This window comes from Brevundimonas sp., from assembly GCF_029946145.1.
Taxonomy (GTDB): domain Bacteria; phylum Pseudomonadota; class Alphaproteobacteria; order Caulobacterales; family Caulobacteraceae; genus Brevundimonas.
The window spans coordinates 1-110,009 of the sequence record NZ_JAQSDY010000025.1 but is presented as its reverse complement, the minus strand read 5'-3'; the positions used below and the strand labels follow the sequence as shown (position 1 = coordinate 110,009).

The following is a 110,009-nucleotide window of genomic DNA, read 5'->3' as shown; positions in this document are numbered from 1 at the left end:
CCTCGGCCGCCGCCCTGCTGGCCGCCTGTCTGCCGTTCGCCGCCGTCGCCCGGAACGCCCCGCGGCCCATGGTGCTGGTTCACGCCGGAAACCTGTTCGATTCAGAGGCCGGGCGGATGGTCGGACCGCGCGACATCCTGATCCGGGGCGATCGCGTCGCCGAGGTCGGAGAGTCCCTGGCCGCGCCCGAAGGCGCGACCGTCCTGGACCTGCGCGGCTGTTCGGTGATCCCCGGCCTGATCGACGCCCACACCCATCTGCTGCTCGAGCAGCGCAACGGCGAGGGCCTGTCCGACGCCGCCGCCCGCGACCGGGGCGTACAGGGCGACATCTATCGCGCCCTGACCGGGGCGCAGCGGGCGCGCCAGTATCTGGAAGCCGGCTTCACCGCCGTGCGCGACCTGGGCAATTCGGGCCAGTTCCTGGATCTGATGCTGGAACGCGGCGTCGACGACGGCCGCGTGGCCGGGCCGCGCATCTACGGCTCCGGTCCCGGTCTGGCCCCCGCGGGCGGCCAGCTGGAGCCCCAGCCCGCCGATCCGCACGGCCTGGTCGCGGGCGAGTACCGGGTCGTCAACGGCGTGGAGGACGCGCGCGCCGCCGTGCGCGACGCCATCGCCCGCGGCGCCGACGTCATCAAGATGTATCCCGAGGCCACGCCCCAGCGGACCCGCCTGTCCGTCGAGGAGATGGCCGCCATCGTTTCGGAGGCGAAACGTCACCGTATCCCCGTCGCCGCCCACGCCACCGGGGACGAGGCGATCCGCGAGGCGGTCGAGGCGGGCGTGACCTCCATCGAGCACGCCTATGAGGTGTCCGACGACACACTGCGCCTCATGGCGTCGAAGGGGGTCTGGCTCGTGCCGACCGACCCGTCGCTGGAGATGGCGCTCACCTTCGTCGCCTCATGGCCGCAGCAGCCGCCGCGCGAGGAGGTCGACCGCCATCTGCAGGGCGGCCGCGACCGGCTGATGCGGGCGCACCGGCTGGGCGTGCGCATCGCCATGGGCTCGGACCTCTACTTCCCCTATGCGCCTGGACGCGGCGCCGGCTCGCGGGCGACCATGGACGGCTATGTCGAGGCGGGACTGACACCCGTCGAGGCGCTTCGGACGGCGACGTGGGAGGCGGGACGCCTGCTCGGCGACGACGGCCTGGGGGTGCTGAAGAGCCGGTCCTGGGCCGACCTGGTCGCGGTCCGGGGCGATCCGACGGCGACGCTGGCTCCTCTGCGGACGCCGCGGCTGGTGATGAAGGGCGGGCGCGTCGAGGTCGGCTCGGCGGGGGACTGCACGGGCTGACGGCGGGCCCGCTAGCCTTCGAGCGAGACGACCGGCTGGCTGAATGTCGCCGGGCGCCGTGACCGGCCTTTCAGCCAGATCCGGATGCGGTTCTGGATCGGCGTGTCGATCGCGACGTGGAACGCCCAGGCGAAGACGAAGGCCGCCGCCACGCCCGCGATCCACAGCGCCCACTGGGCGGAAACCGGCAGGGCGAACCGGGTGATGGCGACATTGGCCATGCCGAACCAGGCGATGCGCACCACCTCGTTGGTGATGAACATCGAGAACGAGACCTGTGCGGCCTTCTCGATCCATTTCGACGGGCGCGGCGTGGGGATGGCGCCGGCCGCCAGGATGATGGTCGAGATGCAGACCAGGGAGATCAGCGCGTTCTTGTCGAAATACTGGGCCACGGCGAGCCCCACCGCCGCCGCGACTCCGGCCCAGCCCGCCAGCTTCGGCGCGATCCAGACCTTCTGCGCGAACCAGGCCAGCGCCATGCCCAGGAAGAACAGCGGCAGGGCCCGGAAGAAGCCGAAGCCCATCGGCATCTGGTAGACGGGGTAGCCCAACAGGCTCCAGGTCAGCTGGTTGGCCAGCAGGTACAGACCGACGCCCAGGGCCAGCACGCTCCACGGCCCCAACCGGACCAGTCCCTTCAGCATCCACGGGAAGGCGAGATAGCAGCCGATCAGGGCCGAGATCGACCAGCTGGGCGCGTTCCAGCCATAGCCGCCGGGCACGCCGAAGGCCTGGACCAGTCCCATCTGCGCGGGCAGCTGGCTCCAGTCGAACCACTCGGGCGCCCGTGGTCCGAAGCCGAGCGCGGCGCTGCCGAGGACCAGGACGATCAGACTCAGGCCCATCATGATATGGGCGGGCCAGACCCTCAGGAAGCGTTTGGCGAAGAAGTCCCCGGCCGACATCCGGCCCCCGGCCACGGACGCGCCGTAGACGCGCATCAGCACATAGCCGCTGTCGATCAGGAAGAAGTTGGTCAGCAGGAAACCGCCACGCTCGAACACCGGATGCAGGCTCTCGGCCAGCGGCACGGGGCCCGCACCCTGGAAGTGATGCAGGATGATCAGCGCGGCCACAATGAAACGCAGGGCGTCCAGCCACCCGCCCCGAACGATGGGCGTTGTTTCATTTCGGGTCGATATCGCCGTCCAGGCCATCGGAAAGGCCTCCTTCGAGGCGAATTCCGCAAGGACCGGGCCACGATGGAGCCCTACAGTTTGCTGAAAGCGACCCCGCGCCAGCCCCAGCCCGCCGCCAGGACGGCGGCCCGGATCGGATCCTTGATCTCGCTGGTGTCGAACCGGTAGTCGTAGATCTGCCCGTACGATCCATCCTCGCGGAAGGCGTAGACGGTCTCGAAGCTCTTCTCCCACTTCTGGCCCCGGGACGCCGAGCCGCTGGCGCTCAGCGTCGGCACGCCGGCGCGCCATTCGACTTCCCACAGTTCGTCGACCGCGCGGACCTCGCCCTTCGCCTCGTCGAATTTCATCAGCACCTTGAAGACCTTCTTGATGCCGGCCTTGGCGAAGATTTCGTACCATCTGGCGTCCACGATCCGCCATTCGGCGACCATGTCGACGCCCTCCTTCTTCCCGTCACGGATGACGAACGGCGCCGTCGCCCGGTTGACGTCCATCAGGCTCTTGCGCAGCTCAGCGACAGGCTGACGGACCGCGCCGGCCGGCGGCGTCTTGCTTCCGGTCAGAAAATCGAAAAGCCCCATGGTCGTCCCCCGTTCGTTGTCGAGGGGACAGTGGTCGATCGCGCTGCCGAAGACCAGCGTTCAGCCCCGCACCAGCCGCAGGAATTCCTCGCGCGTCCGCGGGTCGTCACGCACCACGCCGCTCAGGTGGCTGGTGGTCAGGCTGGCGCCCGGCGCGTTGACGCCGCGCAGGGTCATGCAGCTGTGCTCGGCCTCGACCACGACGCCGACGCCCTGGGGCCGCAGCACCTCCTCGATCGCCAGCGCGATCTCGGACGTCATCTTCTCCTGGATCTGCAGCCGCCGGGCGTAGCCGCGCACCACCCGCGCCAGCTTGGAGATGCCGACCACCCGGTCGGTCGGCAGATAGCCGACGTGGGCCACGCCCACGACCGGCAGCATGTGATGCTCGCAGAAGCTGACGAAGCGGATGTCCTTCAGCACGACCAACTGGTTGTAGCCGCCGACCTCCTCGAAGGTGCGTTCCAGATACTGACGCGGCTCGACCTCATAGCCGGCGAACAGCTCCTTGTAGCTGCGCGCGACGCGGGCCGGCGTGTCCAGAAGACCCTCACGGGCGGGGTCGTCGCCGGCCCACTCTATGAGCGTGCGAACGGCGGCTTCGGCTTCGGCCTGGGAGATGGCGGACTTTGTCATGCGCCCCTTAGACCGTGAAGCGCAGGGGAGTTCCAGCCCCGGATGGCTCAGATCCGCAAGCCGTCAGGAAGCACACGCCGCCGTCCGACCGCATGATTCTTGACTTATAGAACTGGACCGTCCAGTCTAATCACCGAAACTGGAACTCTGTGATGCGAAACCCAAGCCCGACCATCGTCGCCCGGTGCCGCTGCGGTCAGGTCGCGCTGGAAGCGACAGGCCGGCCGATCCTGACGGTCGCCTGCTATTGCGACAGCTGCCGCAAGGCCGCCGCCGAGCTGGAGGCCTTGCCCGAAGCGCCGCCGGTTCTCGGCGCGGACGGCGGCACGGACTTCCTCCTCTTCCGCAAGGACCGGGTGCGCCCGGCGGCAGGAGCCGGGCGCCTGGGCGAGCATCGGCTGAGTGCGGACGCGAAGACCCGCCGCGTTGTCGCCGGATGCTGCAACTCGCCGATGTTCCTGGAGTTCGAGCACGGCCACTGGCTCAGCCTCTACCGGGACCGGTTCGACCCTGAGGCCCGGCCGCCTCTGGAGATGCGGACGATGACCGGCGATCTTGGACCCGAAGTTCGGCTGGATGACGCCGTTCCCTCCGCGGCCACTCACACGCCGGGATTCATGTGGAAACTCCTGGCCGCTTGGGCCGCCATGGGTTTCCGGACTCCCGGGGTCGACTATGTCCAGGGAAGGGTTGGCCGCTGACCCGGCGCGGGCGCTAACGCCCCATTAACCACGCTCCCGGCATTTTCTGCCCGGTCCGGCCTCAAGCAGGCCGAAGGCCGACAGGCCCAGTGTAAAGTCCGGGAGTACGATTTTGAACGGCGCGGAAGTTCTGGATGTCGGGCGCGACGCCCTGTGGCTTACGATCCAGCTGTGCCTGCCCGTTCTGCTGGTCGGCCTGGTCGTCGGCGTGGTCATCGGCCTGGTCCAGGCCCTGACCCAGATCCAGGAACAGACCCTGATCTATGCGCCCAAGATCATCGCCATCTTCGTCTCGCTGCTTCTGTTCCTGCCGCTGATGGGCGCCCTGCTGGGCGGCTTCATGCGCGAGATCGCCGCCCGCATCGCCGGCATGTGACGATGACGGCCTCCGTCATCGTCATCCTCGGGCCTGACCCGAGGATCGGATTGTCCGGCGCGCGTCAAAGGACGATGGGGCGCGGGCTGGCGAGCCATCGCCAGAACGCCAGGGCGCTTCCGCCTCTGATCCTCGGGTCAAGCCCGAGGATGACGGGGTAGGGGATGGAGCCTTACGCCACATCGGACCAGGTCTGGCAGGGCGCGCTGATCTTCGCGCGGATCGGCGCGGTGCTGATGATGCTGCCCGGCATCGGCGAAAGCTATGTGCCGCCGCGCATTCGCCTGTCGCTGGCCCTGGTCGTGTCGCTGGCCCTGTGGCCGGTGATCGCCGGCGTGCTGCCGGCCCTGCCGGCCAGCGTCGGCGGCATGGCCGGCTGGATCATCCGCGAGGTCATCGTCGGCCTGATGATCGGCGCCCTGCTGCGCAGCTTTACCGCCGCCCTCTCGACCGCGGGCGAGATCGTGGCCCTGCAGACCACCCTGGCCTTCGCCCAGACCGCCAACCCCATGCAGGCCCAGCCGGGTTCCACCATCGCCGCCTTCCTGATGCTGCTCGGCACCACCCTGATCTTCGCCACCAACACCCATCACCTGTTCATCGCCGGACTGGTCGGCTCGTATGAGCTGATCGCCCCGGCGCGGCCCCTGGTGACCGGCGATTTCGCCGAACTGGCCATCCGCACCCTGGGCGACGCCTTCATGCTGGGCGTCCAGCTGTCGGCGCCGCTGCTGGTCTTCGCCCTGATCTTCAACATCGCCTCGGGATTGATCGGCCGCGTCATGCCGTCGTTCCAGGTTTTCTTCGCCGCCGCCCCGCTCAGCATCATCCTGGGCCTGTCGGTCTTCGCTCTCAGCCTCGGCGTGGTGGGTACGGTCTTCATCGACCGCTACCGCGCCCTGGCCCAGATCTTCGCGGGGGGCGCCGGTGGCTGAAGGCGCCGATCCCGAGTCGAAGACAGAAGAGGCGACACCCCGAAAACTCGAGGACGCCCGAAAAAAGGGCGACGTCGCCAAGTCGCCGGACGTCGCCTCGACCCTGTCGCTGGCCGGCGCGGCGGCCGCGATCCTTATGACGGGGGGCTATTTCGCCACCTCCATGGCCGAGCAGCTTCTGCCCTTCATCGCCGCGCCGCATCTCATGCTGGGCGGGCTGGAAGCCGGAGCGGGGGTCGAGATCGGGGCGATCGCCCTGTGGGCCGTCGCCCCCTTCCTCGGCGTGGTCATGCTGGCCACCATCCTGGGCGGGGTCGGCGGCAATGTCGCCCAGTCCGGCCTGATCTTCAGCCCCGAAAAGCTGAAGCCCGACTGGTCCAAGGTCAGTCCGATGAAGGGCTTCAAACGCATCTTCGGCCCGGACGGCCTGGTGCAGTTCATCAAGACCTTCATCAAGCTGCTGGCGGTCGGGTTCATCTGCTGGATGGTGCTGAAGCCGCACCTGCGCGACCTGGAGAACATGGCCGCCATGCCGCCGGCCATGATCCTGCCGGTCGCGCGCGACATGATCCTGGCGTTGGTGGTGGCGACGCTGATCCTGCTCGGCTTCACCGCCGGGGCCGACTTCCTCTGGCAGAAATTCCGCTTCGCCGAGCGGATGAAGATGACCAAGGAAGAGATCAAGGAAGACTACAAGCAGTCCGAGGGCGACCCGCACGTCAAGGCCAAGCTGAAGCAGATCCGGGCCCAGCGCAGCCGTCAGCGGATGATGCAGAACGTGCCCAGGGCCACGGTCATCATCACCAACCCCACCCACTATTCGGTGGCCCTGCGCTACGAACCGGGCGAGGGCGATCCGGCGCCGATCTGCGTCGCCAAGGGTGTCGACGCCCTGGCCATGCGCATCCGCGAGGTCGCCCGCGAACACAATGTGCCGATTGTCGAGAACGTGCCCCTGGCCCGCGCCCTCTACGCCGCCGTCGATGTCGACGAGACCATTCCCCGCGAACATTTCGAGGCGGCCGCCAAGGTCATCGGCTTCGTCATGCAGAAGCGGAAGAAGCGTTGATCGTTCAAGGGTCTTAACCCCCCATTTACCATGCGCCCGGCATTTTCTGCCTGGCGGGCGTCTGTAAGGACCCGTGAGTATTTCGGGGCGGGGACGCGTGGGCGGCTTCACGGCGGCGTTGCAGAGATTCGGGATCGGTCGGTTGACCGTGGTGCTGGGCGTCGCCGCCGGCATCACGATCGCCCTCATCCTGATCATGATGCGGGTGGGTCAGGCCCCGGACGCCCTGCTGTATTCCCATCTCGACCTGCGCGAGGCCTCCGAGGTCACCAGCGCCCTGGACGGCGCCGGCATCAAATATTCCTCCAAGGGCGACGGCTCGACCATCTTCGTCAGCCGCGACGAGGTGGGCGAGGCCCGCATGCTGATCGCCGGCAAGGGGCTCGTGACCTCCGGCAGCGTCGGCTACGAAATCTTCGACAACCAGTCGGTGCTGGGCCAGACCGAGTTCCAGCAGAACCTCAATGCGAAGCGGGCCCTCGAAGGCGAGCTGTCACGCACCATCATGAGCATGCGCGGCATCAACTCCGCCCGCGTCATGATCGCCCTGCCGCAGCGCGAGCTGTTCCAGTCCGAAGCCGCCGCCCCGACCGCCTCGATCGTCGTCGGCGTCACCGGCGGCCAGCTGGCCGCCGCCCAGGTCCAGGCCATCCGCAACGTCGTCGCCTCGTCCGTGCCGAACCTGAAGCCGGAAAAGGTCACCCTGACCGACACCTCCAACCGCACCCTGGCGGCCGGCTCGGACGCCGAGGGCTTCAGCGCCGCCTCGGCCCAGGACGCGCAGGAAACCACCGAGTCCCGGCTGCAGGCCCGCATCAAGGACATCGTCGAGGGCGTCGTCGGCGTCGGCGCCGCGCGGGTGCAGGTCACGGCCGACATCGACCACAGCCGCTCGACCACCCAGGAGCTGCGCTACGATCCGGACGGCCAGGTGGTGCGTTCGACCTCGACCAACGGCACGGAGTCCAGCGATACGACCCCCACGTCGGACGGCGGCGCCACGGCCACGAACAACATTCCCGGAGCCGAGGCGCCCGCGACCGGGACGGCCGGATCCCGCGACACCGCCAACACCGAGACGACCAACTACGAAATCTCCAACACCACCACCACGACGGTGAAGGAAGCCGGCGAGATCAAACGCCTGGCCGTCTCGGTCGCCGTCGACGGCAAATGGACCCCGGGCGCCGACGGAGCCGCCCCGACCTACGCCGCCCGCACGCCCGCCGAGATCGAGCAGATCAAGGCCCTCGTTTCCGCCGCCGTCGGCATCGATCTGACGCGGGGCGACAAGATCGAGGTGCTGAACGCCCGCTTCAACCGTGACCTGGCCGTGGTCGGCGGCGAGGAGGCCAAATCCTCGCTGTTCGACTTCACCAAGAACGATCTGATGCGCGGCGTCGAGCTGCTGGTGCTGCTGATCACCGGCGTCCTGCTGATCTTCTTCGTCCTGCGCCCGCTGCTGAAGTCGGCATCCGGCGGCGGCCCGATGCAGCTGGCCGGCGCCCTGCCGGGCGGCGGGGCCGTCACCTCCCTGCAGACCACCACCGTAATGGGCGGCGCGCCCATGCATCAGCTGACGGGCCCCCCGTCCGAGATGGAGCAGCGCCTGGACATCGCCCGCATCGAGGGCCAGGTGAAGGCGTCGTCGGTCAAGAAGGTCGCGGACTTCGTCGAGAAACATCCTGACGAATCGACCTCGATCCTGCGCAGCTGGGTGCACGAAGGCTGATGGCGGCGCGCATGGTCTCCAAGAAACCAGCCGTCGAGGACGCCAGGAAGCTGACCGGCCCCGAGAAGGCCGCCGTCATCCTGCTGTCCCTGGGCGAGGATCACACCCGCCTGTGGCAGAGCCTGGACGACGAGGAGATCAAGGAAATCTCCCAGGCCATGGCCAGCCTGGGCTCGGTCAGCTCCTCCGTCGTCGAGGAGCTGATGGTCGAGTTCGTCTCGGGCATGAGCGGCTCGGGCTCGGTCATGGGCAGCTTCGAACAGACCCAGCGCCTGCTGGCCTCCTTCATGCCCTCCGACCGGGTCGAAGGCCTGATGGAGGAAATCCGCGGCCCCGCCGGCCGCACCATGTGGGACAAGCTCGGCAATGTGAACGAGGCCGTCCTCGCCAACTATCTGAAGAACGAATACCCCCAGACGGTCGCCGTGGTCCTGTCCAAGATCAAGCCGGATCACGCCGCCCGCGTCCTGACCAGCCTGCCCGAGGATTTCGCCCTCGAATGCGTCCAGCGGATGCTGCGTATGGAGCCCGTCCAGCGCGAGATCCTCGACAAGATCGAGCAGACCCTGCGCACCGAATTCATGTCGAACCTGGCCCGCACCTCCAAGCGCGACAGCCACGAGATGATGGCCGACATCTTCAACAGCTTCGACCGCCAGACCGAGGCCCGCTTCATCGGCGCGCTGGAAGAGCGCAACCGCGAGGCCGCGGAGCGCATTCGCGCCCTGATGTTCGTGTTCGAGGATCTGGCCAAGCTGGACCCGGGCGGCATCCAGACCCTGCTGCGCGGCGTCGAGAAGGACTCCCTGGCTCTGGCGCTCAAGGGTTCGTCGGAATCCCTGCGCGAACTGTTCTTCTCCAACATGTCCGAGCGCGCCTCCAAGATCATGCGCGAGGACATGGAGTCGATGGGCCCCGTCCGCCTCAAGGACGTCGATCAGGCCCAGATGGCCATGGTCCAGGTCGCCAAGGATCTCGCCGCCAAGGGCGAGATCATGCTGGTGGGCCAGGGCGGCGACGACGAGCTGATCTACTGACATGACCCATCAGCCCCTCAGCACTCCCTTCGCCTTCGACACCGAGTTCGACGCCTCGGGCGTGGTCGTCCACGCCTCGTCCTTCCGCCCGACCAAGCGGTCCTACGCCCCCCTCGAGGTCGACGCCCTGATCGCCCAGGCCCGGCTGGAGGCCCGCACCGAGGCCCTGGCCGAGAGCGCGAACGTGCAGGCCATGGCCCTGTCCGCCATCGGCCAGGCCCTGGACGCCGCCATCCCCGCCCTGACCCAGGTGGCCCAGGCCCACCGCGAACAGTCCGCCCATCTGGCGCTGTCCGCCGCCCGCGTCGTGGCCGCCTCGGCGCTGGACCGGTTCCCCGCCGCGCCGCTTCAGGCCGCGCTGGAAGCCCTGGGCCAGGAAGTCGACGCCTCGCCGCGCCTGGTCATCCGCACTGGCGATCTGGACGACGCGACGCGGACCCGCATCGAACAGCTGTGCACGGACGCCGGCTTCTCGGGCGTCGTGGCTTTCCGCAACGAGCCGATGATGCCCGCCGCGGCCTTCCAGCTGGAATGGGCCGACGGCCGCGCCGCCTTCGACCCCGCCGACGCCTTCGGCCGCATCAGCGATGCCCTGAACTCCGCCCTGGCCGCCGAAGCCGGTCACGCCGAAACCCTGACCCCCGAAATCCCGCTGGAAGAGAGGCCGTAATGGCGTCCGACACCATGTCCCTGGAGGAGTTTCCGGACTCCACCGCGATCACCGTCAACGACGATGCGACCGACAAGACGGCCAGCGACCTTGCCCCCGTCTTCGACGTGCCGGTCAACATCTCGGCCGTGCTGGGCAAGGCCCACATGTCGGTGGCCCAGCTGCTGAAACTGAACCGCGGATCGGTGCTGCAGCTGGACCGCAAGGTCGGCGAGGCCATCGACATCTTCGTCAACAACCGTCTGGTCGCCCGCGGCGAGGTCGTCGTCGTCGAGGACCGTCTGGGCGTGACCATGACGGAAATCATCAAGACCGAAGACAGCAACGCCTGACGGCGAAGCCTGGTAGAGATTAGGAGAGAAGGCCCATGCGGCTTCTGGTGGTTGGCAGGCTCAGCGGACAGCTGGCGACGGCGGTGAAGATGGCCATGGCGCACGGCGCCAAGGTCAGCCACGTCGAGCGCGGCGATCAGGCGACGGAACAGCTGCGCCGCGGGCAGGGCGCCGACCTCCTGATGGTCGACTATCGCATCGACATCGCCGCCCTGATCGCCGCCAACGAGGCTGAACGCATTCATGTGCCGGTGGTCGCCTGCGGCGTCGACGCCGATGCGACCGACGCGGCCAACGCCATCCGCGCCGGGGCCAAGGAGTTCATCCCGCTTCCGCCGGAAGCCGACCTGATCGCCGCCGTCCTGTCCGCCGTGGCCGACGACGACCGTCCCCTGATCTCGGCCGACCCGTCGATGAAGGCGGTGGTCATGCTGGCCGACCAGGTCGCGCGTTCGGAAGCCTCGATCCTGATCACCGGCGAAAGCGGCGTCGGCAAGGAGGTGATGGCCCGTTACCTCCACACCGGTTCGAAACGCGCCGACCGGCCCTTCATCAGCGTCAACTGCGCCGCCATCCCCGACAACCTGCTGGAATCCGAGCTGTTCGGGCACGAGAAGGGCGCCTTCACCGGCGCGATGGCCAGACGGATCGGCAAGTTCGAGGAAGCCGATGGCGGCACCCTGCTGCTGGACGAAATCTCCGAGATGGACGTGCGCCTGCAGGCCAAGCTGCTGCGCGCCATCCAGGAGCGGGTCATCGACCGCGTCGGCGGGACGAAGCCGGTGCCGGTCAACATACGCATCATCGCCACCTCGAACCGCGACCTGGCCAAGTCCGTGGCCGAGGGGACGTTCCGCGAAGACCTGCTGTACCGCCTGAACGTCGTCAACCTGCGCCTGCCCGCCCTGCGCGAGCGTCCGGGCGACATCGCCGTCCTGGCCGACCACTTCGTCAAGAAATACGCCGCCGCCAACGGCGTGCCCGTCCGCCCGATCTCGGTCGACGCCAAACGGGCGCTCGTTTCCCACCGCTGGAACGGCAACGTCCGCGAGCTGGAAAACGCCATGCACCGCGCCGTGCTGCTGGCGGTCGGACCCGAGATCGACGTCGAGGCCATCCGCCTGCCGGACGGCCAGCCCCTGTCGATGGGCAGCCACGGCGCCGCCCATGACGTCGGTGTCGCCGGCCGCGCCGCGCATGTCGCCGACGCCGTCACCCGCGCCCATGTCGGCCAGACAGTGGCGCAGATGGAAAAGACCCTGATCCTCGATACGCTGTCGCACTGCCTCGGCAACCGCACCCACGCGGCGACCATCCTGGGCATCTCGATCCGGACCCTGCGCAACAAGCTGAACGAATACGCCGACGAGGGGACCAGCATACCGGCGCCCCAATCGGGCATCGCCGCCGTCGGCTACGCGGCCGCCTGAGCATGACCCCTGGAACGGACCGCAGAAGCGTTCTGACCGGCCTCGGCGCGCTGGGCGTGGCGGGCTGCGTGGGCGCCGCCGAACCGAAGACGCCGCAAGCCGCCCCGACGACTCCGGAAGCCTTCGACCTCTCCGCGCTGGAGCGGGACAACGGCGGCCGACTGGGTTTCCTTGCTCACGATACCGGCTCTGATCGCAGGCTGGCGTGGCGCGGTGAAGAACGGTTCGTCTACTGCTCCACGTTCAAGATGTATCTCGCCGCGGCCACCTTCCTGCGCGTGCAGGCGCGGCAGGAACGGCTGGACCGTCAAATCCCGGTCACGGTCGCGGACATGGTCAACCATGCCCCGGTGACAGAGCCGGCGATCGGCGGTTCGCTCAGCGTCGAAGCCCTGATGAAGGGCACGGTCGAAGTCAGCGACAATCCCGCCGCCAACCTGTTGCTCAAGGCCTTGGGCGGCATCGCGCCCATGCAGGCCTTCTATCGCTCGCTCGGCGACAACAGCACGACGGTGGACCGTTTCGAACCCGAGATGAACCGGCTCGACGGCGACAAGGACACCATCACGCCCCTGCAGTCGGCGGCCAACATCAATCGGTTGCTGATCGCCGGCGACACGCCCCTTTCGACCCAGCACAAGGCGCTCCTGCTGCGCTGGATGACCGACACCCCCACCGGCCTGGCCCGGATCAGGGCGGGCGTTCCCGCCGGCTGGACGGTGGCCCACAAGACGGGCACCGGCGGCTACGGTCCGACCAACGACATCGGAGTCCTCTATCCGCCGGCCGGCGCGCCCGTGATCATCGCCGCCTATTATCACGCGGCCGCCGCCGGGCCTGCGGCCCGCCACGAGGCCGTCATCGCCGCCGCGACCCGACAGGCCCTTTCCGCCCTCGGCCGCGCATGACCGACGTCCCCGCCTCGGTGATGATGAAGGACGGCTACGCCCGTCCGACCGGCCGCGACATGATGGGCTGGGTCGCGCGCGGCGAGGTGGCCATGGCCATCGGCGTCATCGGCGTGATCCTGCTGCTGATCCTGCCGGTGCCGAAATTCCTGCTGGACCTGCTGCTGGCGATCTCGCTGGTTTCGTCCGTGCTGATCCTGATGACCGCCGTGATGATGAAGCGGCCGCTGGACTTCGCCATCTTCCCGACGGTGCTGCTGGTCACCACCCTGTTCCGGCTGGGCCTCAACCTGGCCTCGACCCGACTGGTCCTGACCCATGGCCACGAAGGCCACGGCGCGGCCGGTCAGGTGATCGAGTCGTTCGGCGCCCTGATGATGGGCGGCAGCTTCATCATCGGCATCATCATCTTCGCCATTATCCTGGTGGTGAATTTCGTCGTCATCACCAAGGGCTCGACCCGGATCGCCGAGGTCTCGGCCCGCTTCACCCTCGACTCCATGCCGGGCAAGCAGATGGCGATCGACGCCGATCTGTCGTCCGGCCTGATCACCGAGGACCAGGCCAAGCTGCGCCGCAAGGAGCTGGAGCAGGAATCGACCTTCTTCGGGGCCATGGACGGCGCCTCGAAATTCGTCCGCGGCGACGCCGTCGCCGGCCTGATCATCGTCTTCATCAACGCCATCGGCGGCATCCTGATCGGCACGATCCAGCACGGACTGCCGATCGGCGAGGCGGCCGACACCTATGTCGCCCTGACCATCGGCGACGGTCTGGTGACCCAGGTGCCGGCCATCGTCATCTCCATCGCCGCCGGCTTCCTGGTGTCCAAGGCGGGCGTCGAGGGCACGGCCGACAAGGCCCTGGTCGCCCAGCTGGCCACAAACCCCGTCAGCCTCGGCGTCGTCTCCGGCGCCTCGGCCCTGATCGGCCTGATCCCGGGCATGCCCCTGCTGCCCTTCGCCGCCCTGGCCCTCGGCACGGGCTTCATGGCCTGGAAACTGGGCCGCGAACGGCTGAAGCCCAAGCCCACCGAGGCCGAGATGGCCGCCACCGCCTCGGGGCCCCGCGAAGAGGTCGAGGAGCCGATCGGCACCGCCCTGACCATCGACGAGGTCAAGATCGAGCTGGGCTATTCCCTGCTGTCCCTGATCAACGATCTGGAGGGGCGCCGCCTGACCGATCAGGTCCGCGCCCTGCGTCGCTCGCTGGCGCAGGAGTACGGCTTCGTCATGCCGTCGGTCCGCATTCTCGACAACATGCGCCTGGGCACCCAGGGCTACGCCATCCGCATCAAGGAGATGGAGGCCGGGCAGGGCGAGGTCCGTCTCGGCTCCCTGATGGCCATGGACCCCGCCGGACGTCAGGTCGAACTGCCGGGCGAACACACCAAGGAGCCCGCCTTCGGCCTGCCCGCGACCTGGATCGACGAAAGCCTGCGCGAGGAAGCGACCTTCCGCGGCTACACCATCGTCGATCCCTCGACGGTGCTGACGACCCACCTGACCGAGATCCTCAAGGAGAACATGGCCGACCTGCTCTCCTACGCCGAGGTGCAGAAGCTGCTGAAGGAGCTGGGGACCGAAGAGAAGAAGCTGGTCGACGAACTGATCCCCTCGGTCGTCACCGTGACCACGCTTCAGCGCGTGCTCCAGACCCTGCTGCGCGAAAAGGTCTCGATCCGCGATCTGGGCGCCATCCTCGAAGGCCTGGCCGAGGCCGCGCCGCACACCTCCAGCGTCACCACCCTGGTCGAACACGTCCGCGGCCGCCTGGCCCGTCAGCTGTGCTGGCAGCACAAGGGCGACGACGGCGCCCTGCCGATCGTCACCCTGTCGCCGGAATGGGAGGCCGCCTTCGCCGACGCCCTCGTCGGTCAGGGCGAGGACCGCCAGCTGGCCATGGCCCCGTCACGGCTCCAGGACTTCATCCGCGCCGTCCGCGACGTGTTCGAACGCGCCGCCATGGCCGGCGAGACCGCCGTCCTCCTGACCGGCCCGCAGATCCGCCCCTATGTCCGCTCGATCATCGAACGCTTCCGCGGCCAGACGGTGGTCATGAGCCAGAACGAGGTTCACCCGCGGGCGCGGCTGCGGACGATCGGAACGGTCTAGCCAATCTCCTCCCCATCGTCAGATGGGGAGGTGGCGCGGCGGCGCAGCCGCCGTGACGGAGGGGGCGACTCCGACGGCAGTCGTTCCTCGCAAACCTGGGCGATGAAGCCGAGCACGCCTTCCAGTTCACCCAGAACATCACGCGCCGCGATCCGAACAACGCGAATGCCCCGCGCGTTGAGCCACACCGTCCGCCGCCGGTCATGCACGGCCTGCTCAGGGTGTTCGTGACCCGAACCATCCACTTCGACAGCCAGCGCGGCCTCGGCGCAGAAGAAGTCGAGAATGTTCGGCCCGATCGGATGCTGCTTTCTGAACCGCAGGGCCCGCAGCTTGCGCTCTTTCAGGTGCAACCACAGCCGGGCTTCCGGTGGCGTCAGCGCCTTGCGGAAAGCTTTGGCGCGTTCGTAGCTCTTTCCGTCAGCCACTGCGTCGCCCCCTCCGTCACGTCGGCTGCGCCGCCGCGCCACCTCCCCACAAGTGGGGAGGAGAGCGTATTACGAAACCTCGGTCCAGCCGCCAGACGACGCCGTGCGCGCCGCGTCGTTCACGGGGCGTGCGACCAGACCGGACTGGGTGATCCAGACCTCGTATTTCGCGCCGTCGGCCATCGGCATATAGGCGCCGCCGCCGTAGAGGGTGTCGACCGCGTCAACGTACCGTCGATAGCGCCGCGCCGTGTCCCAGGTGCTGATCTTCCACGGCAGCCAGGTGAGGGACGTGTCGCCGCCCGACAGCGGATGAACGCTGCGTTCGGCGTTGATCTCCTGCTCGATCGAGGCGTACCGCCCTGACAGCCGGTCCAGCCGGTACTGTGCGTCCAGCCCCAGGACATTGGCCCACGGTTTCCACTTCAGCACCTGGGCCTCGATGCGCCACTCGTCGCCATGCAGGGGATACAGATTGGTCGCCGCCGGCGCGTGTTCGCCCCGGTCGGGCTGGATCACCGTCGCCTCGAAAAACTGCGGTCCCAGCTGGCGGGTCTGGATCGTGGCCACCGGCCGCTCATAGGTCAGCCGGCCATAGGTCTGGATGTCGAGAGCCAGCAGCGAGGCGATGACCGCCGCCGCCATGAAGCCCGCGCCGCCGGCGCCGACCAGGAAGCCGCTGAAGATGCGCCCCCTGAACAGGGCGCCCAGGCCCTTGATCAACAGGACGGCCCCGATCAGCCCGACGACCGCCGGAACGATCCACCACCACCACACCATGCCACTCTCCCCCGATCCTGACGGACGCACCTTTACCCTAAATCGCCGGAGCGGGCAGGGTTTCTCCCGGGACGCGACTGGACAGGGCCGAACGCGCCGCTAATGCTCGCGTCCGATGATACCGGCGCTGCGTCCCACGCTTCTGGCCCTTGGCCGCTTCCTGCGCACGCCGTCGCTCAGCCGGTCCGTGGTGGCGCTGCTGACGGGCGCCATCGGCCTGCTGCTGGTCGTCAATGTCGGCGTCTTCGTGATGTTGCAGCGGACAAGCGACTTCAACGACAACGTCGAGCGCGGCCAGCGCATCCGACTGGCCGCGCTCGAAGTCATGAGCCTGTCAATCGACGCTGAAACGGGGCAGCGCGGCTTCCTGCTGACGGGGCGGCCCAACTATCTCGAACCCTACACCAACAGCCTGACGCGGCTGCCCGAGCGTCTGGACGAGCTGGCGCGGCTGACGGCGGGTGATCCGGACCTGTCGCCGCGCGTCGAGCGTCTGCGCGGCCTGTCCCAGCAACGGCTCGACATCATCGACCGCACCATCGCCCTGGGGCGCATGGGCCGTATCGAGGACGGGGTCGAGATCATCCGCAGCGGGTCGGGCAAGCGCCTGATGGACCAGGTGCGCGCCGAAACCGCCGCGATCGACGAGGTGCAGGAGACCCGCCTTCAGTTCGCCACCCGCCAGACCGAGTGGGCCGCCGGCGCGACGGTTCTCGTCAATGCCGTCGCCGCCCTGCTGATCCTGGCGCTGGCCGGCGTCAGCGGCTGGCTGATCCGGCGCTATGTGCTCGACATCCAGCAGGCCCGGGCCGCCCTGGACGCCATGAACGCCGGGCTCGAGACCAAGGTCCGCGATCGCACCTTCGAACTGACCCGCGCCAACGACGAGATCCAGCGCTTCGCCTATATCGTCAGCCACGATCTCCGCGCCCCCCTGGTCAACGTCATGGGGTTCACCTCGGAACTGGAGCAGGCCGGCAGGATCATCGACCGTCAGATGACGGCGGTCGAAACCCGGGCTCCCAAACTGGTCGAACAGGACGCCCTGACCGCGGTGCGCGAGGACCTGCCCGAGGCCATCGGCTTCATCCGCGCCTCGACCGGGAAGATGGACCGGCTGATCAACGCCATCCTCAAGCTCTCGCGCGAAGGGCGCCGCAACCTGGTCCCCGAGCTGCTCGACATGACCGCCATGGCCCGGGGCGTGGCCGACAGCGTCCGGCACCAGACCGAGACCTCGGACGCCCAGATCGTCGTCGAACCCCTGCCCTCGGTCGAAAGCGACCGGTTGTCGATGGAGCAGGTGCTGGGCAATCTGATCGACAACGCCGTGAAATACCTCGACCCGGCCCGGCCGGGCCGCATTCATGTCTCGGGCCGGGAGACCGGCGACGGCTGGGTCGTCTACCGTATCGCCGACAACGGGCGCGGCATTTCCGACCGTGATCACGAACGCATCTTCGAACTGTTCCGCCGTTCCGGTAAGCAGGACCGGGCGGGCGAAGGTCTCGGCCTGGCCTTCGTGCGCAACAGCGTGCGCCGCCTGGGAGGCGACATCACCGTAGAGTCAGAGCTTGGAAAGGGCTCGACATTCATACTGAAATTCCCCACACGCCTCGTCCTCGCGGACGCCGGAGAGTACTGATGAGCAATGCCGTGAAGATCGTGATGGTCGAGGACGATCTCGGTCACGCCAAGCTGATCGAAAAGAACATCCGGCGCGCCAATATCGCCAACGACATCGCCCATTTCGCCGATGGCGGCTCGGCCATGGAGTATCTGTTCAGCGAGGAGGTGCGGCTGAACGGGCCGATGCTGATCCTGCTGGACCTGAACCTGCCGGACATGTCGGGCACCGACATTCTCGAGCGGGTCAAGAAGGACGAACGCCTGCGCCGCGCCCCGGTCGTGGTCCTGACCACCACCGACGACAAGACCGAGATCCAGCGCTGCTACGACCTGGGTTGCAACGTCTACATCACCAAGCCGGTCGACTACGAAAGCTTCGCGGGGGCCATCCGCCAGCTGGGCCTGTTCCTGTCGGTCATGCAGGCCCCGGACATCGAGTGAGCGCACATTGAGGACCGAAGGACAGGTCATACGCCTGCTCTATATCGATGACGACCGCGGCCTGTCGCGGCTGGTCGAAAAGGAGCTGGGCCGCCACGGCTTCGCCGTCGCCTGCGCCTCCGATGGAGACTCGGGTCTGGAGATTCTCGCCGCCCGCGCCGCCGATTTCGACGTTGTCGCCCTGGACCACTACATGCCGGGCCGGGAGGGTCTGGACGTCCTGCCCGAGATCATCGCCCTCCCGAACCCGCCGCCCGTCGTCTATGTCACCGGGGCCCAGGAGGGCCGCATCGCTGTCGCCGCCCTGCGCGCCGGCGCCGCCGACTATGTCATCAAGGACGTGTCCGAGGACTTCACGGCGCTGCTGCGCAACGCTCTGGAGGAGGCGGTGTCGCGCCGCCGGCTGCAGCGCGAGAACGACGAGGCCCAGGAACAGGTCCGCCTCGCCCGCGACCGCGCCGAGGCCATGCTGCGCGAGGTCAACCACCGTGTCGGCAATTCCCTGCAACTGGTGTCCAGCTTCATGTCGCTGCAGCTGCGGCATCTGGTCGACGAGGGCGCCCGCGCCGCCCTGAAGGAATCCCAGGCCCGGATCGAGGCCGTGGCGCACGTCCACCGCCGGCTCTACACGTCCGGCGACATGTCTTCGGTCGCCATGGACGAATATCTGGAAGGGCTGATCGACGAGTTGTCGCAATCCCTGTGCCCGAACGAGGGCGGTTGCTCCATCCATCTCACGTCCACGCCCATGCGCGTCTCCACCGACCAGGCCGTGTCGCTCGGTGTGGTGGTCACCGAACTTGTCACCAACGCGGTGAAATACGCCTATGCCCCCGAGCATCCGGGCCAGATTCGCGTCAGCCTCGCCCAGGGTCCGAACGGACGGGCCATCCTGACCGTCGAGGACGACGGAGCCGGCATGGGTGACGGATCGGTCAAGGGCACCGGTCTGGGCGGCAAGATCATTTCGGCCATGGCCTCGGGCCTGAGGTCGTCGGTCGAGTTCGACAAGGCGCACAAGGGCGTGCGCGCCCGCCTGATTTTCGACCTCTGACGATGGCCGCCCACCTTCAGTTCGGAACCGCCGAACCCGGCCTCGACTACCGCTGGCGCCCCACGGCGTTCGGCCTGGTGTTCCATGACGCGAAACTGGCCTGCGTCCGCGTCGATCGTGGCCAGGGCAGCTATTTCGACCTGCCCGGCGGCGCCGTCGACGGTGACGAAACCGAGGAGCAGGCCCTGATCCGCGAGTTCATCGAGGAGACGGGGATGTCCGTCCGGCCCCTGGTTCGCGTGGCCGAGGCCTCGCAGTATTTCCTCAAGTCCGACGGATCGCCGATCAACAACCACGGCGGCTTCTGGATCGCGGAACAACTGTCGCTCGATCCCGCCGTCAAGGTCGAGGCCGATCACGAACTGGTCTGGCTGCATCCGCACACGGCCGCGGCCCAACTGCGCCACGACGCCCATGCCTGGGCCGTGACGGTGTGGCTGCGGCGTCATGGCAGCTGAGCCATACGGAACGGCCCGGACCCGGAACCGCTCTTTCCAACGAAGCGTCGCCAGTTCGGCCGCGCCCTGTCAGGAGAGACACCCATGGCTGATCACGATCGCATCGAAGGCGCCGCCAAGAACATGGGCGGCAAGGTCAAGGAAGCCGCCGGCAAGGTCACCGGCGACGAAAAACTGAAAGCCGAAGGCCGCGCCGACCAGGTCGAGGGCAAGGTTCAGAACGCCGTCGGCGGTCTGAAGGACACCCTCCGCGGCGACAAGTAGACTTCGCGCGCCCGATGACAACGACGCCGCCCGCATTGCGGGCGGCGTTTGCTTGTCTGGTTGTCAATCGCCGCCCAGCTTGATCCTGAGGCCTTCCTGCGTCGGCGCCCGGCCGTCGGCGGGCCGGCATTCCTCGGTCCAGGCCACGCCGCCCTGCGGCCGGGCCCGCGGGCGGGATTCGCACGTCTGTTCCTGCGGCGTGACGGCGGCGCGGACAGGCCGATCCGGCGCGCCGCACTGCAGGGCGTAGCGATCGCCCGCCGCCGCCAGCCGGCACTCGTCGGGCGCGCCCGCGGGGGCCAGGCCGGGCGGAAGGTCGGCCCCCAGATTGGCCGCCAACGCGGTCCGCACCCGGGCCTGGCAAGCTTCCATCGACTCCGCGGCCTTGCGGATCAGCGGGCTGCATTCGGCCCGTTCATAGCCATAGGGATCGGCTCGGGCGCTGTCGGGGATGGCGGGAATCTCGACCGGCGCGGCGGGCGGCGGCGGCGGCGGGGCCTCCCACACGACCTGGCCCGTCGCGGGCATCGGGGCGGCCTGTTGCAGCATGACGGCGAACACGATGGCGAGCATGGCTGAACCCTCCGGGAAACCCCGACCAGCCTAACCTATTTGGCCAGCGCCCGCATCGCCTTCTCCAGGCCTTCCAGCGTCAGCGGATACATCCGCTCATCGACCAGCTCCCGCACCATCCCGACTGAGGCCGAATAGCTCCAGTACCGCTCCGGCGACGGGTTCAGCCACGCCACCTTGTCCCACTGCTGCGTGGCCCGCTTCATCCAGACGGCGCCGGCTTCCTCGTTCCAGTGCTCGACCGAGCCGCCCGGCATGGTGACCTCATAGGGGCTCATGGTGGCGTCGCCGACGAAGATGGCGCGCCAGTCGCCGGGGTATTTGTTCAGCACCTCCCAGGTCGGGATCTTCTGCTCGTGCCGACGCCGGTTGTCCTTCCACACGCCCTCATAGAGGCAGTTGTGAAAGTAGAAGAATTCCAGATGCTTGAACTCGGTCTTCGCGGCCGAGAACAGCTCCTCGCACATCTTCACATGGGCATCCATCGACCCGCCGATGTCGAGGAACAGCAGCACCTTGATCGTATTGCGCCGCTCGGCCCGCATGTGGATGTCCAGCCAGCCCTGACGCGCCGTGCCGTCGATGGTGGCGTCCATGTCCAGCTCGTCCTGCGCCCCCTGCCGCGCGAACCGGCGAAGACGGCGCAGGGCGACCTTGATGTTGCGCGTGCCCAGCTCGACCTGGTCGTCCAGGTTCCGGTATTCGCGTTTCTCCCACACCTTGACGGCGCGGCCCTGTTTCCCCGGCCCGCCGACACGCACCCCCTCGGGATTATACCCGCCGTGGCCGAACGGGCTGGTCCCGCCGGTGCCGATCCATTTGTTGCCGCCCTCGTGCCGGCCCTGCTGTTCCTCCAGACGCTGCTTCAGCGTCTCCATCAGCTTGTCGAAGCCACCGAGCGCCTCGATCTGCGCCTTCTCCTCGTCGGTCAGGTATTTCTCGTTGAGCAGCTTCAGCCAGTCCTCGGGCACGTCCAGCGACGGCTCATCGCCCGCCCCGACGGTCTCGATCCCGGCGAACACCTTGCCGAACACCTGGTCGAACCGGTCGTAGTGCTTCTCGTCCTTGACCAGCACCGCCCGCGACAGGTGGTAGAAGTCATCGACCTTCCGCCCGGCCACGTCCTTGTCCATGGCCTCCATCAGATGGAGCCATTCCTTCATCGAGACGGGCACGCGCGCGTCTCTCAGGGCGGTGAAGAAGGGCAGGAGCATCAGTCGGACATTTCGGGAATGGCGCAAGACCATCGCGCACAATAACGATTTCTCACTTCGATCCAGATGGCCTCGTCGTCGGCGCTCCCGATATCTGATGTCGCCACCGCAGTCTGTTCTGGGGTCGGAGGAGGCGACGACGGCAGCGTGCCATTTGCAAGATATGCCGCCATTTCCGCCTCCGGCGAAAGACGTGCGATCATCAGCGTTTGGTTGCGGATGAAATCCTCACCGCCAAGCGGTCTCAACTCCCGGAGCCAGGCCCGGACAATCTCGCGGCGGTCGGGAGCAAGGCCATCCAGCAGAACCTCCTCTTCAGATCGCATGGATTCCTCCAGGCCCTGGAGGACAATCTGGCGGGCAAGGGCGAGGGCGGTCGGCGTCGGATCAGACCCCTCGTATGGCGTGGACTGCCAAGGTGAATCCTCGATCGAGTCGACCGAGAATCTGAAGTTGAAGGCGACCGTTCGGCGGATGGGAACGCCATTCAGCATCGCCGGACGCAAGACCCCCGTGCGGGCGCCCTCCAGGGCCGCCGCCTCGAAACCCAGTCCCTCCGGCGCGGCATTCACGACCTCGCATCCCTGGGGGAGACCTTGCTCCTCTACCCAGCAGCTCAATCCCACTCTGCCGGAGATGCCGATATTGGCTGCGAAACCCGGCATGGCTTCATCGACGGAAGGCAGATTGAGCCAGCGGGCTGGCTCGAAGTCGCCGGTTGGTTCGTCAATGGCTGGCGGCGGCGCCTGAAAATCGCTGACCCCTGTCGGATCGACGAGGCTGGCCGCAAGGACCAGCGACATCAACGCAATCACCATCAGATCACCCCGCGCTTAATCCACCAGCAGACAGCTATAGTTTCAGTCCCGCCGCAAGATGAACTCGTCGTCGAGCCAGCGCCCGACCGGATACTGGTACTCGCCGGCCTTCCCGAACCCGTACGCCGCATACAGCTTCTGCGCCTTCAGATTCCCGCTCCACACCCCGATCCACAGCGAACCGTCGGTGTTGGCCTCCATCCAGTCCAGCGCCACGGTCAGCAGTTTCGTGCCCAGACCCAACCCCTGCGCCGCCTTCGACACATACAGCCGCCGCAGCTCGGCGTGGCTGGGCCGCGCGTCCGGATGGGGCAGGGTGTTGGGCCCGGTGTTGGCGAAGGCCAGCAGCTCGCCGTCCCGCTCGGCCACCCACCAGGCCGCGCCCGGCTCCTTCAGCTTCGCCCGGATCGTGTCGGCGCTGAAGCTGGCGTCCAGAAACGCCTTCAGGTCATCGGCGGGGTAGGGGATGGCGAACCCGTCCACGAAGGTGTCGACGAAGGTCTGGCGGCCCAGCACGCCAAGGGCTTCGGCGTCGGCTTCGATAGCGGGGCGGATCACGGCGTTGGTCATCCCGCCGCTTTCAGCCATCGTGGCTCAGGGTTCAACCCCCTCCGTGCATCCCCGCGAAGGCGGGGACCCAGTTCTTTGGGCGATCGGCGCCGCCGGTTTTACGCGGCTCGTCGTCCCACGCAGTCTGCCCCGCGAAAGCACTGGGTCCCCGCCTTCGCGGGGATGATCGGAGGTTGGGGTTCAGGTCGGACATCTCTATCCTCCCCATCATGAGCGTCGCCCTGTTCACCCATCCGGACATGATCGAACACCGCCCGGGCCTCGGCCATCCCGAACGCCCCGAGCGGCTGAGGGCCGTGCTGGACGCCCTCGACGATTCGGGCCTGTCCCTCGATCGCCGCGCCGCGACGGAGGCCGCCGTCGCCGACCTCGAACGGCTGCACCCCGCCGCCTACGTCGCCCGTCTGCTCAGCGCCTCGCCCGCCGCCGGTTTGAACCAGCTGGACGCCGACACCGTCCTGTCGCCCGGCAGTATCCGCGCCGCCCGCCTGGCCGCCGGCGCCGTCGTCGACGCCGTCCGGGCCATCGCCCGCGGCGAGATCACCCGCGCCTTCGCCGCCGTCCGCCCGCCCGGCCACCACGCCGAGCCGGACCAGGCCATGGGCTTCTGCCTGTTCTCCAATGTCGCCGTCGCCGCCCGCGTGGCCCAGGCCGAGGGTATGGCCCGCGTCGCCGTGATCGATTTCGACGTCCACCACGGCAACGGCACCCAGGCCGCCTTCGAGAACGACGCCAGCCTTTTCCTCGGCTCGATCCACCAGGCGCCCCTCTATCCGGGCACGGGCGCGGCGTCCGAGACCGGCGTCGGCAACATCGTCAACGCTCCCGTCCCGCCCCATGCGGCCCGCGAGGCCTGGAGGGCGACCTTCTCCGGCGGTCTGATGCCGGCGCTGCAGGCCTTCGGTCCGGACCTGATCCTGATCTCCGCCGGCTTCGACGCCCACCGCCGCGATCCGCTGGCCCATCAAAGTCTGGAGGCGGACGATTTCGCCTGGGCGACCCGCGCCGTTCTCGAGGTCGCGCGTTCGTGTTGCGGGGGCAAGGTTGCGGCCTCGCTCGAGGGCGGTTACGACCTAGAGGGGCTGGGCCGCTCCGCGGTCGCTCACGTTCAGGCCTTGGGGGAGGAATAAGGACGGTTCGCCAAAGGCTTATCCTCCGCAAATCATGCCCGCCCCCGCCCGAGACTCATTGATGGCAGACCCGCCGCTTCCCGTGACTCCCCCGCCGCGCCGCGCGGCCCTTGTCTCGGTGCGTCCCGGCGCCATCATCCTGGCCCGCCACGGCGAGCCGGCCCTGTCGCGCAAATGCCTGCTGACCTCGGACCAGTACCGCGACTGGTGGGCGAAATACGAGGTCGGCGGCCTGCGCGCCGGCCAGACCCCGCCGCCCGAACTGCTGGCCACGGCCGAGGGCGCGGGCGCCATCTACGCCTCGACCCGCCCCCGCGCCCAGGAAACCGCCGTCGCCATCGCCGCCGGCCGCGAGGTCATGTCGGACGCCCTGTTCATCGAGGCGCCCCTGCCGCCGCCGCATTTTCCGTCATGGTTCAAGCTGCCGCCCAAATACTGGGGCGTGGTCGCCCGCATCTGGTGGCACGCCTTCAATCATCACGAGGGTCAGGAAACCCGTCACCAGGCCGAGGGCCGCGCCGAAAAGGCCGCCCAGGCCCTGATCGCCCGCGCCGAGAGCGGCCAGGACGTGCTGGTCCTCGCCCACGGCTATTTCAACCACATGGTCGGCAAGCGTCTGCGCGCCGACGGCTGGGATCTGGTCCACAACCAGGGCTTCAAATACTGGTCCCAGCGCCGCTACGAGAAGCATTGACCGCAAGGAGACGGCGATGATCCGACGGTCCCTGCTTTCTCTCGCCCTCTGCCTCGCGCTCGCGCCGACCCTCGCCGCCGCCCGGGACCCCGCCCCCGTCGCCGCCGTGCGGGTGGCCATCGAGACCAGCGTCGGAACCATCCTGGCCGAGACCGATCCACGCGCGCCTGTCACCTCGGCCAACTTCCTGCGCTATGTCGACGAGGGCCGCTTCGACGGGACGACCTTCTACCGCGGCATGGTCCTAGGCCCCGCCGCCGGCCTGATCCAGGGCGGGACCGGCGGCGCGCCGGAACGGGTCCTGCCGCCCATCGCCCACGAACCGACCAGCGAAACGGGCCTCAGCCACACCGACGGCGCCCTGTCCATGGCCCGCTTCGACCCCGGCACGGCGACCGGCGACTTCTTCATCATCGTCGGCGATGTCAGTTCGCTGGACGCCGGCAAGTCCGCGCCCGGCGACCCCGGCTTCGCCGTCTTCGGCCGGGTGGTCGAAGGGATGGACGTCGTCCGCCAGATCCTCGCCGCCCCCAGATCCCCTACCGAGGGTGAAGGCTTCATGCGCGGCCAGATGCTGGACCCGCGCATCCGGATCATCTCCGCGCGCCGTGTCCTGGAGTAGGTAATGTCGGCTCGCCGCTTGAGACACAACGCCGCCGCCTCTAGGGTCGGCAGCCATGACTGACGCCGCCCAAATTCCCGCCGATCTCAGCTTCGAGGACGCCCTGCAGCGCCTTGAGGCCATCGTGTCCAAACTCGAGTCCGGACAGGCGCCGCTCGAGGAATCGATCGCCCTCTATGAGGAGGGCGCGCGCCTCAAGGCCCATTGCGAGAACCGCCTGAAAGCCGCCCAGCTGCGTGTGGAGAAGATCGTCGTCGGCCCCGATGGCCAGGCGAAAGGCGTCGAACCCGCCGAGTTCGACTGATGCCGGCCCCGGCCGCCCCGATCGCCTTCGACGACTTCATGCGGGTCGATGTCCGCGTCGGCCGGGTCCTGACCGCCGATCCGTTCCCCGAGGCCCGCAAGCCGGCGTACAAGCTGACCATCGACTTCGGCCCCGACGTCGGGGTGAAGAAGTCCTCGGCCCAGATCACCACACACTACACGCGCGACGAACTGGTCGGCCGCAAGGTCGCCGCCGTCGTCAACTTCCCGCCGCGCCAGATCGGCCCCTTCATGTCCGAGGTCCTGACGCTGGGCTTCCCGGACGCCGCGGGCGAGGTCGTCCTTGTCGGCGTCGACCGCGAGGTCGAGATCGGGGGGAGGCTGTTCTGACCCTTCACCCGCCCCAGGCCCACGCCGCCAACTCCCCCGAACAGGGCGTCATCGACCGCGTGGCCGAGATCGCCGACCTGGTCACGGTCGCCCTCGACGAGCTTCTGCCGCGCGCCAGCGGACCCGAATCGCGCCTGACCGAGGCCATGCGCTACGCCGCCCTCGGTCCCGGCAAGCGGTTGCGGCCCTTCTTCGCCATGGAAGCCGCCAATCTGTTCGACATCGAGGAGCGTCCGGTGCTGCGCGCCGCCTGCGCCCTGGAATGCGTCCACGCCTACAGCCTGGTCCACGACGATCTCCCGGCCATGGACAATGACGACATGCGCCGCGGCCGGCCCACGGTGCACCGCGCCTATGACGAGGCCACCGCCATCCTCGCCGGCGACGCCCTGCAGACCGCCGCCTTCGACATCATCCTGCACCCCGACACCCACGACGACCCGGAGGTCCGCTGCGAGCTCGCCGCCCGCCTGTCGCTGGCCAGCGGCGCGCGCGGCATGGCCGGCGGCCAGATGATCGACCTGTTGGGCGTCCGCGACGACCTGGGCGGCGTCGCCCGCATGCAGCGGCTCAAGACGGGCGCCCTGTTCACCTACGCCTTCGAGATTCCCCTGATCATCGCCCGGGCCCGCGAGGCCCAGTCCCAGGCCCTGATCAGCTTCGCCCACGACATCGGCCTGGCCTATCAGATCGTCGACGACCTGCTGGACGTCGAGGGCGACGAGGACATCCTCGGCAAGGCGGCCAACAAGGACGCGGCCCAGGGCAAGACCAATTTCGTCACCCTGCTGGGCGTCGAGGCCGCGCGGCATCGTGTCGCCCACCTCGCCGATCAGGCCCGCGCCCACCTCGACGTCTTCGGTTCCGACGCCGAAATCCTCAAGGCCAGTGTGGACTTCGTGCTAAAGCGGCGGTCCTGACCGCTTCGCGTCCCGGTAACAGCGCGGTAAGAGTGGATCAAAGAGACCCCACGCGATTTAGAGTTTTCATGCCCGACACCCCGCTGCTCGACCAGGTTCATCTCCCCGCCGACACGCGCGGGTTCGACATCTCCCAGCTGCGCCAGCTGGCGGACGAGCTTCGGGCCGAAACCATCGACGCCGTCTCCGTCACCGGGGGCCATCTCGGCGCCGGCCTCGGCGTGGTCGAGCTGACCGTGGCCCTGCACCACATCCTTGAGACGCCGAAGGACATCCTGATCTGGGACGTCGGCCACCAGTGCTATCCGCACAAGATCCTGACGGGTCGCCGCGACCGCATCCGCACCCTGCGCCAGCCCGGCGGTCTCAGCGGCTTCACCAAGCGCTCCGAGAGCGAATACGACCCCTTCGGCGCGGCCCACGCCTCGACCTCGATCAGCGCCGCCCTCGGCTTCGCCGCCGCCCGCGACCAGAAGGGCGAGAAGAACCGCGTCGTGGCCGTCATCGGCGACGGCTCCATGTCCGCCGGCATGGCCTATGAGGCCATGAACAACGCGGCCGAAACCACCGATGGCCAGCTGATGGTCATCCTCAACGACAACGACATGTCGATCGCCCCGCCCGTCGGCGGCATGAGCGCCTATCTGGCCAAACAGGTCTCGGGCGGCGCCTATCGCAATTTCCGCCGCTTCGGAAAATCGGTCGCCGAACACCTGCCGCGCCCGTTCCGCGACGCCGCCCGCAAGGCCGAGGAATACGCTCGCGGCATGATCGTCGGCGGCACCTTCTTCGAGGAGCTGGGCTTCTACTACATCGGCCCGATCGACGGGCACGACATGGACAATCTGGTCCCCATCCTCAGGAACGCCGCCGCCATCACCGATCGTCCGGTGATCGTCCATGTCGTGACGCAAAAGGGCAAGGGCTACGCCCCGGCCGAATCAAGCGCCGACAAACTGCATGCCGTCGCCAAATTCGACGTCGTCTCGGGCAAGCAGGCCAAGGCCGCCTCCAACGCCCCCAGCTACACCAAGGTCTTCGGGACCGAGCTGATCAAGCGCGCCCATCTGGACCCGACTATCGTCGCCATCACCGCCGCCATGCCCTCGGGCACCGGTCTGGACCTGTTCGGCCAGGCCTTCCCGACCCGCACCTATGACGTCGGCATCGCCGAACAGCACGCCGTCACCTTCGCCGCCGGCCTGGCCGCCGACGGGATGAAGCCGGTCTGCGCCATCTATTCGACCTTCCTCCAGCGCGGCTACGACCAGGTCGTCCACGACGTCGCCATCCAGAAGCTGCCGGTGCGCTTCGCCATGGACCGCGCCGGTCTGGTCGGCGCCGACGGGGCGACCCACGCGGGCAGTTTCGACATCGGCTTCATGGGCGCCCTTCCCGGCATGGTGCTGATGGCCGCCGCCGACGAGGCTGATCTGGCCGCCATGATCGCCACCAGCCTCGAGATCGACGACCGCCCTTCGGCCTTCCGCTATCCGCGCGGCGACGGCGTCGGGGTCGAGATCCCGGAACTGGCCGCTCCGCTGGAGATCGGCAAGGGCCGCATCGTCCGCGAAGGCACGACCGTCGCCATCCTGTCGCTCGGCACCCGGCTGCAGGAATCGCTCAAGGCGGCCGAGGCCCTGGCCGCCCGCGGCGTCTCGGCCACCGTCGCCGACGCCCGCTTCGCCAAGCCGCTGGACGCCGACCTGATCCTGCGCCTCGCCCGCGAGCACGAATGCCTGATCACGGTGGAGGAGGGGGCCATGGGCGGCTTCGGCGCCTTCGTGCTCCAGCTTCTTGCCGGGAAGGGCGCGCTGGACGCCGGCCTGAAGATCCGCACCCTGTGCCTGCCCGACGTCTTCCAGGACCAGGACAACCCGGTCGCCATGTACGCCACGGCGGGCCTGAACGCCGAACACATCGCCGCCGCCGCCCTCCAGGCCCTGGGCGTCGAGGCCACGCGGGCCGTCAGGGCCTGACCACGCCTCTCCCTCCCCTTCATGGGGAGGGTCGATCACGAAGCGATCGGGGTGGGGTAACGCAACCTCAGCCGCGTTCGGCGCCAGTTTCGTACGTCCCACCGGGCTCAGCTGACGCCTCGCCGTCCCTCCCCATGAAGGGGAGGGAGAGTGCAACCCCCGCCTTCCGCAGCCGTTCTGTCGCGGGGCTTTGAGGGTTGAGTACAATGAACACGCGTATCCTGACCGCCGTCGCCGTCGCCGTCCTGACCATGGCCGTCGTCCCGCCCGCCATGGCCCAGGAGGCCGCGGCCCCCGCTGACGGCCCCATTGAAATCATGCGCGTCAGTGACACGGCCATGACCTGCCCCCAGATTTCAGAAGAGGCCGCGAAGCTGAGCGAGGAGCTGGGCGGCGCCCCCGGCAACGGCTTCCTCAGCGCCGTCACCGGCGTGGCCCAGGCCGGAGCGGCGATACTGATTCCCGGCGCCGGACTGGCCATCGCCGGTGTCGACGCCCTGACCCGCCCCGACCGGGACCGCAAGGAGGCCGAGGTCGCCGCCGTGCGTCACCGGTGGTTCTATCTGAACGGTCTCTACGCCGGACAGGACTGCCAGGCCCTCGCCGACGCCGCCGGCCCGACGCCGGCCACGCCGTCCGACGCCGCCCCCGCTCCAGGCTCGGGCTCCTGATCAACGGCTTCCTCTCCGTTGTGGAGAGGGCTTGAGCGCACAAGCACACCCGCTTGTCGTCATCCCGGCTTTCGCCGGGATGAGCGGGACGGGTCGTCCGCGCCGACATCCTCCCTCAAGCGGGAGGGAGAATTCGCGAACCCATGCCCGGATTCCGCCCATCCCCAGCGACCCTTCGCCACGCCCCTGGAAAGGCGAAATAAACATGCGGAAAATCAACGCCATACAGCACGTCTGCACCGCCTTGACCTGCGGGGGTCTCGCCTATAGGTTCCGCGCCGAATTCAGACCCCCTTCGAGGCCCGCCTTCCGGCGCCAGCATCGAGGCGCTGAGGCCATCATGTCCCTGCCAACGGAATCGCGCGAAGAGGCGATCGAACGCCTCAACACGAGCGCATCCGATCTGGAGGCGCGCACTGCCCGGCAGATCTCTCACGAGGCCGCCGGTCAGGCTGCGGCGGGACAGGCTTGGAAGATTCTCGCCGATCTGTTCGGCGGCGTCTTCGTCGGTCTGGCGATCGGTTTCGGGATCGACCGGTTCGCCGGCACGACGCCCTGGGGAATCATCGGCGGCGTCCTTCTGGGCTTCGCCGTATCGGTGTGGATGGCGTGGCGCACGGCGCAACGTCTGATGGCCGAAGCGAAACAGCATGGGGAGCCTCAGTCGGTTCCCTTCGACGACGACGAAGACCAGGGAGTCTGATCGCCCGATGGCCGATCCGCTACACCAGTTCCAGGTTACCCCTCTGCCGGGTCTCGACTTCGGCGAAGTGACTCTGCCGCTCGTCGGCACGGTCCATCTGGCCTTCACCAATTCGCACCTGGCGATGACCATCGCCTTCCTCGTGGTGGTGATCTTCTTCCAGCTGGTCACCTCGGGCGCCAAGGTGGTTCCGGGCCGCGGTCAGGCCGTGGGCGAGACCCTGTTCGGCATGATCGACGGCATCGCCGAGTCGATCATCGGCCATGACGGCAAGAAATATTTCCCGTTCGTCTTCACCGTCTTCACCTTCATCCTGGCGATGAATCTGCTGGGCCTGTTCCTCAGCTTCACGGCCACCTCGCAGCTGGCGGTCACCGCCACCTTCGGCGTCATCACCTTCCTGCTGGTCGTCATTATCGGCATCAGGAAGAACGGCCTGAAATTCCTGGCCCTGTTCTGGCCGACCGGCGCGCCGCTGGTCATGCGCCCGATCGTCGGCCTGATCGAGTTCTTCTCCTTCCTGCTGCGTCCCCTGACCCTCACCCTTCGTCTGTTCGGCAACATGATGGGCGGCCACGTCGCCCTGAAGGTCTTCGCCGGCTTCGTCGTCTCGCTGGGCGCCATGGCCGCCGCGGGCGGCTGGGGCTACCTCGGCCTGCCGGGCGCCGCCCTGTCTCTCAGCCTCGTCACCGCCCTGACCGCGCTGGAGTTCCTGGTCGCCTTCCTCCAGGCCTTCGTCTTCGCCGTGCTGACCTGCGTCTACCTGAACGACGTGGTCAACCTGGGCGATCATCACTAATCCACCCGCTTTTTCTCCAACCAACCAACTCTCACAGGACTGAACACCATGGTTGATCCGCAAATCGCCGCCGCCAACGCCGCCGCCATCGTCTCGGCCGGCAACGCCATCGGCGCCGGCCTGGCCATGACCGGCATGATCGGCGCCGGCATCGGCGTCGGCAACATCTTCGGCAACTTCCTCTCGGGCGCCCTGCGCAACCCGTCGGCCGCCGGCTCGCAAATCGGCAACCTGTTCGTCGGCGCGGCCCTGGCCGAAGCCCTGGGCATCCTGTCGTTCGTCATCGGCATCCTGCTCTGGACGTCGGCGAGCTGATTTCGTCCTTCTGATCGAGGGGGCGGTCCGGTTCCGGCCGGATCGCCGCCTCGTTCGCTGACTGACGTAAAGACCGCTCCAACTTCAGGCGACAGATGACCGTATCCGCTCAACCCGCAGTGACTCACGACGCGCCGCCTTCGGTCGCCGTCGCGGACACGCACGCCTCGACCGAAGCCGCCCACGGCGAAGGCGGGGGCGGCCTGCCGCAGTTCGAGTTCCAGCACTGGTTCGGTCAGATCGTCTGGCTGATCTTCCTGTTCGCCCTGCTCTACTGGCTGATGGCCAAGGTCTTCGTGCCGCGTCTGCGCGGCGTCATCGACCAGCGCGCCGCCACCATCTCCGACGCCGTCTCGGCCGCCCGTCAGGTCCAGGCCGAGGCCGCCGGCCAGGCCGAGGCCGCCAAGGCCGAGGTCGAGGCCGCCCGCGCCTCGTCCCGCTCGATGGCCGCCGCCGCCAAGGCGCGGGTCACCGAACAGGCCAACGCCCGCGCCGCCGAGGAAGAAGCCGTCGTCAACGCCCGCATCGCCGAGGCCGAGACCGCCATCGGCAAGACCCGCGACGCCGCCATGACCAATGTCGGCTCGATCGCCTCGGACACGGCCGCGGCCATCGTCGAACGCCTGACCGGCAAGGCGCCCAGCGCCGCTGAAGCCTCCGCCGCTGTGAAGGGCGCCGCCTGATGGAATTCTTCAATCCGCATCTCTACGACCTCGCGAACCCGGAGCTCTGGGTCGCCGCCGGCCTGTTCCTGTTCCTCGGCCTGTGCGTCTTCGTCGGCGTGCCGAAACTGGTCGCCGGCCAGCTCGACGCCAAGGCCGCCAAGATCCAGTCCGAGCTCGACGAGGCCGCCCGCCTCCGCGCCGAGGCCGAGGCCCTGCTGGCCCAGATCCGCGTCGAAAAGGCCGAGGCCGAGGCCCAGGCCGCTGAAATGCTGAGATCCGCCGAGGCCGACGCCCGCGTCATGGAGACCGAGGCCAGGGTCAAGCTCGAGGAAACCCTCAAGCGCCGGCAGGAACTGGCTGAACGCCGCATTGCCCAGGCCGAGGTCCAGGCCTCCGCCGAGGTGAAGGCCGCCGCCGCCGACCTGGCCGCCCGCGCCGCCGAACAGATCCTGACCGCGCGCCTGGCCGGCCAGAAGTCCGACCCCCTGCTCGACGCCGCCATCGCCCAGATCGGCTCACGCCTCAACTAGGCGTCGTCAGCCCCGGAAAGAAAAACGCCCCGCCGCTTCCGGCGGGGCGTTGTCGTTTTCAGTGCGCGGGGGCCGCGCCCGGCATCGCACCGACCCGCTTGTCGCGCTGGACCATCCGTCCGTAGACGTTGCCCAGCACGATCCCGTAGATCGCATGCGTGGCGATCATCCAGGCGAAGGTCCCGAACCCGGCCTGCATGAAGAACATCCCCACGGGCCGGCCTCCAAGCGCGCCGACCGCGGGCGCCACCGTCAGCCCCATCAGGATGAAGGCCCCGATGGCGAAGACGATGCCCTTGGATTCCGGCGTGTCCGTCGGCAGCCGGGGACACAGAACCCCGAAGGCGGGGCCCAGCACGAAGGTCCCGACCAGGAAGTGGGCGACCCAGCCCACCGCCATGGTGTCCGGCATCTGAAGCATGACTGAAAGCAGCCTCGGGAAACTGGCGGCCCAGGGCCCCAGCATCAAGTTCGCGATCTCAAGCACCGAAACCACGATGGTGGCCGCGAAACCTGCGACCAACCCCTTCTGTACGCGTGACATCATGACCGTTAGCGCCTCCCAAACGCTTGTTGTGGCTCAGACTACGCAAGGGAGAGCATACGCCTGCTGAAACAGGCGGCGTTCACTTTGCCGTGCTTCGCAGATGCGAAGCCGGAACCTTATTCGGCGGCGATGTTCGAACCTTCCGGCGCGGTCCAGCGCAACACCGGAGAGCGGGCCGCGCGGGTCTCGTCCAGACGCCGCAGGGGCGCATGGAACGGCGCGCCCTTGAAGCGGTCGACGTCGCCGGCCTTCGCCGCCGTCGCCAGGGCCCGCATCGCCTCGATGAAGCGGTCCAGCTCCTGCTTCGACTCCGTCTCGGTCGGCTCGATCAGCATGGCCCCGTGGACGACCAGCGGGAAATACATGGTCATCGGATGGAAGCCCTCGTCGATCATCGCCTTGGCGAAGTCGAGCGTGGTCACGTCCGTGCCCTTCAGCCATTCGTCGTCGAACAGGGCCTCGTGCATGCACGGACCGTCGGGGAAGGCCGGGCTCATCAGGTCCGACAGGCGGGCCTTGATATAGTTGGCGTTCAGCACCGCATCCTCGGCGACCTGACGCAGGCCGTCCGAGCCGTGGCTCATCATGTAGCTGAGAGCCCGGGTGTACATCCCCATCTGGCCCTGGAAGGCGCACAGCCGGCCAAACGCCTGCGCGGCCTCGTCTTCCTCGCGCTCGATCAGCCGGTAGCCATCCGCATCGTGAACCACCCACGGAGCCGGGGCGAACGGCGCCAGCGCCTCCGACAGCACCACCGGACCCGCGCCCGGTCCGCCGCCACCGTGCGGCGTCGAGAAGGTCTTGTGCAGATTGATGTGCATGGCGTCGACGCCCAGGTCGCCCGGACGCACCCGGCCGACGATGGCGTTGAAATTGGCCCCGTCGCAATAGAAGTAGGCCCCGGCCTCATGCGTCAGGCGGCTGATCTCGAGGATGTCGCGCTCGAACAGGCCGCAGGTGTTGGGGTTGGTCACCATGATGGCGGCGACGTCGTCGCCCAGCTTGGCGGCCAGATCGGCTACGTCGACGCGGCCGTCCTCGGTCTGGGCCACTTCCACCACGGTGTAGCCGACGAAGGCGGCGGTGGCCGGGTTCGTCCCGTGGGCCGAGGTCGGCACCAGCACCTTGCGGCGCTTCTCATGCTGGCCCGAGGCCTCGTGGGCGGCGCGGATGGTCATCAGGCCGCACAGCTCGCCATGGGCGCCGGCTTTCGGAGAAAGCGCGACTGCAGGCATGCCGGTCAGGGTCTTCAGCCAGTGAGCGAGGGTATCCATCAGTTCCAGCGCGCCTTGCACGGTGGACGTCGGCTGCAACGGGTGGATGTCGGCGAAGCCCGGCAGGCGCGCCATCTTCTCGTTCAGGCGCGGGTTGTGCTTCATCGTGCACGAGCCCAGCGGATAGATGGCCAGATCGATCGCGTGGTTCTTCTGCGACAGCCGCACATAGTGGCGCATGGCCTCGGGCTCCGAAAGGCCTGGCAGGCCGATCGGGTCCTTGCGAACCAGGTCACCCAGATCCGAGCCGTCCGTCTTCGGCTCGGGGAGATCGACGCCGGTCTTGCCCCAGCCGTCGCTCTCGAAGATCAGGTGCTCGTTCTGCAGCAAGCCGCGGCCGCCGGTCAGGGTGGCGGGCTTCGACTGGACCGCGTTCGGAGTGGTCGGGCGGCCGACGGTGTTCATCGTGCTCATGTTCCCGGCTCCTTACGCGCAGACCTTGGCGAGCGCGCTCGCCAGGATTTTGATGTCGCCGTCCATGGTCATCTCGGTCGCGGCGACCAGCAGGACGTCATCCATGCCGGCCTCGGGCGCGAGGCGGCTGTAGGGCACGCCCGCGAGAATGCGGTGCTGCGCCAGTTGCTCGACCACCTCGGCGGCGGGCTTCGGCAGCTTCACGGCGAACTCGTTGAAGAAGCGCGTGGTGAGGACCTTGACGCCCGGGATCGCCGCCAGCGCGTCTCGCGTCGCCAGCGCCTTCTCGTGGTTCAGCAAGGCCATCTTGCGCAGCCCCGTCTCGCCCAGCAGGCTCATGTGGATGGTGAAGGCCAGGGTGCACAGGCCCGAGTTGGTGCAGATGTTCGACGTCGCCTTGTCGCGGCGGATGTGCTGCTCGCGCGTCGACAGGGTCAGGACGAAGCCGCGCTCGCCGTCGGCGTCGACCGTCTCGCCGGTCAGGCGGCCGGGCATCTGGCGCACCAGCTTTTCGCGGCAGGCGAACAGGCCGACGTAGGGGCCGCCGTAGTTGAGGGCGTTGCCGATCGACTGGCCCTCGGCGGCGACGATGTCGGCCCCCATCTCGCCCGGCGACTTCAGCAGGCCCATCGACACGGCCTCGGTGACCACCACGATCAGCAGGGCGCCGGCGGCGTGGGCGGCTTCGGCGATTTTCGTCACGTCCGTCGCCGTGCCGAAAACGTTCGGGGTCTGGACCACGACGCAGGCGGTGTCGGGCCCGATGCGGGCGATGACGTCGGCCTCGGCGTCGACCGCGGCGGCCAGCACCTCGGTCTCGACGCCGACGGCGTGGACCACGGTCTCGGTGGCGCGGACATAGTGCGGATGCACCCCGCCCGAGATCACGGCCTTGTTGCGGCGGGTCACGCGGGTCGCCATCAACACGCCCTCGGCCATGGCGGTCGAGCCGTCGTAAAGGCTGGCGTTGGCCACCGGCATGCCGGTCAGGTTCGCGACCTGGGTCTGGAACTCGTACAGATACTGCAGCGTGCCCTGGGCGATCTCGGGCTGATAGGGCGTGTAGCTGGTCAGGAACTCCGACCGCTGGATCACATGGTCCACCGTGGCCGGGACGTGGTGCTTGTAGGCGCCGGCCCCGCAGAAGAATGGCACGGAGCCCGCCGAGGCGTTCTTCGCCGCCATGGCCCCCAGCGCCCGCTCGACCTCAAGCTCGCCCGCCACGCGCGGCAGGTCGACGAAGCCGTCGCGGCGGGCGGCCTTGGGCACGTCCACGAACAGGTCGTCGATGGATTTGGCCCCGATGGCCGCCAGCATGGCGGAGCGGTCGTCGGGCGTGAGCGGGAGGTAGCGCATGGCGGGGAGATCCGTGCGGGAGGGAAGGGGCTTAGAGCGTCGCCAGGAAGGCGTCGTAGGCGGCGCGGTCCATCAGGCCTTCGGTCGAGGCGTCGGACACCTTGATCTTCGCGAACCAGCCTTCGCCTTCGGGATCGGCATTGACGGTTTCCGGCGCGGAGGCGAGGGCGGCGTTGCCCTCGATCACCTCGCCCGACACCGGGGCGTAGACGTCCGAAGCCGCCTTGACGCTCTCGACGACGGCGAAGCTGTCGCCCTTGGAAACCGACTTGCCGGCGTCCGGCGTCTCGACGAACACCACGTCGCCGAGAGCGTCAGCGGCGTGTTTGGAGATTCCGACGGTGGCGACATCGCCGTCGAAGCGAACCCACTCGTGATCCTTGGAGAAATGCATCGATCCAGTCCTCAGGCTTTTGGTTTGCGGTAGTAGCGTTGGGCGACGAAGGGCATGGCGACGACCTCGGCCGCGGCGGGTTTGCCGCGCACGAGGACCTTCAGGTCGGTCCCGAGTTCGGCGAACTGCGGCGGCACATAGCCCATGGCGATGTTGCGGCCCAGCGTCGGGGACGGTCCGCCCGAGGTGACCTGACCGATGACCTTGCCGTCCATGTCGGCGATCTCGGCGCCTTCGCGCGCCGGGGCGCCTTCCTTGACGCTCAGGCCGATGCGGACCCTCGATGGGCCGTCGGCCAGTTCCTTCAGGATGCGGTCGGCGCCGTTGAAGTCGGCGCGCTCCTTGCGCGACTTCGACAGGGCGAAGGTCAGGGCCCCTTCGACCGGGCTGGTCGAGGCGTCGATGTCATGACCGTGCAGCGGCAGTCCGGCTTCCAGCCGCAGGCTGTCGCGGGCGCCGAGGCCGATCGGCTTGACGCGGGCGTCCTTGAGAATGGTGTTCCAGATGCGTTCGGCGTCGGCGTTCGGCACGGAGATCTCATAGCCGTCCTCGCCGGTGTAGCCCGAGCGGGAGACGAAGCAGTCGACCCCGAACAGCACCAGCCGGGCGCAGTCCATGAAGCCGAACTCGGCCAGCACCGGCTCATGGGCGGCCATCACCTCGGCGGCCTCGGGACCCTGGATGGCGATCAGGGCGCGGTCGGACAGCACCGTCAGCCTTGCGTCGCCCTGGAGGTTCGCTTCCAGGAAGGCGAAGTCGGCGTCCTTGTTGCCGGCGTTGACCACGACATAGAGGCCGTCATGGTCGGGGCGACCCGCCATCAGGTCGTCCATGATCCCGCCCTCGGCGTTCAGCAGCAGGCTGTATTTCTGCCGGCCGGCCTTGAGGATCGCATAGTCGCCGGGCACGAAGCGCTCGAACTGGGCCGTGGCGTCCTCGCCGGTGATCTTGCACTGGCCCATGTGCGAGACGTCGAACAGGCCGGCGTGTTCGCGGGTCCAGCGGTGCTCGGCCAGCACCCCTTCGTACTGGACCGGCATGTCATAGCCGCCGAAGCCCACCATGCGGGCGCCCAGGGCGCGGTGCGCGGCGTTGAGGGGCGTGGTCTTGAGGATTTCGTCGGTCATGTTCAGGCCTTCGCGGTCGCGTCTTGAGGCGGAAAGCTCCGCCGTCCTCGCGCCCCCGCTGTCCTGAAGCCTGAGAGATTCCGGCGCCTGAAGTGAGGCGTCTTGCTCCGTCGGCGCGCTCGCAGGGAGCGACTTTCCAGCGTCCGTATGTCCTCGCGGTCCGTTTGCCTGAGCGTTTCCGGGGCGGTTGCGCCTTCGGCTCCGGACCCCTCGAAAGGGCTCCGATCTCTCCCGCGAGAGCGCCGCGACCTAGGCCCCGACTCCGGGTCGCTGTCAAGCGGAACGGGCGGCGTATGCCTCGACTTCGGCGATTCGCGCGGCCTTGTCGGCCTCGGTCAGGAACGCGCCCTCGAAGCTGTTGCGCGCCAGCAGGGTGACCTGGTCCCGGGTCAGGCCGACGGCCTGCGCGAGCTGGCGATAGTTCTCGTTCACATAGCCGCCGAAATAGGCCGGATCGTCCGAGTTGAGCGTCACGTGCAGACCGCGGCGGAGCATCTCCGGCACGGGGTGGTCCTTCAGGTCCCTGACCACGCAGAGCTTCAGGTTCGAAAGCGGGCACACCGTCAGTGTCATCCGTTCGTCCGCCAGCCGCTCGACCAGGCGCGGATCCTCCATCGACCGGTTGCCGTGGTCCATCCGGTCGATGTGCAGCACGTCCAGCGCCTCCCACACATAGGCCGGGGGGCCTTCCTCGCCGGCGTGCGCCACCCGTTTCAGCCCCATATGGCCGGCGCGCTCGAACACATGGCGGAATTTCGAGGGCGGATGCCCGACCTCCGACGAATCCAGCCCCACCCCCGCGATCCGGTCCAGCCACGGCTCCGCCGCCTCCAGCGTGCGGATGGCGGCCGCCTCGTCGAGATGCCGCAGGAAGCAGAGGATCAGTTTCGAGCTCACGCCCAGTTCGGCCTCGGCCGCCTTCATCCCGCTCAACAATCCGTCCGCCGCCACGCCGAAGGGCAGGCCGCGATCAGTGTGGGTTTGGGGGTCGAAGAATATCTCGGCGTGCCGGACGTTGTCGGCCGCGGCCCGGCGGAAGTAGGCGAAGGCCAGGTCGTGGAAATCCTGCTCGGTCTGCAGCACCGCGGCCCCGGCGTAATAGATGTCGAGGAAGTCCTGCAGGTTCGAAAAATCATAGGCCGCGCGCACGGCCCCGACGCTGTCGAACGGGATGGCGACCTTGTTGCGCCGCGCCAGTTCGAACATCAGCTCGGGCTCGAGGCTGCCCTCGATATGCAGGTGCAGCTCGGCCTTGGGCAGGCCGGCGATATAGGCGTCGAGCGACATGGACGGCTCCGGGAACGGGCCGGCAGACTAGCCTACATCCGCTCCGGCGTCTCGATGCCCAGCAAACGCAGGGCCGTCTCCAGCTGGTCCAGCGCCGCCTTCGACAGCGCCAGCCGCGAACCCCTCGTCGCCTCGTCCGGCGCGATCAGCACCGGGCAGGCGGCATAGAATTTCGAGAAGCTCTGCGCCAGACGGTATGCGTGCTCGGCCACGACGTGCGGCATCCGCTTGTCATAGGCCTCGGCCACCGCCTGCGAGAAGGCGTCCAGCGTCAGGGCCAGATCGCGCTCGGCCGGTTCGGCGATGACGATGGGCCCGGGCGTCGCGCCCTGGTCCGCGCCCTTGCGCAGCAGGGATTTGATGCGCACCGCCTGGTACAGCAGATAGGGGCCCGTCTTGCCTTCGAAACTGATGAAGCGGTCGAGGTCGAAGACGTAGCTGGTGGTCCGGCTGTTCGACAGGTCGGCGAACTTCAGCGCCGCCACCGCCACCTTGTGGGCGATGGCCTCGAACCCGGCCTCGCTCAGGTCTTCGCCCAGATGCGCCTCGTGCAGCCGTTCCCGTGCCTTCTCCACAGCCATTGTGATCAGGTCGTGCAGCTTCAGGACGCCGCCCGCGCGGGTCTTGAACGGCTTGCCGTCCGGCCCGTTCATGGTGCCGAAGCCGAGGTGGTCCAGCGAGCCCTCGGCGGCGTAGCCTGCCAGATAGGCCGCCCGGAACACCTGTTCGAAATGCTCGGCCTGGCGCTCGTCGACGACGTACAGGATCAGGTCGGGGTCGATGGCCTTGCGGCGGTCCAGGATGGTGGCCAGGTCGGTCGTGCCGTACATGGCCGAGCCTTCCGAGCTGATCACCAGCAGCGGCGGAGGGCTGGGCGCCTCGATCACCGAGCCGTCGGCCAGCTTCTTCTTGCGGGTCTCGCCCGGTCGGGCGACGTGCACCACGCGCGCGCCATCGTCCTCGACCAGCAGACCGGTCTTCTCGAGGTGGGCGATCATCTCGGCCATCACGGGGTCGGCGTCGCTCTCGCCGTTCCACAGGTCGAAGGTCACGCCCAGGGCCCCGAACTCGCGCTCCAGCGCCGTCCTGCTGACGGCGACGAAATGGGCCCAGAGGGCGCGGTAGCCGGGACGTCCGCCCTGAAGTTCCGCCGTCGCCTTGCGGGCGCGGTCCCTGAAGCCGGCGTCTTCCTTGGCCATGGCCGCGGCGGCGGGATAGAGGCGCTCGAGATCCTCGAGCGTGACCGGGCTCTCCGCCGGGAACGGCCCGTCGCCCCCGGCGAGGAAGCCGGCGGCCTTGCCCTCGTCGCCCACGGCGACGATCAGCAGACCCATCTGGAAACCCCAGTCGCCGAAATGGGCGTCGCCCCAGACGGTGTCGCCGCGGAAGCGGAACAGCCGCTTCAGGCTTTCGCCGATGATGGACGAACGCAGGTGGCCGACGTGCATCGGCTTGGCCACGTTGGGCCCGGCGAAATCGATGACGACCTTGCGCGGCGCGGCGACCGTCGACGCCCCCGAATGGTCCACGTCGGCGGCGACCTCGGCGGCCCGCGCCGACAGGGCGGCGTCCGCCAGCTTCAGGTTGATGAAACCCGGTCCGGCCACTTCGACCGAGGCCAGGCGCGGGTCGCCGGCCAGCCGCTCGGCGACCCGGGTCGCCAGCTCGCGCGGGTTGGCCTTCAGCGCCTTGGCGGCGGCGAGGGCCCCGTTCGACTGGAAGTCGGCAAGGTCCGGCCGGTCAGAGGGGGTCACACGGGCCAGCGAGGGATCCACGCCTTCGGCGGCGAAGGCGGTCCCGACCGCCTCGCCCAGGACAGTTCTGAGGTCGGTCATTTTACTGGGCCGGGGGAGGCGTGGTCGCCGGCGTGCCTGCATTGACGCGGAACCGGCTGCCCGAGCGGTTGAACTCGGCCATCTGCGGCGTCACGTCGAAGCCGACCAGGATTTCGAAATGGTCGCCGCTGGTCGTGGCTTCGGCGCGCGGGATGACGATGGTCTGATCCTGGGTCACCGTGGCCGTCTGGGCGCCGTCAAAGTCCACCGGCAGGTCGAAATATTCCTTGGCCAGGATGGCCCGGTTCCGCTCGGTCACGGCGATCCAGTAGCGATAGGTGCGGCCGTCCCCCTGGGCCTGCGGTCCACGGCCCAGGTTGAACAGGACGCGCATCTCGACCGTGATCGGCTCGTCGTTCTGGTAGCCGCAGTCCGACACCAGACCTTCGATCTCGCCGGTGTAGCCGACGTTGGCGGCGGCCACCCGGTCGCCGGTAAGCTCGACATAGCGGGCCGCGTCGTACAGCACCTTCACATAGGGGCAGGGGCCGGCGGCGGCGCGCTGGCGCAGCGGCGCGATGCGGGGCGGCCGCGGCTTGTCGTCCTGTTCGCCCGCCTGTGGCTGGTCCTGACCAGGCCGGCCGGCCTGCCCCGGCTGTTGTCCGGACGAATACTGGGCATTGGCGGCCGTCGGCGCGGCTGCGACCGTGATCGCGGCGGCGGCGAGGGCCGAGGCCAGGGAAACCTTGAGGACGCGACGCATGCAGTGGTCTTCCGGAAACGAGGAGGTGCGGCGACAGCCCGACGCCGGGCGGCACGCTCGCCGCTGATAGCGGCTAAACAGAGGCGCGGCAAACCCGCCCGCTCGGAAACCCGGGCCCGGATGCAGGTGGCGGCGAGGGCCTCGAACGACTAGGTTCCGGCCATGATCGTTCACACGCCCATTCGCCCGGCCGACAAGCGCGCCCTGACCGTACGTCTGGCCACGCCGCGCGGCTTCTGCGCGGGCGTCGACCGGGCCATCCAGATCGTCGAGCGGGCGATCGGGAAATACGGCGCACCGGTCTATGTGCGGCACGAAATCGTCCATAACCGCCATGTGGTGGAGCGGCTGAAAGCCATGGGCGCGATCTTCGTCAAGGAGCTGGACGACTGCCCCGATGACCGGCCGGTGGTCTTCTCGGCCCACGGGGTGCCCAAGTCGGTTCCGGCCACGGCCCGGGCGCGCGAGATGCTGTATCTCGACGCCACCTGCCCGCTGGTCTCCAAGGTTCATGTCGAGGCCGAACGCCACCACGCCGCGGGTCGCCACATCATCCTGATCGGCCACGCCGGCCATCCAGAGGTGGTCGGCACCATGGGTCAGCTGCCCCCGGACGCCATCAGCCTCGTCGAAACCGTGGCCGACGCCGAGGCTTTCCAGCGTCCCGGCGACGCTCTGCTGGCCTACGCCACCCAGACCACACTGTCGGTCGACGACACCAGCGAGATCCTCTCGGTCCTGAAGCGCCGCTTCCCCGAACTGCCCGATCCGCACAAGGAAGACATCTGCTACGCCACCACCAACCGCCAGGAGGCGGTCAAGCGTCTGGGCGCAGGATGCGATCTGGTGCTGGTGGTCGGGTCGGCCAACTCATCCAACTCCGTGCGACTGGTCGAGGTGGCGTTGCGGGCCGGGGCCCGTGACGCGCGTCTGGTCGATGACGCGGCCCAGGTCGACTGGTCGTGGCTGGACGGCGTTTCGACCCTCGGCATCACCGCCGGCGCCTCGGCCCCCGAACGTCTGATCGAGGAACTGATCGATGCTGTTCGCGCCCGCTTCGACGCCACGGTGGTGGAGGACGATGGCGAACGCGAGACCGTCGCCTTCAAACTGCCTCGCCTGCTGACGGCCTAGGCGCCGGCGGGCGGCCTTGCGCAAGCGGAGCCTTTGGCCTTGGCTGGCGTTACCGTCGGACCCAACCGTGGAGCTTCCATGCGCCGTCTTCGCAACGCCTGCACGATCGTCTCGACCCTGGCCCTGATCGCCGCCGCCGGATGTACGCAGGAAGCCGAGGCTCCGCCCACCGCTCCCGTGGAGCCGATTCCCGCGCCCGCCGGACCCATGGCGGCCCCGATCAGCTATGCTTGCGAAAGCGGCCAACCGGTTACCGTCGCCTATCCTGACACGGCGACGGCTCAACTGACCTGGAGAGGGCAGACCTACCTGCTCCGCACTGTCCAGGCTGCCTCGGGGGCGCGCTTCACCGGTTCCGGCATGGAATGGCAGACTGCCACCGCAGCGGGGCAGGAGAGCGCGACCCTCAGCCGCCTCGGCCCCAATCAGGACGTCGGCGTCGCCGTGCTGGAGCGTTGCAGCCGCCCGTCGTCGGGCCCGGTCGCGCCCGGCCCTGTCGCGGTCGGCGACACCCTGCCCGGCGGTCCGTTGCCGCCCGCGGCCGCGCCCTGCAAGGGGCCGCAGCTGAAGCTGTCGGCGGACGGCGGCGATGCCGGCATGGGTCACCGTGTCACGATCGTGGGCGTGCAGAACGTCGGCGCCCAGGTCTGCAGCCTGACCGGCTATCCGACGGTGACGCTGCAGGATGCGCGCGGCCGCGACCTGACGACCGTCCGCTCGGAACAGAACCCCGGCAGCTATCTGCGCGCGGGCCAGTCGCCCACGCCGGTCACGCTCCAGCCGCAGGCCAAGGCCTTCTTCGACCTGGCCTGGACCGTGGTTCCGAACGAGACGCTGGGCGAGACGGTCTGTCCGAACGCCACCCGCATCCGCGCCGTCGCGCCGGGCGACACCTCGCCCGCGACCCTGGCCCAGACCTTCACTCCGTGCGGCCGCCGCGTTCAGGTCAGCCCCTTCCGGGCGGTGGCCGAACCGACGCCGACGCCTTGAGGCCCCGGGCGCCGGAGCGGCGCGCCAACCTCGCATGGCGAGAGGTCATTCATCCTTGTTAAGGCTGAAGATTTCTCGCCATCTCGCCTTTTTATCCAGCAGTGCCCGGGCCGGGGCTAGAATAGGGACATGGGCAGTGGTGAAGACAGACCGGAGATGGGATTGGCGCGGTTTGGCGCGTTTGGCGCCCCGTTTTCGCAAAACCATGCCAGGCCTCCGTCCGGCCATCTCGATGATTTCCGGGCTTCAAGCCGCGACGAAATTGGCCTAGCGGAGCGCCCATGACAGCGACCTTCTACGACCGCGTGCGCGCGGAACTCGCCGACATCGACGCCCAGGGGCTGACCAAGCCCGAGCGGATCATCGCCTCCCGACAGGGCCCGGTGATCAGGGTCGGCGGCCGCGAGGTTCTGAACTTCTGCGCCAACAACTATCTCGGCCTCGCCGGCGACGATCGCGTCGCCCGGGCGGGAATCACGGCGCAGGAGCGGTGGGGTGCGGGCACGGCCTCGGTCCGCTTCATCTGCGGCACGCTCGAGATCCACAAGGAGCTGGAACGGTCGATCGCCGACTATCTCGGCTTCGAGGATACGATCCTGTTCGCCGCCGCCTTCGACGCCAACGGCGGGATCTTCGAACCCCTGTTCGGAGAAGAGGACGCCATCGTCTCCGACAGCCTGAACCACGCGTCGATCATCGATGGCGTGCGGCTGTGCAAGGCGAAACGCTATCGCTTCCTGACCTCCGACATGAACGACCTCGAGGCGAAGCTGAAGGAGGCCCGCGCCGCCGGGGCCCGCAACATCGTCATCGCCACCGACGGCGCCTTCTCGATGGACGGCTATATCGCAAAGCTGAAGGACATTCGGGCGCTGGCCGACAAGTATGAAGCGTTGATCATGGTCGACGACTGCCACGCGACCGGCTTCATGGGTCCGCAAGGCCGCGGCTCATACGCCCACCACGGGGTCGAGGTCGATTTCGTCACCGGCACCTTCGGCAAGGCGCTGGGCGGCGCCATGGGCGGATTCATCTGCGCGACGGCCGAGGTCGTGGCTCTGCTGAAACAGCGGGCCCGGCCCTATCTCTTCTCCAACGCCCTGGCCCCGGCCGTCTGCGGCTCCAGCCTCGAGGCCATCCGCATCGCCGGCGGCGACGAGGGCGACGCCCTGCGCCAACAGCTGTTCGCCAACGCCGTCCGCTATCGCGCCGCCATGACCGAGGCCGGCTTCACCCTGTTGCCGGGCGAGCACCCGATCATTCCGGTCATGCTGGGCGATGCGAAACTGGCCCAGGATTTCGCCGCCCGGGCGCTGGAGCTCGGCGTCTATGTCATCGGCTTCAGCTTCCCGGTGGTGCCGCGCGGCCAGGCCCGCATCCGCACCCAGATGTCGGCGGCGCACACCTTCGAACAGATTGATCAAACGGTCGCGGCGTTCACGACGGCCGGCAGGGAATTGGGAGTTATCTGATGGCGGACACCATGAAGGCCCTGGCCAAGACGAAGCCCGGCGTCGGCCTCGAACTGATCGACGCCCCGATCCCCGTCGCGGGCGATGAGGACGTACTGATCCGGGTCAGGCGCACGGCCGTCTGCGGCACCGACATCCACATCTGGAACTGGGACGAGTGGAGCCAGAAGAACGTGCCCGTGCCGATGATCACCGGCCATGAATTCTCGGGCGAGATCGTCGCCATCGGCAAGGATGTCGACCGCCGCCTCAAGCTTGGTCAGCGGGTCTCGGCCGAAGGTCACGTCATCGACCTGAACTCGGAAGCGGCCCGGGCCGGTCACTTCCACCTCGACCCTGACACCCGCGGCATTGGCGTGAACCGCCAGGGCGCCTTCGCCGAGTTCGTCGTCGCACCGGCCTTCAATGTGATCGAACTGCCCGACGACGTGCCTTTCGAGATCGGCGCCATCCTCGATCCGTTCGGCAACGCCGTGCACACGGCGCAGCAGTTCGACCTGCTGGGCGAGGATGTGCTGGTCACCGGGGCCGGCCCCATCGGCATGATGGCCGCCGCCGTCGCCCGCCACGCCGGCGCCCGCACCGTCGTTCTGACCGACATCAACGACTTCCGCCTGGAACTGGCGCAGAAGGTCGCGCCGGGCGTGCGGACGGTGAACACGACACGGGAGGACCTGCACGACGTCATGCACGAGCTGGGTCTCAAGGTCGGCTTCGACGTTGCGCTGGAGATGTCGGGCTCGCCGATCGCCTTCAAACAGTGCGTCGACACCCTCATCATGGGCGGCGGCATGGCCATGCTGGGCATTCCGTCCAGGCCGATGGAAACCGACTGGGGCGCCATCATCCTCAAGGCCCTGACCATCAAGGGCGTCTACGGCCGCGAGATGTTCACCACCTGGCGCAAGATGCTGGGCCTGCTCAAGGCCGGCCTGGACCTGACCCCGCTGATCACGCACCAGATGAGCTACGAACGCTTCGAGGAGGGCTTCGAGGCCATGCGTTCGGGCCAGTCCGGCAAGGTGGTTCTGAACTGGGACAAGGCGGCTTAGGGCTCCAACCCATGTCCGCCCCCGGCGTCATCACGGCCTTTCTGGAAGGCGAGGGTCGGGACGCGCGAGGCCGAACCCTGTTCGACGTCCTGGCCATGGACAACGCCGCGCTGGAGAGCCACCACGACTTCATCCAGTGGCTTTTCCCGCTGCGGGAGCCTTCGCGGGCCGTGCCGGATGCGCCCGTGCTGACCGACGCCGACGTCGAGACGATCAGGGAGTCGGGCATGGCCCAGATCGCCCTCGCCGCCGCGACGGACCGGATGGACGCCTTCTACCGCGCCACCCACGACTGGCTGATGCCCAACGACCACAACCACCTGCGGATCACCCGGATCATCCGGTCGCTGAGGCTGCTGGTCGGCGACAATGAGGCGGACGCCTTCAAGGCCGCGATCCTGTCGCGGGTCGAGACGACCCGGGCGCCGGTGAGCGCCCGCAGCCGCGGCTACTGGATGACGGCCTGAAGCGTCAGGCGGCTGCCGGCTCGCCCTTCCTCAGAGTCGCCATGAAGACGATGATGACGAACAGAAGCATCGACGTGACCAGCATGATCTCCGAGGCGATCATCGCCGGCATGAAAACCGGCCTGCCGAGCAGCATCAGGCTCAGACACGGCATCAGAATCAGGAAGCCCAGCACAGACAGGACGAAATGCACCTTGGGCAACCAGCCCTGCGCCGCCGCCGGGAACGACCGGTAGAACAGGCCGAACAGCATCATGGACGCAAAGCCGATCAGGTTGATGTGGGCGTGCACCGGCCTCAGCACGAAGTCCTGGTTCGCGCCCATCCAGACGCCGAGCGACATGCCGACCAGGGCCGACAATACGCCGAGGCGCAGAAAATTATTCGAAACTGACATTAGCCTGGATCCCTCCGACAAAGGGCGGTTTCATAAACCGCCGTTTTCCCCGAATCCTAGTTACAACGTCGTCAGGTCAATGTCTTGATCAAGGCCTTTTCAAACCCCGCGGCGTCAGATCCGGGCAGGTTGCCGGCCAGTTCACCGCTCTCGAACAGCTCGAACACCTTCGGATGGACATAGGACGACCGGCACACCGTCGGCGTATTGCCCAGCAGACCCGCGACCGCCTTCACGCAGACGGTGACCTTGAGCTTCGCCTCGGTCGGAGAAGCAGGCGGCTCCATCTCTCGCAGCGCCCGGGCGGCCGAGACGGTGCCGGCCCAGGTGCGAAAATCCTTGGCCGAAAACTGGTCCCCCATGGCCTCCCGGATATAGGCGTTCACGTCGTCCGAAGTGATTGCGCCCAGCTGGCCGTCGGCGTCGCGGTATTTGAACAGCTGCTGGCCCGGCAGCTCCCGCAGCGACCGCACCACGGTCGCGAGGCGGCGGTCCCGCACCTTCACCTCATGCTCAACCCCGCTCTTGCCCTTGAAGGCGAAGGTCAGGGCGTGGCCGTCGACGTCGAGATGCCGCTTGTTCAGCGTGGTCAGGCCATAGGAGCGGTTCTGTCTGGCGTACTGGGCGTTGCCGACCCGGATCAGGGTGATCTCCAGCAGCCGGACGGCGGTGGCCAGCACCTTGTCCCGCGACACGCCGCGCCTGTTCAGGTCGGACTCGACCCGCTTGCGCAGCCGCGGCAAGACCCTGGCGAAAACCGGGAGGCGTTCGAACTTGGTCTCGGACGCGTGGCTGCTCCAACCCTCATGATAGCGGTACTGTTTGCGGCCCTTTGCGTCCCGCCCCATGGCCTGGATGTGGCCCGAGGCGCGCGGGCAGATCCAGACGTCGGTCCAGGCCGGGGGAATGGCGAGGGCTCGAAGACGCGCAAGGGTCGGCTTGTCACGGATCAGCACGCCGCTGGCGTCATGATAGCTGAAACCCTTGCCCGAAGCAGTGCGCCGGATGCCCGGATGTTCGTCGCTACACCAGGTCAGGCCTCGCGGAATCTCGCGCGTCGCATCGGTGGCGGTCACGCCTCGACCTCGCGCGGGTCGAGCCCCCTGCAGACGCCCCCGGCCGCGGCCCGGGGCGGCTTGCGTCGGCGGTCGGACAGGACGGGATGGGCGATCATTCTTCACTCCGGGTCGCGTCGCCGAACGACGGACGGGCGCGGACGGTTCCCGCCCGCCCTTGACCGCGGCGGCCAAGCGGAGGACGGAGGCCCCATGAACTACCGCCACAGCTTTCACGCCGGAAATTTCGCCGATCTGGTCAAGCACGCCCTGCTGTTGTGGCTGCTCGAACGGGGACAGGCCGACGGCCCCCTGACGGTCATCGACACCCATGCCGGCGCGGGTCTCTACGACCTGACCGGCGACGCGGCTCGCTCGAAGGAGGCCGAGGCCGGGATCGCCCGATTGATGGCGGCCGAGGGGCGGCCACCCCTGATCGAGGCCCTGGCCGCCGCGGTGGCGCGGCTGAACCCGCAGGGCGGAGCGGCCCTCTATCCCGGCTCGCCCCTGCTGGTCGCCCGGATGCTGAGGGACGACGACCGCTATGTCGGTTTCGAACTGAACCCGCCGGTGCTGGACCTGCTGATCGCGGCGCTGGAGCCCTTCCCCGAAGCGGCGGCCGAGGGCGGGGACGGCTATGACCAGGCGCGGGCCTGGGCGGCCGAGGCGACCGGGCCGCTGGTGCTGATCGATCCGCCGTTCGAGAAGCCCGACGACTATCTCCGCGCCGCCGACACGGGCGCCGCCATCGTCCGCGCCGACGCCCGGGCCACGGTGGCGATCTGGACGCCGCTGAAGGATCTGGAGACCTTTGACGGCTTCCTGCGCCGCCTCGACCAGGCGGGAGCCCAGCGCGTGCTGGTGGCCGAGGCGCGCCTGCGCCCGCTGACCGATCCGATGCGGATGAACGGCTGCGCGGTGGTGATCCTGAACCCTCCGGCCGGAGCCGAGGCAGCGGCGCGCGAGGTTTGTGGCTGGGTCGTGAAGACCTTGGGCGAGGCCGGGGCCAGGGCCGACGTCTGGTTCACCTGAGTCTATTCGAAGACTTCGCCCGCCTCGTACAGGTGAGGCTCGAAGGTCGCGATGGCCATGACCGGCTCCATGGCCGCGTTGACCGCCGGCAGGCGGGTCATGGCCTTCCAGTCCTCGCGGGTCCGCCAGACGGCGTGCACAGCCGCCACCTTGCCGTTCAGACCGCGGTGCAGAGTGGCGGACAGGAAACCTTGGGCTCCTCTCTGGGTGCGGACCATGACGGTCAGCAGCTCCATCAGCACGTCCATCTTCGCCGGCTCGCAGCGATAGACGTTGATCAGAACCACGGGATCTTTGTCGGACATGGCGGGCGTCTAGCGGATCGCGAGCGAAGAGTCTCACGGTCTCGGTCCGGGGCCATTCGGGGCGCGGCGAGCGGCCCGCGACAGCGCGTCCTGGCTGAATCGTCGTTCGCTAAACCTTGCTCAACACATGCCGTGCGACGAAGGGGGACGCAGTCGGAATTTGTATGTTGCCTATCCGTGTCGTTGTCGCGCTTCTGGCCGCAGCCGTCGTTTCGGGCGGCGCGCCAGCCGTGCTGGCCCAGCCGGCCGTGTCGACAACCCAGGCCGCGCCCGACGACGCCCTGCGGCTGGCCCGATTCGTAGAGGCGCGGGCCGGATCCACTGACTTCGCGGCGCTGGACCGGTTCGGCCAGGCCGCCATGCGCCGGACCGACCGTGAAGGGCTGAACCGGCTCTACCACGTGACCTGGACGATCCTGAACCAGGGCGACTTCGACAAGGCCTCCCTCTGGAACCGTCGGCTGACCGAAGCGGCGCAGCGTCAGGGCGACGACCGGTACCAGGACATCGCCCGCCTCAACGCCCTGGCCATCCGCTATGATCAGGGCGACGCCAGCGTTACGGCCGAGATGCGTAGGACGGCGGAAACGGGCGAGGACTGGTTTGTCAGCACCCACGCCGCCCGTCTGACGGCCCTGGCCCTTATCGACGAGGGCAAGGTCGGGGAGGGGCTGGAAATGCTGGCCCAGGCGCAGGCCAATATTCCGGAGAACGATCCCTTCGCCGCGACGGCCCAGGCCGGGATCTGGGAAGTGACGGGCATGGGGCTGAAGCAGCTCAATGATGTCACGGGGGCGGCGGATGCGTTCCGCAAATTCGAGATCGACTACTCCAATCCTGCCTACCCCCGTCCGGATTTTGACAGCCTGTACAACCTGGCCATGATGGCGGTGAAGGTCGGCGACGGAGATCGCGCGGCCCGGTTTTTCGCCGCGCATCACCGATTGACCCAGCGGGCGGGACTGACGACGCTGTCGGTGTATGACGCCAGCCTCTGCGCCACGGTCGCCAACGCGCGAAACGAGCCCCACGCGGTCCTGGCCTGTCTTGAGCCGTACGGCGAATCTCTCGGCGAAGCCGCGTTCGTGGCGGCGGACGCCTTGCCTCTGCGGGCGATCGCCCGGGCCCGGACCGGGCAGATCGCGGGCGCCCGTCGCGACGTGGACGCACTGCGCCGGCTTGAAGTCGAGACGGGCATCCAGTCCGAGGTCGACCACGTGGAGGCCGAGGTGCTGTTCGCGGAAGGCCGGCACGAGGCGGCGTTCCGCATGCTGAGAACGCATATGCTGGAGAGCGAAATCGCCGCGGCCCGCAGCTACAGCGCCGGTATTCACCAGGTGACGGGCGATATGCAGCAGCAGCTGGCCGAGCGCCGGCGCCAGCTGGAGACGGCGCGGTCCAATACCGGCCTGCAGCGCGCGATCATCGGCATCGGCGTGATCTTCCTGCTGTTCGCCGGAGCCACCCTGATCTGGCAGTCCCGGCAGGGCCGGCGTCTGCGCGTGGCCCAGCGCCGGGCGGAAGAGGCGAACCGGGCCAAGAGCGAATTCCTGGCCAATATGAGCCACGAGATCCGCACGCCCCTGAACGGGGTGGTGTCGATGGCCGACACCCTGGCGCGCCGTGAATTGGAGCCGGAAGAACACGAGATGGTCGACCTGATCCGGTCGTCCGGGGCGACGCTGGAGCGGCTGCTGTCCGACATTCTCGACAGCGCCAAGATCGAGTCGGGCCAGCTGACGTTCGAGCCGGCGCCTTTCGATCTGGAGCAGTCGGTCAAAGACGTCGCCGCCCTGTGGCGGGTCAAGGCCGAGGACCAGGGCGTGGCCATGGTGGTCGAGTTCGACGAGGCGCTGGCCGGCCTGGTCCTCGGCGACACGGTGCGCCTGCGGCAGGTGCTGACCAACCTGGTCAGCAATGCGCTGAAATTCACCTCCTCGGGCTCTGTGCGACTGTCGGTGATGTCGACGCCGGACGGGCGGGCCGTCTTCCGGGTCACCGACACGGGCGTGGGCTTCGATCCCGATCAGAAGGGCCGCATCTTCCGCCGCTTCCAGCAGGCCGACGGCTCGATCACGCGCCGCTACGGCGGCACCGGCCTGGGGCTGACCATCTCGAACGCCCTGGTCGAACTGATGGGCGGAACGGCGCTGGACTGCGACAGCACGCCGGGCACGGGCTCGACCTTCTGGTTCGAGATTCCGATGCCGCGGGTCAGCGGGATCGCGAGCGGGGTGGAACCGATCGCCGCGAGGGACATCACCACCACGCCGCTGCGCATCCTGCTGGCCGACGATCACCCGGCCAACCGCAAGGTGGTCGAGATCATGCTGGCCGCCACGGCGATGCAATTGACGGCGGTCGAGGATGGACAGCAGGCGGTGCAGGTATTCGCCGCCGGCGAGTTCGATCTCGTCCTGATGGACATGCAGATGCCGGTCATGGACGGGCTGACGGCGACGCGCGCGATCCGCGCCCTGGAAGCGGAGCGGGGCCTGACGCGGACGCCGATCGTGATGCTGACCGCCAACGCCATGGCCGAACACGTGGCGTCCGGCCGCGCCGCGGGGGCCGACGGCCACCTGACCAAGCCGGTGACCCTGGTCAGCCTGTTCGACGCCATCGCCTCGGCGCTCGACGGCGGGACGCACCGCGAGGCGGCTTGAGCCCTAGGGCCATTTCACCACGGGCGGCATCGAGCTGAGGATCGATTCGACATTGCCCCCGGTCTTGAGGCCGAACATCGTGCCGCGGTCGTAGAGCAGGTTGAACTCGACATAGCGGCCGCGCCGGATCAGCTGTTCCTCACGCTCTTCGGCCGTCCAGGGTTCGGCCATCCGGCCCGCGACGATGGCGGAATAGGCCTCGAGGAAGCGGGCCCCGACGTCACGGGTGAAGGCGAAGTCGCGTTGATAGTCGCCGCTGTCGTGGTGGTCGTAGAAGATGCCGCCCGTGCCCCGCGGCTCGTTGCGGTGCGGCAGCCAGAAATATTCGTCGCACCACGGTTTGAAGCGGGCGTGCCAGTCCGGATGGTGGGCGTCGCAGGCGGCCTTCATGGCGGCGTGGAAGGCGAGGGTGTCGGGGGCGTCCGCGCGGCGGTCGACGTCCAGCACGGGCGTCAGATCGCCGCCGCCGCCGAACCAGGCCTTTGTCGTGGCGATGAAGCGGGTGTTCATATGCACCGCCGGCACGCGCGGACTGACCGGATGGGCGATCAGGCTGATGCCCGTGGCGAAGAAGCGGGGATCCTCGGCCGCGCCGGGCACCGTTTTCGCATAGTCGGCGGGGAAGGTTCCGTGGACGGTCGAGACGTGGACTCCGACCTTCTCGAACAGCCGCCCGTGCATCATGCCCATGACGCCGCCGCCGCCTTCGGGCCCATCTTCCTGGACTCTGGCCCAGGGCGTGCGGACGAAGCGGCCGGGTTCGCCGGGGAAGAGGTCGGCGGGAGCCGCGTCCTCCAGCGCCTCGAAACCGGCGTGGATGCGGTCGCGCAGCGTCTCGAACCAGGCGCGGGTCTCGGCCTTGCGTTGATCCAGCGAGGGGGCGGTGTCGTCGGTCATGCGGGGTCCTGTACCGGGTCTGCCCGCAGGGGAGAAGACATACGGCTGGCAAATGACGCTACTGTGGTGGGTAAGCGCCGCGATATCAGCTGTTTAACAGCGGTAGATCGTCTGTTTCACAGCGAACTCCTGGCGCCGATAATCACCGTGCATCCCCGCCTTCGCGGGGATGCACGGACGGCGTGGGCGTGATGTCTCCTCCCCGGCGCAGATGGGGAGGTGGATCGGAGGCGGAGCCGACGAGACGGAGGGGGCGACGCCGGCGGCTCCGGTGGATCGCCGATCCTCTCACATCGAGTCGCCCCTCCACCCCCCGCGCCGGGTCGCGCGGGCGGTCCCCCTCCCCACGATGTGGGGAGGAGACGGCGGGGCGTCGCCCGCTGCCGACGGGAGAGAGCAGCGCTTGCCAAGCTCGCCCCGTCTGCCACTGTCCGGCGTCGCTGTTCCGGAGAGCCCCGTCATGATCCGCACCGTCCTTCTGACCACTGTTGCCGCCGTTCTGATGGCGGGGCCGGTTCTGGCCCAGGCGCCGGACGTCGCGGGGGAGGCGAGGGCGCGGCGCATTCTGGAGCGCACGCCCTTGATCGACGGACACAACGACCTGCCGTGGGCGCTGCGTCAGAGCCACGGCAATGATCCCTACGCGGTCGATCTGACAGCCAATCTCGATGCCTCGACGGGTCTGCATACCGATATCCCGCGCCTGCGGGCGGGCGGCGTCGGCGGGCAATTCTGGTCGGTCTATGTCCCGGCCTCGATGACCCCGCCGGATGCGGCCGTGGCCACCTTCGAGCAGATCGACACGGTCAAGCGTCTGGTCGCGGCCCATCCCGACGCGTTCGAACTGGCCACGACCGCCGCCGACGTCGAGCGCATCCACCGCCGCGGCAGGATCGCCAGCCTGATCGGCATGGAAGGCGGCTATTCGATCGACGATTCCCTGGGCCTGCTGCGCGAGTTCTTCGACGCCGGCGCGCGCTACATCACCCTGACCCACAGCAAGACGACCTCATGGGCCGACAGCGCCACCGACGCGCCGAAATGGGGCGGCCTGTCACCCTTCGGCGAGGAGGTGGTGAAGGAGATGAACCGGCTGGGGATGATGGTCGACCTGAGCCACGTGTCCGAAGAGACGATGCTGGACGCCATGCGGGTGTCCGACGCCCCGGTGATCTTCTCCCACTCCTCGGCGCGGGCGGTGACGGCCCATCCGCGCAATGTGCCCGACAGCGTGCTGCGGCTGATGTCGGAGGACGGCGGGGTGGTGATGGTCACCTTCGTGCCGGGCTTCATCTCGGAGACGGTGCGGGCGTGGAACAGCGCCCGCTCAGCCGAAGACGCGCGGCTGAAGTCGCTGAACCCCGGCGATCCGGCGGCGGCGGCGGCGGGTCTGACGGCCTGGCAGGTGGCGCATCCGATCCCGGTGGCCACGATCGCCGACGTGGTGGCCCACATCCAGCATGTCCGTGACGTGGCCGGGATCGATCACGTCGGCCTGGGCGGCGACTTCGACGGGGTGGACGCCCTGCCCGTCGGGCTGGAAGGCGTGGACGGCTATCCCCGCCTGCTGGCGGCCCTGATGGCCAACGGCTGGACCGAGGCCGACATCCGCAAGCTGGCGGGCGAGAACGCCCTGCGCGTTATGCGCGCGGTCGAGGCGGTGGCGGAGAGCAGGAAGGGCGAGCGGCCGAATCTGGCCGCCCTGCCCGCGGACGGCGCGCCCGACTAGGGCGGGCGCGCGACGACCTGCCACGTTGCCTCGCCGTAGCCGGGCGGCGATGGCGAGGCATGTATTCCGGGGGACGCCATACAGCAGGATTCGCGGCGACGCTGCTCGCCCTGCTGTTCACGTTCACCCTGCGGGCCCTGATTCCCGCCGGCTATATGCCGGACCCGGGCGGCGACAGCTTCCATCTCGTGATCTGCGGCCCGGCCGCGCCGGCCGGGGCCGGCGGCGGGCCTGACGACGAGGGGCCCGCGGGCCCGGCGCCGGTTTGCGCCTTCGCCGCGACGGGATCGGTCGCGGGTCCGGCCGATCCGCCGCCGCTGCCGCGGCCCGTGGTCATGGCCATCGTCCGCGAGTCCGCGTCCGTCCTTCGCGACCCGCCGGCGGCCGACCGTTCCGAAGGACCACCTCCGCCGGCGCGCGCGCCACCCCTGTCGATCTGAAGCCTGCACCCCTGCCGGGCCGCCCCGTCGTTGACGGATGCGCGGCGCCTTCTGTCGCCAGACCGGCGACCTTCAGATCGAGTCCAGAACCATGAGAATGACCCCCGGGGCCTGCGCCTTGCTGCTTGGCGCGCCCCTGATGGCCGCCGTTCCCGCCCATGCGCAGGACGCCGCCCTGCTCGACGAGATTATCGTCACCGGCGTTCGCACCGACACAGCGATCCACGCCATCCGGCCCGAGGGCCTGGCCGCGGCGGCGCCCGACAGCGCCGGTCTTGTCGCCCGCCTGCCCGGCGCGGCCCTGATCGACAACGGCGGCCTGTCCGGCCAGGTCCAGTACCGGGGCCTGTTCGGCGAGCGGGTTCTGACCCGCGTCAACAGCCAGCGCTTCCACAGCGGCGGACCCAACGCCATGGACCCGCCGCTGCACTATGCGCCGATGCCGCTGGTCGCCAGCGTCGAGGTCGACCGCGGGATCAGCCCGGTGCGCAACGGCCCGGCCCTGGCCGGCGGCGTCAACGCGCGGCTGAAGGAGGTCGGCTTCGGCGAGGGGGCGGCGTTCGCGCCCGCGTATGACCTGACCGCCGGCTATCGTTCGGTCGACGACAGCCGCAGCTTCGGCGGCGTGGCCGGGATGGCCAGCGAACGCTTCCGCGTGAACCTGCTGGGCGCCCGGGAGACCGGCGGCGACATGCGCTTCCCGGGCGGCGTGGTCCGCGACAGCGGCTTCCGGCGGGACACCTGGGGGCTCTCGGCCGGCTGGCGCGGCGCGCACGACGAACTGGGGCTGGACCTGCGGGCGCAGGAGACCGGCCCGACCGGGACGCCGCCGTTCGCCCTGGACATCCTTTATTTCGACACCGACTTCGCCCGCCTGAGCTTCGCCAGCCCGGCGGAGTCGACGGTGCGGCTGGAGGCGTCGCTGGGCCATGTCCGGGTCGAGCACGGGATGGACAATTTCAGCCTGCGCCCGGCGCCGGCCATGGCCTCGATGCGCCGGCTGTCGCTGGCCGACGCCGAGACCGTGGTCGGGGAGGCGCGGCTGGTCTTCGGGTCTCCCACGCGCAGCCTGAGCGTCGGCGCGGACTTTGAACAGGCAGACAAGTCCGTGGTCATCACCCATCCGGACAACCCCGATTTCGTGGTCGGCTCCCTGCCCGGGATCGAGGTGTCCCGCCTCGGCGGCCACCTGGAGTGGCGCGGCGCCGTCAGGGGCGTGGAGGCGGAACTGGGCGTAAGGGCGGACGCGCACCGGGCCTCGGCCGGCGAAGCCTGGACGGGATCCGCCGTGCCCGCGGGACCGACCCTTCTGGCGGCCGCCTTCAACGCCGGCGACCGGGACTGGGGCGGCGGGACCGCGGACCTGGCCGCCCGCTTCTGGCGCGACCTCGGCGATTTCACCCCGCGCCTGACCCTGGCGCGCAAGACGCGCGCGCCGAATGCGGTCGAGCGGTTCTCGTGGATGCCGACCGAGGCGAGCGGCGGCCTGGCGGACGGCAACATCTACGTCGGGGACCGGACCCTTCGACCCGAGACGGCGTGGATCGTCGAGGGCGGGTTCGACTGGCTGCGGGGGGCGGCCTGGGCCCGTCCGACGATCTACTATCGCCGGGTCGACGACTACATCCAGGGCGTGCCGTTCGACGCCACCCCGGGCGTGGCCGACACGCGGCTCGAGATGGTCGCGGCCATGAGCGGGGACCCCACGCCGCTGCGCTTCGCCAATGTCGATGCGGCGCTGTACGGCTTCGACATGGACTTCGGCCTGCAGGTCACCGACCGCCTGCGCCTCGACGGGGTCGCCAGCCTCGTGCGCGGCAAGCGCCGGGACGTGAGCGACGACCTGTACCGGATCGCCCCGCCGACCCTGCGGCTGGCCGCGACCTGGGACGAGACGGACTGGTCCGTCGGGGCCGAGGTGGCGGGAACGCTGCGCCAGACCCATGTCTCGGCGGGCAACGACGAGACGCCGAGCGGCGGCCATGCCCTGGTCAACCTGCGCGGCGAGTGGCGTCCGCGGTCGGGTCTGCAACTGGAGGCTGGCGTGGAAAACCTGTTCGACCGCGACTATCGCGCCCATCTGGCGGGACGGAACCGGGTGGCGGACTCCGACGTCGCCCTGGGCGAGCGCCTGCCCGGCGCCGGACGCGGGGCGTTCGTGACGCTGAAGGCGGCCTTGCGATGAGCGTGCGAGACCGCGGCGACCGGCGCCGCTCGATCCGGAAAGGACAATCATGACCCCCGAACAGGCCCGCGCCTTCTGGGACGGCCGCTATGGCGACGAATCCTATCTGTTCGGCGAGCAGCCGAACGCCTTTCTGCCGCGACAGGCGGACCGGCTGCGGCCGGGCATGACGGCGCTGGCGGTGGCGGACGGCGAGGGCCGCAACGGCGTCTGGCTGGCTCGCCAGGGGCTGACGGTGACCAGCACCGACATCTCGCCGCGGGCGGTGGCCAAGGCGCGGGCTCTGGCCGCCCGTCACGGAGTCGAGGTCGACGCCCGGCTGGCCGACCTTGAGACGTGGGACTGGCCGGTGGAGGCGTTCGACGTGGTGGTCGGCGTCTTCATCCAGTTCGCGCCGCCCGACATGCGCGACCGGCTGTTCGCCCGGATGAAGCAGGCGCTGAAGCCGGGCGGCCTGCTGCTGCTCGAGGGCTATCGGCCGGAACAGCTGGCCTATGGCACGGGCGGGCCGGGGCAGGTGGAGAACCTCTACACCGAGGCCCTGCTGCGCGACGCCTTCGCCGACATGGAGGTGGTTTCCCTGGCCAGCTATGACGCGGATATCGCGGAGGGGTCGGGCCACGTCGGTCCGTCCGCCCTGATCGACCTGGTGGCGATGAAGCGAAAGCCGACGGCGGGATGAACGCGATCGAACTGGGGCCGCTGGTCCTGTCGGGCGAACGATTCGCCATCATCGTCGGCGTGGCCGTCTTCCTGCTGGGGACAGGCGTGCTGGCGAGCCGGGTCAGCCCGCGCTTCAATGGATGGAGCACGGCGGCGGCGCTGGGCGGGCTGGGCGCGGCGCGGCTGGCCCATGTGATCACCCACTGGAGCTATTTCGCCGACGACCCGCTGAGGGCGGCGGCGGTGTGGCAGGGCGGATTCATCTGGCCCTGGGCGCTGCTGCCGGTCGCCGTGGCCGCGGTCGTCATGCTGCGCGAGCGGCGGCTGATGCTGTGGGCGGCGGCGCCGGTGATCGCCTGCGCCCTGGCCTGGACCGCGACGGAGCGGCTGACGTCGGGCACGGAGCCGGTCGCGGCGCCGTCGATGACCCTGGCCCGTCTGGAGGGCGGGGCGGTGAATCTGGCAACCGTCGACGGGCGTCCGACCGTCATCAATCTGTGGGCCAGTTGGTGCCCGCCGTGTCGTCGCGAGATGCCGGCGCTGGCGCGGGCGCAGGACGCCCATCCGGACGTCCGCTTCCTATTCGTCAACCAGGGCGAGGGACCGGCGAAGGTCGCCGGCTGGCTGGAAGAGGCCGGGCTGGAGGTCGACAATGTGCTGCTGGATCCGGCCATGGCCGTGCCGCGCCACTACGGCACGGCGGGATTGCCCGTCACCCTGTTCCTCGGTCCGGACGGCCGGCTGGCCAGGGCTCATGTCGGCGAGATCGCGCCGGAACAGATCGACGCCGGGATCGCGCGCCTGCGATGACGGGCTGTTTCAGGCGGTCGCGGTCTGGCGCAGCCCTTCCCACAGGGCGATGCCGGCGCTGACCGACAGGTTCAGCGAGCGGGCCCCGGGCTGGATGGGAATCACCACGCGCGCGTCGGCCGCCGCGTGCACATGGTCCGGGGCGCCCGAGGGTTCGCTGCCGAACAGCAGGGTGTCGTCGGGCTGGAAGGCGAAATCGTTCAGGGGCGCCGCCCCCTGCGTCGTGAACAGGACCAGGCGGCCGGGGCCGCGATCGCGCTGGAACGCGTCCCAGCCGGCGTGCCGCGTCATGTGGCCCAGAGGGCCGTAGTCCAGCGCCGCGCGCTTCATCGCCCGGTCGTCGAAACGGAAGCCGGTCGGCTCGATGACGTGCAATTCCACGCCGAAACAGGCGCCCAGACGGATGCAGGCGCCCACGTTCTGCGGAATGGCTGGTTGAAAAAGGGCGAGACGCATTCTAAGGCCCTCATACGCGCGGCCTGGGGGTCTGTCGCGGCTCGAATTGCGACTGTTTCTCAAGGAGGCGGTCCAGTTTGCGGCGATGAGCCGCAACGCCGGGCCGGGCCAGACCGAAGGGAAGCCGCTAAAGCATCCATGCCGTCCCCGCCGCACCCCTTTCCGGGCGCGGATCACGGCGCACGAGGAGTAAGACGTGGCCGAATCGGTCGTGACTGAGAACGGTGAAGGCGGCGACGCCTCCCGCCGGGACTTCATCCACATCGCGGCCGGTGCGGCCGCCGTCGGCGCCGGGGCCATGCTGGTCTGGCCGCTGATCAATTCGATGAACCCCGCCGCCGACACCCTGGCGCTGGCGTCGATCGAGTTCGACATGAGCAAGGTCCAGGAAGGCCAGCAGGTCGTCATCAAATGGCAGGGCAAGCCGGTGTTCGTGCGCTACCGCACGCCCCGGGAAATCCAGGAAGCCGTGGCGACGCCGCTGTCGGCCCTGAAGGACCCGCAGACCGACGGCGACCGCATCAAGGCCGGTCACCAGCAATATCTGGTCCTGCTGGGCAACTGCACCCACCTGGGCTGCATCCCCACCTTCGGTTCGGGCGATTTCGGCGGCTGGTTCTGCCCCTGCCACGGCTCGCACTACGACACCTCGGGCCGCATCCGTAAGGGACCCGCGCCCAAGAACCTCGTCGTGCCGGAGTATGATTACCTCTCCGACACCCGCATCAAGATCGGCTGAGGGCGAGACCGATGAGCGATCACGAATCCACCTACGTCCCCAAGACCGGCATCGAGAAATGGCTCGACACCCGGCTGCCGATCGTACGCTTCGGCGCCGACTACATGTCGCTGCCGACCCCGAGGAACCTCAACTACTGGTGGACCTTCGGCGGCATCCTGGCCCTCTGCCTGGTCGTGCAGATCGCCACGGGCGTCATCCTGGCCATGCACTATGTGCCCAACACCGAAATGGCCTTCGCCTCGGTCGAGCGCATCATGCGTGACGTCAACGGCGGCGACCTGATCCGCTATACCCACGCCAACGGGGCCTCGATGTTCTTCATCGCGGTCTATCTGCACATGCTGCGCGGCCTGTACTACGGCTCGTACAAGGCGCCGCGCGAGATGATCTGGATCGTCGGCTGCCTGATCTTCTTCCTGATGATCGCCACCGCCTTCCTGGGCTACGTCCTGCCGTGGGGCCAGATGTCCTACTGGGGCGCCGAGGTGATCACCAATCTGATCGGGGCCATCCCGGTCGTCGGCGAGCCGGTCCTGATCTGGCTGCGCGGCGGCCCGGCGATCGACAACGCCACCCTGAACCGCTTCTTCTCGCTGCACTATCTGCTGCCGTTCGTCATCGCCGGCTGCGTGGTGCTGCACCTGTGGGCCCTGCACGCGGCCGGTCAGAACAACCCGGTCGGCATCCTGATCCCCAAGGATCGGGAGAAGAAGGACATGGTCCCGTTCCACCCGTATTTCACGGTCAAGGACGGCTTCGCCATCATCCTGTTCATGATCCTGTTCGCCGTGTTCGTCTTCTTCATGCCGAACGCCCTGGGTCACGCCGACAACTACATTCCGGCCAACCCGCTGGTGACGCCGGCGCACATCGTGCCCGAGTGGTACATGCTGCCGTTCTACGCGATCCTGCGGGCCGTTCCGGACAAGTTCGGCGGCGTGGTGGCCATGTTCGGCTCGATCGGCGTGCTGTTCGTGCTGCCCTGGCTGGATACGTCCAAGGTCCGGTCGATGCGCTATCGTCCGACCATGAAGGTCTTCTTCCTGATCTTCGTGGCGGTCGGCCTGATCCTGGGCTGGTGCGGGGCGCAGCTGCCTGATGCGCCGGTGATCGGCACCTTCAAGACCTTCATCCTGATCGACGGCGACCTGAACAGCTATCTGTGGCTGACCCGCCTGGCGACGCTCTACTACTTCGCCTTCTTCCTGATCATCATGCCGCTGGTCGGCCTGCGCGAGACGCCGAAATCCATTCCGGCGACGATTTCGGAACCGGTGCTGTCGGGCGGCGACGCCATGACGGCGGCGGCCCCGGCCTCGCCCGAGAAGAAGGGCTGATCGCGACCATGACCCTCCAGACGAATATCCGCGCCATGAAGAAGACCCTGGTCCTGATCGCAGCGGCCGCCGGCCTGGCGTTTGTCGCCCAACCGGCGATGGCCGCAGGCGCCGCTCACAAGCTGCGCGACGGCGGCTTCAGCTTCGATGGTCCGTTCGGCGCCTTCCAGCAGGGCCAGCTGCAACGGGGCTACAAGGTCTACCGCGAGGTCTGTTCCTCGTGCCACAGCATGAACCTGATGCATTTCCGCACCCTGGCCGAGCCGGGCGGGCCCTTCTTCGACGCGCATCAGGCCAATCCGGCCGAGAACCGCTACGTCAAGGCGCTGGCCAAAGAGGTCCAGATCGCGGACATCGATACCGAAACCGGCGAGCCGGTGATGCGCGACGGCACCGCCGCCGACCGCTTCCCCAGTCCGTATCCGAACGCCACGGCCGCGGCCGCGGCGAACGGCGGGGCGGCGCCGCCCGATCTGTCGGTGATGGCCAAGGCCCGCCATGGCGGCGCGAACTACATCTATTCGCTGCTGACCGGCTATGAGGCGGTCCCGACCGGCCTGCAGATCCGGCCGGGACAATACTACAACGTCTACATGGCCGGCGACCTGACGCCGTTCATGCCCGACGGCGCCCATGTGCCGCCGGGCGGCTTCATCGCCATGCCGAACCCGTTGATGGACGGCCAGGTGACCTATGACGACGGCACCAACGCCTCGGTCGACCAGATGGCCCGGGACGTGGCGGCCTATATCGCCTGGGCCTCGGACCCCAAGCAGGTCCAGCGCAAGCAGGCCGGTCTGGGCGTGCTGATCTTCCTGTTCCTGTTCGCGGGGATCACCTATGTGAGCTACCGCCGGATCTGGAAGGGCGTCGCCCACTAGGGCCCGCCGACACCGACACCGGAAGGACCCGCCGGAGCCTCGCGCTCCGGCGGGTTTTTCATGCGCCAGGACCCGCTCCGGCGCCGGCGGGGCGCGGCCGCATCGACAGCCCTCGGACGGCGCCCTAGGGTCCGCCCCGTCCTGTCATCGACCGAGGGTGTATCCGTCCATGCGTCTGTTCCCGACCGCCGCCGTGCTTGCCGCCGGCGCCCTGTTGTCCGCCTGCGCGACCATGGAGGGAGGGGCCGCCGCCCCGCCCGCCGCCAGTTTCGACACGGCCCGCCTGTCCGAGCATGTGCGCGTGCTGGCCAGCGACGAATATCAGGGCCGCGGCATCGCCACGCCGGCCGAGGACATGACCGTCCGCTACCTCAGCGAACAGTATGCGGCGGCTGGCTTCCAGCCCGGCGGCGCCAACGGATCGTGGACCCAGGACGTGGCGCTGAACCGCTTTACCGCCTCCAACGTCCAGGCGCAGTTCAAGGTCGGCGACGCATCGATCCCGCTGAACCAGGGCCAGCAGATCACGATCTCGACCCGCCTGCCGGGCGACCACGTCATGCTGATGGACAAGCCGCTGGTCTTCGTCGGCTATGGCATCAAGGCGCCCGAGCGGAACTGGGATGACTTCAAGGGCGTGGACGTGCGCGGCAAGGTCATCGTCGTGCTGGTCAATGACGCCGACTTCGAGGAGCCGGCGCTCGACACCTTCAACGGCCGGGCCATGACCTACTACGGCCGCTGGACCTACAAATACGAGGAGGCGGCCCGCCAGGGCGCCGCCGGCGTCATCATCGTGCACGAAGCGGCGCCGGCCTCGTACGGCTGGGCCACCGTCCAGAACAGCTGGTCGGGTCCGCAGTTCGACATCGTCCGCGCCAACGCCGCCGCCGAGCGCGTGCCGGTGGAAGCCTGGATGCAGCGCGACGTCGCGGTGGACCTGTTCCGCCGCGCGGGTCAGGATTTTGAGGCGCTGAAGACCAGCGCCCGGGGCCGCGACTTCCGACCGGTCGAACTGGCCGGCGCGACCTTCAGCGCCATGTTCGACGTGGCGACCAGCCGGGTCACCACCCGCAACGTCATCGCCCGCCTGCCGGGCACGACCCATCCGGAAGAGACGATCCTGTACACCGGCCACTGGGATCACATCGGCGTGGGCGAGCCCGACGCCAACGGCGACGCCATCTTCAACGGCGCCGTGGACAATGCGACGGGCACCGCCGGCCTGCTGGAGCTGGCGCGCCTCTGGGCCGCCGGTCCACGCCCGGAGCGGTCGATCGTGATGATCAGCTTCACCGGTGAAGAGAGCGGGCTTCTGGGTTCGGAATTCTACGCCGCCAATCCGGTCTGGCCGCTGGCCACCACCGTGGCGGGCTTCAACATCGACGCCATGAACGTCTATGGCCGCGTGGCCGACGTGGACATCATCGGCTCGGGCCAGTCGAACCTGGACGCCCGCGTCACCGCCGAGGCGATGCGTCAGGGCCGCACCGCCAGGCCCGACAGCAATCCGGCCTCGGGCAGCTATTTCCGCTCGGACCACTTCCCCCTGGCCAAGCGCGGCGTGCCCATGGCCTATGTCGACGGCGGCGGCGCCTTCCGTGACGAGCCCGTCGCCGCGCGCGACGCGGCCCGGTCGGAATACGGCGCGCGCCGCTATCACCAGGCCGATGACGAATGGTCGGCCGACTGGGACCTGCGCGGTCAGGTCGAGGATCTGGAACTGATCTTCAACATCGGCCGCGACCTGGCCAACAGCCGCGACTGGCCCGAATGGATGCCGGGTTCGGAATTTGGCCCGGCGCGCGCTCCGAGCGCGAACCAGCGGCGGTAAGGCGTCGAGTTCTCCCTCCCCTTTATGGGGAGGGTGGTCGCGCAGCGACCGGGTGGGGAATGGCGGATGTACCCCACCCTGTCGCCGCTTCGCGTCGACATCGTCGTCAGGTCGGCTCCGCCGACCTTTCCTCCACCCCATGAAGGGGAGGGAGAGGCCGCCCCAGGACATGACGAAAACTTAAGGGACGCCGTCCGGACGGCTCCCTAGAGTGCGCGCCATCAATCCGGGGATGGAGCCCATACCTATGTTTCGCAAGATGATGGGCGGCGTCGCCGTCGCCGCCGTGCTTCTGGCCGCCGGCATGGCCTCGGCCCAGGACTTCTCGGCCGCCCGGATCAGCGACAACATCCGCACCATCAGCGCCGACGAATACCAGGGCCGCTATCCGGGGACCGAAGGCGAACGGATGGTGCTGGGCTGGCTGCAGGCCCAGTACGAGGCCATGGGCTTCGAGCCGGGCGGACCGGACGGCCAGTGGCTGCAGCCCGTTGAACTGAAACGCTACACCCCCGTCGCCGGCGCGACCGCCAGCTGGAAGGGCGCGGACGGCCAGGTTCACGCCCTGACGCCGGGAACCGACATCGTCCTGCGCGCCGTGACCAATGACGGCCGGGCCTCGATCCGGGATGCCGGCGTCATCTTCGTCGGCCACGGCATCCATGCCCCCGAACGCCAGTGGGACGACTATGGCGATGTCGACGTGCGCGGCAAGGTGGTGGTGGTGGTCGGCGGCGAGCCCGACGGCGAGCGCTTCAACGGCGAATATGCGACCAACTACCAGTCCGGCGCCTGGAAGGCCGACGAGGCCTTCCGCCGCGGCGCGGTGGGGATCATCACCCTGGTTCCCCAGGCCGCTGCTTCGCCGATGTGGCAGGGCGCCCTGCGTGGCGCGGGCCGCACCCGCACCCTGACGCCCGGCGCGGCCGATCTGGAGTTCTCGGGCGCCATGCCGCACGACACGGCCGCCGCCTGGGCCGCCGCCGCCGGCCTGGACATCAGCCAGTTGCCGAACATCGCCGACGGCTCGTTCAAGGCCGTAACCCTGCCGGGCGTCAGCCTGTCGGTCGATGTGGCCGAGACCATCGATACCCTGACGACCCACAACCTGCTGGCCCGGATTCCCGGGACGGAACACCCTGAGGAAACGATCATCTATTCGGCCCACTGGGACCACGTCGGCGGCGTCGACCAGCATCCGACCGTGACGGGCGACCAGATCTGGAACGGGGCCTGGGACAACGCCTCGGGCACCATCGGCGTGCTGGAGATGGCGCGCCAGATCAAGGCGGCGCCCGCGCCGAAACGTTCGATCGTCTTCGCCCACATGGCGGCCGAGGAAATGGGCCTGATGGGCGCCTATGGCTATGCCGCCAATCCGGTCTGGCCGCTGGAGACGACGGTCGCCGACATCAATATCGACATGCTGCCGCTGTCTGGCCCGACCCGCGACGTGCCGATCTTCGGCAAGGGGCAGAACGAGCTTGAAGACCGGTTGCAGGCGCTGGCGGCGCCGCTGGGACGCTATGTCTCGGACGACGGCATGCCGGAGGAGGGGTTCTACTATCGCTCGGACCATTTCCCGTTCGCCCGCATGGGCGTGCCGGCGATCATGCCGTGGCACGGCTGGGACTGGGTCGACGGCGGACGCGCGGCGGGCGAGGCGGCGTGGCGCGCCAAATTCGCGGCCGACTATCACAGGGCCTCGGACGAGTGGTCGGCGGACTGGGACCTGACCTCGGCGGTCGAGAACCTGACCCTGTTCTACCACCTGGGTCTCGACCTCGCGAACAGTAGCGACTGGCCGGGCTGGAAGCCGACGTCGGAGTTCGCCGTCGTGCGCGCCCGCTCGGACGCCGCGCGACAGTAGGGCGGAGACGCCGGTGACCGCGATCATTCGCCCCCTGACCGGAGACGGGTCGCCGCCCGCGGAGGGCGCCTATGCGCAGGCGGCGGAAGTCACCGGGGCGACCCGGTGGCTCTACCTGTCCGGCCAGATTCCGGTCGCGCCTGACGGCTCTCTGGCTCCGGACTTCACGGGCCAGTGCGAGCAGGTCTGGGACAATGTCCAGACCCAGTTGGAGGCCGCGGGCATGACGCTGGACAATCTGGTCAAGGTGACGACCTTCCTGTCGGACCGGGCCCATGCGCTGGAGAACCGCGAGGTTCGCATCCGGCGGCTGGGCGGACGCCAGACGGCCCTGACCGTGATCGTCACCGGCCTCTTCGACGAAGCCTGGCTGGTCGAGATCGAGGCGGTCGCGGCGGCGTGAGCGTGCGCCATTGACGCGTTGCGGGCCGGCGCCGAAGGCCGCACTGTCTGCCGCATGAGCCGCTGGTCGCCGCAGCCCGCCCCGGATGAAGCCGACGGGCTGATCCTGTTCGACGGAGTGTGCGTGTTCTGCTCGCGCTGGGTGCGGTTCGTGATCGGGCGCGATCCGGAACGGCTGTTCCGGTTCCTCGCCATCCAGTCCGGGGCAGGACGGGAACTGGCGGCCCGCCACGGGATCGATCCGGAAGCCCCGCAGACCAACGCCGTGGTGTGGGGCGGACGGATATTCTTCAAGTCCGACGCGGCCCTGACCGTGCTGGGTCAACTGTCAGGCACGCGGACGCTGGCGGGCCTCAAGGCCGTGCCGCGGACCCTGCGCGACCCTGTCTATGACGTGGTCGCGCGAAACCGGTACGCGATCTTCGGGCGGACGGAGACCTGCATGGTTCCGTCGCCCGAGGACCGGGCGCGATTCCTCGCATGACCCGGGTGCTCGTGATCGGGGCGGGCGGGGTGTTCGGCTCGCGCCTGTGCGAAGGCCTGCTGAGAAACGGGTTCGAGGTGGTGGTCGCGGGACGTGACCGCGCGCGGGCGGAGGCCGTGGCGGCGCGGCTGAGGGCGGCGTTTCCGGACGGGCGGACCGAGGTCGCGGTGCTGGACACGGCGACCCTGACGCCGGGCGATCTGATCGCGACGGGGGCGGTTATCGTCGCCGACGCCGCCGGGCCGTTCCAGGGCGCGGAGCCGGCGACGGCGCGGGCGGCCATTGCGGCGGGTTTGTCCTGTGTCGATCTGGCCGACGGCCGTGGTTTCGTGGCGGCGTTTCCGGCGCTGGACGCCTCGGCGCGGGCGGCGGGGGTGGTCGCCCTGACGGGCTGCAGCTCGACGCCGGCCCTGTCCAACGCCGTGCTCGACCGGCTGACCCAGGGCTGGCGCGAGGTGGTTTCGGTCGAGGCGGCGATCTCGCCGGGCGCGCGGGCGCCGCGCGGCCTGTCGGTGATGCGGGCGATCCTGTCGTGGCTGGGACGGCCGGTGAGGGTGTTCGACGGCGGCGAATGGACCACCCGGCGCGGCTGGAGCGGGCTGTATCGGCGCGACTTTGGACGCGCCGGGCGCAGGCGCGTGTCGTTGTGCGAAACGCCGGACCTCGATCTGTTTCCCGCGCGATTCCAGCCGAGGGGGCGAGGGTTGTTCCTGGCCGGGCTGGAGCCCTGGCCGGCGCATGTGGGAGCGTGGGCCCTCGGCGGCGTCGTGCGGGCGTTCGGGTTCGATCCGGTCCCCCTGGCCAGGGCCCTCGTGATCCTGTCACGCTGGGCGTCCGTCTTCGGCTCGGACCGCGGGGCGATGCGGGTGGAGGCGTACGGCGTCGACCGGCACGGCGGGGCGGTTCGCGCGGTGTGGCGGCTGGTCGCCGAACCCGGAGAGGGGCCGGTCACGCCCGGCCTGCCGGCGCTGGCGGCGATCAAGGCCATCGCAGCGGGGCGGATCGCGCCCGGCGCGCGGGCGTGCGTCGGGGTGCTGTCGCTGGAGGATATCGTCGCCGAGATGGCGCCGCATGGGCTGGCGACGGAGACGGTGATCGAGCGCGGGGCCATTTACGCCCGCGCCATCGGCCCGGCGTTCGACGCCCTGCCGGCGCCGATACGGGCTCTGCACGAGGCGCCGGGCCGGTCGCAGTGGCGGGGCGAGGCCGCGACCGAGGGCGCGTCGGGGCCGCTGGCGGCGCTTGTCGCCCGGATCGTCGGCTTCCCGAAGGCGCGGCAGGCCTGTCCGGTCGAGGTGGCGATCGAAGCCGACGGCGACCGGTCTGTGTGGCGGCGGCGGATTGGCGGCCACGCCTTCGCCAGCGTGCTGTCCCATCCAGGCGCGGGCGGTCGGGTGCGGGAGCGGTTCGGACCGTTGAGCATGGACCTGAGACTCACGCCCGAGGGCGAGCGCCTGATCTATCGCGTCGAGGGGTGGCGGCTGGGTCTGATCCCGCTTCCGCGTTCGCTGGGGCAATCGACCCGGGCGCACGAGGAAGTCGATGCTGAGGGGCGATTTGTCTTCGACGTCGAGATTTGGGTGCCGCTCATCGGACGGCTGGTGCGCTATCGGGGCTGGCTGGTCCGCGCCGCATGACGGCGATTTAAGCTGACAACTTCCCCTGACCCGGATCATCTGGCCGGGTCAGGGAGGGACCCATCATGAGCATCGACCCCGCGGCCGAGACCGCGCGCTGGCTGGCGACCATCTCGCCCGAGGATATGGAGCGGGCCGTGGCCTATACGCGGGGCGGCCACTGGTTGCTGCTGTGGGGGGCGATCGTCGGCATCGTCGTGGCCTGGATCATCATCCGCACGGGGATACTGAGCGGCATCCGCGACAGGCTGGAGCGGCGGCGCAAGCGGCCCAAGCTGGTGTCGCTGGTGGTGGGGGTCGTCTGGCTGCTGATGGACACCGTGCTGATGCTGCCCTGGGCCATCTATCAGGGCTGGTGGCGGGAGACCCGGTACGGCCTGACTCAACAGCCCCTGGCCGGCTGGTTGGGCGAGGCGGCGCTGGACGCGGCGATCTCGACGGTCTTCTTCGGCGTGCTGATCGTGGCCCTGTATTTCATCATCCGGCGCGCGGGCCGACTGTGGTGGGCCTGGGGCGCGGGTCTGACCGCCGTGGCTGTCGTCGTGCTGCTGGTGGCGTCGCCGATCTTCATCGAGCCGCTGTTCAACGACTACACCCCGGCGCCGGACGGGCCGATGCGGGATTCGGTGGTCGAGCTGGCGCAGCGCACGGGCACGCCCGACGACAAGATCTTCATCTACGACGGCTCGAAACAGTCGGACCGGTATACGGCCAATGTCTCGGGGCTGTTCGGCTCGGCGCGGGTGGCGATGAGCGACGTCATGTTCGCCAAGGGAGCGGACCTGGCCGAGGTGCGCGGCGTCGTGGGCCATGAGATGGGGCACTATGTCCATATGCATTCGCTGTGGATGACCGGCATCATGATCATTCTGGCGGCGATCGGCTTCTGGCTGGTCGACCGGCTGTTCCCGCTGGCGAAGCGGCTGCTGGGAGCGGATCGGGTGGGGGATGTGTCGGACCCTGCCGGCCTGCCGGTGCTGGCTGCCATCGGCGCGGTGCTGGGGTTGCTGTCGACCCCGCTGCAGACAACGCTGATCCGGGTGATCGAGGCCGACGCCGACCAGTTCTCGCTGGTTCACGCCAATGAGCCGGACGGGCTGTCGAAGGCGCTGATCAAGACGGCGGAGTATCGCGCGCCGTCGCCCTCGGCGATCGAGGAGATCATCTTCTACGACCACCCCTCGGTCGAGAACCGCATCCGGCGGGCGATGGAATGGAAGGCGACGCATCCGGCCAACGGGCCGGCCGCCGCGCCTCCGCCCGCAGTCGAGGCTAGGCCGACGCCGTGAGACCGGGACGCTCGTTGTCCCAGATCATGTGCAGGATGGACCAGAGGCCGTCCGGGCCCCGGCAAAGCTGGATCGAATTGATCCCGCGGCGCTCGGGCCCGGCGTCCTCGGGGGCGGTGCGGGCTTCGTAGACGCTCCAGACCTGGGCCATGTTCCCGAACACGTCGATGCGGCGGCTGATCTCCACCTCGAAGAAGCCGTTGGCCTCGAAGAAGGGGGTGACGTTGGCCTGGTATTCCTCGCGGCCCATGACGATCATGGTCGGGCGGCCGTCGGCGTCGAGGCCGGTGCGGGCCTGACGGCTGTCGGGATGGAAGATCTCGCGCTGGGTCGCCCAGTCTCGCGGTCCCGCCGGTCCGGAGATGCAGGCGTACATGGCGTCGACGACGGCGCCGATATCGCTGCGGTCGATGCTCATGCGCGCTTCCTGACGAAGACGGTGCCGGCGGAATAGCCGGCGCCGAAGCTGCAGATCAGGCCGACGTCGCCCGGCGCCATGTCCTGCTGGCGCAGGTGGAAGGCGATGATCGAGCCGGCGGAAGAGGTGTTGGCGTAGTCGTCGAGGATGATGACGTTCTCCTCCGGCGTCGGCTCGCGGCCCAGCACCTTGCGGCCGATGAACTGGTTCATGTTGATATTGGCCTGGTGCAGCCACATCCGCTTCAGGGTCGCGGGATCGACGCCCAGTTCGGCGGCGTGGTCGATGATCATGTCCGAGACCATCGGCACCACATCCCTGAACACCTTGCGGCCCTGCTGGATGAACAGCTTGTCGGGCGCGCCGATGCCTTCGGGCGCGGCGTTGTTGAGGAAGCCGAAATTGTTGCGGATGTTGTTGGAGAAGACGGTCTTCAGCCGCGTGCCGAGGATGTCCCAGCCGCCCGGCCCGGCCTGGTCCGAGGACTCGATGATGACGGCGGTGGCCACGTCGCCGAAGATGAAGTGGCTGTCGCGGTCCTTGAAGTTCAGGTGGGCCGAGCAGACCTCGGGGTTGACCATCAGCACGGCCTTGACCGAGCCCGAGGCGATGAAGTCCGCCGCCGTCTTGATGCCGAAGGTGGCCGAGGAACAGGCCACGTTCATGTCGAAGGCGAAGCCGTCGATGCCCAGGGCCTGCTGCACCTCGATCGACAGGGCCGGATAGGGGCGGGGCATGTTCGACGCGGCGCACAGGACGGCGCCGATCTCCGACACCGGCTTGCCCCAGGCGGCGATGGCCTGACGGGCGGCGGCGACGGCCATTTCGGCCATGACCGACAGCTGATCGTCGGGGCGTTCGGGGATGTTCGGGACCATGCGGGCGGGGTCGAGGACGCCGGTCTTGTCGAGCACGTAGCGCGATTTGATGCCGGAGGCCTTCTCGATGAACTCAACCGAGGAAGGGGTCAGTTCGGCGACGTCGCCCTCGAGGATTTCGGCGGCGTGGTCGGCGTTGAACTGTTCCGCATAGGCATTGTAGGCGGCGACCAGCTCGGCGTTGGAGATCGACTGTTCGGGGGTGAACAGGCCGGTGGCGGCGATGACGGCGTGGGTCAAACTCTTCTTTCCCTATCGCTCGGCTCCCCGCCTTCGCGGGGATGACGTGCGGACCTCGCTGTTTGGGGAGCGGTCCGTTGCATTGAAGTACGGTCTTGATAGGCCTGTCCGTCGCGGCGGTCGAGACGGGTCATCGGTCGCGGGTCGCCGCCGCCTCATGACGCGCCAGCAGGCGGTGGGCGGCGTCGAGGTGGAGGCGTTCGACCATGCGGTAGCCGACCCGGATCGCGCCCTTGCCCTGCGCGTCGGCGGCGGCGAAGGCGGCGACGACCTCGCGGGCTCTGGCCACCTCTTCGGGCGAGGGGGAGAAGGCGGCGTTGGCGGCGTCGATCTGGGCCGGATGGATCAGGCTCTTGCCGTCGAAGCCGAAGGCGCGGCCCTGCAGGCATTCGATCCGGAGCCGATCGGCGTCGTCGGTGGCGTTGACGACGCCGTCGATGGCCAGCAGGCCGTGGCCGCGCGCGGCGGCGACCACGGCGGCCAGCCAGGGCTTCAGCGGCTCGCGGTCCGGACCGAGGACGAGGTTCATCCGCTCGCCGAAGTCGTTGATCCCCAGCATCAGGGCCGCCAGCGGCGCGCCGGCCCCGGCGATGGCGTCGAGCCGCAGGACCGACAGCGGGGTCTCGATCATGATCCACAGGGCGACGTCGGCGGGCAGAAGGGCGGCGACCTCGCGCACGGCCTCCGGGCTCTCGATCTTGGGGGCGACGACGAAGTCGGGTTTGTGAATGCAGAGGGCCGTCAGATCGTCCGCGCCCCAGGGCGTGTCGAGGCCGTTGACCCGGACCCCGACGTGGCCGCTGAAGCCGCCGGCCGACAGGGCTTCGACGGCGGCCTGACGCGCTTCGGCCTTGGCGTCGGGAGCGACGGCGTCCTCAAGGTCGAGGATGACGGCGTCGGCGTTCAGGCCGCGGGCCTTTTCGATCGCGCGCGGATTGCTGGCCGGCAGGTAGAGGACCGAGCGGGTCAGCTGCATCAGACGCGGCCCGTGACGGGGATAAGGGCGCCGGTGATGGCGCGGCTGTCCGGCGAGGCGAGGAACAGCATGACCCGGGCGAGGTCCGACGGCTGAACCCATGTGGCCGGGTCCGCGTCGGGCATGTCCTTGCGGTTCTGGTCGGTGTCGAGGATCGAGGGCAGGACGGCGTTGACGGTCACTGAGGTGGATTTCAGTTCTTCGGCCAGGGCCTCGGTCAGGCGGTGGACGCCGGATTTGGAGGCGGCGTAGGCGCCCATGCCGGCCGCGGCCCTGAGCGCGCCATTGGCCCCGACATTGACGATGCGGCCCTCGTCGGAGCGCTTCAGGTGGGGCAGGGCGGCGCGGCTGGCGTTGAGGGCGGTGGTCAGATTGAGGGCGAACATCTTCGCCCAGGCCGGATCGGCGTCGTCGGTCGTCTGCCAGACGAAGCCGCCGGCAATGTTGAGCAGGGCGTCGAGGCGGCCGAAACGGGCGGCGACGGCGTCGATGGCCTTCGCCGCCGAGGCCGGGTCGGTCAGGTCGACGCCGCCCAGCTCCAGCACCCCCTCGGGGACGGACTGGCCGGCCGCGTGGTCTATAACCGCGACCTTGAGCCCGTCGACGAGGGCCGCCTCGACCACGGCGCGGCCGAGAACCCCGTGGCCGCCCGTGATCGCGATTACCCGTTCCGACATGATGTCTCTCCCAAATCCGCTTACCCCATACCCGTCATCCTCGGGCTTGTCCCGAGGACCCATTTGTCCGCCGCACGGGTCGAGGACTTTGACAACCCAAGCGCCTTCTCACCTGATCTGAGGTCAAGGGCCGTTGAACGATGGGTCCTCGGGACAAGCCCGAGGACGACGGGGTTTATTGGGCGAACACCCGGCCCAGCAGACGCTCCAGCGCTTCGGCGTCGACCGCGTCGAAGGCGGCCTTCTCGGTGGCGTCGACGTCGAAAACGGCGATCAGGGCGCCGGACGGGTCGAACACCGGCGCCACGATCTCGCTGGCCGAGCGGCTGTCGCAGGCGATGTGGCCGGGGAAGGCGTGGACGTCGTCGACGATCTGCGTCGTCCGGTCCCGGGCCGCCGCGCCGCAGACGCCGCGGCCGAAGGCGATGCGCAGACAGCCCAGCGTGCCCTGATAGGGGCCGACCACCAGTTCGTCGGCCTTGTCGGGGTCGACGACGTAGAAGCCGGTCCAGAAGAAGACGGGGAAGGCGTCCGCCAGCATCGAGGCCACGGTGGCCATGCGCGCGACGCGGTTGGGCTCGCCGTCCAGCACGGCCAGGATCTCGTCTTCCAGTTCGGCATAGCGCGCGGCCTTGTCGGCGGGACGGTCGTCGCGGGCGAGGTAGGACATGCAGGGCTCCGGCGGTCTGGCCGATGCATATAGGAATGGCCGCCCTCGCTGGCGAGGGGGCCGTTTTCCCCTCACGGGCGAGTCGGCAAGCCACTGATTCGTGGGGATAAGTACGGCTTCGGACACAAAAGGGCGATGCTGCGGCAACGCTTTGTCGCAAACCGGCGTTAACCTTGACAGATGGTTAACTGGACGGGACTGTCCCGCTTGCGCAAGCTTCAGCGTGCGGGCCCCGGGGCTGTCGGCTTTTGATCGAAGGGGGGCGTATGCGCAGCGATCAATCGGACCATGACGACCAGCCCCGCTCGAACGGCCGGCGGGGTCCGATCGCCATAGCGGCGGTGGCGGGCGTCCTCGCCCTGACCGCTCTGGGCATGGTCTCGTGCGGCGATCGCGACGGGGTGCGCTTCTGGCAACCGGCGGGCGGGGCGGCCAGCAACGCCTGTCCGCGTCCGGCCTCGCTGACGGGGTCGGAGTTCAACGCCCAGGAGACGGGGCTGCGGGCCCTGCGCCGCGCGGCCTTCCGCGGCGACTTCTTCGCCCAGCTGGAGCTGGGGGCGCGTTACGCCGCCGTGCGGGCGACCGACAAGAATATCGAAGACCCGATCGAGAGCGCGACCTGGTACGCCCTGGCCCTCTCGAACGACGAGGGCTATGCGCCGATCAACCGGGTCGACCGCGGCGGCTTCGGCGGCTGGCGGCCGCTGTCGAAATACGACGACTGCCGGGCGTATGAGCGCCACGCGGCCTATCAGCGGCTGGACCGCCAGCTGGGGCAGATGACCCGCGAGGAGCAGGAGGCCGTCCGCGACCGCGTCATCTATGTGCTGTCGACCCAGGACGCCGACGGCTATCGCACCCTGGCGCGGCTGCACGACGGCCTGTACGGCCCGTTCGGCGAGCCCGAGGACAATCGCGAGGCGCGCGAGGCCTGGGGCCGGGGCCAGAACGGCAATGGCCGCGACCGCAACCGGCGCGGCTATTACTCGGCCACCAACCTGTTCCAGCGCAACGACGTGGACGCCTATCTGTACAACTATCTGGCGGTGCAGACGGGCGACGTCGGGGCCTATGTCCTGCTGAAGGATTTCGAGCGCTCGGCCCCGAGCCGCGACCAGTACCAGCGCTTCGTCGAGACCAAGGCGAGGCAGTGGACGCCGCCGTTCGAATTCTATCCCAACAGCGCGCCGCAATCAGGCGTGCCCTTCTCGGACGAGAGCCGTCCGCGCGGCGACGCCTATGAATATGCGCTGGGGCGGATGGCGAGCGAACTGCCGTTCATCCACGTCGGCCGGGCCCTGCGTTATCTGGGGATCACCGACACCGCCGTCGCCCGGCCCGAGGATCTGTCCAAGCGCCAGATCGAGACGCTGGAGGCCATGCTGGGCCATCCGATGGAGGGCCGGCTGTCATACCTGGAGCGGGTGCGGGCCATTCAGATGGCCGCGATCAACGGCTCGTCCGAGGCCCAGCTGGTGCTGGCGGTGATGTATGCCGAGGGCATCGGCCTGCCCGCCGACTACGCCCGCGCCTTCAGATGGTTCGACGAGGCGGCGCGCCAGGGCAGCCCCGAGGCCAAATTCGCCATGTCGAGCTATTTCGCGCTCGGCGTCTCGGGCGTGGCCGATCAGGACAAGGCCCAGGCCGTGGCCCTGAGGATCGATTCCGCCCTTTCGGGCTTTGGCCCGTCGGCCGGCCGCCTGCAGGCCGTGCTGGCCCAGGTCTCCCGTTCGCAGCAGCGCCGCTAAGGAGGGCGTAGCATCATGACCAGCCCCACGCCCTTCGCCCGGATCGCCAGCGTCATCGGAGGCGCGTTCGTCATCGCCGCCGCCGTCGGCGCCTTCGTCCTGACCGACGCCCCGACCGCGCGGGCCCAGGTCGCCGCCAAGGTGGAAAGCCAGACGCGGCCCAATTTCGGCATTCTGCTGGATCCGCCGACGCGCAGCTACCGCAACCGCGGCTCGTCGCACCGGCGCTATGACTATGGCCGGCACCGGCCCGACTGGCGGCCCGGCTATCCGGGCGGCTATCCGCGCGGGGAAGAGATTGTGCTGGTCGACTGCGGCGGCAATCCCGGCTCCGGCGCGGTCGAGGACGCGGTGCGCCGGGTGCGGCCCGGCGGGACGCTGGTCATCCGTTCGCGCGGCGGAGCCTGCGTCGGCTGGCTGAACATCGACAAGCCCCTGACCATCATCGGCGAGGGCGGCTTTGACCCGCGTGACTGGGACCGCAATCCGACGCCGGGCCTGATCGCGCCCGATGGCCTGCCGTGCATGACGGTGGCTCAAGGGGTGCGGGTCGAGATTCGCGACATGATGTTCGCCTCGCCGCGCGCGGGGGACGCCGCCTGCATCGTCGGCTATGGCGCCGAGATCGTCATGAACCGCGTCGGCTTCCGCCATGCGGGGGACGAGGCGGCCATCTATATGGACGGCGGCCTGCTGGACATCCGCAACGCCGTGATCGACGCCCAGACCATCGCCCCGGCCATCGTCGCCGACGGCGCGGTCCTGACCGCCTGGGAGATGGTGGTCACCGGCGCCCAGTCGGGACTGGAACTGATCCCCGGCGCGGGGCAGACCTCGCGCATCGGTTCGACGACCCTGAAGGGAACCGGCGCGCCCAATTCCTTCGGACCACGCTCGATCGGGGTGGTGGTGCGCTCGGCGCGCGAGTACGGCCGGGTCGAGATCGAGAACACCGCCATCGTCGGCTATGTCGAGGGCGTCGCCGTCGAGGGGGCCTCGGTCCAGATCCACAACAGCCGCATCGGCCGTTCGGACAAGGGGGTGGTGCTCTACAACGGCGAGCTGCGCCTCGCCGACAGCCGCATTCGCGCCACCACGGTCGGCGTCGCCGCCGCCTCGGGTCACGCGGTGATCGTCAACAACGTCTTCGCCGGCGTTCGCGAGGTCATCTACAAGGAGGCCCGCGCCACGGTGGAGGCCAGCGGCAACCGCGTCTGGTCGCAATACGCCTGCCGGCCCCAGTTCCGCGACCGCTACCGCGGCCGCTACGAGCCGTACTGGCGCCCCGGCGAGGGCTGGACCTGCGAGACCAACTCATACCCGCGCGACTGGTGGGACGACGAGGACGGCCTGCTGGGCCTGCCCTATCAGGACGACGGCTATCAGCCGGACGGCTATGGCGACTATCAGGACGGCCAGGGCTGGTACGACCGCGACGGGCGATACATCCCGGACAGCCGCTACCGGGGCGACGACCGGTGGGGCCGGGGCGGGATGTGGGGGCGGTAGGAGGGCTTAGCGCCAATGAGCATGAGGCGGTGCTGGCCGAACGGCGGGTAACACCGAAGTCGCGTTCATTTCTTCTGAGCTTACCAAGCCGTCCTGCAGCCCCTTCTCGAGAACGATGCCACGCCAGGAGCGCTCATCGCCGTCAGAACGATCGACGTCGACATAGTGGGTGTTGGATGGGGTGATCAGCGCGAACGTGTGGGATGTCATCTGAATGCTCCTTGAGCGACCACATTGGCCGTTCGAGCAAGATGGCTTGCCAGCGGATTCCAGCAATGCACCCGGCCAGCGCCCTCTACTCGGGCTGCCGACGGCGGTAGGCGCGGAGGGACTCGAACCCCCAACCAGACCGTTATGAGCGGTCGGCTCTAACCATTGAGCTACGCGCCCGCCGTGGGCGTGGCCTAGCAGGCGGGGCGGCGACTTGCCAAGCGCCGCACGCCCGTCATCGGCCCGCCGCCGACCTGTCGCCGATTTCATGGCGATGAACGGAAACTGCCAAGCCTTCGTGGCGTTCATTCAGCGGCCAATGGTCAAGGTGCGGCCATGGTCGTCACCCACTTTCGGGTGAACGGCCCCGCCGCTTCCAGGAGATTCGACGCAATGAACCGTCCCGCCGCCCGCGCCGCCGCCGCGCCCGCCCCCGTCGCCGGCATGTCCAACCGCCTGTTGCTGATGAGCGGCGCGGTGATGGCCGCCGCCGCCCTGTTCGCCGCCCCCGCCGCCCGCGCCCAGTCCCAGCCCGAGGGCGGCGCGCCAATGATGATCCACGCCGTCGCCGACCGCCCGGCGCTGAACCTGTCGGCCTATGGCGAGGTCAAGACCGCGCCCGACATGGCCACCATCAGCTTCGGCGTCGTCACCGAGGCCACGACCGCCGCCGAGGCCATGCGACTGAACGCGACGCGCATGAACGAGGTCATGGCCGCCCTGCGCCGCGCCGGGATCGCCGAGCGCGACGTCCAGACCTCGGGCCTGAACCTGTCGGCCCAGTACGACTACGTCCAGAACGAGCCACCCCGGCTGCGCGGCTATCAGGCCAACAACCGGGTGACGGTGATCATCAACGACCTCGACGCCGTCGGCACGACCGCCGACGCCGTGGTGGCCGCGGGCGTCAACCAGATCGACGGCATTTCGTTCGGCCTCAAGGACCCGACCTCGGCCGAGAACCAGGCGCGCCAGCTGGCGGTGCGCAATCTGCAGGCCAAGGCGGCGCTTTACGCCCAGGCCCTGGGCGTCAATCTGGGCGGCATCCGTTCGCTGTCGGAGGGCGGCGGCTATTCGCCCCAGCCGCAGCCGATGCTGCAGTACGCCCGGGCCGAAATGGCCACGGACGCGGGCTCGACCCCGGTGGCCGCCGGCCAGCTGACCGTGCGGATCGACATCACCGGCGTCTACGATCTGGCGCGGTAGAATGAGTGGCTAGTGGCTAGTGTTTAGTGGCGGGCGCACGGTCCTCGCGCCTGCCAATCTCCTGCCACTAGCCACTAGCCACTAGCCACTAGCCACTAGCCACTGGCCACTGGCCACCTCAGCTTCGCGAGCGGAGCAGCATCAGTCCCACGCCGACGTTCAGGCCGTAGCAGATGCCCAGCACCGCCAGCGCGGTGACCGGGCCGTCGTCCATGACGAGCAGCGGCAGGCTCCATGGCAGTCCGAGGACTTTCGCCGGGATGAAGGACACCATGCCGTCCGCCAGGGCCCAGCACGCGCAGGCCGCCCGGCGTCGCCAGCATCAGGGCGACCGCGCCCGCGACGGTGTAGAGGCCGAACAGGCCCCACGTCAGCCACTGGATCGTACGCGCCATCGGTGTCCTCCCTGAACGACAGGGAAGGCCCGGCGCGGGCCGCCGTCAAGCCGCGTGCTTGATCTCGTTGCGGTCGTCCAGCAGCACCACGGTCGGCGACCACTGGCGCGCCTCTTCCTGCGGCAGCTGGCCGTAGGTGACGATGATGACCTTGTCGTGCTTCTGCACCAGCCGGGCGGCGGCGCCGTTGACGCCGATGACCCTGGAGCCGCGCGGGGCCTCGATGGCGTAGGTGGTGAAGCGCGCGCCGTTGGTGATGTTCAGCACATCGACCTGCTCGTGCGGAAAGATGCCCGCGGCGTCCAGCAGGTCGGCGTCGATGGCGATCGAGCCTTCATAGTCCAGATCGGCCTGGGTCACCGTGGCGCGGTGCAGCTTGGCCTTCATCAGGGTGACCAGCATGGGGAGTGCGGTCCGGAAATGACGCGGGGCGATAGGCCCCCGCTCGCAGACCGCTCATATAGGGGTTCGCGAGGGGGCCATCAATCGTTCTCGTTGCGGCGCACCATCCGATGCTGCGGCGCATTCGCCCGTTACGGGGGCATTTATATACCTGACAAAGCAGGCCCAAGTTGGTAGAAGATTCTGGACAGGCCGGTACGACTGAGATCGAGGTGACCCCCGCTATGATTGAGGCGGGGGTTGAGCCCTTCCTCAGTTATGACCCTGAGTGGGACGACGCGCGCGAACGAGTTGGTAAGATTCTCCGAGCCGCGTTGGCGGCTTCTCCGCAGAACCAAAGTGCAGTCGGCCCGGAACGAGAAGCCTAGAGCCAGTCCAAACCCCGACTGCGTTTGCCCCAAGCAGAGACGCGTGGGCTATGTCGGCCTCTAGCTTTTTTAGGCGCTCTGCCCTCATGGGCGAGCCCGGAGACTTGCGGTGGCGGGCAGCAGCGAATGTTTTGTCCCTGCTGACTCTCAGGCCCCAAAGGCCGTGGACGGCATGATTGCGGGGCTGCTTAATTTTGAGACAGGCGGCAACAAATCCCTTCAGGGCGTCTGCCTCATCCGGGGCGGTAACGGACTGGCCCGCAAGGTCTAGGCTGTCGAGTCGGCCGCCGACCATCATGGCGGAATAAGCCTTGTTGAACTCTGGCGGCGATAGATCGAGCGCCAGCATGAGCAGGCGGTCGATAAAGAACTCGACCTGAGCCCATGTCGCGGTGATCCGGCCCAGGTGCATCAGTTGCCTGTCGGTAAGCGGGATTTCAAAAGCGGTCGTATTTGGGGGTATTGTGTCGCTCATGACCGAAGACCCTAAGCCTGAATCGCCAGAAGACGATGCCGAGTTCGAGCGGGTTCTGCGGAACCTCGTGAACACGCCGCACAAGCCGCATGAGAAGAAGAAGCCGTCAGACGATCCCGGTGATGCAGCGGGCCGGTAGGGGCTGCGACGGCGGCATATTTCCAGCCACCTCTGCCTTGCAAGCGGGACACCGATGGATGCGCTGGCCCCTCGCTGCCTCCGCCGCCTGAAGAATGGATTTACGCCCATGCTCAAAGCAGTTTGGACAGATCATATGAGGCGGTTCGGCTCCTTGGGCCTCCGTCTTCAGCGTGTAGGCGAAGGTTCCGCGCCCGATTTGCTGAAGCTCGTAGCGCTCCTTCTCGCAGTGCCATGTTTCAAGTTGTCGGACGCGTTCTTCAAGCTCGCGTTTCTGGCCGGCCAGCGCAGATTGGGCCTCTTGGGCCTCCAGCAGGAGGCCCTGAAGTTCGAGCTTCACCGCCAGCAACTTGGACGCGTCGCGCGCATCCGACAGCGTTTTGGTTATGTCGAGCGCGGTCTTTATCGCGGTTAAACCGCTCATCACCGTCATCGGATCAGTCATCGCTTTCCTCCGTTCTGCGAAGGCTAGCGCGAAGCCGAACAATGCGCCTAGCTTTCTGCTTACGCGTAAGCGGCTTCACCAGCCCGCCGATACATCAGGCGCTTTCCGCCGATGCCGCGCAGGGCTTCGTCGGTGCGCATCGTGTCGTTGATGCCGAGGCCAACGCGGTTCGAGTAGCGGAAGTCGAACTCAGCCAGATAGCGCTTCAGGTGGGCTTCCGACACGTGGTGGAAGGTGCCGATGATCCCGCGCTTGAGGATCGAGAAGAAGTTTTCCGCCGTGTTGGAATGCTTGTGGCCGTCGCGGACGTATTCGCCACGGATGTGATCGACGGCGCTATGGCTGGCGAACTCTTCGCCGGGGCGAATGTAGAACTTGGCGCCGTCCGTCATCAGGTGGCTGGAGCGGTGCGCGGCGGTCACGAGGATCGGGCGCAGGGTCTTCGTGGTGACGTTGGCGACATGGAATGAACGGGCGCGACCGTCGCGCTCAACGAGGGTCACCACGGCGTGCTTGGGGCTCTTGCCGCGCGCCTTGGAGTGCTTGTTCTTCTCTTTGCCGCCGACGTAGGTTTCGTCGACCTCAACGGTGCGGTCAGGACCGCCCAGCGGAGCCGGGTTGTTCTCGGTCATGGCCTCGCGGATGCGGTGGCACATGAACCAAGCGGTCTTGTAGGTGACGCCCAGCGTACGGCCGATCTGGTGGGCGCTGATGCCTTTCTTGCTGGACGACATGAGGTAGGTGGCCAGCAGCCATTTGTTGAGCGGCACCTTGGAGCGCTCGAACACGGTTCCGACTGTGATGGTGAACTGATCGCGGCAGGCATTGCACTGATACAGGCCCGCACGGTGAGCGCGGCCCTTCATCTCGGTGGCCTCATTGACCACGCCACAGTGCGGGCAGACCGGGCCATGCGGCCAGCGGGTTTGCTCCAGGTGGGCTCTGGCTTTGTCGGCATCGGTGAAGATCGGGTCGGTCAGGTTCATCGTATCGCTCCAGTCTGAAAACCCTAGCGGTTACAAGGCTGCTTTGTCAAGTATATAAGTGCCGTTACGGGACGTTCATTTGACGGGAAGGCCGGCCGCCCTATGGTCCGGATGTGGCCATGACCCGGCCCGCGATCCGGACTACGTCCCGTCCCATGAAGCAGTTTTTCCTGACCGTGCTGGGCGTCTTCGCCGGGCTTTTCCTGTTCCTGATCGTGGTGCCGTTCATCCTGATCACCGTGGCGATCAGCTCGGCGTCCTCGAAGGAGCCGACGCCCTCCCACACGGTTCTGGAACTGGACCTGAGGGAAGGGATCACGGACCAGACGCCGACCAATCCGTTCGCGGTCTTCGGCGGCGGCGGGCTGTCGACGCTGCAGGTCGTCGACGCCCTGGCCCAGGCCGAGACCGACAACCGGGTCAAGGCGCTGCTGATCCGTCTGCCGGAGGGCGGCATCACCCCGGCCGCGGCCGATGAAATCCGCCAGGCGGTCCGCCGCTTCCGCCGCTCGGGCAAGGTCGTGATCGCCCACAGCCAGGGCTTCCAGCCGGTCGGAACCGCGGTGTCCAGCTATATGGTCGGCGCCTCGGCGTCGGAACTGTGGATGCAGAACACGGCCAGCTTCCAGCTGGCGGGTTTCTCGTCCGACGGCATATTCCTGGGCCGGGCCTTCGACAAATACGGCGTCACGCCGGAGTTCGAGCAGCGCTACGAGTACAAGAACGCCGTCAATGAATTCACCGAGAGCGACTTCACCCCCGCCCATCGCGAGGCGATGACGGCGTGGATGACGTCGATCTATGTCTCGGCCCTGGCCAATGCGGCCCAGGACCGGAAGCTGACCCCGCAGGCGCTGCGGGCGACCATCGAGGCCGGGCCGTATTCGTCCGCCGACGCCCGCCGGCTGCGCCTGATCGACAAGATCGGCCAGGTCGAGGAGGCCGAGGCCGAGGCCAGGCGTCGCGCCGGCCGGGGAGCCGAGATCGTCGAGTTCGCGGACTATGCCTCGGCGAAGGGTGAACGCGCGGGCACGGGCCGGAACGCGATCGCCATCGTCGGTGGAGAAGGCGCGATCAACACCGGCACCGGCGGCGGCGATGTGTTCGGGAGCGGGTCGTCCATCATGTCGGACGATCTGGCCGAGGCCCTCTACGACGCCATCGAGGACAAGGCGGTCAAGGCCATCGTCTTCCGCGTCTCCTCGCCCGGCGGCTCGCCCGAGGCGTCGGAACAGATTCTGGCCGCGGTGCGGGCGGCCAGGGCGGCGGGCAAGCCGGTGGTGGTGTCGATGGGCGACTACGCGGCCTCGGGCGGTTACTGGATCAGTTCGGAGGCGAACTGGATCGTGGCCCAGCCCTCGACCCTGACCGGCTCGATCGGCGTGTTCGGCGGCAAGTTCGTGCTGGCCGATGCACTGGGACGGTTCGGCGTCGACATGCGCAACCTGTCGGTCGGCGGCGAATATTCGGACGCCTTCTCGCCGTCGCAGTCGTTCACGCCGGCGCAGCGGGCGGCCTTCGCGGCCCAGATCGACCGGACGTACGAAGAGTTCATCACCCGCGTCTCGACCGGCCGTCGCCTGGCGCCCGCCCGGGTGCGCGAGATCGCCCGCGGCCGCGTCTGGACCGGCGCCCAGGCCAGGACGCTTGGTCTGGTCGATCAGCTGGGCGGCCTGGAGGAGGCCATCGCCAAGGCGCGCGAACTGGCCCGCATTCCCGCCGACGAGTCCGTGCGCTTCAAACGCTATCCGACGCCGGAATCGCCGTTCGAGGCCCTGTCAGAGATGTTCGGCGTCTCGGGTGAGGCCGCGCGGGTCCTGGTCGGCATCGGCGGGGTCATGAACGACCCGGCCGCCGAGGCGACGGTTCGTCGCATCCAGACCGACCGCGCCCGGGCCTCGGGCGCGTCCGTGCTGGCGGATCAGCCCTGGTAGTGCGGCGGGAACACTCGCCTGTGAAGGGGCCGGTCATTGACCGTTCAGCCTCATGGACCGACATTGTGAGTTCGGCGCTGCACGCAGCGTCTGTGAAGGTGAAGTCATGACCCAGTCCGACCGTCTGATCTTCGGCCCCGGTTCGCGCCGTCCGGCCAATGGTTTCGTGGCTTCGATCCTTTGGCTCGGCGGTCTGGTGGCGACCCTGGTCGCCATGGCCGTCGGCGCGGTGCTGGCCGTCTTCACCGCCGCCGCCGTGGCCGTGATCGCCCTGTTCGCCGCCGTGCTGGTCTTCTTCGCCGGACTGGCCATGGGCGCCCGCCGCAAGGTCACCGTCCGCGCCCGCCGCACCGACGACGTCATCGAGGCCCGCAAGGTCGACGGCGCCTGGGTCGCCTACGGCTGGGAGCGGACCGGACGCTAGGCCGGGACGCCAACGGTGCTGGTCGTCAAGGACGCGCCGTCTCCCAATTTCGACGCCCGCCGGGCCCCGCCCGACATGCTGGTGCTGCACTATACCGGCATGAGGACCGCGCGTGAGGCGATCGCCCGGCTGCAGGACGCCGAAGCCAGGGTCTCGGCCCACTATGTGGTGAAGGAGAACGGCTCCATCCTGCGCCTCGTGCAGGAGGAACGCCGCGCCTGGCACGCGGGCAGGGGGGCCTGGCAGGGCGAGACCGACTGCAACGCCGCCTCCATCGGCATCGAGATCGTCAATCCGGGCCATGAGTTCGGCTATCGCGATTTTCCCGACTCGCAGATCGACGCGGTGATCAGCCTGATCTCGGACATTCGTACACGGTGGACCATCCCCGACGCCCGAATCATCGCCCATTCCGACCTCGCGCCCGAGCGGAAGCAGGATCCCGGCGAGCGTTTCCCATGGAAGCGGCTGGCCTCGGTCGGGCACGGCCTGTGGTTCGAGCCCGCGCCGGAGCGGACGGCGGCGCTGGGCGTGCCGCTGGGCGTGGGCGACGAGGGGCTGGGCGTGGTGGTGCTGCGCGCAGGCCTGCACCGTCTCGGCTACGCCCTGACGCCGGGCGGCGACTATGACGAGGCGACCCGGCTGACCGTCGAGGCCTTCCAGCGGCACTGGCGGCCGTCGAAGGTGGACGGGATCGCCGACGGCGAGACGCGGGCGACGCTGATGGGGGTGCTGCAGCTGGCGACGGCGGAGAGCGTCACGGGGGTGTTGAACTAGTTCAGCTGCTGGCCCTGACCCAGATCGCGGCGACCTGAAAGCCCATCGCCACCAGGAAACTCGGCCAGAACGGCAGCCTGAGTACAATCATGAGCACCCCCGTTCCGAGGGCGACTATGAACAGGCAGTTCGAAATCAGCAGGCGCTTTTCTTCGGTCACGAGGTGATCATTGACCCCGATCCGCTTGCAGCGCAATTGAGCCCCGTCAGACGGCCGGGCGGTCGCGGCGGGGGTTATGCCCCTGTCGAGGAAAGTCCGGGCTCCACGGTGAAAAGGCGGCGGGTAACTCCCGCCCGGGGCGACCCGAGGGATAGCGCCACAGAAAGCAAACCTCCGGCCTCGCGAGGCCGGTAAGGGTGAAAGGGTGGGGTAAGAGCCCACCGCGTGCCTGGCAACAGGGACGGCATGGCAAGCCCCGCCTGGAGCAAGACCGAATAGGGACGTCGCGCGGTTTCGGCCGCAGGGTTCATCGCCCGAGGCGTCCGGGTAGGTCGCGAGAACCGTTCCGCGAGGGGCGGTCCAGAGGAATGATCGTCGCCCGCTTCGGCGGGAACAGAACCCGGCTTACAGGCCGTCTGACATTTATCTTTTTGGAGAGGCCTACGCTCGCGACGCGGTCGCTCGCTGCTTGAGGCCCGCTTTCCTCCCCATGAGCATCGCGAATGGGGTGGAGGAAGGATCGCAGCGCGATCCGACGACGGGATCGGAGGCGAAAGCCGACGAGACGGAGGGGGCGACTCGATGCGGAGGGGTTGGCGATCCACTGGCCTCGCCGGCGTCGCCCCCTCCGTCACGGCGCGAAGCCGCGCCGCGCCACCTCCCCACTGCGTGGGGGGAAACCCGCGTTCGCCGATTAACCCCTTGGCCCGCATTGCGGCGCAACATCAGTCCACAGCCTGTCTATACTTCTGATGTTCTGTGTATGTTCTGTCCGTTACAGCGTTTTCAACCTCCTTCGAGGTTAACCTTCGTCAACTAATCCCATTGAGACCCAGTTGATCCCATGCTATCCCATTCCTTCTGAGGGTGTTCAGGGGAACAGAGGGGCGGATCGCAAGATCCGAGTTTGGGGCAGGCGTGTTTCTCTCGACCTATGAGAAACAGTTGGACGGGAAGCGACGCCTGCTGATTCCGCAGGAGTTCCGCACCGCCGACAACGGCGCCGAGCACGGCGTCTTCTGCTTCTTCTCCATGGCGTCCGACTGCCTCGAGGCCGGCGGCGACAAGCTGATGGCCGAATACGTCGCCCGCATCGAGGCCCTGCCGTTCGGCAGCGACCGGCGCACCGCGCTGGAGGAGACCTTCTACGCGGGTCAGCGGCCCCTGTCGTACGACGGCGGCGGCCGTATCACCCTGCCGGAAAGCCTGTGCCAGGACGCGGGTCTGGGCGAGGACGTGGTCATCGTCGGCCTGGGACCGCGCTTCCAGATCTGGGACCGCGCGCGCTGGAACGCGCGCCGCGACGCCCGCCGCGCCCTGGCCCGTCAGGTCATGCTGGGCGACGACGGAAACGGGGAGGGCGCATGAGCCCCCACGCCCCGGTCCTGCTGGATGAGGTGATCGAGGCCCTCGCCCCGGAGGCCGGAGACGTCATCATCGACGCCACCTTCGGCGCCGGCGGCTATACGCGCGCCATTCTGGCGACCGGGGCGACGGTGATCGGTCTGGATCGCGACCCGACCGTGCAACCGCACGCCGATGCGGTGGCGAATGACTATCCCGGCAGGTTCCGGCTGATCCGCACGCCCTTCTCGGGTCTGGCCGACGCCTTCGCGCAGTCGGGCGAGTCGAGGCTGGACGGGGTCGTCTTCGACATCGGCGTCTCGTCCATGCAGCTGGATCAGGCCGAGCGCGGCTTCTCCTTCATGCGCGACGGGCCGCTGGACATGCGGATGAGCGATGAGGGCGAGACCGCCGCCGACATCGTCAACACCTGGGATCACGGGCCGATGGCCCACATCTTCAAGCTCTATGGCGACGAGCGCCAGTCGGGCCGGGTCGCCACCGCCATCCTGCGCCGCCGGGTCGAGAAGCCGTTCGAACGGACGCTGGATCTGGCCGCCGTGGTCGAGAAGGCGCTGGGCGGCCGGCGCGGCGCGGCCATCCATCCCGCCACCCGCGTCTTCCAGGCCCTGCGCATCGCGGTCAATGACGAGCTGGGCGAGCTGCGCGCCGGCCTGGAGGCGGCCGAGGCGACGCTGGCGCCGGGCGGCCGCCTGGTCGTGGTCACCTTCCATTCGCTGGAGGACCGGATCGTCAAGGCGTTCCTGACCGAGCGCACCGGCAACGCGCCCGGCGGCTCGCGGCACGCCCCGGTCACGGTCGAAACCCGCAAGCCCAGCTTCACCCTGTCGTTCAAGGGCGCGCGCGAGGCGGGCGACGCCGAGCTGGCGACCAACCCGCGCGCCCGTTCGGCCAAGCTGCGCGCCGCCGTCCGCACCGATGCCGCGCCGTGGGGCCCAATTGGGGGGAGGATCGCCGCATGAGCCCGGCCGTCGCCACCCTGAACCGGCTGTATGCGTGGAAGATCCGCGGCGTGCGCTGGGTCGAGATCATCGGCGTCATGCTGGTCGCGGCCATGGTCTTCTCGGTCTATCTGGCCAAGGCCGCCGCCGCCCGCGAGAGCGCCCGCATCACCGATCTGGAGCGCCAGATCACCGACAACGGTCAGCGGGTCCGCCTGCTGCGCGCCGAGGTCGCCCGTCTGGAACAGCCGGGCCGGCTGGAGGCCCTGTCGCGCGGCGCGGGTCTGGGACCTGTTGACGTGCACCGTCAGGCGACCGAGGCCAGTCTGGCGACCCTGACGGCCGTGCCCGCGCCGCCGCCGCCCGCTCCGGTCGCCGCGCCGCCCGCCGTCCCCGCCACTCCGCCTGCGGAGCCGGCGCGGTGAGCGCGCACGATCCCATCGCCGGAGGCCGCTCCCTCCCATACGGCGGGCGGCGCTATATGCCGTCGTGGCGCTGGCTGGCCGAGGCCATGTGGTGGGTCGAGCATTCATTCGGCCGCGCCCACGCCGACGCCCGGCCCGAGGAAGACACGCGGGTCCGCATCTTCGTCATCCTGTCGCTATTCTCGGCGGTGTTCGTCCTGCTGGCCGTGGGCGCCGCCCACGCCGCCCTGCTGACGGCCAGGGGCGGGGTCGGATCGGCGGTCCATCCGAACGCGGTGGTCCGCGCCGACATGGTGGACCGCAACGGCGCCCTGCTGGCCACCAACATCACCCACTACGGCCTCTATATCGATCCGTCCGAGGTCTGGGATCGCAAGGCGGCCGCCGAGCAGATCAAGCGCGCCCTGCCGCGGGTCTCGATGGCGAAGCTGAACCGGGTGCTGAACGGCGACCGGCGTCTGCTGGTGATCAACCGTCTGACGCCGCAGGAGAAGGTGGCGGTTCACGGCCTGGCCCTGGGCGGCGTGGCCTTCGAACCCGAGGACGTGCGGGTCTATCCGCTGGGTCAGTCGGCCCGGCACGTGGTCGGCAACGTCGACACCGGCGGGGTCGGCCTGTCGGCCGCCGAACGCGCCTTCAACGACGAGATCCGGGCCGCCGGGGCGCGCGGCGAGACCTTCCAGGTCTCCATCGACCTGCGCATCCAGGGCATTCTCGAGAACGAACTGGCCGCCGCCGCCGCCGGGACCCAGGCCAGAGGCGCGGTGGGCATCATCACCGACGTCCAGACGGGCGAGGTTCTGGGCATGGCCAGCTGGCCGGGCGCGAACTCGCGCAACCTGGCCACCGCCGCGACCTATGAGATGGGATCGGTGTTCAAGACCTTCACGGTCGCCGCCGCCATCGACACCGGCCGGGCCGACATGAACACCCTGCTGGACGCTTCGGAGGCGCTGCAGATCGGCAACCGTCGGATCACCGACTTCCACGCCACCAACAAGGTGCTGACGCTGGAGGAGGTCTATCTCCACTCGTCCAACATCGGCACCTCGCGCCTGTCGACCGAGATGGGGCCGCGGGTCATGCGCGACTATTTCGAGCGCTTCGGCCTGTTGTCGCGCGCGCCGTTCGAGATCGCGTCCGAGATGCCGATCAGTCCGCGCGAGTGGTCGGACTCGACCCTGGCCTCCCTGTCGTTCGGCTACGGCATTTCCATCACCCCGCTGCAGATGGCGGCGGCGATGCAGGCCCTGACCAACGGCGGGCGCTACATTCCCCTGACCCTGCGCAAGGGCGGACGGCCCGATGTGCAGGCGCGGCAGGTGATCTCGCCCGAAACCTCCCTGACCATGCTGGACCTGATGCGCCGCAATGTGGTGCGGGGTTCGGGCGGCCGGGCCGAGGCGCCGGGACTGCGCGTCGGCGGCAAGACCGGCTCGGCCAACAAGTCGGTCAACGGCCACTATTCCACCGCCCACGCCGTCGGCACCTTCGCCGCCGTCTTCCCCGCCGACGGGCCGGTCAATGCGCGCCGGTACCAGATTCTGGTGCTGATCGACGAGCCCCAGACCTATCCGCGCACGGGCGGCTTCGTCGCCGCCCCGGCGGTGGGCCGGATCGCCGACCGCATCGCGCCGTTCCTGAACGTGCAGCGCCGCGCAGACGCCTACCGCACCGCCGTCGGCGACAAGGTCATCCCGGCCTTTGAAGATCAGGAAGGCGACGGTCGATGAGCGCCGCGCCCGCTCCCGTGAAACTGTCGGAACTACTGCGCCGCGACGTGGCGTCGGACCCCGTCATCACCGGAGTGACCGCCGACAGCCGCAAGGTCGCGCCGGGTTCGTTGTTCGTCGCTCTGCCGGGCACGGCCGCCGACGGCCGCGCCTTCATTCCCCAGGCCCTGTCGCAGGGGGCCGCAGCCGTCCTGGCTCCCGCCGGCACCGACGGCGCCATGGCCCCGGTGCTGGTCACCTCCGGCGATGTCCGCCGCGCCTACGCCATCGCCGCGCGCAGCTTCTACGGCGCACAGCCCGCGACCTGCGTCGCCGTGACGGGCACCAACGGCAAGACCTCGGTCGCCGCCTTCTGCCGTCAGATCTGGGCGTCCCTGGACCTTCATGCCGCGAGCATGGGGACCCTTGGGGTTTTAGCACAAATGGGTAACGTTAACCGGGAGTTGACGGGCCCCGGCCTGACCAGCCCGGACGCCGCCGACGCCGCCCGCATGCTGGCCGATCTGGCCGCCGGGGGGGTGACCCATCTGGCGCTGGAAGCCTCGTCGCACGGCATCGACCAGCGGCGCCTGGACGGGGTGTCGCTGAAGGCGGCGGCCTTCACCAATCTGAGCCAGGACCATCTCGACTATCACGGCGACATGGAGGCCTATCGCGCCGCCAAACTACGTCTGTTCGAGACCCTGCTGCCGCGCGGCCGGACCGCCGTGCTGAACGCCGATTCGGATGCCTATTCGAGCTTCGCCGCCGCCTCGATCATGTCGGGCCTGGGCGTCATGGGCGTGGGCGAACGCGGGCGGGACCTGTCGCTGGTCGCCCGTCAGGCGACGCCGGAAGGCCAGCGCCTGACCATCGACGCGCGCGGGACCCTGCATGAAGTGATGCTGCCGCTGGCGGGCGCCTTCCAGGCCTCGAACGCCCTGGTCGCGGCGGGCCTGTGCATCGCCGCGGGCGAGACCCCCGAGCGGGTGCTGGCCGGGCTGGAGAAGATCACGGGCGCACAGGGGCGGCTGCAGCGTATTCCGGGCTCCACGCGCGGCGAGGTCTATGTCGACTACGCCCACACGCCGGACGGACTCGAGACGGTGCTCAAGGCGCTGCGGCCCCACGCGAAGGGCCGGCTGATCGTGGTCTTCGGCGCCGGCGGCGACCGCGACAAGGGCAAGCGCCCCCTCATGGGCGAGATCGCCGGCCGTCTGGCCGACGTGGCCATCGTCACCGACGACAACCCGCGTTCCGAGGACCCGGCCGCCATTCGCAAGTCCGTGCGCGAAGGCTGCCCGACCGCCCGGGAAACCGGCGATCGCCGCGCGGCTATTCAACAGGCCATCGAAATGATGGGCGACGGAGATGTGGTGGTCATCGCCGGAAAAGGGCATGAGCAGGGACAGATCATCGGCGGGACCACTCACCCCTTCGATGACGCAACCGTCGCCGCCGAAGCCCTTCGTCTCCATGCCTGACACCCAGCCTCTCTGGACCTCCGCTGAAATCGAAGCCGCGACGGGAGGACATCTGTCCGGCCCGGCCTTCGAGGCGAACGGCATCACCTACAACAGCCGCGAGATCGTCCCCGGCGACCTGTTTCTGGCCCTGAGGGGCGCGCGGGACGGGCATGAGTTCGCCGCCGCCGCCTTCGCGGCCGGGGCCGCCGGGGCGATCACCGAGCACGCCGTCGAGGGCGGGCCGTCTGTGATCACCGCCGACACCCTGCGTGCACTGGAAGCCCTCGGCGTCGCGGCGCGCGAGCGCAGCCCGAAGGCCCGGCGCGGCGCGGTCACCGGCTCGGTCGGCAAGACCAGCGTCACCCAGGCGGTCAAGGCGGGCCTCGATCTCGCGGGCCCGGCCCACGCCTCGATCAAGAGCTACAACAACCATATCGGCGTGCCGCTGACGCTGGCCCGGATGCCGCGCTCGACCGAGCGCGCCGTGTTCGAGATCGGCATGAACGCGCCGGGCGAGATCGCACCCCTGTCGAGGATGGTCCGGCCCCACGCCGCCTGCGTCACCACCATCGGCCCCGTGCATATCGAGGCTTTCGCCGACGGTGAAGCCGGAGTGGCGGCGGAGAAGGCGTCGATCTTCGAGGGTCTGGCCCCCGACGGCGTCGCGGTTCTGAATGGCGACACGGCCTTTTCAGTGCTGCTGGACGCCGCCGCGCGCAAGGCCGGGGCCCGTCGGGTTACCTTCGGGACCGGCGCCGGCCAAGACGCCCGTCTGATCGACTTCGAGCCCGTCGCCCAGGGCGCGCGGGTGAAGGCCGAACTGTTCGGCAAGGCCATTGACTTCCCGCTCAGCCAGTCCGGCCCCCACTGGGGCCTGAACAGCCTGTGCGTCCTGCTGATGCTCGACGCCCTGGACGTGCCGCTGGCGACGGCCCTCAGCGCCCTGGCGGATTTCCAGCCGCTGGCTGGCAGGGGGCAGACCACGGCGGTGGCCGCGCCGGGCGGCGCCTTCACCCTGATCGACGAAAGCTACAACGCCAATCCCCTGTCCATGGCCGCGGGTTTCCGCAGCCTCGGCGCGAAGCCGGTGTCGGCCGGCGGGCGGCGGGTCGTCGTCCTGAGCGACATGCTGGAGCTGGGCGACCAGTCCCGGACCCTGCACGAGGGCCTGGCCACCGCCATCGACGCCGCCGGGCTGGACCTGGTGCATACGGCCGGGCCGGAGATGAAGCGCCTGCACGACGTCCTGCCGTCCGCCCGCCGCGGCCTGTGGCGTGAGACCTCCGCCGAACTGGCCGCCGAGGCCGCGGCTCTGGTCGCGCCGGGCGACGTGGTCATGGTCAAGGGATCGAACGGATCGAAGGCGTCGCTGGTCGCGAAAGCCCTCGCCGCGCTTGGAGGAGCGTCCTGATGTTTTATCTGCTCTATCTCCACTACGCCGACATCGCGCAGGACTATCCCCTGCTGAATCTGGTTCAGTACCAGACGGTGCGGGTGGCGCTGGCCATGGCCACGGCCATGATCGTCTCGGTCGCCATGGGCAGCCGGTTCATCGCCTGGATGCGGCTCAAACAGGGCAAGGGCCAACCGATCCGCTCGGACGGCCCGGTCTCGCACCTGTCCAAGGTGGGCACGCCGACCATGGGCGGGCTGATGATCCTGGCGGGCATTGCGGTGGCGGTGCTGCTGTGGGGCGACCTGACCAACCCCTACATCTGGATCGTCAGCTTCGTGACGGCGGCCTTCGGGGTGCTGGGCTTCATCGACGACTACGCCAAGGTGACAAAACAGACCTCGGCCGGACTGACCTCGAAACAGAAGCTGGTGGCCCAGGTGATCGTCTCGGTCATCGCCGGGGTGATGACCGTGCTGTGGATGACGGCTTCGCCGACCACGCCCAACCTCGAGACCTCGATCGCCTTCCCCTTCTTCAAGGCTGTTTTGCTGAACGTGGGCTGGTTCTACGTCCTGTTCGCCGCCTTCACCCTGGTGGGCTTCTCGAACGCGGTGAACCTGACAGACGGCCTCGACGGCCTGGCCATCGTGCCGGTGATGATGGCCTCGGCGGCGTTCGGGCTCATCGCCTATCTGGTCGGCAACTTCATCTTCTCGGACTATCTCGGCGTCCATCACGTGCCGGGGGCGGGCGAGCTGGCCATCTTCTGCGCCGCCATCATCGGCGCGGGCACCGGCTTCCTCTGGTACAACGCCCCGCCGGCCAAGATCTTCATGGGCGACACCGGGTCGCTGGCCCTGGGCGGCGCGCTCGGCGCCATCGCCGTGGCCACCAAGCACGAACTGGTGCTGGGCATCGTCGGCGGCCTGTTCGTCATCGAGGCGGCCTCGGTCATGATCCAGGTCGCCTATTTCAAGGCCACGAAGAAGCGCATCTTCCTGATGGCCCCGATCCACCACCATTTCGAGAAGATGGGCTGGCCGGAATCGACGGTGGTGATCCGGTTCTGGATCGTCTCGGCCATGCTGGCCCTGCTCGGCCTCGCCACCCTGAAGCTGCGATAGAGCCATGATCCCTGTCCCCGGTTTCGAAGGGCGGCGCATCGCGGTCTTCGGCCTGGGACGGTCGGGACTGACGGCCGCGCGCGCGCTGAAAGCCGGCGGGGCGCTGCCGGTGCTGTGGGACGACAGCGTCTCCAGCCGCATGCAGGCCGAGGCGGAAGGGTTCGCGGTCGAGGACCTGACCGGCGCCGACTGGTCGGGGTTCGCCGCCCTGGTGCTGTCGCCGGGCGCGCCCCTGACCCATCCGAAGCCGCACTGGACGGTGGACAAGGCGAAGGCGGCGGGGGTCGAGGTTCTTGGCGACATCGAACTGTTCGCCCGCGCGATCGCGGCGCTGCCCGAGGTGGAGCGCCCGAAGGTCGTGGCCATCACCGGCACCAACGGCAAGTCGACCACGACGGCCCTGCTCGGCTGGGTGCTGAAGCGGGCCGGTCTGACGGTCCACGTCGGCGGCAACATCGGCATCGGCGTGCTGGCGCTTCCGGCCCCGACGCGGGGGGCGGTCTATGTGATCGAGGTGTCCAGTTATCAGCTGGATCTGACGACGCGGTTCGCGCCGGACGTGGCGATCCTGACCAATGTCAGCCCGGATCATCTGGAACGCCATGGCGACATGGAGGGGTATGTCGCCGCCAAGGCGCGGCTGTTCCAGGCGCAGGGTCCGGACGGGCTGGCGCTGGTGGGCGTGGATGAGAGCTGGGGGCGGGGGATTGCGAGCACCCTTGCCTCTGTTGGCCGCCACATAACGACTGTCTCCACACCCGTGCATCCCCGCGAAGGCGGGGACCCAGGTTTGAGCGGCGACACCGGCGCCGGCCATACGATTGAACGGCTCTCCGACAGCGGTGGTGAGGCCAAAACCTGGGTCCCCGCCTTCGCGGGGATGCACGGAATTGAGGCTGGCAATGGGGTGCTGAAGGTGGAGGGCGAGCCCGAGGTTGAACTGGCCCGCGCCCGCTCGCTCCCCGGCCGGCACAACGCCCAGAACGCCGCCTTCGCCTGGGCCGCCGCTCGTGCGCTCGGCGTCACCCGCGTCGCCGCCGTCGAGGGCCTCCTCACCTTCCCCGGCCTCGCCCACCGGATGGAACACGTCGCCAGCCTCGGCCGCGTCCGTTTCGTCAACGACTCCAAGGCCACCAACGCCGACGCCGCGCGGCAGGCGCTGGCCAGCTATGAGCGCAGCTTCTGGATCGCCGGCGGACGCGCCAAGGCGGGCGGGATCGACGATCTGGAGGACCTGTTCCCCCGTGTCGTCGAGGCCTTCCTGATCGGCGAGGCGGCGGGGCCGTTCGCCGCCCGGCTGGGCGAGACGCCGCACCGGATCAGCGGCGACATGGCCAACGCCGTGAAGGCCGCCGCCGAGGCCGCCGCCGCGACCGGCCGTGACGAGGTGGTGCTGCTGTCGCCCGCCGCCGCCAGCTTCGATCAGTATCCGGACTTCGAGGCGCGGGGCGAGGCCTTCCGCGCCGCCGTCCTCGCCTTGGGTGCGACCGCCGCGAGCGCGACATGACCGACTACAGCCCCGCGTTTTCGCGCAACGACCAGAGCCCGATCGCGAAGTGGTTCTGGACCGTCGACCGCGGCCTGCTGGCCGCGGCGCTGACGCTGGTGGCGCTGGGCGTGTCGCTGAGCTTCGCCTCCAGCCCGGCGGCCATTCTGGCGGACCAGTCGATCAGCGACCCCTTCCACTATTCCTGGCGGATGATCGTCTGGGCGGCGGGCGGCACGGTGATGATGCTGCTGGCCTCGCTGCTGTCGCCACGCGGCGTGCGGCGCATCGCCCTGCTGGCGTTGGCGGGGGCCATCGTCGTCATGGCCGCCCTGCCGTTCATCGGCAATGAGGTGAAGGGGGCGGCCCGCTGGGTGAACCTCGGGCCGTTCAGCCTGCAGCCGTCCGAGTTCGCCAAGCCCAGCCTGATCGTCTTCGCCGCCTGGATGTTCTCCGAAGCCCAGAAGGGGCAGGGCGTGCCCGGCGTCAGCATCGCCTTCGGGGCCTGGGCGCTGACGGTCGGTCTGCTGCTGATCCAGCCCGACATCGGCCAGACCCTGCTGATCACCACCACCTTCATGGCGGTCTTCTTCATGGCCGGGGTGCCGCTGAAATGGGTCGCCGCCCTGGCCGCCGCCGGCATGGCGGGGGTCGTCGGCCTGTATTTCGCCTTCAGCCACATGCGCGACCGTCTCAGCCGCTTCCTCTCGCCCGAGACCACCGACACTCACCAGATCGACCGCGCCTCCGAGGCCATCCGCGCCGGCGGCCTGGTCGGCCGCGGGGTGGGCGAGGGGGTGATGAAACGCTCGGTGCCCGACCTGCACACCGACTTCATCTATTCCGTCGGGGCCGAGGAGTTCGGCCTGGTGCTGTCGCTGGCCATGATCGGCCTTTACGCCTTCATCGTCATCCGCGGCATGCGCCGGGCCATGAAGCTGACCGACCCGTTCGAGCAGACGGCGGCGGCGGGCCTGTTCATGCTGATCGGGCTGCAGGCCTGCATCAACATCGCGGTGAACCTGAACCTGATCCCGACCAAGGGTATGACCCTGCCCTTCATCAGCTATGGCGGCTCGTCCATGCTGGCCATGGGGCTGACCATGGGCCTGGCCCTGGCCCTGACCCGCCGCCGCCCCGGCGCCTACGAGCCGGGGGCCAGCCTGCCGCAAGGCCGGCGCATCCTGCCCTAGCGATCTCGCCGACAGGGATGGAAGGGCGGCTTCGGTTGAGGCAAACACACCGCATGAGCAAAGTCTGCGTCGTCGCCGCCGGGGGGACCGGCGGCCATATGTTCCCCGCCGAGGCCCTGTCGCGCGAGCTTCAGGCGCGCGGCTGGCGCATCGTCCTGGCGACCGACCATCGCGGCGAGGCCTATGCCCACAACTTCCCGGCCGAGGAGCGGATGGCGCTGGACGCCGCCACCGGACGCGGGCCGATCGGCATGGCCAAGGCCGGCGTGGCCATCGCGCGCGGCGTGTTCAAGGCCCGCAAGGCGCTGAAGCGGCTGGACGCGGCCGTAGTGGTCGGTTTCGGCGGCTATCCCTCGGCGCCCGCCCTGATCGCCGCTTTGAGTCAGCGGCGGCCAACCCTGCTGCACGAACAGAACGCGGTGCTGGGCCGCACCAACCGTTGGCTGGCCCCCTATGTCGGGGCGGTGGCCTCGTCCTTCCCCCATCTGCAGAAGGTCCCGCAGGGGCTGGGCGCGCGCGTGTCGCTGGTCGGCAATCCGGTTCGGCCGGACATTCGCGCCCTGTACGACCGCGTCTGGAGCCCGCCCTCGCCGGACGGTCCGATCCATGTGCTGGTCACCGGCGGCAGTCAGGGCGCCCGCATCCTCGCCGAGACCGCTCCCCGCGCCCTGGCGGCCCTGCCCGGGACGATCCGCGCCCGGCTGAAGGTGCAACAGCAGTCCCGAGCCGAAACCCTGGAAGCCGCGCAGCAAATCTATCTCGAGGCCGGGATCACGGCCGAGGTCGCGCCCTTCTTCCGCGACATGGCCCGGCGTCTGTCGGCGGCGCATCTGGTGATCGGGCGCGCCGGGGCCTCGACCTGTTCGGAACTGGCCGTGGCCGCCGTGCCCTCGCTGCTGATCCCGCTGAAGATCGCCATGGACGACCACCAGCGTTTCAACGCCCTCAGCCTCGCCGAGGCCGGCGGGGCCGAGGTGATGCTGGAGGACGATGTCACGGTTCAGGCTCTGACGGCGGCGTTGGCGCCCCTGCTGTCCGATCCGGCCCGCCTGTCGGCGATGAGCGCGGGCGCGCGCTCCGCCGCCCTGCCGGACGCCGCCCGGGCGCTGGCCGACATGGTGGAGGCGGCCTGAAGTCTCCTCCCCATGAGCGTCGCGAATGGGGAGGTGGCTCGGAGGCGTTCAGCCGACGAGACGGAGGGGGCGGCTCGGTGACAAGGGGTTTTCGGATGACTGGCTGACGCCGGCGTCGCCCCCTCCGTCACGGCGCGTATCCGCGCCGCGCCACCTCCCCATCGCTGCGCGACAGGGAGGAGATTCCCTCAGTCGACGCCGGCCAGCGCCGCGCGGCCGATCCGCACCGCGTCTTGCAGGTTGTCGGCGTCGGCCTCGCCCGCCGAGGCCGGGTCGCAGGCGACGGCCAGCAGTTCCGCCGCGTCGCCGCCCGCCGCCGCCGCATAGGCCGGGGCCGGGTCCGGCGTCGCCGGCCCCTCGGCCCCGCCCTCGCGCACCGAGGCGAAGTCCAGACGGTCGGCGGTCCGCGCTCGGCAGTCGAAGGCCCACCACGACCAGCCGCCCCAATACGTCTGGCCGCCGGCCTGGAAGTCCTCTTCGGTCACCTGCAGGCTGCGCATCCGCACCCGGTCGCCGTCGCGCGACACGGTCGACAGGTCGGCCAGCACGGCGAAACGGCCCACGCCGGTCAGGACCAGCCGATGGCCCTCGGGCGGCTCCGTGGGCTGGGCGCAGGCGGGCGCGGCCAGCAGGGCGGCGGTCAGGACGACGGCGTGCAGGCGCGTTTTCATGCCCCATCGTAACCGCGCGTTGACCGGGATGCGACTAGGCTGATCGCCATGACGCGCTTCATGACGCTCGACTTCGCCGGCGGCGACCGGCCCGCGATGCTGGACCGCGTCATCGGCATGGCGCGCGGCGCCTATGGCTATGTCGTCACGCCCAATGTCGACCACGTCATCAAGCTGATGGACGGCCGCGTCCCCCGCGAGGTCTATGAGGGCGCCGATCTGAAGGTCTGCGACAGCCGCATCCTCGCCCATCTGGCCCGGCTGCGCGGCGTTCGCCTGCCGGTCTATCCGGGCTCGGACCTGACCGCCGACCTGCTGGCCTCGCCCGCCGCCGAGGGTCTGGTCATCGCCGTTTTCGGCCCCGACCGCGCCGCTTTCGACGAACTCGCCGCCCGTTATCCGCGCCAGACCCTGAAATTCCTCGAGGCGCCCATGCTGGTTCCCGGCACCCTCGCCTGGCGCGCCGCCGTCGCACATGCCGCCCACGCCGAATGGGACGTGCTGCTGGCCTGCGTTTCCTTCCCCAAACAGGAGCTGTTCGCCCACGCCCTGCGCGCCGCCGGTCGCAAGACGGGCGTGGCCCTGTGCGTCGGGGCCTCCGTCGACTTCCTCACCGGCCGCCAGCAGCGCGCCCCGCGCATCTTCCAGCAGCTGTCGCTGGAGTGGCTGCACCGCCTGCTGAGCCAGCCCCGCCGGATGTTCCGCCGTTATGTCATCGAGGGGCCGGCGATCTTCGGCTGGTTCGTGCGCACCGAGCTCATGGGCTCGCGCTAGGCCGCCACGATCTCTTCCGCCTGGCTCAGGTCCACGCTGACCAGCTGGCTCACCCCCCGATCCGGCATGGTCACGCCGTACAGCCGGTCCATCCGGCTCATGGTCACCGGGTTGTGGGTGATGACGATGAAGCGGGTGTCCGTCCGCTTGCGCATCTCGTCCAGCATGCGGCAGAAGCGGTCGACGTTGGCGTCGTCCAGCGGCGCGTCGACCTCGTCCAGCACGCAGACCGGGGCCGGATTGGCCAGGAAGACGGCGAAGATCAGGGCCGCCGCCGTCAGGGCCTGTTCGCCGCCCGACATCAGGCTCATCACCGCCAGCCGCTTGCCGGGCGGGCAGGCGTAGATCTCCAGCCCGGCTTCCAGCGGATCGTCGCTCTCGACCAGTTTCAGCTCGGCCTGGCCGCCGCCGAACAGGGCCTCGAACAGGCTCTTGAAATTGTCGTTGATGACGTCGAACGCCGCCACCAGCCGCTCGCGGCCCTCGGCGTTGAGCTCGTCGATGCCGTCCCGCAGCCTGGCGATGGCGGACGTCAGGTCGCTGCGCTCGACCCTCATTGTGTTCAGCCGGTCGCCGTATTCGAGCGCTTCTTCCTCGGCCAGCAGATTGACCGCGCCCAGGGCCTCGCGCTCGCGCTCCAGGCCGTACAGCAGGCTCTCGGCGCCGGCCGCGTCGGGTGGGCGGGCGATGGCGTCATCGGTCAGCTTCTGGCCCAGTTCCTCGGGCGACATCTGCGCCGTTTCATGGACATTGGCCGTGGCCTCGGCCAGCCGTTCGGCCGCCGCTTCCGACCGGGCCGCCAGTCCGGCCCGGGCCTCGCGCGCCGCCGAGGCGGTCGCTTCCGCCGCCCGCGCCGTGCGATCGGCCTCTCCGGCCGCGCCCTCGGCCACGGCCAGGGCGTCGCCCGCCGCCTTGCGCCGCGTCTCGGCGGCGGTCAGGGCGTCCAGCAGGGACGACCGCTGCGCCGCCAGCTGGGCCGGGGCGTCGCCCGCCGCCTTCAGCCGCGCGGCCGCCTTTTCCGCGTCCTTCTCCAGAGACGCGATCCGCGCCGTCGCATCCTTCGCCCGCGCCGCCCAGCCGTCGCGCTCGCGGGTCAGCCCCTCCAGCCGCGCCTGACGGCCGGCGATCTCGCGCGCCTCGGCGTCGCGCTCGACCCGCGCCGTCGCCGCCGCCCCGCGCGCCGCGTCCGCCGCCGTCCGCGCCGCCGTCAGTTCGGCGCGCAAGCCGTGCAGGGTTTCCGACGGGGCGTCGGCCCCCTGCGCCTCGGCCAGGGCCGCCCGCGCCGCCTCGACCTCGGCGGTCAGCCGCGCGATGGTCTCGTCCAGCGCCTGGGCCCGCGCCTCCTTGCGCGCCTGCTCCCGGCCCAGCGCCTCGACCCGGTCGCGCGCCGCGGTGACGGCCTTGTCCAGCGGGAAGGGGGCGGCCCGCGCGGTCTTCACCGCATCCTCGGCGGCCCGGAAGGCGTCGGTCGCCGCCTTCTGCGATTCTTGCGCCTCCTCCAGCGCCGGCTTGCCTGCGTCGATCTCGGCTTCCAGCTCGGCCAGACGCGAGCGTTGAGCCAGACGCACGGCGGCCGGACGCGGCGCCGCGGCGCGCTGCACGAAACCGTCCCAGCGCCACAGATCGCCCTCGCGCGTCACCAGCCGCGCGCCGACGGGCAGGGCCCCGGCCAGTCGTTCGATCTCGCCCGCCGCCGCCACGCCGCAAAGCGCCAGCCGCGCGGCCAGCTGCTCCGGCGCGGACAGATGGTTCGCCAGCGGCTCGACCCCCTCTGGCCAGGCCGGGGAGGGGACATCCGCCCCGGCCCAGTACGCCGACGCCCGCGCATCGACCGCGGCGTCCAGATCGTCGCCCAGGGCCGCAGCCAGCGCCGCCTCAAAGCCCTTTTCGGCCTGCACCCGGTCCAGCGCCGGCGGATACTCGCGCTTGCCCTGGACCAGCAGCTGGGCGAGGCCGCGCGCCTCGGTCTGCAGCCGGCCCAGCCGGTCCTCGGCCGCCCGCGCCGCCGTCCGCGCCTCGGCCTCGGCTCGCGCCCGGTCGCCGCGTTCGGTCTCCGCCGCCTCGACGGCCGCCCGGGCGGCCGCCAGTTCGGCCTGCGCCGTATCCAGCGCTGCCGTCGCCGCCTCGATCTCGGGCGTCTGCAGGGGGCCCAGCCCGGCGCGTTCCGCCTGGGCCGAGTCGAGCTGCGCCTCGGCCCGATCCACCCGCGCTTCGGCGTCACGCTTGCGGGCGTTTTCGGCGTTGACCCGGGCCTCGACCGAGGCGACCGCGCCCGCCACCCGCTCGACCTCGGCGTCGGCGGCCTTGCGCGCGTCCTCGGCGGCGGAGAGCGCCGCTTCCAGTTCCGGTCCCCGCGCCGGGGCGGCGGCGATCTCGGCCGTCAGGGTCTCCAGCGCGGCGCCCAGCCGGGCCAGCTCGCCCTCGGCGTCGCCGGCCATGGCGGTTTCGCGCGCGATGTCGGCGGCGATGCGGGTCGTCTCGGCCGTCAGCCGTTCGACCTCGGCCCGCGCCGCCTGCTCGGCCATGTCGAGGCGGTCCCGCTCCAGCGAGGCGCGGTGCAGCAGGGCCCCCGCCACCGCATCCTCCTCACGCGCCGGCTTCAGCGCCTCCTGCGCCGACAGCGCCGCCGTCTGGGCCCGGCTCGAGGCCGCCGTCGCCTCGCCCACCGCCCGCTCGGCCTGGGCCAGCTCCGCCGCCGCGCCTTCCGCCGCCACGCGCGCGTCGTTCCAGCGCACGAACAGCAGGGCCGCCTGCAGGGCCCGGATCTCGGCCGAGATCTTCTTGTACCGTTCGGCCTGCCGCGCCTCGCGTTTCAGCCGGGTCAGGGCCGCCTCGAGCTCTCGCCCGATGTCGTCCAGCCGTTCCAGATTGGCTTCCGCCGCCTTGAGCCGCAGCTCGGCCTCGTGCCGACGCGTGTGCAGGCCGGCCACCCCGCCGGCTTCCTCGAGGATGCGGCGGCGGTTCTGCGGCTTGGCGGCGATCAGTTCGCTGATCTGGCCTTGCCGGACCAGGGCGGGGCTGTTGGCCCCCGTCGAGGCGTCGGCGAACAGCAGCTGCACGTCCCGCGCCCGCACCTCCTTGCCATTGATGCGATAGGTCGAGCCCTGGCCGCGGTCGATGCGGCGCGACACCTCCAGCATGGGGCTGTCGGTGAAGGGTTGCGGCGCCCGGCGCTGGGCGTTGTCGATGGTCAGCTGGACTTCGGCGTGGTTGCGCGGCGGGCGGTCGGCGGCGCCGGCGAAGATGACGTCGTCCATGCCCTGGCCGCGCATGGCCTTGGCCGAGTTGGCGCCCATGACCCAGCGCAGGCCTTCCAGCACATTGGACTTTCCGCAGCCGTTGGGTCCGACCACGCCGGTCAGGCCGGGCTCGATATGCACCTCGGCGGGGTCGACGAAGGACTTGAAGCCCACGAGCCGGAGGCGCTGGAACTGCATGGGTTCCTACGCGGTCAACGGCCGGCCGCGGCCGCCCGGATCGCGACCTCCAGTCCGCCCAGCGAGCGGTCCGTCACCCGGCGCCCGTTGACGAAGAAGGCCGGCGTGCTTATGGCGTCGGCGGCGATGGCGCTGTCGATATCGCGGTTGATGGCGGCGCGGGTGGCCGGGGTCGCGGCGCACGCGTCGATCTGGGCCCGGGTCCGGCCGCTGGCGGTGATGGCGGGGCCGTACCAGGCGTCCAGCGTCCCGCCGCGCAGCACCGCCGCCTGTCCGTGCATCAGGCTGGCGGCGACGTCGAAAAATCTGGCGGGCGCCGCGCATCGCGCCAGGGCGTGCGCCGGCAGGGACATTTCTTCCGGCGGCGTCGGCAGGTTGCGGAATACGAACCGCACCTGGCCGGTGTCGATGAACCGCGCCTTGAAGGTCGGATAGACCAGCTCATGCCAGTCGGCGCAGACGTGGCAGGAGAAGGAGCCGTATTCGATCACCGTCACCGGGGCGTCGGCCCGACCGATGCTGCGGTCCCCCGCCGTCACCGGCGCGACCTGTTCGGTCGCGACCGCGGGCGCCGAGGCCGAGGCGAGGGGCGCCGCCGTCGCCAGCGCCAGGATCAGCAGGAGACGCGGCGGCCGCACCGGCGCGATCAGCCCTTCGCCAGCTCGGCGTCGATGGCCTTCGACAGGTCGGCCATGGTGGCGCCCTCTTCGCCCGGCGAGACGATCGCAACGCCATTGACGAAGAAGGCGGGCGTCGTGTTCACGCCGGCCTTGATGGCCGCCTCCGAACGCGCCTCGGACGCCTTCAGGTTTTCGGGGTCCTTGATGCAGGCCTCGATCTGCTGGTTGTTCAGGCCGGCGCCGTTGCCGACGCGGAACAGGGTGTCGCGCGGATTGACGCCCGCCCGCCATTCGTTCTGGCTGGCCATGATGCCGTGGATGACGTCGAAATATTTGTCCTCGCCGGCGCAGCGGGCGATCATGAAGCCGGCGACGGCGACATTGGCCGGCGGGGTCGGCAGTTCGCGGAAGACGTAGCGAACCTTGTTGGTGTCGACATAGGCGGCCTTGAACGCCGGCCAGGTGGTTTCCTGCCAGGCGGCGCAGTGCGGGCAGGTGACCGAGGCGTACTCCACCACGGTGACCTTGGCCCCCTCGGCCGCGCCCAGGGCCATGTCGCCTTCGGCGGCTCCACTCGTGCCGCCCGCGCCGCAGCCGGCCAGTGTGGCCATGGCGGCCATGGCGGCGGCGGTCATCGCCGCGCGGCGGCTCATGGCGGCGTATCGGGTGGTGGCGCTCATGGGATCGTCCTCAACTGGCGGCGGGAATTGGCGGAGCATCGCGCGATTCCTTGCGATCGCGCGCGCATCAACACCTTCGAGAACAGAAACGGCGAAGTTTTGTCAACGGCCCGCGCGGTCGCGGCCCTTTTCGGGATCGCCCAGAACGGCGCGGCCCAGCCGTTCCAGCGGGCCTTTCAGGATGTCGGGCGCCTCGGCGACCGAGGCTTTCAGCGCGGCCTCGTCCTGGGCCGCCAGCGGCTGGGCGGCGGGCCGGCGTTTGGGCGGGGCGGCGATGTCGGACGGCGGTTTCACCGGCCCCTGGGCGATGCGAAGCTTGTCGACGCTGCCTGCTCCGAGGAACAGGTTCACCCGCGCCAGGATGTCTTCGGACTGATGCTGCACCAGCAGGGCCGCGGGGCCTGCCACGCGGAGCTCCAGCGTTCCGCCGGCGCCGCCGCGTCCCTTGGTCAGCTTCTGCGGTCGGGTGACCCGGGCCAGCCGGTCGCCGACGATCTCGCGCCAGCGCGGCTCCAGCGCCTGGGCGCCGCGGCCGAACTTTGCATCCAATTCCTTGATCAGCCCCTGCAACGCCCGGCCGGCCTTGGGCGCGGGGCGGGGCGCGGGACGGGTGCGCCGGCGTGACAGGATTTCGCGGACCTCGGCGTCGGTGGGCAGCGTGCGGGGCATTTCCGGGTTATAGCGCGGTCGATGCCTCCCGTCCCGGTTCACCCGCCCGCCGACCTGTCCGAGATGCGCGCGGCGCTGCTGGACTGGTACGACGCCCACGGCCGCACGCTGGCGTGGCGCAGCCCGCCCGGCGCGGCGGCCCCCGATCCCTACCGGGTCTGGCTGTCCGAGGTCATGCTGCAGCAGACCACCACGCCGCACGCCACGCCCTATTTCCAGGCCTTCACCACCCGCTGGCCCACCGTCTCCAAACTGGCGGCGGCTGACGACAGCGACGTCATGGCCGCCTGGGCGGGCCTCGGCTACTACGCCCGCGCCCGCAACCTGCTGGCCTGCGCCCGCGCGGTGGCTACGAACCACGGCGGCCTGTTTCCCGATACCGAAGCCGGGCTGCTGGCCCTGCCGGGCGTGGGCGCCTACACGGCGGCGGCTGTGGCGGCCATCGCCTTCGGACGCGCGTCCAATGTCGTCGACGGCAATGTCGAGCGGGTCATGGCGCGCCTGTTCGCAGTCGAAACGCCCCTGCCGGCGGCCCGGCCCGAGCTGCGCCGGCTGGCCGGATCGCTGGTGGCGGACCATCGCCCCGGAGACTGGGCCCAGGCCCTGATGGACCTCGGGGCCACAGTCTGCCGTCCGGGCCGGCCGCTGTGCGAGCTGTGCCCGCTGACCGCATGGTGCGCCGGCTACCGGTCCGGCGCGCCGGAACGCTGGCCGTTGAAGATGAAGAAGGCCGAGCGCCCTCACCGGACGGGAACCGCCTGGGTGCTGCGCGACGACCGGGGACGGGTGGCCCTGGTGCGCAGGCCGGACAAGGGCCTGCTGGGCGGCATGACGGGTCTGCCCACCTCTTACTGGTCGGAGACCGCTTCCGCCGCCGCGCCCCCGGTCGCCGCCGAATGGCGCGACCTGGGGTCCGTCGAGCACGTCTTCACCCATTTCTCGCTGACGCTGTCGGTGCGGGCGGCGACCGGCGCCGGCGACTTCCTGTGGACCGATCCGGATGAGGCGCTGCGTTCCCTCCCGACCGTCTTCCGCAAGGCGCTGGAACGCGGCCTCGCCTAGCGCACGGTCCGCACCGACACCGGGCCGTCGCGCCGCTGCGGAATGACCACGGTATGATTGCCCATCTGCTGGAAGCCCAGGTCGACGACCCCGTCCCCCACCTGCAGATTTGTGACGTTCAGCCGGTCGATCCCCGCCGGCAGCACCGGGTCGTCGATCTCGACCACCCCGGCGATCGCATCGATGCCGATTCCCAGCGCCGACTGCAGCATCAGGAACACCGACCCCGCCGCCCAGGCCTGGGGCAGGCAGGCGACCGGATAGGCGATCGGCGGCTCGCCCGGCTGGCGTTCGAAGCCGCAGAACAGCTCGGGCAGGCGCAGCTGGAAATGGGCCGCCGAGGCGTAGATCTCGCCCAGCAGCAGGGCCACGGCCTGTCGTTCGCCGTAACGGGCCATGCCGGCCGCCGCCATGGCCGTGTCGTGGGGCCAGACCGAGCCGTTGTGATAGCTCATCGGATTGAACCGGGCCTGACCCGTGGCCAGGGTGCGCACGCCCCAGCCCGAGCGGAACTCGGCGCCCAGCAGCCGTTTCGTCACCCGCCTGGCCCGGTCCGGCGACGGCAGGCCGGTGAACAGCAGATGGCCGGCGTTCGACCCGATAGAGCGGCACTGCTCGCCGTCGCCGTCCAGGGCGATGGCGTAGAAGCCTTCGTCCTCCATCCAGAACCGGTCCTCGACCAGGGCCCTGACCCGGTCGGCCTCCGCCGCCCAGCCCAGGGCTCCCGGATCGCCGAGCGACGCGCCCAGTTCGGCCATCGCCTGCCAGGCGGCGTAGGCGTAGCCCTGCACCTCAAGCAGGGCGACCGGGCCTTTCGGGAAGCGGCCGTCGGTGTGGAAGATCGAATCCTCGGAGTCCTTCCAGCCCTGGTTCGACAGACCGGTCTCGGCGCCGCGCTGATAGCTGATCAGGCCGTCGCCCTGTATGTCGCCGTGATCCTTCATCCAGCCAACGGCCGCGATCAGATTGGGCCACAGCTTGCGGATCAGGGCGAAGTCGCCCGTGCGCCGCGCATAGGCCCCGGCCAGGGCCACGAACAGGCAGGTGGTGTCGACCCCGCCATAGTAGAGGCCGAACGGCACCTCCCCCAGCGCGCTCATCTCGCCGCCGCGGGTCTCGTGCATGATCTTGCCCGGCGCCGAGTCCTGGAAGGCCGAGAACTCCGTGGCCTGACGCATGGCCAGATAGGTCAGCACGCCCTTGGCCAGCGAGGGGTCCAGCCACAGCATCTGCCAGGCGGTGATGATCCCGTCCCGCCCGAACGGCGTCGAGAACCACGGCACGCCGGCATACGGATACGGGCCCGTCGGCAGGTCGGTGGTCAGCAGGGCCACGTCGGCGCGGCTCTGGTCCAGCCAGTCGTTGAAGCGCGGGCTGCGCGGCCCCCGCAGCGAGGCGCCGCGCCGCCGGCGCGTGCGCATGGCCAGCCGGGCCGCCACCGCATTGGCCCGGAACCGCGCCTCGTCGGGCTGGTCGCAGCGGTCGGCGCCACACTCGATATAAAGGTCGCAGCGTTTGCCCCTGGGCAGGCTGAACATGAATTCGGCGCGCGAGCCGCTGAGCCGTGCGGGCGGTTCCGAAAAGGCCAGGCAGCTGATCCGCCGCACGCCATCCAGCCCGACATAGCCGAAGGTCACCCGTCGTCCGTCATGGCTGGGCGTCTCGGTCGTCCCCCGCTTCTCGCGCAGCGTGCCCCGCACCTGGAAGATGTCGGCGAAGTCGGCGGCGAAATCGATCGCCAGCGGCAGCAGCATGTCCTCGATGCCGTGGTTGACCATCCGCACCCGCTCGAACATCCGCCGGTCCCGGACGAACCGCCGCCGCTCGATATGCAGGACGCCGGCCGGCGCCGAGCGCCCGCCCATCGGCGGCAGGGGCCGGTTGGTCGAATGGCAGGTGAAATAGACATTGTCCTGACTGACGCCCGAGCTCAGCCGCGAGGGCCGCGCCGATCCGACGGTCAGAACCAGCCGCGACAGCAGCCGCGTGTCATGGTCGAACAGGCCGTCGGCCCCGCCCTTCATGTCGCCCCAGCCGTCGGCCACCGCGAAGGTGTCCGCGTCCTTCAGCGCCATCAGCCGTTCCAGGCCGTCGGTATCCGAGGTGTCGGCGGCGGTCGTCTGAACCGAGTAGGCGTCGTCCATGAAGGCTCCCGGGGGCGGCGGATCAGGATCGCCCGAACCTTTCACCCGAATACGGGCGCTTGATGGCGCCTCCGTACGGTAATGGACGAAGCCGCGGGCGGTTCAGCCATGATCAGACGTTGGCGGCGAAGCTCCGGCCCTCGAGGCCGCGCAGCGGCGTCACCACGTCGTCCAGCGGCTCCTCGGCATAGGGTCTTTTGGCCAGCAGGTCGCCGTAGACGTCCAGATAGCGCCGCGCCATGGCCGTGGCCGAGAAACGCAGGTCGAACCGGGCGCGGATCGCCTCGCGGTCCAGCAGACGCGCGCGACCGGCCGCCGCGACGGCCTGTTCCAGGGTGTCGACGAGGAAGCCGGTCTCGCCATCCTCGATGACCTCGGGGGTCGAGCCGCATCGGAAGGCCACCACCGGCGTGCCGCAGGCCATGGCCTCGATCATCACCAGGCCGAAGGGTTCGGGCCAGTCGATCGGGAACAGCAGGGCCTCGGCCCCGCCGAGGAAGGCGGATTTCTGATGATCGCCGATCTCGCCGACGAACTCGACCAGCGGGTTGGCGTCGACCATCGGCTTGATGACGGTCTCCCAATAGACCTTGTCGGCCGCGTCGACCTTGGCCGCCATCTTCAGCGGCTTGTTCAGCGCCGTGGCGATCTGGATGGCCCGGTCCGGGCGTTTCTCGGGGGAGATGCGGCCGAGGAAGGCCAGGTAGCCATCCGACCCGGGCGAGAAGCGATAGGTTTCGCCGGGCATGCCGTGGTGAACCGTGGCCTTCCAGTTGGCCATGGGCAGGGGGCGGCGCTGGTCGTCCGAGATGGAGACCAGTCCGAACTCGGGCCAGCGTTCGTAGACGCCGCCGATGTCCTTCATGTCCAGCCGGCCGTGCAGCGTCGTGACCGTCTTGTCCGCGCAGCGCGAGAAGAAGGGGAAGTGGATCATGTCCGTGTGGAAATGGATCACGTCGAAGTCGTCGGCGCGCTTCAGCACCTCGGCCAGCAGGGTCATGTGGGCGGCCAGATCGGACTTCAGCGGCGCGGGATCCAGGCGGATGGCCTGATCGCGCACGGGGATCAGGCGCGCCCGCGTCTCGGCGTCGGCCGAGGCGAACAGGGTGACGTCATGACCCAGGTCGACCAGGGCGTCGGTGAGGTGAGCCACGACGCGTTCTGTGCCGCCGTACAGTTTCGGCGGCACGGCTTCATACAGCGGCGTGACTTGCGCGATCTTCATGGCCGTGGCTCCCGACACCCCGGGGAGGGGGCGTCGAAATATCAACCATCTCGCATGTGCGAAGTTCCCCGAACGCTGATTTTTCCTGTGGGAACTGCGGGGGTTACCGTTGTTTCAGTGTCGGCTTCCGGTCATTGCATCCCGGCGCGAACCTCGGCGCGCAGGGTGTCGATCGATCTAAGTCCCTGATCTGTCTTGAATCGCCAGTAGGTCCAGCCGTTGCAGGCCGGCGCATTCTCGAACAGGGCGCCCAGCTTGTGGATCGAACCGCTCAGCTCGCCAGCCACCAGCGAACCGTCGGCCCGCACCCGCGCCTCGCGGTCGCCGCGCGGGCAGTACAGCTTGTCGCCCGGCGACAGCAGGCCGGCCTCGACCAGCGCCCCGAACGGCACCTTCACCTCGGCCCGCTTCGAGCCCATGACCACCAGGTCCTCGGGCGCGGCGGGGATGACGGCCTTGATGCGTTTCTCGGCCACTTTCGCATAGGTCTCGTCGCGCTCGATGCCGATGTAATGGCGGCCCAGCCGCTTGGCCGCCGCGCCGGTGGTGCCGGTGCCGAAGAAGGGGTCCAGCACCACGTCGCCGGGCCGGGTGGCGGCCATCAGCACCCGGTGCAGCAGACCCTCGGGTTTCTGGGTCGGATGGGCCTTCCTGCCGTCGGCATCCTTGATCCGCTCCTCCCCTGTACAAAGGGCAAGGGTCCAGTCGGACCGCATCTGGACGTCCTCGTTGAAGGCCTTCAGGGCGTCATAGTTGAAGGTGTAGCGCTTCTGGTCGCGGCTGCGCGCCGCCCAGATCAGGGTCTCGTGGGCGTTGGTGAAGCGGGTGCCCTTGAAGTTCGGCATCGGGTTCGACTTGCGCCAGATGATGTCGTTCAGCACCCAGAAGCCCAGATCCTGGATCGCCGCGCCCAGGCGGAAGACGTTGTGATAGCTGCCGATCACCCAGATCGAGCCTTCCGGCTTCAGCACCCGGCGGCATTCCGTCATCCATTCGCGGGTGAAGGCGTCATAGGCGGCGAAGCTGTCGAACTTGTCCCAGTCGTCGTCGACCGCGTCGACCAGGCTGTTGTCCGGCCGCAGCAGGTCGCCGCCCAGCTGCAGATTATAGGGCGGGTCGGCGAAGACCATGTCGACGCAGGCGTCGGGCAGGGACCGCAACACCTCGATGCAGTCGCCCCTCATGACGACGTCGGTCTTAAGATCGGACATGAAAACGCGGCCCCGTACAGCTTGAGGACCGATTGGTGAATCATCGCGGTTAAGGGCGGGTTAGCCACCGCATCCCACGGGCGAGTTTCTTCAGGCGATCAATCCAGCGACCTCGTCCCACGACAGGGCGATTTCATCCGCTGTCGACCCTGTGTGGACGGCTCTCCGTCGGCAAGGGGTAATCGAACTATCTGCAAC

111 protein-coding genes, 1 tRNA gene, 1 other RNA gene and 1 riboswitch (1 of these 114 running past the window's edge) are annotated in these 110,009 nt (G+C 69.1%); of the genes, 70 read left to right on the top strand and 43 right to left on the bottom strand.

The features are described from left to right. A protein-coding gene (locus PSV23_RS10975) for an amidohydrolase family protein (RefSeq protein WP_300468824.1) crosses the window boundary here: on the top strand, nt 1–1,301 show its 3' portion. Its footprint begins 22 nt before the window's first position; 1,301 of the gene's 1,323 nt are visible here — the last part of the coding sequence; its start codon lies off the left edge, out of view; the stop codon is at nt 1,299–1,301. An 11-nt stretch (nt 1,302–1,312) separates the two neighbouring features. Here PSV23_RS10975 and PSV23_RS10970 read toward each other — a convergent pair whose 3' ends face one another. The 3 genes from PSV23_RS10970 to folE are packed head-to-tail and all read right to left on the bottom strand — an operon-like array spanning nt 1,313 to nt 3,663. Next, a complete protein-coding gene (locus PSV23_RS10970; protein WP_300468821.1) occupies nt 1,313–2,461 on the bottom strand; it encodes an acyltransferase in 1,149 nt (382 codons plus the stop codon). A 53-nt stretch (nt 2,462–2,514) separates the two neighbouring features. Then, a complete protein-coding gene (locus PSV23_RS10965; RefSeq protein WP_300468819.1) occupies nt 2,515–3,027 on the bottom strand; it encodes a hypothetical protein in 513 nt (170 codons plus the stop codon). A 60-nt stretch (nt 3,028–3,087) separates the two neighbouring features. Continuing rightward, complete coding sequence (folE, locus tag PSV23_RS10960; protein ID WP_300468817.1) at nt 3,088–3,663, bottom strand: GTP cyclohydrolase I FolE; 576 nt, start codon at nt 3,661–3,663, stop codon at nt 3,088–3,090. 152 nt (nt 3,664–3,815) lie between these two features. Between folE and PSV23_RS10955 the strand changes: the two genes are divergently transcribed. From PSV23_RS10955 to flhA, 11 genes are all read left to right on the top strand, one after another. After that, nucleotides 3,816–4,364, top strand: a complete 549-nt coding sequence (locus PSV23_RS10955; protein ID WP_300468815.1) for a hypothetical protein — start codon at nt 3,816–3,818, stop codon at nt 4,362–4,364. A 109-nt stretch (nt 4,365–4,473) separates the two neighbouring features. Beyond that, nucleotides 4,474–4,740 (top strand): flagellar biosynthesis protein FliQ, encoded by a 267-nt coding sequence (gene fliQ / locus PSV23_RS10950; RefSeq protein ID WP_300468939.1) that lies wholly within the window; start codon nt 4,474–4,476, stop codon nt 4,738–4,740. 164 nt (nt 4,741–4,904) lie between these two features. Next, nucleotides 4,905–5,675, top strand: coding sequence for a flagellar biosynthetic protein FliR (gene fliR, locus PSV23_RS10945; RefSeq protein ID WP_300468813.1), 771 nt, complete (start codon nt 4,905–4,907; stop codon nt 5,673–5,675). Further along, nucleotides 5,668–6,744 carry a flagellar biosynthesis protein FlhB gene (gene flhB / locus PSV23_RS10940; protein WP_300468811.1) on the top strand — a complete coding sequence of 359 codons (1,077 nt, stop codon included), beginning with the start codon at nt 5,668–5,670 and terminating at the stop codon, nt 6,742–6,744. Before fliR ends, flhB begins: the two co-directional genes overlap by 8 nt. Before the next feature lie 97 nt (nt 6,745–6,841). Beyond that, nucleotides 6,842–8,476, top strand: coding sequence for a flagellar basal-body MS-ring/collar protein FliF (gene fliF / locus PSV23_RS10935; protein WP_370461055.1), 1,635 nt, complete (start codon nt 6,842–6,844; stop codon nt 8,474–8,476). An 11-nt stretch (nt 8,477–8,487) separates the two neighbouring features. Continuing rightward, complete coding sequence (fliG, locus tag PSV23_RS10930; protein WP_300468807.1) at nt 8,488–9,513, top strand: flagellar motor switch protein FliG; 1,026 nt, start codon at nt 8,488–8,490, stop codon at nt 9,511–9,513. 1 nt (nt 9,514) lies between these two features. After that, nucleotides 9,515–10,183 (top strand): flagellar assembly protein FlbE, encoded by a 669-nt coding sequence (locus tag PSV23_RS10925; protein ID WP_300468805.1) that lies wholly within the window; start codon nt 9,515–9,517, stop codon nt 10,181–10,183. Continuing rightward, nucleotides 10,183–10,515, top strand: coding sequence for a flagellar motor switch protein FliN (fliN, locus tag PSV23_RS10920; protein ID WP_300468803.1), 333 nt, complete (start codon nt 10,183–10,185; stop codon nt 10,513–10,515). Before PSV23_RS10925 ends, fliN begins: the two co-directional genes overlap by 1 nt. A gap of 35 nt (nt 10,516–10,550) precedes the next feature. After that, a complete protein-coding gene (locus PSV23_RS10915) occupies nt 10,551–11,945 on the top strand; it encodes a sigma-54 dependent transcriptional regulator (RefSeq protein WP_300468800.1) in 1,395 nt (464 codons plus the stop codon). Nucleotides 11,946–11,947: 2 nt separating this feature from the next. Next, on the top strand, nt 11,948–12,853 hold the full coding sequence (bla, locus tag PSV23_RS10910; protein WP_300468798.1) for a class A beta-lactamase: 906 nt from the start codon (nt 11,948–11,950) through the stop codon (nt 12,851–12,853). A gap of 20 nt (nt 12,854–12,873) precedes the next feature. Beyond that, nucleotides 12,874–14,967, top strand: coding sequence for a flagellar biosynthesis protein FlhA (gene flhA / locus PSV23_RS10905; RefSeq protein ID WP_300468937.1), 2,094 nt, complete (start codon nt 12,874–12,876; stop codon nt 14,965–14,967). Here the strand turns inward: flhA and PSV23_RS10900 are convergent. Continuing rightward, complete coding sequence (locus PSV23_RS10900) at nt 14,964–15,395, bottom strand: endonuclease domain-containing protein (RefSeq protein WP_300468795.1); 432 nt, start codon at nt 15,393–15,395, stop codon at nt 14,964–14,966. The genes flhA and PSV23_RS10900 overlap by 4 nt on opposite strands. Before the next feature lie 69 nt (nt 15,396–15,464). Continuing rightward, nucleotides 15,465–16,175 (bottom strand): hypothetical protein, encoded by a 711-nt coding sequence (locus PSV23_RS10895; protein ID WP_300468793.1) that lies wholly within the window; start codon nt 16,173–16,175, stop codon nt 15,465–15,467. A 115-nt stretch (nt 16,176–16,290) separates the two neighbouring features. On the opposite strand from PSV23_RS10895, the gene PSV23_RS10890 reads away from it, so the two are divergent. The 5 genes from PSV23_RS10890 to PSV23_RS10870 all read left to right on the top strand — a co-directional run bounded on the left by PSV23_RS10890 (nt 16,291) and on the right by PSV23_RS10870 (nt 20,021). Beyond that, complete coding sequence (locus tag PSV23_RS10890) at nt 16,291–17,820, top strand: CHASE3 domain-containing protein (RefSeq protein WP_300468791.1); 1,530 nt, start codon at nt 16,291–16,293, stop codon at nt 17,818–17,820. Then, nucleotides 17,820–18,245: a response regulator gene (locus PSV23_RS10885; protein WP_300468789.1), complete on the top strand. Its 426-nt coding sequence runs from the start codon at nt 17,820–17,822 to the stop codon at nt 18,243–18,245. The genes PSV23_RS10890 and PSV23_RS10885 overlap by 1 nt, the downstream gene beginning before the upstream one ends. A 7-nt stretch (nt 18,246–18,252) precedes the next feature. After that, nucleotides 18,253–19,299, top strand: coding sequence for a sensor histidine kinase (locus PSV23_RS10880; protein WP_300468787.1), 1,047 nt, complete (start codon nt 18,253–18,255; stop codon nt 19,297–19,299). Nucleotides 19,300–19,301: 2 nt separating this feature from the next. Then, nucleotides 19,302–19,757, top strand: coding sequence for an NUDIX domain-containing protein (locus PSV23_RS10875; protein WP_300468785.1), 456 nt, complete (start codon nt 19,302–19,304; stop codon nt 19,755–19,757). An 84-nt stretch (nt 19,758–19,841) separates the two neighbouring features. Further along, entirely contained in the window at nt 19,842–20,021 is a 180-nt protein-coding gene (locus PSV23_RS10870; protein WP_300468783.1) for a CsbD family protein, read from the top strand. A gap of 63 nt (nt 20,022–20,084) precedes the next feature. Here the strand turns inward: PSV23_RS10870 and PSV23_RS10865 are convergent, their stop codons facing one another. From PSV23_RS10865 to PSV23_RS10850, 4 genes are read right to left on the bottom strand one after another with little or no spacing between them, the layout of a single operon-like run. After that, nucleotides 20,085–20,594: a hypothetical protein gene (locus tag PSV23_RS10865; protein ID WP_300468780.1), complete on the bottom strand. Its 510-nt coding sequence runs from the start codon at nt 20,592–20,594 to the stop codon at nt 20,085–20,087. Between the two features lie 35 nt (nt 20,595–20,629). Further along, complete coding sequence (locus tag PSV23_RS10860; protein ID WP_300468778.1) at nt 20,630–21,808, bottom strand: VWA domain-containing protein; 1,179 nt, start codon at nt 21,806–21,808, stop codon at nt 20,630–20,632. After that, nucleotides 21,808–22,626 carry an energy transducer TonB gene (locus PSV23_RS10855; RefSeq protein ID WP_300468776.1) on the bottom strand — a complete coding sequence of 273 codons (819 nt, stop codon included), beginning with the start codon at nt 22,624–22,626 and terminating at the stop codon, nt 21,808–21,810. The genes PSV23_RS10860 and PSV23_RS10855 overlap by 1 nt, the downstream gene beginning before the upstream one ends. 42 nt (nt 22,627–22,668) lie before the next feature. Beyond that, complete coding sequence (locus PSV23_RS10850) at nt 22,669–23,196, bottom strand: GNAT family N-acetyltransferase (protein WP_300468774.1); 528 nt, start codon at nt 23,194–23,196, stop codon at nt 22,669–22,671. Nucleotides 23,197–23,405: 209 nt separating this feature from the next. Here PSV23_RS10850 and PSV23_RS10845 point away from each other — a divergent pair, with 209 nt between their 5' ends. The 13 genes from PSV23_RS10845 to PSV23_RS10785 all read left to right on the top strand — a co-directional run bounded on the left by PSV23_RS10845 (nt 23,406) and on the right by PSV23_RS10785 (nt 32,878). Next, nucleotides 23,406–24,326 carry a histone deacetylase family protein gene (locus PSV23_RS10845; protein WP_300468772.1) on the top strand — a complete coding sequence of 307 codons (921 nt, stop codon included), beginning with the start codon at nt 23,406–23,408 and terminating at the stop codon, nt 24,324–24,326. Nucleotides 24,327–24,387: 61 nt separating this feature from the next. Continuing rightward, nucleotides 24,388–25,020 (top strand): histidine phosphatase family protein, encoded by a 633-nt coding sequence (locus PSV23_RS10840; RefSeq protein WP_300468770.1) that lies wholly within the window; start codon nt 24,388–24,390, stop codon nt 25,018–25,020. Between the two features lie 16 nt (nt 25,021–25,036). Further along, the gene (locus PSV23_RS10835; RefSeq protein ID WP_300468768.1) at nt 25,037–25,642 is read left to right on the top strand and encodes a peptidylprolyl isomerase; all 606 of its coding nucleotides are present in this window, start codon (nt 25,037–25,039) and stop codon (nt 25,640–25,642) included. 55 nt (nt 25,643–25,697) lie between these two features. Then, complete coding sequence (locus tag PSV23_RS10830; RefSeq protein ID WP_300468766.1) at nt 25,698–25,946, top strand: exodeoxyribonuclease VII small subunit; 249 nt, start codon at nt 25,698–25,700, stop codon at nt 25,944–25,946. Next, nucleotides 25,946–26,296 (top strand): tRNA-binding protein, encoded by a 351-nt coding sequence (locus tag PSV23_RS10825; RefSeq protein WP_300468935.1) that lies wholly within the window; start codon nt 25,946–25,948, stop codon nt 26,294–26,296. The genes PSV23_RS10830 and PSV23_RS10825 overlap by 1 nt, the downstream gene beginning before the upstream one ends. A 50-nt stretch (nt 26,297–26,346) precedes the next feature. Beyond that, on the top strand, nt 26,347–27,216 hold the full coding sequence (locus PSV23_RS10820; protein WP_300468933.1) for a polyprenyl synthetase family protein: 870 nt from the start codon (nt 26,347–26,349) through the stop codon (nt 27,214–27,216). Nucleotides 27,217–27,284: 68 nt separating this feature from the next. Continuing rightward, a complete protein-coding gene (dxs, locus tag PSV23_RS10815; protein ID WP_300468764.1) occupies nt 27,285–29,195 on the top strand; it encodes a 1-deoxy-D-xylulose-5-phosphate synthase in 1,911 nt (636 codons plus the stop codon). 206 nt (nt 29,196–29,401) lie between these two features. Continuing rightward, a complete protein-coding gene (locus PSV23_RS10810) occupies nt 29,402–29,866 on the top strand; it encodes a hypothetical protein (RefSeq protein WP_300468762.1) in 465 nt (154 codons plus the stop codon). Between the two features lie 340 nt (nt 29,867–30,206). Continuing rightward, complete coding sequence (locus PSV23_RS10805) at nt 30,207–30,569, top strand: AtpZ/AtpI family protein (RefSeq protein WP_300468760.1); 363 nt, start codon at nt 30,207–30,209, stop codon at nt 30,567–30,569. A 7-nt stretch (nt 30,570–30,576) separates the two neighbouring features. Further along, on the top strand, nt 30,577–31,368 hold the full coding sequence (locus PSV23_RS10800) for a F0F1 ATP synthase subunit A (RefSeq protein WP_055829909.1): 792 nt from the start codon (nt 30,577–30,579) through the stop codon (nt 31,366–31,368). 48 nt (nt 31,369–31,416) lie between these two features. Continuing rightward, nucleotides 31,417–31,683, top strand: a complete 267-nt coding sequence (locus PSV23_RS10795; RefSeq protein ID WP_055829911.1) for a F0F1 ATP synthase subunit C — start codon at nt 31,417–31,419, stop codon at nt 31,681–31,683. A 95-nt stretch (nt 31,684–31,778) separates the two neighbouring features. Continuing rightward, nucleotides 31,779–32,366 carry a hypothetical protein gene (locus tag PSV23_RS10790; RefSeq protein ID WP_300468756.1) on the top strand — a complete coding sequence of 196 codons (588 nt, stop codon included), beginning with the start codon at nt 31,779–31,781 and terminating at the stop codon, nt 32,364–32,366. Beyond that, nucleotides 32,366–32,878, top strand: coding sequence for a F0F1 ATP synthase subunit B (locus tag PSV23_RS10785; RefSeq protein ID WP_300468754.1), 513 nt, complete (start codon nt 32,366–32,368; stop codon nt 32,876–32,878). The genes PSV23_RS10790 and PSV23_RS10785 overlap by 1 nt, the downstream gene beginning before the upstream one ends. Nucleotides 32,879–32,936: 58 nt before the next feature. Here PSV23_RS10785 and PSV23_RS10780 read toward each other — a convergent pair whose 3' ends face one another. The 8 genes from PSV23_RS10780 to PSV23_RS10745 all read right to left on the bottom strand — a co-directional run bounded on the left by PSV23_RS10780 (nt 32,937) and on the right by PSV23_RS10745 (nt 41,815). Beyond that, entirely contained in the window at nt 32,937–33,425 is a 489-nt protein-coding gene (locus PSV23_RS10780) for a DUF6789 family protein (protein ID WP_300468752.1), read from the bottom strand. 116 nt (nt 33,426–33,541) lie between these two features. After that, entirely contained in the window at nt 33,542–35,113 is a 1,572-nt protein-coding gene (gene gcvPB, locus PSV23_RS10775) for an aminomethyl-transferring glycine dehydrogenase subunit GcvPB (RefSeq protein WP_370461052.1), read from the bottom strand. Nucleotides 35,114–35,125: 12 nt separating this feature from the next. Beyond that, complete coding sequence (gene gcvPA / locus PSV23_RS10770; RefSeq protein WP_300468750.1) at nt 35,126–36,469, bottom strand: aminomethyl-transferring glycine dehydrogenase subunit GcvPA; 1,344 nt, start codon at nt 36,467–36,469, stop codon at nt 35,126–35,128. A 31-nt stretch (nt 36,470–36,500) separates the two neighbouring features. Then, nucleotides 36,501–36,863 carry a glycine cleavage system protein GcvH gene (gcvH, locus tag PSV23_RS10765; RefSeq protein ID WP_300468748.1) on the bottom strand — a complete coding sequence of 121 codons (363 nt, stop codon included), beginning with the start codon at nt 36,861–36,863 and terminating at the stop codon, nt 36,501–36,503. An 11-nt stretch (nt 36,864–36,874) separates the two neighbouring features. Beyond that, nucleotides 36,875–37,990, bottom strand: a complete 1,116-nt coding sequence (gcvT, locus tag PSV23_RS10760; protein ID WP_300468746.1) for a glycine cleavage system aminomethyltransferase GcvT — start codon at nt 37,988–37,990, stop codon at nt 36,875–36,877. Between the two features lie 146 nt (nt 37,991–38,136). After that, nucleotides 38,137–38,234, bottom strand: a riboswitch (glycine riboswitch). 29 nt (nt 38,235–38,263) lie between these two features. Further along, on the bottom strand, nt 38,264–39,277 hold the full coding sequence (locus PSV23_RS10755; protein WP_300468744.1) for an adenosine deaminase: 1,014 nt from the start codon (nt 39,275–39,277) through the stop codon (nt 38,264–38,266). 32 nt (nt 39,278–39,309) lie between these two features. Further along, on the bottom strand, nt 39,310–41,112 hold the full coding sequence (gene argS, locus PSV23_RS10750) for an arginine--tRNA ligase (RefSeq protein ID WP_300468742.1): 1,803 nt from the start codon (nt 41,110–41,112) through the stop codon (nt 39,310–39,312). Between the two features lies 1 nt (nt 41,113). Further along, nucleotides 41,114–41,815: a Tat pathway signal sequence domain protein gene (locus PSV23_RS10745; protein ID WP_300468740.1), complete on the bottom strand. Its 702-nt coding sequence runs from the start codon at nt 41,813–41,815 to the stop codon at nt 41,114–41,116. A 162-nt stretch (nt 41,816–41,977) separates the two neighbouring features. On the opposite strand from PSV23_RS10745, the gene ispH reads away from it, so the two are divergent. The 5 genes from ispH (at nt 41,978) to PSV23_RS10720 (ending at nt 46,930) form a co-directional block, all read left to right on the top strand. Beyond that, nucleotides 41,978–42,949 carry a 4-hydroxy-3-methylbut-2-enyl diphosphate reductase gene (gene ispH, locus PSV23_RS10740; protein ID WP_300468738.1) on the top strand — a complete coding sequence of 324 codons (972 nt, stop codon included), beginning with the start codon at nt 41,978–41,980 and terminating at the stop codon, nt 42,947–42,949. A gap of 78 nt (nt 42,950–43,027) precedes the next feature. Then, nucleotides 43,028–43,939: a DUF4232 domain-containing protein gene (locus PSV23_RS10735; RefSeq protein ID WP_300468736.1), complete on the top strand. Its 912-nt coding sequence runs from the start codon at nt 43,028–43,030 to the stop codon at nt 43,937–43,939. Between the two features lie 281 nt (nt 43,940–44,220). Beyond that, complete coding sequence (locus PSV23_RS10730) at nt 44,221–45,411, top strand: glycine C-acetyltransferase (protein WP_300468734.1); 1,191 nt, start codon at nt 44,221–44,223, stop codon at nt 45,409–45,411. A gap of 11 nt (nt 45,412–45,422) precedes the next feature. Continuing rightward, nucleotides 45,423–46,463: an L-threonine 3-dehydrogenase gene (gene tdh / locus PSV23_RS10725; protein WP_366524240.1), complete on the top strand. Its 1,041-nt coding sequence runs from the start codon at nt 45,423–45,425 to the stop codon at nt 46,461–46,463. Between the two features lie 11 nt (nt 46,464–46,474). After that, complete coding sequence (locus PSV23_RS10720; protein WP_300468730.1) at nt 46,475–46,930, top strand: opioid growth factor receptor-related protein; 456 nt, start codon at nt 46,475–46,477, stop codon at nt 46,928–46,930. 4 nt (nt 46,931–46,934) lie between these two features. Here the strand turns inward: PSV23_RS10720 and PSV23_RS10715 are convergent, their stop codons facing one another. Then, on the bottom strand, nt 46,935–47,327 hold the full coding sequence (locus PSV23_RS10715; protein ID WP_300468728.1) for a hypothetical protein: 393 nt from the start codon (nt 47,325–47,327) through the stop codon (nt 46,935–46,937). 71 nt (nt 47,328–47,398) lie between these two features. Then, nucleotides 47,399–48,403, bottom strand: a complete 1,005-nt coding sequence (locus PSV23_RS10710; RefSeq protein WP_300468726.1) for a DNA topoisomerase IB — start codon at nt 48,401–48,403, stop codon at nt 47,399–47,401. Nucleotides 48,404–48,595: 192 nt separating this feature from the next. Here PSV23_RS10710 and rlmJ point away from each other — a divergent pair, with 192 nt between their 5' ends. Beyond that, nucleotides 48,596–49,414 carry a 23S rRNA (adenine(2030)-N(6))-methyltransferase RlmJ gene (gene rlmJ / locus PSV23_RS10705; protein WP_300468725.1) on the top strand — a complete coding sequence of 273 codons (819 nt, stop codon included), beginning with the start codon at nt 48,596–48,598 and terminating at the stop codon, nt 49,412–49,414. Nucleotides 49,415–49,416: 2 nt separating this feature from the next. Here rlmJ and PSV23_RS10700 read toward each other — a convergent pair whose 3' ends face one another. Beyond that, on the bottom strand, nt 49,417–49,719 hold the full coding sequence (locus tag PSV23_RS10700; protein WP_300468723.1) for an antibiotic biosynthesis monooxygenase: 303 nt from the start codon (nt 49,717–49,719) through the stop codon (nt 49,417–49,419). 164 nt (nt 49,720–49,883) lie between these two features. Between PSV23_RS10700 and PSV23_RS10695 the strand changes: the two genes are divergently transcribed. Then, nucleotides 49,884–52,385, top strand: coding sequence for an ATP-binding protein (locus PSV23_RS10695; RefSeq protein ID WP_300468721.1), 2,502 nt, complete (start codon nt 49,884–49,886; stop codon nt 52,383–52,385). Nucleotides 52,386–52,388: 3 nt separating this feature from the next. Here the strand turns inward: PSV23_RS10695 and hemF are convergent, their stop codons facing one another. Further along, nucleotides 52,389–53,282, bottom strand: a complete 894-nt coding sequence (hemF, locus tag PSV23_RS10690; protein WP_300468719.1) for an oxygen-dependent coproporphyrinogen oxidase — start codon at nt 53,280–53,282, stop codon at nt 52,389–52,391. A 460-nt stretch (nt 53,283–53,742) separates the two neighbouring features. On the opposite strand from hemF, the gene PSV23_RS10685 reads away from it, so the two are divergent. The 5 genes from PSV23_RS10685 to PSV23_RS10665 all read left to right on the top strand — a co-directional run bounded on the left by PSV23_RS10685 (nt 53,743) and on the right by PSV23_RS10665 (nt 59,109). Further along, nucleotides 53,743–55,011 (top strand): dipeptidase, encoded by a 1,269-nt coding sequence (locus tag PSV23_RS10685; protein WP_300468716.1) that lies wholly within the window; start codon nt 53,743–53,745, stop codon nt 55,009–55,011. A gap of 59 nt (nt 55,012–55,070) precedes the next feature. Next, nucleotides 55,071–55,451, top strand: coding sequence for a hypothetical protein (locus PSV23_RS10680; RefSeq protein WP_300468714.1), 381 nt, complete (start codon nt 55,071–55,073; stop codon nt 55,449–55,451). A 91-nt stretch (nt 55,452–55,542) separates the two neighbouring features. Beyond that, nucleotides 55,543–57,636 (top strand): TonB-dependent receptor, encoded by a 2,094-nt coding sequence (locus PSV23_RS10675; RefSeq protein ID WP_300468712.1) that lies wholly within the window; start codon nt 55,543–55,545, stop codon nt 57,634–57,636. Nucleotides 57,637–57,685: 49 nt separating this feature from the next. Beyond that, nucleotides 57,686–58,318 carry a class I SAM-dependent methyltransferase gene (locus PSV23_RS10670; RefSeq protein WP_300468710.1) on the top strand — a complete coding sequence of 211 codons (633 nt, stop codon included), beginning with the start codon at nt 57,686–57,688 and terminating at the stop codon, nt 58,316–58,318. Continuing rightward, nucleotides 58,315–59,109 (top strand): TlpA disulfide reductase family protein, encoded by a 795-nt coding sequence (locus tag PSV23_RS10665; protein ID WP_300468708.1) that lies wholly within the window; start codon nt 58,315–58,317, stop codon nt 59,107–59,109. The genes PSV23_RS10670 and PSV23_RS10665 overlap by 4 nt, the downstream gene beginning before the upstream one ends. A 9-nt stretch (nt 59,110–59,118) precedes the next feature. On the opposite strand, the gene PSV23_RS10660 is transcribed toward PSV23_RS10665, so the two are convergent. After that, nucleotides 59,119–59,565: a tRNA (cytidine(34)-2'-O)-methyltransferase gene (locus PSV23_RS10660; RefSeq protein ID WP_300468706.1), complete on the bottom strand. Its 447-nt coding sequence runs from the start codon at nt 59,563–59,565 to the stop codon at nt 59,119–59,121. 196 nt (nt 59,566–59,761) lie between these two features. On the opposite strand from PSV23_RS10660, the gene petA reads away from it, so the two are divergent. The 9 genes from petA (at nt 59,762) to PSV23_RS10615 (ending at nt 70,041) form a co-directional block, all read left to right on the top strand. Then, nucleotides 59,762–60,304 (top strand): ubiquinol-cytochrome c reductase iron-sulfur subunit, encoded by a 543-nt coding sequence (petA, locus tag PSV23_RS10655; RefSeq protein WP_300468704.1) that lies wholly within the window; start codon nt 59,762–59,764, stop codon nt 60,302–60,304. 11 nt (nt 60,305–60,315) lie between these two features. After that, a complete protein-coding gene (locus tag PSV23_RS10650) occupies nt 60,316–61,644 on the top strand; it encodes a cytochrome b N-terminal domain-containing protein (protein ID WP_300468702.1) in 1,329 nt (442 codons plus the stop codon). Nucleotides 61,645–61,652: 8 nt separating this feature from the next. Beyond that, nucleotides 61,653–62,525, top strand: a complete 873-nt coding sequence (locus PSV23_RS10645; protein WP_300468700.1) for a cytochrome c1 — start codon at nt 61,653–61,655, stop codon at nt 62,523–62,525. 169 nt (nt 62,526–62,694) lie between these two features. After that, complete coding sequence (locus PSV23_RS10640) at nt 62,695–64,359, top strand: M28 family metallopeptidase (protein WP_300468698.1); 1,665 nt, start codon at nt 62,695–62,697, stop codon at nt 64,357–64,359. 247 nt (nt 64,360–64,606) lie between these two features. After that, nucleotides 64,607–66,229, top strand: coding sequence for a M28 family peptidase (locus tag PSV23_RS10635; RefSeq protein ID WP_300468696.1), 1,623 nt, complete (start codon nt 64,607–64,609; stop codon nt 66,227–66,229). A 13-nt stretch (nt 66,230–66,242) separates the two neighbouring features. Then, nucleotides 66,243–66,632 carry a RidA family protein gene (locus tag PSV23_RS10630; RefSeq protein WP_300468694.1) on the top strand — a complete coding sequence of 130 codons (390 nt, stop codon included), beginning with the start codon at nt 66,243–66,245 and terminating at the stop codon, nt 66,630–66,632. 54 nt (nt 66,633–66,686) lie between these two features. Further along, a complete protein-coding gene (locus PSV23_RS10625) occupies nt 66,687–67,115 on the top strand; it encodes a thiol-disulfide oxidoreductase DCC family protein (protein ID WP_300468692.1) in 429 nt (142 codons plus the stop codon). Continuing rightward, on the top strand, nt 67,112–68,752 hold the full coding sequence (locus PSV23_RS10620) for an SDR family oxidoreductase (protein ID WP_300468689.1): 1,641 nt from the start codon (nt 67,112–67,114) through the stop codon (nt 68,750–68,752). Before PSV23_RS10625 ends, PSV23_RS10620 begins: the two co-directional genes overlap by 4 nt. A 65-nt stretch (nt 68,753–68,817) precedes the next feature. Next, nucleotides 68,818–70,041 carry a M48 family metallopeptidase gene (locus PSV23_RS10615; RefSeq protein ID WP_300468687.1) on the top strand — a complete coding sequence of 408 codons (1,224 nt, stop codon included), beginning with the start codon at nt 68,818–68,820 and terminating at the stop codon, nt 70,039–70,041. Here the strand turns inward: PSV23_RS10615 and PSV23_RS10610 are convergent. The 5 genes from PSV23_RS10610 to PSV23_RS10590 form a co-directional block, all read right to left on the bottom strand. Continuing rightward, entirely contained in the window at nt 70,025–70,459 is a 435-nt protein-coding gene (locus PSV23_RS10610; RefSeq protein ID WP_300468686.1) for a hypothetical protein, read from the bottom strand. The genes PSV23_RS10615 and PSV23_RS10610 overlap by 17 nt on opposite strands. Continuing rightward, nucleotides 70,456–71,577 carry a beta-ketoacyl-ACP synthase III gene (locus tag PSV23_RS10605; protein ID WP_300468684.1) on the bottom strand — a complete coding sequence of 374 codons (1,122 nt, stop codon included), beginning with the start codon at nt 71,575–71,577 and terminating at the stop codon, nt 70,456–70,458. Before PSV23_RS10605 ends, PSV23_RS10610 begins: the two co-directional genes overlap by 4 nt. A gap of 130 nt (nt 71,578–71,707) precedes the next feature. Then, nucleotides 71,708–72,553, bottom strand: coding sequence for a CoA ester lyase (locus PSV23_RS10600; protein ID WP_300468681.1), 846 nt, complete (start codon nt 72,551–72,553; stop codon nt 71,708–71,710). Further along, on the bottom strand, nt 72,553–73,230 hold the full coding sequence (locus tag PSV23_RS10595) for an SDR family NAD(P)-dependent oxidoreductase (protein ID WP_300468679.1): 678 nt from the start codon (nt 73,228–73,230) through the stop codon (nt 72,553–72,555). The genes PSV23_RS10600 and PSV23_RS10595 overlap by 1 nt, the downstream gene beginning before the upstream one ends. Before the next feature lie 175 nt (nt 73,231–73,405). Beyond that, on the bottom strand, nt 73,406–73,900 hold the full coding sequence (locus tag PSV23_RS10590) for a GAF domain-containing protein (protein WP_300468677.1): 495 nt from the start codon (nt 73,898–73,900) through the stop codon (nt 73,406–73,408). Nucleotides 73,901–74,166: 266 nt separating this feature from the next. On the opposite strand from PSV23_RS10590, the gene PSV23_RS10585 reads away from it, so the two are divergent. Next, nucleotides 74,167–75,648 (top strand): tetratricopeptide repeat protein, encoded by a 1,482-nt coding sequence (locus PSV23_RS10585; RefSeq protein ID WP_300468675.1) that lies wholly within the window; start codon nt 74,167–74,169, stop codon nt 75,646–75,648. A 15-nt stretch (nt 75,649–75,663) separates the two neighbouring features. Next, nucleotides 75,664–77,157 (top strand): hypothetical protein, encoded by a 1,494-nt coding sequence (locus tag PSV23_RS10580; RefSeq protein ID WP_300468673.1) that lies wholly within the window; start codon nt 75,664–75,666, stop codon nt 77,155–77,157. A 6-nt stretch (nt 77,158–77,163) separates the two neighbouring features. Here PSV23_RS10580 and PSV23_RS10575 read toward each other — a convergent pair whose 3' ends face one another. Together PSV23_RS10575 and PSV23_RS10570 are read right to left on the bottom strand one after the other, a co-directional pair. Further along, a complete protein-coding gene (locus PSV23_RS10575) occupies nt 77,164–77,367 on the bottom strand; it encodes a hypothetical protein (RefSeq protein WP_300468671.1) in 204 nt (67 codons plus the stop codon). A 107-nt stretch (nt 77,368–77,474) separates the two neighbouring features. Then, nucleotides 77,475–77,547, bottom strand: a tRNA-Ile gene (locus PSV23_RS10570). Between the two features lie 213 nt (nt 77,548–77,760). On the opposite strand from PSV23_RS10570, the gene PSV23_RS10565 reads away from it, so the two are divergent. Continuing rightward, entirely contained in the window at nt 77,761–78,573 is an 813-nt protein-coding gene (locus PSV23_RS10565) for an SIMPL domain-containing protein (RefSeq protein WP_300468669.1), read from the top strand. Nucleotides 78,574–78,691: 118 nt separating this feature from the next. Here PSV23_RS10565 and PSV23_RS10560 read toward each other — a convergent pair whose 3' ends face one another. From PSV23_RS10560 to PSV23_RS10540, 5 genes are all read right to left on the bottom strand, one after another. After that, a complete protein-coding gene (locus PSV23_RS10560) occupies nt 78,692–78,847 on the bottom strand; it encodes a hypothetical protein (protein WP_300468667.1) in 156 nt (51 codons plus the stop codon). Nucleotides 78,848–79,013: 166 nt separating this feature from the next. Then, on the bottom strand, nt 79,014–79,370 hold the full coding sequence (gene panD, locus PSV23_RS10555) for an aspartate 1-decarboxylase (RefSeq protein ID WP_300468665.1): 357 nt from the start codon (nt 79,368–79,370) through the stop codon (nt 79,014–79,016). Nucleotides 79,371–79,622: 252 nt separating this feature from the next. Beyond that, nucleotides 79,623–80,213 (bottom strand): hypothetical protein, encoded by a 591-nt coding sequence (locus PSV23_RS10550; protein ID WP_300468663.1) that lies wholly within the window; start codon nt 80,211–80,213, stop codon nt 79,623–79,625. A gap of 106 nt (nt 80,214–80,319) precedes the next feature. Then, nucleotides 80,320–80,796: a hypothetical protein gene (locus tag PSV23_RS10545; RefSeq protein ID WP_300468661.1), complete on the bottom strand. Its 477-nt coding sequence runs from the start codon at nt 80,794–80,796 to the stop codon at nt 80,320–80,322. Nucleotides 80,797–80,855: 59 nt separating this feature from the next. Then, nucleotides 80,856–81,782 (bottom strand): IS1595 family transposase, encoded by a 927-nt coding sequence (locus PSV23_RS10540; protein ID WP_300468659.1) that lies wholly within the window; start codon nt 81,780–81,782, stop codon nt 80,856–80,858. A 155-nt stretch (nt 81,783–81,937) separates the two neighbouring features. Here PSV23_RS10540 and sppA point away from each other — a divergent pair, with 155 nt between their 5' ends. From sppA to PSV23_RS10525, 3 genes are all read left to right on the top strand, one after another. After that, nucleotides 81,938–83,716: a signal peptide peptidase SppA gene (gene sppA, locus PSV23_RS10535; protein ID WP_300468657.1), complete on the top strand. Its 1,779-nt coding sequence runs from the start codon at nt 81,938–81,940 to the stop codon at nt 83,714–83,716. A 106-nt stretch (nt 83,717–83,822) separates the two neighbouring features. Further along, nucleotides 83,823–84,140 (top strand): hypothetical protein, encoded by a 318-nt coding sequence (locus PSV23_RS10530; protein ID WP_300468655.1) that lies wholly within the window; start codon nt 83,823–83,825, stop codon nt 84,138–84,140. Between the two features lie 75 nt (nt 84,141–84,215). Next, nucleotides 84,216–84,917 (top strand): N-acetylmuramoyl-L-alanine amidase, encoded by a 702-nt coding sequence (locus tag PSV23_RS10525; protein WP_370461054.1) that lies wholly within the window; start codon nt 84,216–84,218, stop codon nt 84,915–84,917. Nucleotide 84,918: 1 nt separating this feature from the next. Here PSV23_RS10525 and PSV23_RS10520 read toward each other — a convergent pair whose 3' ends face one another. Then, nucleotides 84,919–85,077: a hypothetical protein gene (locus PSV23_RS10520; protein WP_300468651.1), complete on the bottom strand. Its 159-nt coding sequence runs from the start codon at nt 85,075–85,077 to the stop codon at nt 84,919–84,921. 46 nt (nt 85,078–85,123) lie between these two features. Between PSV23_RS10520 and rnpB the strand changes: the two genes are divergently transcribed. The 11 genes from rnpB (at nt 85,124) to murG (ending at nt 97,318) form a co-directional block, all read left to right on the top strand. Further along, nucleotides 85,124–85,501, top strand: an RNA gene (rnpB, locus tag PSV23_RS10515) — RNase P RNA component class A. Nucleotides 85,502–85,995: 494 nt separating this feature from the next. Beyond that, nucleotides 85,996–86,445, top strand: a complete 450-nt coding sequence (locus PSV23_RS10510; protein WP_300468648.1) for a division/cell wall cluster transcriptional repressor MraZ — start codon at nt 85,996–85,998, stop codon at nt 86,443–86,445. Then, nucleotides 86,442–87,404: a 16S rRNA (cytosine(1402)-N(4))-methyltransferase RsmH gene (gene rsmH, locus PSV23_RS10505; RefSeq protein WP_300468646.1), complete on the top strand. Its 963-nt coding sequence runs from the start codon at nt 86,442–86,444 to the stop codon at nt 87,402–87,404. Before PSV23_RS10510 ends, rsmH begins: the two co-directional genes overlap by 4 nt. Beyond that, nucleotides 87,401–87,808, top strand: coding sequence for a cell division protein (locus tag PSV23_RS10500; protein WP_300468643.1), 408 nt, complete (start codon nt 87,401–87,403; stop codon nt 87,806–87,808). Before rsmH ends, PSV23_RS10500 begins: the two co-directional genes overlap by 4 nt. Further along, the gene (locus PSV23_RS10495) at nt 87,805–89,541 is read left to right on the top strand and encodes a penicillin-binding protein 2 (RefSeq protein ID WP_366524239.1); all 1,737 of its coding nucleotides are present in this window, start codon (nt 87,805–87,807) and stop codon (nt 89,539–89,541) included. The genes PSV23_RS10500 and PSV23_RS10495 overlap by 4 nt, the downstream gene beginning before the upstream one ends. Beyond that, nucleotides 89,538–91,004 (top strand): UDP-N-acetylmuramoyl-L-alanyl-D-glutamate--2,6-diaminopimelate ligase, encoded by a 1,467-nt coding sequence (locus PSV23_RS10490; RefSeq protein WP_300468640.1) that lies wholly within the window; start codon nt 89,538–89,540, stop codon nt 91,002–91,004. The genes PSV23_RS10495 and PSV23_RS10490 overlap by 4 nt, the downstream gene beginning before the upstream one ends. After that, complete coding sequence (gene murF / locus PSV23_RS10485) at nt 90,997–92,397, top strand: UDP-N-acetylmuramoyl-tripeptide--D-alanyl-D-alanine ligase (RefSeq protein ID WP_300468638.1); 1,401 nt, start codon at nt 90,997–90,999, stop codon at nt 92,395–92,397. The genes PSV23_RS10490 and murF overlap by 8 nt, the downstream gene beginning before the upstream one ends. After that, nucleotides 92,397–93,506: a phospho-N-acetylmuramoyl-pentapeptide-transferase gene (mraY, locus tag PSV23_RS10480; protein WP_300468636.1), complete on the top strand. Its 1,110-nt coding sequence runs from the start codon at nt 92,397–92,399 to the stop codon at nt 93,504–93,506. The genes murF and mraY overlap by 1 nt, the downstream gene beginning before the upstream one ends. A gap of 4 nt (nt 93,507–93,510) precedes the next feature. Next, nucleotides 93,511–95,013 (top strand): UDP-N-acetylmuramoyl-L-alanine--D-glutamate ligase, encoded by a 1,503-nt coding sequence (gene murD / locus PSV23_RS10475; protein WP_300468634.1) that lies wholly within the window; start codon nt 93,511–93,513, stop codon nt 95,011–95,013. Next, nucleotides 95,010–96,185 (top strand): putative peptidoglycan glycosyltransferase FtsW, encoded by a 1,176-nt coding sequence (locus PSV23_RS10470; protein WP_300468631.1) that lies wholly within the window; start codon nt 95,010–95,012, stop codon nt 96,183–96,185. The genes murD and PSV23_RS10470 overlap by 4 nt, the downstream gene beginning before the upstream one ends. A gap of 53 nt (nt 96,186–96,238) precedes the next feature. After that, the gene (gene murG, locus PSV23_RS10465) at nt 96,239–97,318 is read left to right on the top strand and encodes an undecaprenyldiphospho-muramoylpentapeptide beta-N-acetylglucosaminyltransferase (RefSeq protein ID WP_300468629.1); all 1,080 of its coding nucleotides are present in this window, start codon (nt 96,239–96,241) and stop codon (nt 97,316–97,318) included. Between the two features lie 188 nt (nt 97,319–97,506). Here the strand turns inward: murG and PSV23_RS10460 are convergent, their stop codons facing one another. Further along, nucleotides 97,507–97,989, bottom strand: a complete 483-nt coding sequence (locus PSV23_RS10460) for a hypothetical protein (protein ID WP_300468627.1) — start codon at nt 97,987–97,989, stop codon at nt 97,507–97,509. A gap of 48 nt (nt 97,990–98,037) precedes the next feature. Here PSV23_RS10460 and PSV23_RS10455 point away from each other — a divergent pair, with 48 nt between their 5' ends. Then, nucleotides 98,038–98,763 carry a WecB/TagA/CpsF family glycosyltransferase gene (locus PSV23_RS10455; protein ID WP_300468624.1) on the top strand — a complete coding sequence of 242 codons (726 nt, stop codon included), beginning with the start codon at nt 98,038–98,040 and terminating at the stop codon, nt 98,761–98,763. On the opposite strand, the gene smc is transcribed toward PSV23_RS10455, so the two are convergent. From smc to PSV23_RS10435, 4 genes are all read right to left on the bottom strand, one after another. After that, the gene (gene smc, locus PSV23_RS10450) at nt 98,760–102,200 is read right to left on the bottom strand and encodes a chromosome segregation protein SMC (protein ID WP_300468622.1); all 3,441 of its coding nucleotides are present in this window, start codon (nt 102,198–102,200) and stop codon (nt 98,760–98,762) included. The two genes, PSV23_RS10455 and smc, sit on opposite strands and share 4 nt — an antisense overlap. Nucleotides 102,201–102,214: 14 nt before the next feature. After that, a complete protein-coding gene (locus PSV23_RS10445; RefSeq protein WP_300468620.1) occupies nt 102,215–102,838 on the bottom strand; it encodes a thioredoxin domain-containing protein in 624 nt (207 codons plus the stop codon). Nucleotides 102,839–102,846: 8 nt separating this feature from the next. Then, entirely contained in the window at nt 102,847–103,500 is a 654-nt protein-coding gene (locus tag PSV23_RS10440) for a DsbA family protein (RefSeq protein ID WP_300468619.1), read from the bottom strand. Between the two features lie 102 nt (nt 103,501–103,602). Next, a complete protein-coding gene (locus PSV23_RS10435; RefSeq protein WP_300468617.1) occupies nt 103,603–104,169 on the bottom strand; it encodes a DUF721 domain-containing protein in 567 nt (188 codons plus the stop codon). A gap of 21 nt (nt 104,170–104,190) precedes the next feature. Here PSV23_RS10435 and mutY point away from each other — a divergent pair, with 21 nt between their 5' ends. After that, on the top strand, nt 104,191–105,231 hold the full coding sequence (mutY, locus tag PSV23_RS10430) for an A/G-specific adenine glycosylase (RefSeq protein ID WP_300468616.1): 1,041 nt from the start codon (nt 104,191–104,193) through the stop codon (nt 105,229–105,231). Here the strand turns inward: mutY and PSV23_RS10425 are convergent. From PSV23_RS10425 to PSV23_RS10415, 3 genes are all read right to left on the bottom strand, one after another. After that, nucleotides 105,228–107,375 (bottom strand): amylo-alpha-1,6-glucosidase, encoded by a 2,148-nt coding sequence (locus tag PSV23_RS10425; RefSeq protein ID WP_300468615.1) that lies wholly within the window; start codon nt 107,373–107,375, stop codon nt 105,228–105,230. The genes mutY and PSV23_RS10425 overlap by 4 nt on opposite strands. A gap of 112 nt (nt 107,376–107,487) precedes the next feature. Continuing rightward, nucleotides 107,488–108,600 (bottom strand): glycosyltransferase family 4 protein, encoded by a 1,113-nt coding sequence (locus PSV23_RS10420; RefSeq protein ID WP_300468613.1) that lies wholly within the window; start codon nt 108,598–108,600, stop codon nt 107,488–107,490. A gap of 131 nt (nt 108,601–108,731) precedes the next feature. Further along, on the bottom strand, nt 108,732–109,811 hold the full coding sequence (locus tag PSV23_RS10415) for a site-specific DNA-methyltransferase (protein WP_300468612.1): 1,080 nt from the start codon (nt 109,809–109,811) through the stop codon (nt 108,732–108,734). Nucleotides 109,812–110,009: the final 198 nt, after the last annotated feature.

Bases quoted from the DNA above. Each gene is read 5' to 3' on its own strand.
- PSV23_RS10645 (WP_300468700.1), top strand. From the start codon at position 61,653: ATGACCCTCCAGACGAATATCCGCGCCATGAAGAAGACCCTGGTCCTG.
- fliG (WP_300468807.1), top strand. From the start codon at position 8,488: ATGGTCTCCAAGAAACCAGCCGTCGAGGACGCCAGGAAGCTGACCGGC.
- gcvT (WP_300468746.1), bottom strand. From the start codon at position 37,990: ATGACCGACGAAATCCTCAAGACCACGCCCCTCAACGCCGCGCACCGC.
- fliR (WP_300468813.1), top strand. From the start codon at position 4,905: ATGGAGCCTTACGCCACATCGGACCAGGTCTGGCAGGGCGCGCTGATC.
- PSV23_RS10875 (WP_300468785.1), top strand. From the start codon at position 19,302: ATGGCCGCCCACCTTCAGTTCGGAACCGCCGAACCCGGCCTCGACTAC.
- PSV23_RS10600 (WP_300468681.1), bottom strand. From the start codon at position 72,553: ATGCAGCTGACCCGCTCGGTCCTCTACCTGCCGGCCAGCAATCCGCGC.
- PSV23_RS10885 (WP_300468789.1), top strand. From the start codon at position 17,820: ATGAGCAATGCCGTGAAGATCGTGATGGTCGAGGACGATCTCGGTCAC.
- PSV23_RS10665 (WP_300468708.1), top strand. From the start codon at position 58,315: ATGAACGCGATCGAACTGGGGCCGCTGGTCCTGTCGGGCGAACGATTC.
- murF (WP_300468638.1), top strand. From the start codon at position 90,997: ATGCCTGACACCCAGCCTCTCTGGACCTCCGCTGAAATCGAAGCCGCG.
- PSV23_RS10660 (WP_300468706.1), bottom strand. From the start codon at position 59,565: ATGCGTCTCGCCCTTTTTCAACCAGCCATTCCGCAGAACGTGGGCGCC.
- argS (WP_300468742.1), bottom strand. From the start codon at position 41,112: ATGACCGACCTCAGAACTGTCCTGGGCGAGGCGGTCGGGACCGCCTTC.
- PSV23_RS10835 (WP_300468768.1), top strand. From the start codon at position 25,037: ATGATCCGACGGTCCCTGCTTTCTCTCGCCCTCTGCCTCGCGCTCGCG.
- PSV23_RS10550 (WP_300468663.1), bottom strand. From the start codon at position 80,213: ATGAGCGACACAATACCCCCAAATACGACCGCTTTTGAAATCCCGCTT.
- mutY (WP_300468616.1), top strand. From the start codon at position 104,191: ATGCCTCCCGTCCCGGTTCACCCGCCCGCCGACCTGTCCGAGATGCGC.
- PSV23_RS10735 (WP_300468736.1), top strand. From the start codon at position 43,028: ATGCGCCGTCTTCGCAACGCCTGCACGATCGTCTCGACCCTGGCCCTG.
- gcvH (WP_300468748.1), bottom strand. From the start codon at position 36,863: ATGCATTTCTCCAAGGATCACGAGTGGGTTCGCTTCGACGGCGATGTC.
- bla (WP_300468798.1), top strand. From the start codon at position 11,948: ATGACCCCTGGAACGGACCGCAGAAGCGTTCTGACCGGCCTCGGCGCG.
- PSV23_RS10805 (WP_300468760.1), top strand. From the start codon at position 30,207: ATGTCCCTGCCAACGGAATCGCGCGAAGAGGCGATCGAACGCCTCAAC.
- PSV23_RS10695 (WP_300468721.1), top strand. From the start codon at position 49,884: ATGTTGCCTATCCGTGTCGTTGTCGCGCTTCTGGCCGCAGCCGTCGTT.
- PSV23_RS10680 (WP_300468714.1), top strand. From the start codon at position 55,071: ATGTATTCCGGGGGACGCCATACAGCAGGATTCGCGGCGACGCTGCTC.
- sppA (WP_300468657.1), top strand. From the start codon at position 81,938: ATGAAGCAGTTTTTCCTGACCGTGCTGGGCGTCTTCGCCGGGCTTTTC.
- hemF (WP_300468719.1), bottom strand. From the start codon at position 53,282: ATGACCGACGACACCGCCCCCTCGCTGGATCAACGCAAGGCCGAGACC.
- fliN (WP_300468803.1), top strand. From the start codon at position 10,183: ATGGCGTCCGACACCATGTCCCTGGAGGAGTTTCCGGACTCCACCGCG.
- rsmH (WP_300468646.1), top strand. From the start codon at position 86,442: ATGAGCCCCCACGCCCCGGTCCTGCTGGATGAGGTGATCGAGGCCCTC.
- PSV23_RS10850 (WP_300468774.1), bottom strand. From the start codon at position 23,196: ATGACCAACGCCGTGATCCGCCCCGCTATCGAAGCCGACGCCGAAGCC.
- PSV23_RS10895 (WP_300468793.1), bottom strand. From the start codon at position 16,175: ATGGTGTGGTGGTGGTGGATCGTTCCGGCGGTCGTCGGGCTGATCGGG.
- PSV23_RS10440 (WP_300468619.1), bottom strand. From the start codon at position 103,500: ATGAGCGCCACCACCCGATACGCCGCCATGAGCCGCCGCGCGGCGATG.
- PSV23_RS10420 (WP_300468613.1), bottom strand. From the start codon at position 108,600: ATGAAGATCGCGCAAGTCACGCCGCTGTATGAAGCCGTGCCGCCGAAA.
- PSV23_RS10640 (WP_300468698.1), top strand. From the start codon at position 62,695: ATGCGTCTGTTCCCGACCGCCGCCGTGCTTGCCGCCGGCGCCCTGTTG.
- murD (WP_300468634.1), top strand. From the start codon at position 93,511: ATGATCCCTGTCCCCGGTTTCGAAGGGCGGCGCATCGCGGTCTTCGGC.
- PSV23_RS10500 (WP_300468643.1), top strand. From the start codon at position 87,401: ATGAGCCCGGCCGTCGCCACCCTGAACCGGCTGTATGCGTGGAAGATC.
- ispH (WP_300468738.1), top strand. From the start codon at position 41,978: ATGATCGTTCACACGCCCATTCGCCCGGCCGACAAGCGCGCCCTGACC.
- PSV23_RS10915 (WP_300468800.1), top strand. From the start codon at position 10,551: ATGCGGCTTCTGGTGGTTGGCAGGCTCAGCGGACAGCTGGCGACGGCG.
- panD (WP_300468665.1), bottom strand. From the start codon at position 79,370: ATGCTGGTCACCCTGATGAAGGCCAAGCTGCACCGCGCCACGGTGACC.
- PSV23_RS10525 (WP_370461054.1), top strand. From the start codon at position 84,216: ATGCTGGTGCTGCACTATACCGGCATGAGGACCGCGCGTGAGGCGATC.
- PSV23_RS10795 (WP_055829911.1), top strand. From the start codon at position 31,417: ATGGTTGATCCGCAAATCGCCGCCGCCAACGCCGCCGCCATCGTCTCG.
- PSV23_RS10455 (WP_300468624.1), top strand. From the start codon at position 98,038: ATGACGCGCTTCATGACGCTCGACTTCGCCGGCGGCGACCGGCCCGCG.
- PSV23_RS10840 (WP_300468770.1), top strand. From the start codon at position 24,388: ATGGCAGACCCGCCGCTTCCCGTGACTCCCCCGCCGCGCCGCGCGGCC.
- PSV23_RS10610 (WP_300468686.1), bottom strand. From the start codon at position 70,459: ATGAGCATCGACCGCAGCGATATCGGCGCCGTCGTCGACGCCATGTAC.
- PSV23_RS10890 (WP_300468791.1), top strand. From the start codon at position 16,291: ATGATACCGGCGCTGCGTCCCACGCTTCTGGCCCTTGGCCGCTTCCTG.
- PSV23_RS10530 (WP_300468655.1), top strand. From the start codon at position 83,823: ATGACCCAGTCCGACCGTCTGATCTTCGGCCCCGGTTCGCGCCGTCCG.
- PSV23_RS10800 (WP_055829909.1), top strand. From the start codon at position 30,577: ATGGCCGATCCGCTACACCAGTTCCAGGTTACCCCTCTGCCGGGTCTC.
- PSV23_RS10715 (WP_300468728.1), bottom strand. From the start codon at position 47,327: ATGTCAGTTTCGAATAATTTTCTGCGCCTCGGCGTATTGTCGGCCCTG.
- dxs (WP_300468764.1), top strand. From the start codon at position 27,285: ATGCCCGACACCCCGCTGCTCGACCAGGTTCATCTCCCCGCCGACACG.
- flhA (WP_300468937.1), top strand. From the start codon at position 12,874: ATGATGAAGGACGGCTACGCCCGTCCGACCGGCCGCGACATGATGGGC.
- PSV23_RS10565 (WP_300468669.1), top strand. From the start codon at position 77,761: ATGAACCGTCCCGCCGCCCGCGCCGCCGCCGCGCCCGCCCCCGTCGCC.
- PSV23_RS10650 (WP_300468702.1), top strand. From the start codon at position 60,316: ATGAGCGATCACGAATCCACCTACGTCCCCAAGACCGGCATCGAGAAA.
- PSV23_RS10585 (WP_300468675.1), top strand. From the start codon at position 74,167: ATGCGCAGCGATCAATCGGACCATGACGACCAGCCCCGCTCGAACGGC.
- PSV23_RS10870 (WP_300468783.1), top strand. From the start codon at position 19,842: ATGGCTGATCACGATCGCATCGAAGGCGCCGCCAAGAACATGGGCGGC.
- PSV23_RS10670 (WP_300468710.1), top strand. From the start codon at position 57,686: ATGACCCCCGAACAGGCCCGCGCCTTCTGGGACGGCCGCTATGGCGAC.
- PSV23_RS10700 (WP_300468723.1), bottom strand. From the start codon at position 49,719: ATGTCCGACAAAGATCCCGTGGTTCTGATCAACGTCTATCGCTGCGAG.
- PSV23_RS10470 (WP_300468631.1), top strand. From the start codon at position 95,010: ATGACCGACTACAGCCCCGCGTTTTCGCGCAACGACCAGAGCCCGATC.
- PSV23_RS10590 (WP_300468677.1), bottom strand. From the start codon at position 73,900: ATGTCCTACCTCGCCCGCGACGACCGTCCCGCCGACAAGGCCGCGCGC.
- PSV23_RS10545 (WP_300468661.1), bottom strand. From the start codon at position 80,796: ATGACTGATCCGATGACGGTGATGAGCGGTTTAACCGCGATAAAGACC.
- PSV23_RS10730 (WP_300468734.1), top strand. From the start codon at position 44,221: ATGACAGCGACCTTCTACGACCGCGTGCGCGCGGAACTCGCCGACATC.
- PSV23_RS10785 (WP_300468754.1), top strand. From the start codon at position 32,366: ATGGAATTCTTCAATCCGCATCTCTACGACCTCGCGAACCCGGAGCTC.
- PSV23_RS10435 (WP_300468617.1), bottom strand. From the start codon at position 104,169: ATGCCCCGCACGCTGCCCACCGACGCCGAGGTCCGCGAAATCCTGTCA.
- PSV23_RS10595 (WP_300468679.1), bottom strand. From the start codon at position 73,230: ATGTCGGAACGGGTAATCGCGATCACGGGCGGCCACGGGGTTCTCGGC.
- PSV23_RS10955 (WP_300468815.1), top strand. From the start codon at position 3,816: ATGCGAAACCCAAGCCCGACCATCGTCGCCCGGTGCCGCTGCGGTCAG.
- PSV23_RS10575 (WP_300468671.1), bottom strand. From the start codon at position 77,367: ATGACATCCCACACGTTCGCGCTGATCACCCCATCCAACACCCACTAT.
- mraY (WP_300468636.1), top strand. From the start codon at position 92,397: ATGTTTTATCTGCTCTATCTCCACTACGCCGACATCGCGCAGGACTAT.
- PSV23_RS10755 (WP_300468744.1), bottom strand. From the start codon at position 39,277: ATGTCGCTCGACGCCTATATCGCCGGCCTGCCCAAGGCCGAGCTGCAC.
- PSV23_RS10615 (WP_300468687.1), top strand. From the start codon at position 68,818: ATGAGCATCGACCCCGCGGCCGAGACCGCGCGCTGGCTGGCGACCATC.
- PSV23_RS10825 (WP_300468935.1), top strand. From the start codon at position 25,946: ATGCCGGCCCCGGCCGCCCCGATCGCCTTCGACGACTTCATGCGGGTC.
- gcvPA (WP_300468750.1), bottom strand. From the start codon at position 36,469: ATGCGCTACCTCCCGCTCACGCCCGACGACCGCTCCGCCATGCTGGCG.
- smc (WP_300468622.1), bottom strand. From the start codon at position 102,200: ATGCAGTTCCAGCGCCTCCGGCTCGTGGGCTTCAAGTCCTTCGTCGAC.
- PSV23_RS10560 (WP_300468667.1), bottom strand. From the start codon at position 78,847: ATGGTGTCCTTCATCCCGGCGAAAGTCCTCGGACTGCCATGGAGCCTG.
- PSV23_RS10540 (WP_300468659.1), bottom strand. From the start codon at position 81,782: ATGAACCTGACCGACCCGATCTTCACCGATGCCGACAAAGCCAGAGCC.
- tdh (WP_366524240.1), top strand. From the start codon at position 45,423: ATGAAGGCCCTGGCCAAGACGAAGCCCGGCGTCGGCCTCGAACTGATC.
- PSV23_RS10720 (WP_300468730.1), top strand. From the start codon at position 46,475: ATGTCCGCCCCCGGCGTCATCACGGCCTTTCTGGAAGGCGAGGGTCGG.
- murG (WP_300468629.1), top strand. From the start codon at position 96,239: ATGAGCAAAGTCTGCGTCGTCGCCGCCGGGGGGACCGGCGGCCATATG.
- PSV23_RS10675 (WP_300468712.1), top strand. From the start codon at position 55,543: ATGAGAATGACCCCCGGGGCCTGCGCCTTGCTGCTTGGCGCGCCCCTG.
- PSV23_RS10865 (WP_300468780.1), bottom strand. From the start codon at position 20,594: ATGCTCGCCATCGTGTTCGCCGTCATGCTGCAACAGGCCGCCCCGATG.
- PSV23_RS10925 (WP_300468805.1), top strand. From the start codon at position 9,515: ATGACCCATCAGCCCCTCAGCACTCCCTTCGCCTTCGACACCGAGTTC.
- PSV23_RS10790 (WP_300468756.1), top strand. From the start codon at position 31,779: ATGACCGTATCCGCTCAACCCGCAGTGACTCACGACGCGCCGCCTTCG.
- PSV23_RS10425 (WP_300468615.1), bottom strand. From the start codon at position 107,375: ATGGACGACGCCTACTCGGTTCAGACGACCGCCGCCGACACCTCGGAT.
- PSV23_RS10415 (WP_300468612.1), bottom strand. From the start codon at position 109,811: ATGTCCGATCTTAAGACCGACGTCGTCATGAGGGGCGACTGCATCGAG.
- PSV23_RS10860 (WP_300468778.1), bottom strand. From the start codon at position 21,808: ATGCTCCTGCCCTTCTTCACCGCCCTGAGAGACGCGCGCGTGCCCGTC.
- PSV23_RS10625 (WP_300468692.1), top strand. From the start codon at position 66,687: ATGAGCCGCTGGTCGCCGCAGCCCGCCCCGGATGAAGCCGACGGGCTG.
- PSV23_RS10460 (WP_300468627.1), bottom strand. From the start codon at position 97,989: ATGAAAACGCGCCTGCACGCCGTCGTCCTGACCGCCGCCCTGCTGGCC.
- PSV23_RS10970 (WP_300468821.1), bottom strand. From the start codon at position 2,461: ATGGCCTGGACGGCGATATCGACCCGAAATGAAACAACGCCCATCGTT.
- PSV23_RS10855 (WP_300468776.1), bottom strand. From the start codon at position 22,626: ATGGTGATTGCGTTGATGTCGCTGGTCCTTGCGGCCAGCCTCGTCGAT.
- PSV23_RS10830 (WP_300468766.1), top strand. From the start codon at position 25,698: ATGACTGACGCCGCCCAAATTCCCGCCGATCTCAGCTTCGAGGACGCC.
- PSV23_RS10635 (WP_300468696.1), top strand. From the start codon at position 64,607: ATGTTTCGCAAGATGATGGGCGGCGTCGCCGTCGCCGCCGTGCTTCTG.
- PSV23_RS10845 (WP_300468772.1), top strand. From the start codon at position 23,406: ATGAGCGTCGCCCTGTTCACCCATCCGGACATGATCGAACACCGCCCG.
- PSV23_RS10580 (WP_300468673.1), top strand. From the start codon at position 75,664: ATGACCAGCCCCACGCCCTTCGCCCGGATCGCCAGCGTCATCGGAGGC.
- PSV23_RS10780 (WP_300468752.1), bottom strand. From the start codon at position 33,425: ATGATGTCACGCGTACAGAAGGGGTTGGTCGCAGGTTTCGCGGCCACC.
- PSV23_RS10810 (WP_300468762.1), top strand. From the start codon at position 29,402: ATGAACACGCGTATCCTGACCGCCGTCGCCGTCGCCGTCCTGACCATG.
- PSV23_RS10620 (WP_300468689.1), top strand. From the start codon at position 67,112: ATGACCCGGGTGCTCGTGATCGGGGCGGGCGGGGTGTTCGGCTCGCGC.
- folE (WP_300468817.1), bottom strand. From the start codon at position 3,663: ATGACAAAGTCCGCCATCTCCCAGGCCGAAGCCGAAGCCGCCGTTCGC.
- gcvPB (WP_370461052.1), bottom strand. From the start codon at position 35,113: ATGAGCACGATGAACACCGTCGGCCGCCCGACCACTCCGAACGCGGTC.
- PSV23_RS10745 (WP_300468740.1), bottom strand. From the start codon at position 41,815: ATGCGTCGCGTCCTCAAGGTTTCCCTGGCCTCGGCCCTCGCCGCCGCC.
- rlmJ (WP_300468725.1), top strand. From the start codon at position 48,596: ATGAACTACCGCCACAGCTTTCACGCCGGAAATTTCGCCGATCTGGTC.
- PSV23_RS10685 (WP_300468716.1), top strand. From the start codon at position 53,743: ATGATCCGCACCGTCCTTCTGACCACTGTTGCCGCCGTTCTGATGGCG.
- PSV23_RS10490 (WP_300468640.1), top strand. From the start codon at position 89,538: ATGAGCGCCGCGCCCGCTCCCGTGAAACTGTCGGAACTACTGCGCCGC.
- PSV23_RS10965 (WP_300468819.1), bottom strand. From the start codon at position 3,027: ATGGGGCTTTTCGATTTTCTGACCGGAAGCAAGACGCCGCCGGCCGGC.